Below are 114089 nucleotides of genomic sequence, written 5' to 3' on the forward strand. Positions count from 1 at the left end.
GAAGGGCTGCAGGAAAAAGCCCAGGCCCACAACATTACTCTCACTCTGGAACAGTGGCAGGCACTGACGCCACTACAGCGCTTTGCTCTAATTAAGCTCAGTCGCCCTAGTCATGAAAGCCTCAACTTTGTGCCTGCTCTCAAGGAATTTGAGCTGGCCTAGCCCACCGCCTGTTGCTGAATCTGAGAGGCTCGGAGTTGACCACAGGCCGCATCTTGGTCCAGTCCACGAGAACGACGTACGCTAGCCGTAATGTGGTTCTCCTCTAAAATCTGCAGGAACGTTTGCATATCTTCGCCTGTGGGCCGCTGGTAGTCTACCTCAGAGATGGGATTATAGGGGATCAGATTAACGTGACTCTGGAACCCGCGCAGATGCTGAACAAGTTCTTGAGCATGTTCAGGCTGATCGTTGATGCCGGAGAGCAAAATGTATTCAAAGGTGACTCGCCGCCCTGTGATCTCTACGTAGATGCGGCAGTCTTTTAGCAGTGCCTCTAGCTGATATCCCTTGGCCGTGGGGACTAACTGACTACGCAGCTTTTGGCTCGAGGCATGTAGGCTCACCGCCAGCGTAATTTGTAGTTTCTCTCTAGCCAGCTTCCGAATCTGGCCGGGGATGCCCACCGTTGAGACGGTAATCGACCGCTGACCAATGCCGATATCTGTGTTGATGGATCGCACTGCTGCCAAGACGTTCTCTAGGTTCGAGAGCGGTTCCCCCATGCCCATAAACACGACGTTGCTGACCCGCTGTCCGAAATCTTCTTGAACCGTCAGTACTTGATCAATAATTTCGTGGCTAGCAAGATTGCGCGTAAAGCCGCCTTTGCCCGTGGCACAAAAATTACAGGCCATCGCACAGCCCACTTGAGAAGAGACGCACACCGTTAGCCGCTTCTGGGTGGGGATGCCTACGGCTTCAATAATCTGACCATCCGTCATTCGCAGCAGGTATTTGACGGTGCCGTCTCTGGCTTCAGACCGCAAATGGATTTCTGAACGTCCGATGGCGGTGTCTGAGAGTTGCGATCGCCACACCTTCGGGAATACCGTGATCTCCGTTAGCGATCGTGCGCCCTTCTGATAAATCCACTGATGGAGCTGCCCACCCCGATAGGCCGGTTGCTCTTGTGACTGCACCCAGTCTGTTAGCTCTGATTTTGATGCTCCCAGTAAGGGCGGTATTGCTGCGCTCTTAGTCATTCGTTACCTATTCCCCGTGTCTTGGGACCTTATTCCCTTCACCATAATGCCCCTCTAATGAACTCGGCAAGAAAACGCTTGAACCAAATTCGACGCAAGGCGTATACTAGAAATTCTGACTGAGACAATCTAAGTAAAAGGAATTCATATGTCGCGATATCGAGGCCCGCGCCTCAGAGTGGTTCGTCGTCTGGGGGATTTGCCAGGTTTAACGCGCAAGACAGCCCGACGAGCTTACCCACCTGGACAGCATGGTCAAGGGCGCAAAAAACGCTCAGAATATGGAACGCAGCTCGAAGAGAAGCAAAAACTGCGTTTCAACTATGGTCTGTCTGAAAAGCAACTGCTTCGCTGTGTGCGTAAGGCTAAGCGGTCGGGCGGCTCCACCGGTCAGGTGCTGCTGCAAATTCTAGAAATGCGGTTAGACAATACAATCTTTCGACTCGGTATGGCACCTACCATTCCGTCAGCGCGTCAGTTGGTGAACCACGGCCACGTTACGGTTAATGGTCGAGTGGTTTCTATCGCTAGCTATCAGTGCCGCCCTGGCGATGTAATTGGGGTGCGGAACAAAGATAATTCGAAGGCGATGGTGGAAGAGAACCTGAAGTATCCGGGTTTGGCGAATGTCCCCACTCACCTAGACTTCGACAAGAACAATATGACGGCCAAGGTCACTGGCGTCATTGAGCGTGAATGGATCGCTCTTGAAATCAATGAGCTACTGGTGGTGGAATACTACTCCCGTAAGGGTTAGGCTTATTCGAATTTTATGAACCGCGGCATTGGTTCTGATTTCATTCTTTTTGTCCCTCTCAGGCCCGTCAGCTTGAGAGGGATTTTTTAAGTGTTGAGACGCTATGGCGATGTTTGGCGTTGGTGGAGAATTTGAGTTGCGATCGCAAGATCTTCCGGTGTCGTCACCTTTAGATTTGTCTCTTCCCCTGGCACAATGTGGACCGGCAAATCACACTTTTCAAACAAGGCTGCATCATCGGTCACCTCCCAACCCTGCTGCTTGCCCTGCTCGTGACACTGCTTGAGTAAAGGCACCCCAAACCCTTGAGGCGTCTGTGCGGCCCATAAATTTGAGCGGTCGGGTGTACTCTGAATTCTGCCCTCCTGATCGACAACCTTGATCGTATCCTTGACTGGAACAGCCGCAATCAGTCCCTGGTGATGGTTTAAAGCATCCGCACAGCGATCCAACAGCTCTGGCGTCGCTAGGCATCTAGCACCATCATGAATCAGAACCTGCTTTGCATTTAAAGGGAGAGCCTGAAGACCGTTGTAAACAGATTCCTGTCGAGTTGTGCCGCCCTGGACTAGCTCCACTGGCTTGGTAATCTGCAGATTTTGGAGCATCTCTTTCCAGGTGGGCCAGTCGTCGGGCTGCCCGATGAGGCCAATCCACTGAATGCGCTCAGAAGCATGGGCCGCTAAGAGCGTCCAGGCTAGGAGCGGTTTATCAAGCAGCATCAGCCGCAGCTTGTTGCGATCGCTACCCATCCGTCGGCCTACCCCTGCTGCCGGTATTAGTAAGTGCATACCTGTCCTTTTCCTTGCCTCTTCCAATCCTACTGGCAGACTGCCCCTCTCAATTAAGGGTGTCAAGGTCGATGTTCCATTACAATAAAGTCGTCAAGCCTTCGGGCCACCCCACTCAGAAGCATTTCAAAAATCCATGACTCGTGTATTAGCTCTCATTCCCGGCGGACTTGGCGATCAGCTTCTCTTTTTCCCCACGTTAGAACATCTGCAAGAGGAGTATCCTAGCGCTCAGATTGATGTGATGGTAGAGCCGCGCGCCAAGGCTTCTTACCGGGTCTGTCCAGTGGTCAATAAAGTAATGACCTTTGATTTTATTGGTCGCACAGGTCCAGCGGATTGGGGCAATCTCATTGGTTTAGGACGCGATCGCGAATATGATGCTGCGATCTACATGGGGCAGGGCTGGCAAATGGGCATTCTGCTCTGGTTGATGGGGATTCCCAAGCGCATTGCCTACGATGGTTCTGGAGGTTTCTTCTATACCGATACTGTGCCCCTGAAGACTAAGCAGTATATGGCTTATCAATATCATGATCTGCTGCACGGCATGGGAATCACGAGCGCCTGTCCCGAAATCGCCATTAGTATTCCAAGCTCTGATCGCCAATGGGCAGAATCTGAACAGCAGCGCTTGGGCCTTTCGCCTGAGCAGGGATATGTCATCGTTCATGGCGATATTTACCCCCGCTTAAACCCGCTCGATCGCTACCCTATTGACGGGTGGCAGTCGATTGTTCTGGGGTTGCAGGAGCGCCAGCCTGACCTGCCGATTGTCTTGATTGATGATCCGAAGGTTCCCGACTGGTCAAGGACGTTGATGAATAAAAGCACTGCTCTCAAGCTCAGTTCACCGACAGGCATTGGCAAGCTGGCCGCGCTGATTGATGGTGCCCAGATGCTCATTTGCCCTGAGAGTGCTCCGATGCATTTGGCTGTGTCCCTTCATACGCAGGTTGTGGCTCTATTTGGGTCTCGTAACCCTGGGCAGCAGCTCCCTGACAGTGATTTAGCTGTAGGTCTAAAATCTAATACCGGCAACATCAGCGATATTTCGCCGATTCAGGTGCTGGAGAAAACGAAACTCTAGGGGCTATTAGGGGCGAGTGACGACGGGGCACTGGGGTTTGTCTGGTGTGACTCTCAGCGGACTGGAGGTCCATGATAATCTGAATAAGAGAATAGGCATCAACGGGATGTAGCGCAGTTTGGTAGCGCACTTCGTTCGGGACGAAGGGGCCGGAGGTTCAAATCCTCTCATCCCGATTGAGCGTAAGGGCGATCGCCCCCGCTCCTTTTATTCTGACGGTGAATGATGTCTCAGAGCTGGTCATTCAGAGTGTTGAGTCGTATTAAAAGCTCCTAAACCGTCTAGAGCATCTAGAGTCTATCCAAGGGATACAGAGCTAGAGGAATCTGACCAAGGGGAAGGCCAACCAGCAACAGGGGTACTCACAGCGCTTGGTCTCCAGCTAGCCCCTGAACACAATGACTAAGTTGCTAGGTCTCATTCTGCTCTCAACTGATCATCCATTACAGGAATTTGGTCTGGTGGAAGAATCACTACTTCGCCGTCACGCCAGACAGCAATAGATTCGCCTAGTCTTCGGTGTCGATCAAGAGCCTGTGCGATCGCAGCCTTTACACCTTCATTAATTTTGCTGGACAAAAGTTGATAATCACTCATGAGTCTGAGGGCTTATGATTTGATGACAAGTTTCTGAGTCATAAATGGTAGGTGTTAGCTTGATCCCACGCTCAGCTATGAGCTTAAGAGTTGTCTCAGAGTTATTGTAGATAATCCAACTATCGTGTGTCGGCGAATATAACTGCTTGAGATTCCTGAGTCCTCGCTTGAAAACTATGTCTGCTGAAGCAGTGCTGTCTTAGTTCATCTGGCGACGGCGATAACTGCAATTTAATATTGGTATATCCTGGGCAGGGTAGATATTTCAGGCTCTTATTTTTGTGCGCACCATTTCTATCCCTGAGCAGGGTCAGCTAGTCGATGTTCGTCAGAGTCGCTTTGTTGTTACAGATATAAAGAAGATGCAACTGCCTGCACTTCTTGCGACGTCTGGCCCACAGGCATCTCAACATTTAATTACACTGTCTTCGGTTGAGGATGATGCGCTGGGTCAAGAGCTTCAGGTGATTTGGGAGCTGGAGCCTGGGGCTCGTGTGTATGAGAAAGCTGAGCTACCAGAGCCGACGGGGTTTGATCGGCCTGAGTGGTTGGACGCATTTTTGGATGCGGTGAGGTGGGGAGCGGCTTCGGTGGCGGATGTACGAAATGTGCAGTCACCGTTTCGCAGTGGAATAGATATTGAGGATTATCAGCTTGATCCTGTGGTGCGGGCGGTGCAGATGCCTCGGGTGAATTTACTCATTGCGGATGATGTGGGCTTAGGCAAGACAATTGAAGCGGGGTTAGTGGCCCAAGAGCTGATGCTTCGGCAGCGGGCCAGGCGGATTTTGATTGTTTGTCCGTCGTCTTTGCAGGTGCAGTGGCAAGAGCAGATGCAAAGTAAGTTTGGGCTCGATTTTCGCATCGTAAATAGTGAGCTGATGAAGGGATTGCGTCGGCGCAGGGGAATTCACGTGAATCCTTGGGGGCATTTCCCGAGGCTGATTACGTCGGTTGATTTTATAAAGCGAGATCGCCCTCTACGTCTGTTTCGCGAAATTCTCCCGGCTGAGGGCGAATCGCTGTATCCCCGACGGTTTGATTTGATGATTGTGGATGAGGCTCATAACGTTGCCCCTTCGGGCAGCGGTAAGTACGCTATTGATTCGCAGCGGACGGCGGCAATTCGACTGCTAGAGCCGCATTTTGAACACAAGCTATTTTTGACGGCGACGCCACATAATGGTTATCCCGAGAGCTTTACGGCGCTGCTAGAGCTGTTGGATGCACAGCGGTTTGCCAGAGGTGTCTCACCGGATCCCAAGCAGCTACAAACCGTGATGATCAGACGGCTGAAGCAGGAACTGCCGCCGGATGATTTTGGTAAACCCCGTTTTCCTGAACGGACGCTGGAGGCGATCGCAGTCAACTACACGACAGAAGAACGCCAAGCCCACCAGTGGCTAAAGGTTTATACGGAATTACGGCGGCAGGGCGCAAAGGATAATCTGACGGAGCTGTATGCAACTGAGTTTGTGCTAAAGCTGTTGAAGAAGCGGTTGTTTTCGTCACCGGAGGCGTTTCGGACGACGCTGTTGCAGCATCAGAAATCTTTGCGAGGAGAGAACTCTGAGAAAAAACGCGTGGCTAAGCCCTCCGCTGAGATTCTTCGCCGTCAGCTCGAACAGGTGGACGAGGCGTTTGCGGATGATGCTGTGTATGAAGAGGCGACGGATGATGCGATCGCAACTTCCACCCGCTTATTTCATGCAGTTACCGTTGCTGAACAACAACTGCTGAATCAAATGCAAGATTGGGCAGATCAGGCATCACGGCTGCCTGATGCAAAGGCTCAAGAGCTGCTGGACTGGATTGCGACCGTTTTACGCCCCGAAGGGAAGTGGGGCACAGAGCGGGTGATTATCTTTACAGAATATCGGGCAACCCAGAAATGGCTTTTTGATCTGTTGGCGAGCGAGGGCTTAGCCAGCGAGGAGAAACTGATGACCCTGTATGGCGGCATGGACTCCAAAGATCGAGAAAAAGTGAAGGCGGCATTTCAGGCAAACCCGGCGATTTCACCGGTGCGGATTTTGCTGGCGACGGACGCGGCCAGTGAAGGGCTTGATTTGCAGAATCACTGTTCGCGACTGATTCATTATGAAATTCCGTGGAATCCGAATCGGATGGAGCAGCGTAATGGTCGGATCGACCGGCACGGGCAGCGAGCCTCGGCGGTGCAGATTTATCACTTTGTAGGGAGGGGGTTTGAGCAGGTGGCCCTACAGGCGACTCCGGGCAGCAAGCCGGGAGAACTAGAGGGCGATCTGGAGTTTTTGATGCGGGCCGCGCTCAAGGTGGATACCATCCGTGAGGATTTGGGCAAGGTGGGGCCGGTAATTGCAAGTCAGGTAGAAGAGGCGATGCTGGGGCGGCGGGGTGCTTTGGACACGGCGATAGCGGAGCAGGAGGCGCAGCCGCTCAGACGACTGATGAAGTTTGAACGGTCGGTACGCGATCGTATTGAACAGCTCAAAGAACAGCTAGGTGAAACGCGTCGAGACCTACGGCTAACGCCAGAAAATATCACAGCCGTGGTGAAAATTGGGCTAGAGCTGGCAGGGCAGCCGGAGCTGTTGCCGACAGAGGTTCCGGGCTTGGGCGGTGAGGCTTATCAATTGCCTGCTCTGCAGGGAAGCTGGGCGAATTGCTCGGAGGGGTTAGCGCATCCCCACACCGAAGAGATTCGTCCCATTGTGTTTGACCCAGATTTGGCGCGGGGGCGCGATGGGGTGGTGCTGGTGCACCTGAATCATCGGTTGGTGCAGATGTGTTTACGACTGCTGCGGGCAGAGGTGTGGTCGCGCCAAGACAGCAGCAAGCTGTACCGGGTGACGGTGCGGCCGGTACCCACTGCAACGCTTGACCATCCGGTGGTGATTGCCTACGGTCGGCTGGTGGTGCTCGGTGGCGATCAGCAGCGGTTGCATGAGGAGATTATCACGGCGGGCGGTGAGCTAAAGGAAGGACGATTTAGTCGGTTGAATGTGGGGCAGATCAAGGCGGCGCTGGACGCGGCTCAGCAAATAAGAGGCCGTGAGGCGGTGCCGGAGCGCATTGAAACAACGCTACAGGAGGCTTGGCCGGGACATCAGGAGGCTTTGTTGAGATCGCTTCAGGTGCGGATGGACGATCGCACCCAAGGTTTGCAGAAAAAGCTAGCCGAACGCTGCGCAAAGGAAGTGGCGGATATGACGGCAGTGCTGACTGAACTGCGCCAGCAGATTATCCGTGAGCTAGATGAACCCGAAGTCGAGCAAATGGAGCTGTTTAGCAGTGTAGAAAAGGACCAGCTTGAGCGAAACTTGAGCAGTTTGCGGCTGCGAATAGAACAGATTCCGCAGGAGATAGAGCAAGAAGCAGACATTATTAAAGCGCGATTTGCCCAGCCCACGCCAAGGCTGTTTCCGCTGGCGGTAGCCTATTTGGTGCCTCAGAAGTTAATTAAGTGAGTCTCAATGAGGGCTATATAGAGCATTTTTTAATACCTGCTCTCTACTTTGATTACACCTGTCTACTTACTGATTTTGCTGAAGCATTGATTGAAAGCGAGCAATAGTGTCTGCGCTGAGCTGTGCCTGTAACGGGACAGCTTCACGCTCCGATAAGATTTTGGTGGCTTCTGCTTCAGAGTATGGCTCTGACGACTGGATCCACTGCTTTAGGTTCGCTTCTTGCTGGTCGATGGCTGACTTGGAAAGAACCTGTACTGTATAGGATGAGCCAACCTGCCGAGTCAGTGAATAGACAATGTACTGATTGAGAGAAATGCCCTCACTTTCGGCTAACCGTGACAGTTGTTCATGAAGGGTTTCTGGTAATCGTAGGGTCAATCGACTCATGACGGGTCTCCTTGCGAAAGTAATACGATAATTAGCTGCTCTGGTGTGATTGCCTTGAGTCCTAACGACTTCTGCGCGTTTCTAAAATCTCGGATATTGGAGGTAATCAGAGTGGCCCCGGCATTCATCGCACAGTCAATTACCAGGTCGTCGCCAGCATCCGGTGAACTGGGTCGCCATGAAAAGTAAAGGGTAGTGAACTGAGCTTTCGCAACGAGTGTTGCTAGCAAGGGTTTTAGCCGCCGCCATCGAACCGCTAAGAGCTTTCGCGACAGCACATCTTCGTACTCATACACTAGGGCTGTAGAAATATGCACCGGTAAGAAGCCAGCATTCCAAGCATCGATAATATAGCACCGCCTACAGTGTCGCTAGTCCGTTATGTTCTAATCATCGCCAACATCAAACACCCTAAAAGTTTCCAGTTTTGCGACGCAGAAACTGGAATGATTGAATCACTGCCAAAGGTGGAAAATTCGCCTATCCTGTGGGTTGTTTAGCTGTTTTCAAGACTTACCTATGTCTACTGCTCGTCATCACGCTGAATGGTTATCGCTGGTTGAGGCTTCGGGGCCGTTTGTGAGTATGCCGGTGCTGCTGAAGGCGTTTCCGCAGGGGCTGGATGCCCACGACCCAGAGGTGATGCGGCAGGTGCGGTTAGCCCACAGCGAATGGCAAGCCAGTCAGCAGGGGACTGCGCCGGATCGGGGCATTCATGGGGCGTGGGTGGCGTTTGTGCTGCAGGAGGTGTTGGGCTTTCCGGAGAGTGTGCTGCTGAATGGGCAGGCGGTGCCGTCGGCCCTGGCGGTGACGGTGGCGGAGCAGGGGGAGACGCTGCGGCCTGATTGGGGGGTGGTGCAGGAAAATAATACGCGGCTGCTGGTGCAGGTATATCCGCCGGGGCAGGATTTGAATAAGGCCGTCAAAGGATCGCGGTGGGCAGCGAGTGCGGCGACGCGGATGATGGAGCTGCTGCACGGTACGGATGTGCGGCTGGGTCTGGTGACCAATGGGGAGCACTGGCTGCTGGTGAATGCACCGAAGGGAGAAGCGACGGGCTATATCTCTTGGTACGCGACGCTGTGGCAGGAGGAGAAGCTGACGCTGCGGGCGTTTCGGTCTTTGCTGGGGGTGGAGCGATTTTTTGGGGTTGACGAATCGGAGACGATTGAGGCGCTGTTAGCTGAGAGCATCAACTCTCAGCAGGAGGTGACCGACCAGCTCGGCTTTCAGGTGCGCTCTGCGGTGGAAGTGCTGGTGCAGTCGATTGACCGGGCCGATCAAGATCGGAATCGGGCGCTGCTGGCTGGGTTGCCGGAGACGACGCTCTATGAGGCGGCGCTAACGGTGATGATGCGGCTGGTGTTTTTGTTTTCGGCGGAGGAGCGGGGGCTGCTGCTCTTGGGCGATCCGGTGTATGACCAGTTTTATGCGGTGAGTACGCTGCGAGAGATGCTGCGGGAGCAGGCAGATCAGAGCGGGGAGGAGATTTTAGAGCGTAGGTATGATGCATGGTGTCGGCTGCTGGCGATTTTTAGAGCGGTGTATGGCGGCATTGGGCATGAGGCGCTGCGGCTGCCTGCCTATGGTGGGACGCTGTTTGACCCGGACCGGTTTGCGTTTTTAGAGGGGCGGGCGGCGGGCAGCCGCTGGCAGCGGGTCGAGGCGAGGCCGATTGAGATCAACAATAGAACGGTGCTGCACTTGCTAGAGGCGCTGCAGTTGCTAGAGGTGCAGATGCCGGGGGGCGGGGGCAAGGTGTCTCGTAAAATCTCTTTCCGGGCATTGGATATTGAGCAGATTGGGCACGTGTATGAGGGGTTGCTAGACCATACGGCGGTGCGGGCAACAGAGCCGATTTTAGGATTGGTGGGGACGAAGAATAGGGAGCCGGAGGTGGCGCTGGGGGCCTTCGACGCCGCTCAGACCTCGGGTGAGCTGCTGAAGTTGCTGAAAAAGGAGACGGGGCGGAGCGAGTCTGCTTTGCAGAAGGGGTTGGGGGCAGCGGCAGGCGGGACGGCTATCTCACAGGAGTGGAGTGCGTATGAGTTGAGTCGGCTGCGGGTGGCTTGCGGAAATGATGAGGCGCTGTATGCGCGGGTGCTACCGTTTGCGGGGCTGTTGCGGCTGGATACGTTTGGCTACCCGGTGGTGATTGCGGGGGGGAGCGTGTATGTGACGCAGGGGAGTGACCGGCGCGATACGGGGACGCACTATACGCCGCGTAGTCTGACGGAGGAGATTGTGAAGTATACGCTGGAGCCGCTGGTGTATGTGGGGGTGGCGGAGGGGAAGCCGAAAGAGAGGTGGAGGCTGCAGAAAGCGTCGGCGCTGCTGAGCCTGAAGGTGTGCGATATGGCGATGGGGAGCGGGGCGTTTTTGGTAGAGGTATGCCGGTATCTATCAGCGCGGCTGGTGGAGGCTTGGGAAAGCGCAGAGGCGCAAGAGGTAAGAAGGACAGGCAGGATGCCTATCTCACAAGAGGGGGTTGGGGAAGAGGGATTGGAGGTTGCTGAAAAGGGGCAAGAAATTAGAGTGTTGCCGGATGGGTCTCTTTCTGTGGGAGATGCGGCAGAGCGATTGTTGCCTGCTGACCCAGAGGAACGACTGATTATGGCGCGGCGGCTGGTGGTGGATCGGTGCATTTATGGGGTGGATAAGAATCCGCTGGCGGTGGAGATGGCGAAGCTGTCGCTGTGGTTAATTACGCTGCAAAAGAATAAGCCGTTTACGTTTTTAGACCATGCGCTTCGGTGTGGGGATTCGCTGGTGGGGGTGAGTGTAGAGCAGCTCTGCTACTGGAATATGGATACCTATGAGACAATGCCGGAGCTGTTGGCGAGCAGTATTCGGGCGCAGGTGGAGGAGGTGTCGCAGATGCGGCGGCAGCTAGAGAATATTTCGGTGGAGACGACGGCGGATCAGGCTGAGAAGGAGCGGCGGCTGGGGCTGGCGCAAACGCGGGTGAACGGGCTGCTGTTGGGGGCGGATCAGCTTGTGACGAGCTATTTTGTTTCGAGTAAGAAGAGTCGTCAGGATGATGTGCGGCAGATTATGCTGCGGACGTATCGGGGTGAGGGGGATGTGCCGGAGGCGCTGCGGGGGGTGCTAGAGAAGCATAATGTGCGGCCTTTTCATTGGGAGCTGGAGTTTCCGGAGGTGTTTGCGGAGGGGGGTGGGTTTGATGCGATCGTGGGGAACCCACCGTTTCAGGGTGGGCAGAAGATTACGGGTGCGTTGGGAACTGTCTATAGAGACTTTTTAGTGAGACAGATTGCGGCAGGGGTGAGGGGAAGTGCGGATTTGTGTGCGTACTTTTTCTTGCGGGCAGATGAAGAGCTGCGAGTAGATGGCGGGATGGGGTTGATTGCAACAAACACAATTGCACAGGGAGATACGCGGGAGGTGGGGCTAGATCAGCTTGCGGCAAAGGGGCGGGCGATACCTCGGGCGGTGCCGAGCCGGAAGTGGCCGGGGAGCGCGAATTTGGAGGTGGCTCATATTTGGGTGAAAAAGGGAAAGTGGGCAGGCGGCTTTGAGCTGAATGAGAAGTTAGTGGAGGGGATTACGCCGTTCTTGACGGTTCCGGGGCAGGCGGTGGGCAATCCTGAGCGGTTGGCGGCGAATCAGGAGAAGTCTTTTCAGGGTTCAATCGTTTTAGGCATGGGTTTTGTTTTAGAGCCAGAAGAGGCTGAGGCGTTGATGGAGAAAGATGCTCGCAACGCGGATGTGTTGTTTCCTTATTTGAATGGACAAGACTTGAACTCACACCCGGATCAGTCGCCGAGTCGTTGGGTGATTAATTTCTTTGATTGGCCTTTGGATGCTGAGCATGATGATCTGGAAAAACCGAAGGGGCCACCCTATGCGGTGGACTATCCTGATTGTTTGGCGATTGTGCGGGAGAAGGTGAAGCCTGAGCGGGATAAGAATAAGCGGAAAGTTCGCCGCGAGAAATGGTGGCAATTTGCAGAAAGAGCGGCAGGGCTTTATGGGGCGGTTGAGGGTTGCGATCGCGTTTTGTTAAGAGCGAGAATTTCCAATATCCATTCAGTCACATGGGTGGCTGATAACTGGGTCTATAACGAGAAAGTTGTTGTCTTTCCCAATTCTTCTCTAGCCATTCTTCAATCCAGCATTCATGAGGTATGGGCTAGAAGATACAGCTCGAGCTTGAGAAAAGATATGCAATATACGCCGTCTGATTGTTTTGAAACCTTCCCCTTTCCCACCCAATACAGCAACCTAGAAGACATTGGCGAACGCTACTACACCCACCGCCAATCCATCATGCGCACAACCAACCTCGGCCTCACCAAAACCTACAACCGCTTCCACACCCCCGAAGACACCGCCCCCGACATCACCCAACTCCGCACCCTCCACACCGAAATGGACTCCGCCGTCGCTGCCGCCTACGGCTGGCAAGACTTCGCTCTAAATCACGACTTCCATGAAACCAAACAAGGGCTGCGATTTACCATCAGCGAAGCCGCCCGCCGCGAAGTCCTCGATCGCCTGCTGGCGCTGAACCATGAGCGCTATGCAGAAGAAGTAAAGCTGGGACTGCACGATAAGAAAAAGAAAAAAAGAAAGAGGGCGAAGGCGAAAAAGGCAGCACCTCGCAAAGAAGCACCGCCAGACGATCAGATGAAGCTGTTCTTGTAGAGATTGCTCTAATCAACTCACACACAAGGGGACCGCGAGTGGCTTCTCTGTATAAACAAAAATTTATTTTGCTAGCGGTATCAAATTGGGGGGCAGGGAGGCGAATGCAGGGAGTGGTAGGTCAGAGTTCGATGGTCTGACGCTGCGAATAGATTTCTTTTACCAACAAATCCCGAAGCTCTTCAGCAATATCATTCGGTGGATTACCGGCAAGCGCTCGTCCAATCAAACGCTCTGCCTCTCTAAATGCACCAGATGCGATCGCAAGTGCAGCCGCACTACGATGCAGTACCGCGCGAGTCGGCTCAAGGTCAAACTGATCAGCCACCAAATCAGCCGCCGCCCGCTCTTTCTCAAAAGCAGCTCTTGCCAGCTCAACAACGCGGTTTTTCTCGCCCTGCCGTCTGGCGAGTACCGCCAGATCAACCAGTTCCATCGATTCTTTATGAAGCGTTTCTACGTCCTGCATTTTTCAACAACATGCACCCTAGGCGTACTAAACTCAACCACAGAAACGTAGCCCGGTGCTGCCGTATCCGAAGGGCTAATCTGTCTTAGCTTTATATTAACTCTAGATTGAATAACAGCTTCAGCACCTCTCCGAATGCCCGAAACCTCTAAGCGAGCCTTCCTCTGAAATCCACCCCCTGCACTATCGATTGACCCAAGCCAAAAGTCAAAGCCAAAGCCCTTCCCCTTCACCGAACGCTCGATCACAGTGAGGTTCGTCAGGTAAGGCATCACCAACGCTGCAATACCGTAAGCTCCATACTCAGTAGCCACTTCTCGATCCGCATTGAACCGCCGCATAATGTCATCCACCGCATCTCATTTCAGCTCAATCTCGCAAGGCTGAATACCTTCAACTTGCAGCACAATCGGCTCTATATGCCCCTGTTCATCTAAACAAATAGCAGCCGCCTCAGCACAGGATGCTCCGAAAGTAAGTGACCAGCCAGGACGTTCTGGTTTTGTCTGACACAAATCGTTCAGGTGAAGTGCGACTACTGACTGACTATCCATCATTGAATCTATCTTTTACAGTGATTCTGGCCTGACTGCTTTGGCATTCTACCTGCCAAAGACATCCGCATACAGAGGTGTTGAATGATGTTCCTAAGGTCTCGTTACAATCACGCAACAATCCGCTAATTCTGACCGTAAGCAACGCTGCCTTCTGAGAAATAGCGCTAAAATGCCAAGGACTTTAGCTATGTAGTCTTTAGATGTCCTTTGAGCTGCTCTACAAGCCCACCTTCACCAACCAGCTCCTCACTATTCCTCAAGATCGTCTTCGTCAGGTTTTAGAAAAAATTGAACTCCTGCGCGAAAACCCCAAACCCCACGGCAAACTTAAGAAAAAGCTCCACGGCTACAAAGGCAACATTTACCGCCTGCGCTCCGGCGATCAGCGCATCATTTACACCTACGGTAACGGCTGGGTTGCTCTCCTTGGGGTAGATGCGCGCAAAGATGTGTACAAAGGCGATAAGCTGGTCGCGGGTGAAACCGAGCTAGACACCAGCAGTCTGCCAGACATGCAGGATTTGCTCACGCCAACGCCCGCTCCGCCTACAGCTCAGAGAAAGCCCACCGTAGAGCAACTTGAAAACTACCTCCCGGTGCAGCTCACGCCAGATTTTCTCAAGCGGCTGCTGGTGCCCGCCCAGTTTTTTGACGCTCTCACCGCCTGCAAAACCCTCGACCATCTCACCAGCGCTGCCATTCCTGAACCCTTGCGTGAGCGCGTTTTCGATGCCGTCACCACGCCCAACTTCGACCAGGTTCTCAGCCAGCCCGACCTAATTGCAGGCGCTGATGAACTGCTCAAGTTCAAAGAAGGTAACCTGCTCGGTTTTTTACTGAAGCTCAATCCTGAACAAGAAAAATATGTGACCTGGGCCATTAAGTCCAAAGGCCCTACTCTGCTGAAGGGTGGCCCCGGCACTGGCAAAAGCACCGTCGCCCTCTATCGCGCCCGCGAAGTCCTCGATCGACTTAAGGCCGAAGGCGTTGCTCGGCCCAAAATCTTGTTCACCACCTATACCAATGCCTTGGTGAAGTTTTCGCAGCAGCTTCTGACCCAGCTTCTTGGTACAGATGCTAAATTCGTCGATGTCAAAACCGCCGACAAAATCGCCTATGCCCTGGTCGTGAAGGCCACCGGCAAGCCTGCGATCGCCAGCAGTACCCAGCAAAAACGACTGCTGAAGTCAGCTCTGGTAGATGCGATCTCATCTCTCCCTGGCAATCGCCTCCAGCAGCAGGCCCAGCGGCTCATTCTTCAGCGGCTCCATCCCGACTACCTGCTTGAAGAACTCAACAGCGTCATCACGGCCAGAAACCTACAATCCCTGGCCGATTATGAATCCACCTCTCGCAGCGGACGTCGCGTTCGTCTCAACAAAACCCAGCGGCAAGCCGTCTGGCATTTGCATCAGCACTTTACTCAGCAGCTCAGCGAACAGTCTATAGAAACCTGGCCCCAGTTGCGCAACCGAGCGCTGAAAATCTTAGCGGCTAGCGATACGCCGCTGGTATACGACGCCGTTATCATCGACGAAGCTCAAGATTTAGAGCCGAATGCGCTGCGGCTGCTTGCCCAGCTCTGCCGCCAGCCCAATCGCCTCTTCATCACCGCCGATGCCAACCAGTCCATTTACGGTAGTGGATTCCGCTGGGCCGATGTGAGTGAATCACTGAAGTTTGTGGGGCGTACCGGCATTCTGCGCGTCAACCACCGCACCACCCAAGAAATTGATGCCGCCGCCCATAATTATCTGTACGACGGCAGCTTAGATAATGAAACTCTGGAGCCACAGTACATTCACAGCGGGCCACCGCCCGCCATTCGTGCAGTGCGCGATCGTGAACAAGAAAGCTACCTGCTGGCCCAGTTTTGCCGCGCTGCCGCCCGCGAATTTCGCTTGGGCATGGGCGCTTGTGCCATTCTCACCCCCAGCGATAAAGCAGGTAAGGCCCTCGCCGATCAGCTCTGCTACCTCGGTGTAGAAAGCCACTTTATGGCCAGCAAAGATCTTGATCTCAACCGCAAAGGGGTGAAGGTGTTGCCACTCAAAGCGGCTAAAGGATTGGAGTTTCCGATAGTTGCGATCGCAGGCTTCTTTGACGGTGTCTATCCCTACATTCCCAAAGGCACCTCAGACCTCGAAATTCAAGAAATTTTGGCCCGCGAACGCCGCACCCTCTTTGTGGCCATGACCCGCGCCATGCGAGCGTTACTGGTTGTGGTTCCCGCCGCTCGGCCTCAGCGCAAGCCCAGTCCGTTACTACAGTCCTTTGACTCTGACTTTTGGAATTTGGGAAAGACCGACGCATGAACATCATCCAGCTCCCGGCCCAGCTCCCTGGCGTTCTCAACCTCAGCGCCGTTAATCAGCAGCTTAGAACCCACGCCGCTCAGCTAGACTGGAGCGCCGTTGTTAACCCTGAAGGGCCGCAGTTGGCTCAGTTGCTCGCGGGGTTAGATCTCTCTGACCATGCGGAAAGCTTGGGCTTAGATACAGTTCTGGCAGATGAGCTGGGCGATGCGATCATGGCCTATTTCGACCAGGCCGATCCGCCTCCTGAACCCCCTAAGAAGAAAGCTACCGCGCCAGGTAGTGCGCTCACGCCAGAAGTCTGGCAGCAGCAGGAGCTATTCGAAGCAGAGCCGCTACAGCTACCCCCAATTAGAACCGCCTCTCAAGCAGACAAAACAATTGACCTAGATTTCTACGAAGAACAGCCTGCAGAAGCGGTTCCCGATCGCATTTTGCAGGCTTTCACGCCCTATCAGATTCGGCAGGAGCTTGAAGCTAGGGTCGTCAAAGATCTCTTGGGACCAGCCCAAGGCCCTCAAGAAGAACTTGATGTCGATCGGGTGAGCGACCGCTACTTAGTCGGGCTATTGGCCCCTCAAAAGCGAGACCGTGAGGCTCCAATTGACGCTCTTTTAGAACTACAGGATCCACTAGAAGTTGCCGGAATAGAAACCATCGAAGACGGCAGCAGCGAACAGACCCGCACCGCCACCAAGACTATCTTTCCCTCTTCTTTGGGGATGACCTTCTGCGTGAGTCACGAAGCTGAAGCGATTTACGTTATCGCCGGATGGGGCCAATATGAGCGCACTAAAGGCGAATATCAAGAAACCGATAAAGGCAACCCTAAACTAATCTGGAAGCGCTACCCCATTCGCAAACAGTCCCCATCCATTCCCCTGCGCGCAGGCACTCTCACGGACTGGCGTATTCATGAAGACTTCGCCGTCTTTGTAAAAGGCAAAATTCGCCGCCAGCAAGGCTGTTGGATGATCTCGTTGTTTTTGGTCAATGATCGCACTGAACCCGAAAAGCACGCCGATAGTGCTTGGCTTTTTCAACCTGAGCTTTCGGTGAAATCGGCAACAGAACAAACAGATATCTTTCTCAAAAAGCCCCATCGCCGCTCTGCTGACCACAAGCTAGATCCGGTTTACTATGGCGAAGAGCAAATGATGAATATGCTCTATCGTCAGCAGGTCGAGTTTGCCGTTGGTCACGGTGTCGGCGTTCATGCAAGCGTTTTACCAAACGATCCGACTCGGGCAACTCAGCTCGCAACTACGGTGGTTCCCGTTTCTGAAGTGCCAAAGTCTACGCCGCCCACAGCCGCAGAAGAGCCTGCCTTAAAGGGCTTAGTGCTAGAGATGAAAGTGCTTGCGGGGCTAATGCCCGACGCTTTGCCCGATCAGCTAGCGGCTTTGCCGATGGCCTATGAGCAATGGATACAGGGGCAGCGTGATCGCTTAACGGACCCTGATGAGGGATTAGAAGACTATCAAAGCAGTGCGCATGAGGCGCTGGAAAAGTGCGATCGCGCCCTGGCTCGTATCCGGGCAGGCATCGAAACCCTACGCACTAACCCCCAAGCCGCTCGCGCCTTTCTGTTTATGAACCGGGCCATGTATCTGCAGCGAGTGCGCTCTATTTATTCCAGCAAAAAAAGGCGTGGGGAGGCGATCAACCTAGATGCCATAGATTCGCCGAAGTGGTACCCCTTTCAGCTCGCCTTTATTCTGTTGAACTTGCCGAGCACCACCGATCTGACGCATCGCGATCGCTGCCATCCGACTGAAGCTATGTCAGACCTGCTTTGGTTCCCGACAGGCGGTGGTAAAACCGAAGCTTATCTTGGCCTTGCAGCCTACACTATTGGTCTTCGCAGGCTTCAGGGCACCATCGCCGGACGTTCAGGGGCCGCAGGAGTTGCCGTGCTCATGCGCTACACCCTCAGGCTGCTCACCTTACAGCAGTTCCAGCGAGCCACCGTCCTCATCTGTGCCTGTGAGGTGATCCGCCGTGAAGACGTAGAAACCTGGGGTGAAGAGCCTTTTCGCATTGGCCTGTGGGTAGGGATGAAAACTACTCCAAACCGAACGCAAGACAGCGAGGCTTACGTCGAAGCGCTCAAGGCTCGCAGCCTGCCACCCAGTGGTGGCTCCCCCCATCAGCTCACGAGCTGCCCCTGGTGCGGAACCGAGATTGATGAAGGCAGACACATCAGCGTGAGTTCCTTCAAAAAAGGTAAAGCCCGCACCCTCGTTCACTGTGGCGATATCCTTGGGCACTGTCCCTTCAGCCGCAAGCAAGCTAAAGAAGAAGGTCTGCCGGTCGTAGTCGTCGATGAAGAGATTTACCGGCGGCTGCCGATCCTGCTGATTGCCACCGTTGATAAGTTTGCTCAAATGCCCTGGAAAGGTGAAACGCAGATGCTCTTTGGACGGGTGAATGGGTATTGCGATCGCCACGGTTATCGCTCTCCTGAAATTGAAGATAGCGACAGCCATCCAGCTAAATATGGCTTGCCCAAAGCCATGACTAAATCAATCAACAATCTTCGCCCGCCCGATCTGATTATTCAAGATGAATTGCACTTGATTAGTGGCCCCTTGGGCACCCTCGTTGGCCTATACGAAACCGCCATCGACCAGCTCGCTTCCTGGGAAATAGACGGCAAAACAGTCCGGCCCAAGGTAATTGCCTCCACTGCAACGATTCGGCAGGCACAGTCTCAGATGCACGATCTCTTTTTGCGAAAAGTAGACGTGTTCCCACCTCAGGGGTTAGACATTAGCGACAACTTTTTCTCTCGCCAGCGCTCCCCCGGTGAAGACTACCCCGGCAGAAGGTATTTAGGGATTTGTGCCACAGGACGCCGCCTAAAAGCCGCCACTATCCGCGTCTATACCGCGATACTTGCCGCCTCCCAAGATATGTTTGAGCGAGCCGGTGACAAGGCCGATCCGTGGATGACTCTGGTGGGCTACTTCAATTCCATGCGAGAACTAGGCGGCACCCGCCGACTCATAGACGATGACATTCAGCAGCGCCTCAACAAAATGGATCGGCGTGGACTCTCTAACCGCCGTCAGCTGATGGTCGAAGAACTCACCTCCCGAAAATCTTCAACGGATATTCCTAAGGTGCTCGACTGGATGGAAACCCCTTTCGTCGGTGAGCGAAAGCGCAGTAAAGATCGCCCCACCCCTCTTGATGTGTTGCTCGCCACTAACATGATTTCAGTCGGAGTAGACGTGGGCAGGCTGGGCATCATGGCCGTCACTGGTCAGCCCAAAACCACCGCCGAATACATTCAATCTACGTCCCGAGTTGGGCGTCAGCACCCCGGTCTTGTTGTCACTATCTTCAACTGGGCTAGACCCAGAGATCTTTCTCACTATGAGCGATTTGAACACTATCATTCCACGTTCTATCAGCATGTAGAAAGTCTTTCTCTCACGCCTTTCTCCCCGGGGGCAACCGATCGCGGCTTAGCGGCGCTGCTTGTGTCTCTCGTCCGGCTGAATAATGAAGAATACAATCTCAATAAGTGGGCTAGCCGCATCCGCCGAGATGATCCCTATATTCAAACCGCCATTCAACAAATTGTAGAGAGGGCTTGGCACGTGAGCGGCGATCCTGCTGTGCGAGATTTTGTGCAGCGCGAACTCGACCATCGCCTAGACTACTGGCTCGCCCAAGCTCAAGATACTGAGGGCGGCAAAGAACTCGGCTATAAAACAGCCAAAGATGACGTTACCCTTGGCTTGCTGGAGCAACCTGGCAGTGAGGGATTGCAGCCGTTTACGTGCCTTAATTCCTTGCGCAATGTAGAACCTGCCATTGGCCTCATTCTCAATCCACAGGTTCCTGACGACGATACCAGCAGCCCCCCTCAGCCCATGCCCGTAACACCTTAAATATTGAGCGATGAATACTGAACGATACAAAGTCGGAGAGCTTCGCCCCAGCCAAATTATGTTTTCCTTTGGGATTGGCGCGGTGGTTGATCTGCCCAATCTCTCGGTGATGGTGATGGGCTTGAATGAGTGGGACACGGCTCTCTCCGATCCGCTGGCTGAGGAGCGATTGCTTGCAGCCGTGTGCGAAAAGCTAGGCTCACAGGTGCAAAAGCTGATCCCGCCCCCTGTGCCGTTGAGCGATCCAAGGGGGGCGATCAGTCCGCTGGGTCAAGCTGCAAAAGTGGGTATTCCTGTCTCGCCGTTCCCTGGCTGGGGGGTGTGTCAGGCTTGTCGGTTGCTGGCTCCCTTCAGCAGCAGTATGTTCACCCTCAAAAACGACCTCTATCGCCCTGACAAAACTCGCTATATCCACGGTAACTGTACGAAGTCGGGCAAATATCCCCCCACCGTTATTCCCGCCAGATTCTTGGTGGCCTGTAGCCAAGGTCATTTAGATGATTTCCCATGGCTATACTTTATCCATCGGGGTCAAGGTGAGTGCCCGGGACGACTACGGTTAGAAGAAGCAGGGATTTCAGGCTCGGCGGCTGATGTGATTGTCAAGTGCGATCGCTGCGGTGCATCCCGCTCAATGGCCGCAGCCTTTGGTAACACTGGTCAACAAAATATGCCCCAATGCAGAGCCCGTCATCCGCACCTGCGCAACTTCCACGACGACGGTTGCTCAGAGCAAATGAAATCCATTTTGCTGGGGGCTTCTAATAGCTGGTTCCCAGTCACCCTCCCGGTGCTTTCGATTCCCGGAACCAGCAATTCCCTCGGTCAGCTTGTCGAAACCCACTGGGCCACGCTCAAAGAGATATCTGATGCCTCCCAGGTTGATCTGCTGCGGCGAATTGGCCAGCTCAAGGCCTTCTCTCAATATTCAGATATAGACCTCTGGCAAGAAATCCAAAGACAGCAGTCTCCCAATCCTGCTCAATCAGAAGACGTCAGAAACCTGAAGTTACCTGAATGGGAAGTATTGTCGAATGCCAATCCAGACCTGAACACAGCCAACTTTCGTCTAAAGCCAGAAGGCCCACCCACTGGCTATGGCACCTATTTCACCAAAACTGTGCTCGTTGAACGGCTCCGCGAGGTGCGCGCTCTGATCGGTTTTACACGCATTGAATCTCCTGGAGACCTCAGCGATATCGGCGATATTAATGATGTTACTTTAGCGCCGCTCAGCCGAGAGCTGCCCAAGTGGGTTCCGGCTAGCGACATTCGCGGAGAAGGTATTTTTCTTCAGTTTCGTGAAGATGCGATCGCAAACTGGATAGAGCGCTATCCTGCCTTAGAAGCCTATGAAGAACAAAGCCACATGGCCCACACCCAATGGCGCTGCGCCCGCAATATTGATAACCCAGCCGAAAATTTTCCAGAACTGCGATATATGCTCCTTCACTCCTTTGCTCACGCGCTCATGCGTCAAATGGCTATTGAGTGTGGCTACGCAGCGGCCAGCCTACGGGAGCGCATCTACTCAAGCCGTCGAGGAGACGATGTCTTAATGGCCGGCATCTTAATCTATACGGCCTCTCCAGATAGCGAAGGCACCCTGGGCGGCTTAGTCGGACTTGGGAAACCCGTCGTGCTGGGACGACACATCGACCAAGCCCTCGAACAAATTGGCCTGTGCGCCTCCGATCCGCTGTGTGCCGAACACGAGTCACTGCAGGATGGCACCCTCCACGGCTCTGCTTGCCATGCCTGCCTCTTTAGCCCTGAAACCTCCTGTGAGCGCGGCAATAAGTATCTTGACCGAGCCCTGCTTGTGACAATGGTGAATCAAACCACCGAAAACTTTGCCTTTTTCCAGCCGGAGTAGTCCTTTGCGACCCCTCTCCCCTCGGCTGCTCGCCCACATTCATCGAGTGGCTCAGCAGTTACCACAGTCGGTGCTCTCAACCGTGGCTAATTTTCTTGCTGACGTTCCTCAGGCAACTGATAGCAAAACGGCTTGGCTGCCTTTGCTTCAGCAGCTCCCTAAGCCTGTTTGGCGGCGAGCTTTCACGGATTTATTAGCCGTTTGGTCTGAGGACAATCCTGTATTACAAGGCGAATCTCTTGCGACAGCTTTATGCTCTGCGCATTACAGTATTGAGCGCGCTGAAGAAGCGCTTAATATAGAAATTGTTTGGACAGGGCCAGAGGTCTCAAGAATTCCCGTCCGCCGCACAGAGCAGGTTTTGCTACAGCTCATTCGCGTCGCTTCAGAGGAGCTGACTTTGGCAAGCTTTGCGCTTTACAAGGTTCCTACACTCACCCAGGCCCTCATTGCTGCTTTAGATCGAGGCGTTCAAGTGCGGATTATTGCAGAAACGACTGCAGGCGACACCGTCGTACCCTTTGGCGTTAAAGCAGGGCTCGGTCAAGAAGTTGCTATGCGAGCGGAAGTCTACGAATGGGATAAAGCTAAAAGGCCTAAAGATAAAGCCGGTCGGCAGGGCTCTTTGCATATGAAAGTTGCGATCTCAGATCGTCAACGTCTTTTTATCACGAGTGCTAATCTCACGGGCTATGCTATGTTGCTCAATATGGAAATGGGACTTTTAGTAAATGGCAAAGCCTTATCTTGTCAGGTCTCGGAGCATTTCGATCAACTTATTCAGCAAGAAATCATTGCCTTGGTCGATCATTAAGTCTTGTTCTGCTCATCTTCGGCTACAGGAATTTGGTTCGGCGGCAGAATTATAACTTCACCATCACGCCAGACCGCAATGAATTCGCCCAGTTTTCGATGCCGCTCGAGTGCGTTTGCGATCTCAACGTCCCCCCTCAATCTTTTGACGAAGGATTTTCATCTCTTGTTTATTTATCGAATCCCCCATAGATCTGCTGTCATGTTCCTTCAACAGAGATTTCGGGTGGCTCATCTATATTTCTAGGACTTCACAAGCGAGAAATGGGCGTTTTGTTCTGACCTAAGACGATCGCACATCCGATCTGCAGGCAACTCAACATCGTCGTAGGTTAACACCTGATCCTTTGAGAGGTCTCGCTTCAATCGACAGCCTTCTGCTAGCCCCATCGGTAAGAGATTCTGTGTCTGCACAACTTCAGCATTTTCACACTGTCCATAGGTCATGTAGTAGCCAATTCCGTCGAGAGTCTCACCTGCCTTTAGATCCGTTTTGGCACAGGCAATCACATCCACCCTGGGTCTACCGAGCGGAGCCATTACCGGATCCTTAAATAAAACCGCCCGAGCTGCTGATAGGGGTACCTCAAAATGGCAGATATGGTAGGGCGTATAGAAGCTGTAAAGTGGACCTTCGCCGCGCTTGTAATAGTTGAGGTAATGTTGGTGCTTGGGATCATCATTGGTGGCGTAGATAAAGACTCCCGCAGCGGGCTGAGCGCCGACAACGTAATCAACAATGCCGCCCAGTTCTTTGAGCTGCTCCACATCGTATAGGTGGGTCATCTCATCAACGTGACCGCGAAAATCGTAGCCCAGCATTCCGCGCTGGGCGACCTGCATGCCGGTGGCGTTGGCGACAATCGCCTGCTCGAAGGAAATCTTAGTGCCGTCGGCAAAGCTAGTGACCATGTAGGCTGCCTGCTTCCATTGTTCAGCAAAGCTCTTTTGAGTGGTGGGGTTGCGATAGCGGTCCTGTAGCCCTTTGATGTTGCCGCAAAGTAAGGGGGTAAAGCCAATGCTTTTCACGTAGCGATAGAGGTTCATCTCCACCCCGGGCTGATCGCCATCGCAGTTAGAAATCACAACCCCTGCGCGATCGGCATGAACTTTCAATATTGGACCAATGGTGCCGTCCAGCTCTGCGTTCATGAGAATGATGTGTTTGCCGTGGTTGATGGCTTCCACTACGACGTGGGTTCCAAACTCAATGGTTCCTGTGACCTCGATCAGTACGTCGATGTTGTCTGCTTTACACAGCAAGAAAGGATCTTCGGTGACGGCGGATTTGTGGTTTGCGATCGCATCTTCAAGATCGGTCACAGTGGTGACAGTCTCAATGGCGTCAATACCCGCCTCAAGATAGGCACGTTTGGCACTTTCTGATTGCCGACTGAAGACCGCCACTAGGTCCATACCCGGCACTGAATTAATAATTTGATTGGCAATACCTCGCCCCATAAAGCCGGAGCCAATCATACCTACCCGTACGGGATTCTTCGCCTCGGCCCGAGCCTTGAGGGCCGTATCAATAATGATCATGATGAAATTCCTGCTGACAAGGGGTGATCTTTAAGGAGAGCCCAGTTGGCATCTTTCTCTGAAATCATAGTCACCGGGAGCGGCCAGTCAATTTTTAGCCCTGGATCGCTATGTCGTAACCCCTGCTCGTGCCCTGGGGTATAAAACTCGCTGACTTGATAAGTGACTTCAGCATTGTCCGTCAGGGTTTGGTAGCCGTGGGCAAACATTTCTGGGACGTAGAACGCTCGGCGATTTTCGGCTGTCAACTCAACCCCTACATGGGTAAGGTAGGTCGGTGAGTCAGGGCGCAAATCTATAATCACGTCATAAACGGCTCCCTGGGTGCAGCGCACCAGCTTCACCTCTGTTGCCGGAGGCGTTTGATAATGCATCCCTCGCAGCGTCCCTTTCTGGTGGTTGAACGAAAGATTACATTGCACAAAAGTTGGCTTCAGCTCGTGGGCCTCAAACTCCTGGGCGCAGAAGGTGCGAGCAAAGCCCCCGCGATCATCCTCTCGCAGCTCTAAATCAATAATATAGACACCTTGAATGGCGGTTTTTGTAAAAATCATGGTGAGGTGATAACGATTGGCGGTTATGGATCGTCAAATTATCTGAGGTCAAAAAGGTTAAACAGGTGGCTGACCACAGGTCTCATACTGCTCAATTTGCTGCTCCGTGAGCTGACGCACATCATCCCCGTTGAGATAGCTGCGGTACCACTCGATAATCCAGTTGAGGGTGGTCGCTAAGTCTAGCTTCGGCGACCACTTGAGACGGTTTTTTGCTTTGGAGCAGTCCAGTTTTAAGTAGGTGGCCTCATGGGGATTCACCTGCGTATCCAGCTTCCACTGAGCATTATCGCCCCAGAGCTGCGTGAGCTGTTCGACAATCCAAGAAACCGGTTTGGCATCTTCGTCGTTGGGGCCAAAGTTCCAGCCTTCGGCGTAGGCCTCGCCTGCATCCCAAAGGTGCTCCGCCAGCATTAGATAGCCTCCTAATGGCTCTAGTACATGCTGCCAAGGGCGAATGGAGTTGGGGCTGCGAATCACAACTGTTTCTTTTGCCATAATGGCGCGGATGATGTCTGGAATCAGGCGATCTCCGGCCCAGTCGCCGCCACCAATCACGTTGCCGGCTCTAACGCTGGCGAGACCGACCCCATGTTCAGCATAGGTTTGAGGTGAAAAATAGGAGCTGCGGTAGGCTGCCGCGACCAGTTCGGCGCAACCTTTGCTGTTGGAGTAAGGGTCATGTCCCCCCATGGCCTCATTCTCTCGATAGCCCCAAACCCACTCACGATTTTCGTAGCACTTGTCGCTGGTGACATTGACGACGACTCGAATCCCTTCAGCCTGCCGAACTGCTTCTAGAACATGGACGGTGCCCATCACGTTGGTGGCGTAGGTTTCGACAGGGTGCTGATAAGAGTATCGAACCAGCGGTTGAGCCGCCATATGAATCACAATCTCGGGCTGGTGCTGAGCGATGGTTTCCTGCAGATGGGACAGGTCTCGAACATCTCCCAGAATTGAGGTCATGCCATCGGCGATCCGAGCTGTCTCAAATAAGTTTGGATTGCTCGGCGGGGCTAGGGCATATCCCGTTACATCAGCTCCACTTTTCTGGAGCCAGAGCGATAGCCAACTTCCCTTAAAACCCGTATGACCGGTAACGAGAACTCTTTTACCGTTCCAGAATTTTGAATTCATCTCTGCCTTTACTTCTTAGACGTCGTACAGCCGCAATAGGTTATGAGTTCACCAATACCACGGGCAGAGTTAGCCTCCGTAATATACCACAGGGTAAGCTGTCTTCCTATGGCTATCATTGGCTTACAGCCTCTCTTCTGATGGAGTACTATCCTAAATTAACGATGCGCCTTTCCTGAAATAATTTCCTCTGAATTGTTGCCAACTGTAGTGGAAAATATGGGGCTGGACTTGATCAACTCTTGTGGCCCCTGTTTCATGATGGTCTAATCCATCCTTCTAGAAAAGGCGACCCGTTACGAATAAGTTCTTTCTCGCTGGTCAATGCAAGGCGCAGCTCTGTCGCATTGCTGATTAAGAGTGCGGGTCTACTCGAAAGGCTGATCTCTACCGAAGTCAGCTATTTTGAGTTTCGCGTTGATGACCGCTGCTGTGTCATCATTGAATCCTGCTCTAGCACCAGCCCCGACGTAATAATCAGCAGAGTTTGCCAAAGCCGCAGGCATCCCGAGGCCACAGGTAAGACTGAGTATCATGACAGTGGTGCCGTAAAATCCCCCGTAATTTCGTATAAATCTCTAAATCCTAATTGTTTAGGTGGTATCAAGCTCTGATAGCTCAGGCCTGGCCCATCGTCACATAATTTGTTCTAAGACATTTACAGAGCTATCCCACCGCTCCCTCAGCCTCTCGGCTTATCAAAGATTGTCATGAATTGAAATGGATGAAGTCCAGCTAAGGTTTTACTTCTGGTCCGCACTATTTTTTCGTATATAGATGAGCAGTTGCATAAATACTTGAGTGATGACAGACAATTAGCTAAATGTCGTTGCAAAGGGGCGATTATGTAAAGATTTAGAGTGGCTTTTCTGTCGCTCATAATAGTGCCTGTATTCTATGAAATGCTTCGCTCTTAGAATATGGTCGTTTTTCTCGAATAATTAATACTACGCTTAGCTGTCATTCATATGGATAATGAACGATTTTGAAATTCTAGAACAAAAGTTTCTGGATTTTGCGGGTGCTGATCGCAAGCTCAGTATTGATGAATTTCAGGAAGTCTTTGATTTCAAGAATGATTTTTTGTGCAAACGTTTATTCACTATCTTTGACGTAGATAAAACGGGGGGCGTAAATTTTCGGGAATTTGTGCAGGGTTTTAATTGGGCACAAGAAGACGAGATTAGATTCGCTTTTCGACTTCATGATATTAACGATGATGGCTACATTGATAAAAACGAACTCGCAAAGTTTATCGGGGCAAGCTTAAGAGAGACCCAATTTTATCTGCCCACAAGTCAGCTTCAACAATTGCGAGATATCTTACTCGATAAAGCTGACACTAATGAGGATGGGGAAATATCTCTGCCAGAGTTTGAGGCATTGTTGGGGCAGTCACCTCGTTTGCAGAATGTAATGTCTGTGAGTCCTGCTCAATGGCTACAGCCTTCTAAAACAGAACCTCTGAGTACAACAACAAAAGAAGAATGGTTACGGCGATGGCATCATCTTCAAAATAATTGGGGAAAGGTGTTATTTGTCTCTTCGTACATAGCCGTTAACGTTTTTCTGTTTTTTCGTGCCTATACTAATCCTGAATATGCTTCGGGAACTTCTTTTCTCCGACTTGCTAGAGGATGTGGGTTAGCTTTGAACTTCAGTGGCGCTTTGGTTCTAGTGCCAATCATGCGACGCTGGATGACTTGGTTGCGTAAAACCAAACTCAATGATTATTTGCCAATAGACAAACATCTTGCATTTCACAAGCTAGTGGGGCACACAATTTTTGTCTTGGCGGTCGTTCATACTGTGGCTCATATTGGCAATCTTGTGTCAGACAATCAAGATTTGCGCTCATTCCTGTCCGAGGGAGCAGGGTTGACGGGAGTGCTGCTACTGCTAATTCTATTGCTGATGTGGATTACAGCCCAACCTTTTGTGCGGGAAAAAGGCAAGTTCAATCTCTTTTATATTGCTCATTTCGCTTATATCCCCTGGCTAGGGCTGATGATCGCTCATGGCCCCCACTTCATAAAATGGGTGGCTGTATCGCTCGGGGCATTTCTGATTGAACAAATCGTCCGTTATCGGCAAAGAAAGCGTACAACTCATATTACCAATGCTCAGATCTTACCCAGCAATGTTTTAGCGTTGGAGATTGCTCGACCACATGATTTTAGTTATAAGGCATCTGACTATCTCTACGTGAAATGTCCTGGTGTTGCCAGCTTTGAGTGGCATCCTTTTACTATTAGTAGTGCGCCTGAAAAGGAAGACTCTTTGTGCCTGCATATACGAGCCGTTGGAAGCTGGACTGGAACGCTGTATAGCCAATTCCGTGATTGGATGCCAGCTCGGAAGGACGATAGTGCTTTTCCTAAGATTCCAGTGTATTTGGATGGCCCTTATCATAGTCCCAGTAGTCATATTTATCGATCGCAACATGCTGTTCTGATTGCAGGAGGAATAGGAGTGACTCCCTATGCTTCTATTCTGCAGAGCATTTTGCATCAACGCCAAATGGAGGCGAAGGAGCTAAACCTAGAGAAAGTTCATTTCTACTGGTTCAATCGTGATCAATCTTCGTTCGAATGGTTTCTGGCTTTGCTCCAAAAACTGGAGGCTGAAGATACTTTTAATCTGTTTGATATCAACCTGTATCTGACCGGTATGCCTAAAAACATAAATATGCAACTGGTCTCTCTGTACACTGCAATGGATTTATTGCATAACGAGCACAAGGTGGATTTGGTGACCGGCCTCAAGAATCAAACCCATGCGGGTCGACCGAATTGGAATGAAATCTTTCCCCAGTTGAAATTGCAATATCCGACTGAAAAAGTCGATGTTTTTTATTGTGGACCTAGAGGTTTATCGAGAACACTAGGGCAGCTGTGCAATGCCTACGGTTTCTCGTACCGGAAAGAAAATTTTTGATGCCCAGAGAAAGTGATGGATTTGATCAAGTCGTGATCCCGGAGTAAATCTTTCTAGGTAAATGCTCTGCGTTGATCTCAATCACTAGATCGACGGCCTGTGGTTTTTGGATCAGTGCAGGAATAAACAACTTTGGATGGAGAGCTTTCCAGAAGTAGTCTACGAATTGCTCTACCTCTGTTTTGTCCATGCCGGTTTTGCCTGTTGCGATCGCAACTCGTTCGGCATTGATCCGCCAGCGTTTGCTGAGTTGATAGTCGGCGAGCTGCAGCACGATCAAAGAGTCGAGCCGTTCCCAAAGTGGCGAATAGTCATTGAGTGCTTGATTCATCTCCTGTGCGAAGGTCAGGTCTTCCGGTGTGTTGATGGGAGCAGGAGGATCTTCGAATGCGCTATCTGGCAATGGAAAGAGGCCCGTGAACCAGCCTTCAAATAGAACGATATCGGCTGGTTGAGCGGATTCAAAGCCGCTGCGATCGCCCTGTCCATTGTGAGCTGACTTATCAAATCGGGGAATATCCACGGCTTGAGCGAAGCGGAGTCGATCTAAAATCTCGATGCCGATGTCAATATCATGGGTTCCGGGTGGCCCACGCCAAATAAGTCGCGGATCTTGCTGCTGGAGTTGCTGACGGTCTGCGTAGGTTTTGTACAGGTCATCAATGGAAAGCGTGAGGCTGGTGTAGCCAAGCTGTTGCAAAATCAAGCACAGCATTGCAGTCAGCGTTGATTTGCCTGCACCCTGCATTCCTAAGATGCCTTGGATGAGAGGGCGATTGAGCTGTTGATGGGTCTGAATGAGTCTCTGGGCTAGGGGAAGCCAGAACTGCCACAGGAGATCGATGCAGGGCGTTTGAATCTGGCAGTCTTGCCAATATTGCTGGACTTTGGGATAGAGGTTCGGGAGGAGTTGCGATCGCACGTCAATCACATCCTCCACGGTCTCGGGTGTCACGCCAAAGGCTACAGCCCAGTCTGGATCAGACAACATCTGGGTTGCGAGTTGCGATCTCTGAACCGAACTTAATGATTGACCCGAAACCAAAGAATGCAAGCTCTCGACCATTGGTGTAGACATATTCATTTGTGCTTCTGTCTCATCTCCTGGGATGCCGTCACAGACTTGAGGTGAAGGCTAAGACTGAAATCAAAAGAACTCTAATGCCGGTGTTTATCATTTCCACTTTTGCGGTAGTTTAAGTAGAGTTTCAGGCGATGGATGCTTCAGATAAGAGCATGTTTCTACTGCCCGCGTCCTGGTTTACAGTCTGCGAACCCTATTGCTTCTGTATCTAGGAAACTTGCGATCGCCATTTCAAGAACGGCTTCAACCGGATACTCAATCTCAGCTGCACGAGTAATCAACGCTTCCTGAATGCGTTTTGGTAAGCACCTCAAAAGAACTTCGGCATCAGCAGATGAAAGTTTCTCTTTTGCTTCGGCTTGCATTACTTCACCTTTCCGCCGGAATTTGAGCATTGTAAGGAGGATCTGTGGCCCTCAAGATAATGGCCTCCAGTTCCAATAGTAGCGTAGGGTTCTTTGAGTGCGGAATAGGGCGAAACACAATACGAATCGTCGCATCGTCATACTTATCAAGCCACGCCCACAAGAACGCTTTGTGTCCACCCTTGAAGCGCTTGCGCAAACTCTGTGTTTTACCGATATAGAGCAGCCCCTCGGTGATATGCCGAATTGCATAAATGCCTGGACGCAGAGGGATATGAGTGAAGTCGCGCGTCAATGGCTCACATTGTTCGAAAGTTGTGAAGGCGATCTCGTCCAAAATTTTCCTGGCCTGGATTTTTAAATCTTCATTATTCATGGATACGAGTATCGAGAGCCTAGCTGTGCCGCAATCATCTGTCTGCAGTCCACTACAGGATTTTATCTAAGGTTTAGCAGAGAGCGTCAGCAACGTCCCTCGCTTTGCCATATCTGGGCTAAAACTAACGCTTCCTTAGACGTCTCAATTTTGCCATCGGCCTGGGCTAGCTCTAGCGCGGTCAATAGCTCACCAATCTGAGGTCCAGACTTCAATCCCAGCGCGGTCATTAACGTCTTACCTGAAACGAGCGGTTGCGGATGAGCGACGAGGCTCTCTGGATCGAAGTAGGCTTCGATGAAGGGATGCATTTCTTCAAGAGAATGACCGACGGCCATTAACCAAACCACTAAGGCTGGGAAAGCACTGCCAACCTGCTGGAACAAAAAGTATTGCTCCCGACGCGATAGCTGATGCATCGATCTCTGGGAAAGGGTATTACAGCTCTGCAGCAGCGAGAGGACAAGGCTCATTTCAGCCCTTGCATACTTGAGATTGCTCAGGGTTTGTTTGGCTGTCTTGACGTCGGGCGCTAATAAACCTAACAGCTTTACGAGACTCAGTAGGGTCCGCTGGGCGGCTTCACTGCCCTGGGCACGATCGTTAAGGGGCTGGAGCAAAAGGGGGATCATCTCAGGCCAAGCTATTTCCAGTTTTTTGACCGCTGAATCAACCGCTGCAATCTGGTCTAAGCCTGCTGCGTGGGGGAGCCATGATGCCAGCAGCTGATCCTGCCAAAGCTGCTGTAGCCAGGGGGTGCCTTGGGCATGACTGAGTAAATAGCCCAGCTCTACACGCACGCGCTCAGCAGAGATCTGCTGTAAGAGCGGCGCAAACTGACGAATCGCGTTTTGAGTCGTGGGATCTAGTTCAAAACCAAGCTGAGCGGCTTGACGGTAGGCTCGCATTAAGCGCAGCGGATCGTCCTGAAAATTTTGGGGCGCGATCATTCGCATGACCCCTTGCTGGATATCCTGGAGGCCCCCGGTGGGATCGACTAGCTCTTGGGTGTGGGGGTTAGATGCGATCGCATTTACAGTAAAGTCCCGTCGCTGCAGATCATCGGTGAGGGTGTCACCCATTTGCTGAGCAAAATCTGCCGTGGCGCTGGGGAAAACCACGCGGGCAATATGACGTTCAGCATCCAACAGCACAAACCCCGCTTCGTAATGTTCGGCAATGGCCTGAGCTGTCTCCACTGCGTTGCTTGGTAGCACAAAATCTAGATCTAAATAGGTGGGAGATCGGCCCCGCAATACATCTCGAACATACCCGCCGACGAGATAGGCTGAATCAGGAATCCAGGCCAGATCGAAGGGCCACTGATCAAACAACGCGACAAACTGTTGGTCCGTAGAACTCAAAACTAATGTTGTATAAAAGTGGGCGAGGAGAGACTCGAACTCTCACGACCGAAGCCGCTACATTTTGAGTGTAGTGCGTCTACCATTCCGCCACTCGCCCGTAAAGCCTAATCATTATACCTAAACTGGGCCATTCGTCTGCCTGAACGTCTCAGATTTCGGAGATGGACAGATATGATGCTAGGAATGCTCTCTTTTTAGCCTTGCTTCTATGGGTCGGCGTTGGTTTCAAAGCTTCGGACAGTTTATCCTCTTGGTTTGTTTTGCCCTCGGACTTGCCCTGCTGGGTCAGGCACAAGAGAAGCCACCCGTCCAGATTTCAAACTATGCGATCGCACAGCAAGCGCCCTTCAATCAGCCCAACCACTATCCACTAGAGCAAACCATAGATCCCGCGCTTTATCAGCCCGTTGGCGACTGGGTCGGACGCCTGATTTTGCCTTCGACCCCTCAAGAGCAGGACTGGGTATGGTTTGAGGTGTACCATTCTTCCTCCGAGCATCAGGAACTGATGGGGCAGCAGGTGCGGCTAGAGTGGCACAGCACGGCCCAACCCTACGTACAGGCGGCAACACGAGTTGTTGATTTCTCTGCTGCAGTGGCGGCGAGTCAAAGAGATGGGAATATACATCCCACGCGGTTGAGCGATCGTCAAGTGGGGCCACTGCAGTCACTGGCTGGGGCACGTCCAAACGATGACGTGCTGGTGACGCTAGACCCAACTGTGGTTAAGGGATCTGGAGATCAACCCACCCTCGAAATTGCAACAGATCCGGTGCAGGTGCCGGGACGCTATTACACCGTGGTCAAGATTTTGACGCCGCTCAAGGCGCAAAGTCGGGATATTTCCCCACCTTGTCTTGCTCAAGAGTCCTGTCCTCAAGAGCTGTTTGAGGTCCGTCACTATAATCCTACTTCTCAGGAATTTGATGGTCCTCAAGAGGTGATTCGGATTCCTCAGGTGATGGCCGACCGGAATGGGGTTTATCGCTCGACGATTGATCAGTTAAAAGATTCACCCGCAGGAGAGGAAGGCTGGTATGTCTATGGGGCGAAGGATGCTGAAGGGGTGTTTGTAGGGGTTGCGATCGCACCTCTCTCCCTCCTAGATCTGCAGCCTGACCGAATCCTCACCGGCAGGCCCGCTGCCCGTCGCGGTGCTTGGAAGCAAGCCATCTCACAAAAGGGAACGGCTCACTCTGTTTTAACAACAACGACGGCCAAGAATGCCGAAGCAGCCCTCAAAAACTGGCAGTTAGGGGATCAGGCACTCGTTCTTCATTTGTTTGGTGGCATTGGCGGTCAGAAGGCCGAAGCCCAGTCCGTCATTGGAACCGTCACCGGGCATGTCGCTTTTGGGACAGCTCAGGTGATCCGTGACCCGCTCACTCAGGCTCTTCGATTTGATATTCAGTATCAGCAGATCTATTCCCACAATCCCGATGGCATCATTGCTGGCCCCATGCATTGGTCAGAATATACTGGCAACCTACAGCGAGGCTGGTTGGGCACTCGTCCTGTCACAGATGTACTGGTGAATTTCCCTGCCATCACCGAAGAATACGACTTTGACGGCATCATCATTTCGCCGATGCAGGAACTGAAGCAACAGCTTCAATTGATGGCGGCTCGCTATCGCACTGGGGATGGCACTGGTGCGGCCTTGGTTACGCCTGCGAAGTCCTGTGCTCAAGATTCGAGTCAGGCGGTCTACACGACGATTAAGATTATTAATGAGCAAATTCGGCAATCGCCGAAGATTCAAGCGTGGCTGGAGGCTAATCCCCAGCATCCTCAAACGGAGCGCTTTCAGGAGCTGGTTGCATTAGGAAATCGTTTAGAAAGAGAGCTTGTGCCTCTCGGCATTGTTCGTCCTGATTGGCAGCAGAATGCTGAAGTATTAGCAGGCATCCAACCCCAGCGCGGCTTCACGAATCAAGATAATATCGTCACCCAAATTCTGAGCTGGCGCACCATTATTCCCCACGTTGTTCACGATCAGCTCACCGATATCTTTCGAGACTCAGGCGCTCAGCTCTGGTTTTTGCAGACTAACCAAGTCGGCGGTTGGGATGCCAGTATTGCTCCTCTTGAGGCGACTGAACTCTTGGGCCAATGGCCCGTTATTCCGCGTGTATTCTCTCGGTTAATTGATGCTTTAACCACTTTCCCGGATAGATGGGGTTGGCTGCTCTCTGGCGGCATTCTCTTGGGATATGCTTTATTCGCTTTGTGGTTTGGCTGGCGACAGGGTTTTCTAAAGCAACATTCAACGCCCGTTAAGACAAAGCCAGCTCTGGCAATTGTGGTCGGAACTTTCTTAACCCCTGCTTTGTTTGAAGAACTGCTTTTCCGAGCGCTGATCATTCCGCATTCCTACGAGGACGTTTGGTCGCAAACCACTATGCTGTGGGCTTCTATAAGCTTGGTATTGTTTATCATTTATCATCCGCTCAATGCTTTGACAGCCTACCGACGCGGTGCCCCCACTTTTTTTCAACCCACTTTTCTGATCCTAGCCGGATTGTTAGGGGTTGCCTGCACGCTGACGTATGTTCTAACTAGTTCACTTTGGCCCGGTGTTTTGCTGCACTGGCTCGTCGTTGTCGTTTGGCTACTGCGACTCGGTGGTCTGGAACGACTCGGTATGCAGTAGACCTCTCATATAAATCACCCCTGTTAGATGTTTGACGATGCTTTCAGAGCAAGCTTTTAACGCTTTGCACTGCCCCCCCGACCCCCCAATTTTGGGGGGAGAGCAGCCTTCTTTGGTTTATGTGGAGCGGTAAATCGTTGTCTCCCGTGATCGCTCGCATGTCTGAATTTACAAGTAGTGCCTCGTGAGATGCAGTGTATTGCTGCCGGGTGAGGTACGTCTTGGATGTAAGAATGCCTTCAGGCAAATTTTCTAGATATTATCAGTGCGCTTCACTCAGCTGAAAGCTGCTCTATATTTATCAATTGCTGCCGTATCCACGAAATCTTGCTGTACTCTCCCCCCAGAATTGGGGGGCTGGGGGGGCTAATGCAGAAAATTTGCAATTACATTACGTAAGAGGTCTACTGCGTGACTGATTTTGAGTTACCACAGTGGCTCTTTCGCTGCTGGAGCGCCCCAAAGAGGTTCTTTCTTTGGGGCAGCCTTCGGTGCTGATGGGGGCGACTTGCGTGCAGGAGCTGAGGTCGAGCGACTCGGTGCAGAAGAAGTGGATCGGCTGGGCGTTGTTGTCCGTGATGTTGTCGAAGAGCTCGAAGCTGTAGATCGTGTTGCTGCTCGTTGTGCCGCTGCTGCTGCCGCCTGCTGCTTTTTGCGGGCCGCCGCTGCTGCCACCGCCGCCTGTCGCTGCCGTTCTTTCTCCGCTGCAATGAGCTGATCAATTCTGCTCTGCAGTGCTTGAATCTCTTTCTCTTGGCTTTGCTGCTTTTCCTTGGCCTGCGCTGCGACAAAAGAATCTTCAGGAATGCTTTGGAGCTGGGTTTGTGCAGTCTTCCACTGTGTCTGCACCTCTGCGATGGGGGCTACCGTGGTGGCCTTCTCCGCCTCAGCCGTCTTTGCCTCAGCCGTTTTGGCTGTCGCTTCAGCTTGCTCAAATGCCTCTTGTGCTTTCTTCTCTGCGACTAGGCGGGCTTGGACGACCTTAAACTGCTTTTCGTATTCGGGCAGTTCCTGCTTGGCCGTGGGATAGATCTTGACATCCTCAGGAATGGATTTGAGCGATGCGATCGCATCTTCAAAGCGATCATGCGCGGCCTCTAAATCCTTGAGGTTTTTGGCTTGTTTGCTATCAGCCTGCGCGGTCTCTGCATCATCGACTGCATCCTTATACACCGTTTGAAACTGCAGAGTGCGGGAGCAGTTATTAAAAACCTGACACAGCGGTTCCAGATGGGGAGAGGCTAGTCCTAGAGCGCCCCCACCCAGCAGGAGAACCACAATCCCCAAGGCTGCTGCCTTCAGTTTTTTAGAGCCCTTTGAGGCGCGGAGACTTTTGGGTAGAGGGAGCGGCGTCGCGGCTATCGTTGCAGCCGTCGCAGGCTCAACAGGAACGCTCTTAAAGTTCTCATTGTCCTGGTACCTTGTCGAATCTTGGGCCGCCGTTTCGGGTAAGGGTGGCGTCTCCAGCGACGATGCAGCCACAGGTTCCATAACCTCTGGGCTAGGAGGAATGGCGGTGGGCGCAGGTCCAACGTCGGTCGGCGCTGCGGGCTGAGCCGTCACCACTGTGGCAGGCACCTCTTCTACAGCCCCCATCTCTGTTTCGGCAAAGTCATCAATCAGGACAACCTCTGCTTGAGGAAGGCCTGCTGCTTTGCGAGCATCGATTAGAGCCTGTACTGCTGACAGAGCTGTGGATGCAGATCCGTAACGCTGCCGATAGTCGTAGAGCACCATCTTTTCGAGAATGGTGGCAAATTCCGGTGAAACCTGGGCATGATTGCGCCAGACGAGTTCTCCCGTTTCATCATCTTCAGGGAGCTGCCCCATGCCTGGATTGATGCCGGTGAGCGCCTGGATGCCAATCATGCCTACGGCGTAAACATCGCTGCTCAGCTTGGGGTTGCCGCGAAACTGTTCGCTGGGGACGTAGCCAGGACTGCCAATCAGGACCGTTTGAGGGGTATGGCTGTGGTGGTTGATGAGCTGCGTCGTCATCTGTTTGACGGCTCCGAAGTCAATTAAGACAACCTTGCCGTCTGTTTGCCGCCGGATCAGATTGGAGGGCTTGATATCGCGGTGAATAACCTGATTTTGATGAACAAAGTCTAGGACTTCTAAGATGTCGCAGAGAAGTGCGATCGCATCTTCTTCCTTCACGGGCTGTCCTGGCTCTAGCTCGTGATCGATGCCGTGTCCAGGGATAAACTCCTCAACTAAATAAAACCCTTCCGCTTCTTCAAAGTGAGCCAACAGCCTCGGAATCTGGTCGTGGTGTCCCAGCTTGTGCAGCATCTTGGCTTCGGCATCGAATAGCCGTCGAGCGACCTTGAGAGCAGCAGCCTGATGATGCTCGGTTTTTAGTTTTTTAACCACGCAGCACTGAGCATCGGGCAGGTGCTGGTCTTCTGCTAAATAAGCCTCGCCAAAACCACCCTCCCCCAGGGGCTTAATGACTTTGTAGCGTCCTGCGAGTAGCGTTCCTAGCATGGTAAGTAGGTAGGCATCATCAAATTAAAGACCGGATATTGGCAAATGTTTTGCATGGCCCTCACCCCCAACCCCTCTCCCAATACTGGAGAGAGGGGAGCAAGAAACTCGTAACACTTGTCTTTCTCCCCCCTCGCCCAGGATTGGGAGAGGGGGGCTGGGGGGGTGAGGGCTAAGTGAGCGCTTAAAGCCTGAACAGCGTTACACAGAACAACGGAAACTATCCAAAACGTATCATACCCTCCACGATTGCCACGGCCCCAGTGATGGATATCCACCCAATTTATACAGGGTTGAGCGATCGGTGTATAAAGCGGGCAAGGCATATACAAGGATGCAAGTTCCCAGGCGAGTTGGGGCTACTCCACAGCTTTAGCGCGATCGCCCACCTCGAAGCCCTGCCCGTTCAAGATCGTCCCCACGGATGACTGAGCATCAACTTCGGTGAGCTGCAGCCGCCCAATAGACTGGGTTTGACGCCGCAGTAGTTTGCCCGTCTCTGGATCCTTAACCTCTTTAATCACACGCTCCACCGAGAGCACCATGCCTGGTCTAAAGCCATCTTTCCCACCTTTATTCAAGATCACCTCTTGGCCTGTGACGTCAGCAATCACTGGCTCCGCCGTCGGCAAGACTTCAGGGAGAGCCGCGAGCTTAGGAGCCACGGTCACGAGCTGAGCCACCACCTGATCAACGGCCTGCTTAGCTGCTTCACCGAGAAGACGGTCAGAACTATCCCCGCCCGTACTGGCCGAGATGCCAAAGATGCTGCCGCCGCCACCGCTCTTGTCGGCGCGTCCAGAACCCTCTGCTGCAGACAGGATTTCACCGGTCGCGGTCCCCACTAAGCGGGTTGAAATCTGGACGTTGGCAATCTGCTTTTTCTGTTTACCGCCAAGCCCAAAGATGCGGCCAATCGAGACATCGTTGCCCTGATCTTCCATGTTGAATTGCGTAATCGATCCCATCAGAACGGCATCAACCCCCAAGAGGCGACCAATCTGCGCGGCAGTGCTGGGTTCTAATCTGTCGGACTGCCCCAGATTCTGTTCAGCAAGAATCGCCTCCACCTTACTGCGCTCGATCAGGACATAGGTGCCGTCTTTTACTAGCTCGTTGGTCAGCAGGTTGCTAACGCCCTTAGAGGGACCGTTTTGCCCGTACAGCCCCAGATAGGTTCCAGTCTTGCTGACGTTGGCAAAATCCAGGTCTAAAACAGCAATTCGTTTGCTGGGCGTGACGCGAATCTGTTCGACCCCCGCAGCATTTGTCCCCGCTGGGTTTGCGAATATCGCCACTGGACTGGAGAGAGTGGACGCTGCGATCGCAACGGCAACCCCAGCCACTAATGGATAATGCCTCATCTACCGATACCCCACTGAATATTTTCTAAAACTGTTCCACAACATTGAAAAGCCTCTACCACGTTGACTATTGCTAGTCTCTGCGGGTTCCCCGCCGGCTTTTGACGAGTCCCACATCAGCTGGAACACCATATTAGCTGCTCTTTTGTTGAAGGACCAACGATGACTCATTCTATATTTTTAGCGATCGCAAACCTTCCGAATGGATTGCCGACAGGATTTTGAAGCGATGCTGATGGCCTCCAGCGCTCGCCGATATTCCGGTTGATTATCGGCCTGTAAAGACAGATCGGCGGCTGTGCGGAGATCGGCGAGTGCCGCCTGCTGTTGCCCCTGATTGAGCTGCAGGACGCCGCGATTATAGTAGGCTCTGGCATGGCGATCGTTGCGCTCAATCACCTGCGAATAATCGGCCATTGCCCCCTGAGGATTCCCTAAAGAAGATTGGATCAGCGCTCTGCCTAGATAGGCCATGATCAGGTCAGTATCTAGTGCCAGGGCTTTGTCGAAGTCGATTAGCGCTCCCGGTTGGTCCTGCTGTAGATAGCGAATACTGCCTCGCAGCGCGTAAGCCGGGGCAAACTGAGCATCAAGCCGGATGGCCTGGGTTGAAAGGCTCAAAGCCTGATCCACTGCGCCTCGTTCATACTGGTCGAGTGCCTGTAGATAGATGTCATCAACGCCGGTCGCCGTTGCCACCGCCGCCGGCGTACGAAAACCCAGGTTGACGCCGGTTTTAGGAACCAAGCTTAAGAACGTATTGATGGGAATCCCGAGGTTGAACCCGGTTTTGATGTAGATATCAGGATTGATGCTTTGATTCTGGACGCGATCGGTGGTGTCAGCCCGCCCGTGAATGCCCAGCAGGTTGCCGTCAGAGTCGAGGACAGGGCCACCGCTCATGCCGGGTAGGGTGCTGTTGGAATAAACCAGCGCATAGCCGTCGGTCAAGGCGCGATTGGCGTTGGCGGTGATTTTCCCGGTTGTGAAGTTATAGATTGTGTCTGTGATCGCCTGCGTCCGGGCCGGGAAACCCGCGACATAGCTGGTGCTACCCTCTGGCATCTGCTGTGAGTCGCCCAGCTTTGCAATGGGATAGTTGCGATCGCTAACAAACTGCAGAATGGCTAAATCAACCCCTGGCAGCTTTTTGATTTGACCCGCAACTGCAGGGTAGCGCCGCCCCCCTTGCGTGACAACCTCATAGTCATCAGCGGTGGCAACCACGTGGGCTGCCGTGAGCAGTGTATAAATATTACCCTCACGCTTAATCAGCACTCCCGAACCCGGCGTTTGGCTATCGACTCTTACCGTGATATCTTTCGCAATCTGATTAACTTCAGTGGCGCTGAGTGCTGAAGCTATTTGGGGGGTAGAGAGAACTACGACCGGCACAGTAAGAGCCGAAAGTAGAAATCCATAATTGGTTTTCATCTGCTTCAGAGAAGATAGGCGAACGTTAGTCAAAATTTATAATAGCGCTCAGAGAAAATCAGTGATCTAGGTCAGCTATTGAGAGAAATGGATCGACGAATTCACTGTGTATCCTCACTTAGATAATGTCTGGGTTGTGTCTCGGACAAGGTGCTCTTGCCGATGACGGTCAAAAAGATTTGAAGCTGTAGCTTAACGACAGATAGGGCACCCTAGGTTAGTCCTTGTGTTCAACACAGCTATTTGTCCTAACCCCTGATCCCCAGCCAGCCTTTCCGAAATAACCCCACCATGAAAAAAGAACATTTAGGTGCTTTCATCGATGCGGTCTACGCCATTTCGATTACGATGCTTGCCCTTGATATTCCCGTCGAAATTGAGGCCCATGACCTAGCGACTTTGCAGAATCTGCTCGCCGTCTTCATTCAATATTGCCTATCTTTTGTAATGCTGTTTGGTTTTTGGCTGCAGCATCGACAGGTGAATCACTACCTTCCCCTTAGCCGCTTCAGTCTTTGGATATCAGCCGCTCTTTTGCTGATCACCACGCTCATACCTCGGGTCACGACACTTGTTTATGAGCATGGTGCTTACGAGCACAGCGCTCAGTCTGGAAACCTTCTTCAGTTCAACTTCTCTGAGGCGATAGATATTATCTTTATCGTTACGATCGTCATCGCAGATGCACTTTTGGGGCAGCTCGTTCTCCGATTAAAATCTCCTGCTGACGCCTCGCACCCAGACTCTATTCACATTCGCCAGATGCGGAAATCAAAAGCTGTTATTACTGCAAGTCTCGTTGCCATGACGGTGGCGATTCTGCTGATCCCTCCTGCAAATCGCAACTTGCTTTGGTTGATTGCAGTGCTTATTTTTCTGCAAAATGATGTGGGTTTATTTCTAGACAGCTTACCCCTCTTGAGACGACGGCCATCATCGCGCACGGTTAGCCCGAATCATGCCCCACAGCAGGGGCCATCTTTGGATGAAGGATAGCGGATCAGCCTCGTTTATGAGTCTGCCCGGAATGGCTGTAGCTGAGGGAGCAATGCCTGGAATGCAACTCCCCGGTGACTGAGGCGACGTTTAACGTCAGAAGACAGCTCGGCAAAGGTTTTTCCCTCTGTCGGCACGTAAAAAATTGGGTCATACCCAAAGCCCCCTTCTCCCCGGCCTGCCCTCAGGATTTCACCTGGACAAGAGCCCTGAGCATGGCAGGCGATGGATCCATCGGGACGTGCCAAGGCAATCACGCACGAGAACTGAGCGGCCCGGTTGAGTTCACTGCCTAGCGTATCCAACAGCCGCTGAATCCGCTCGGCATCGGTTTTGCCGTAGCGGGCCGAATAAATACCGGGAGCGCCCTCAAGCGCTTCGACCTCTAGGCCCGAATCATCGGCTATTGCCCACTGCCCGGTTCTCTGTGCCACCTGGGATGCTTTGAGGCAGGCATTGGCTAAGAACGTCTCTCCTGTTTCTTCAATCTCTAGCTCTGGGGGCATGAGCTGGAGTTGCCAGGGTAAACCCGTCAGATAGTGCTGCATTTCTTTGAGTTTGCCTGGGTTTTGAGTGGCAACGATTAGGGTTCGCACGATGGTGAGAGGCAGATAATACGATGTTTAGTATCCCCCGTTTTTAGACTGAGCGCTAGATTCTGCGCATCTGCCTGAAACAACTGTGGCCGCGCTATCGTCTTCCCTAGGACCAGCACCGTTATCGAAAGACTAGAAAATGCGCCGTTTTATCTGGATTTATCCCTGTTTACTCCTTGCCGTTACCAGCTGTAGCTCAGCTCCGATTGCCGAGACAGAGCAAAGTAGTTCGGCCTCAGTGGCTGATCAGTCTGGCTCACCGCTACTGATTTCTACGCCTGTGCAGGATGCCAAGGTGGGACGAGAGCTACAGGTGAAAGGCACGGCACCTGCAGGCCAACGCGTCTGGCTGCTCGTTCATCCACAGGGGACGCCTGATTATTGGCTCCAGCCCTCCGCCGCTACAAACGGTGAGGGGCAGTGGAACAGTACTGTTTATATTGGTCGGGATGGCCAGGGAGATGTTGATCTGCGCTACGAGATTCGTGCCGTTGCTGGGTCTCAAGCGCCGCTCAAAGAAGGAAAGGTGCTCAAAGCTTGGCCTGAGGCTCAGATGCAGTCAGAGATTATTGAAGTTACGAGGCAATAGGATTCAGCACGATAAAGTGACGCGATGAGTCAATCTCTAGCCATCTTTCTTGGCGCAGGTGTTGCAAGAGGCGCGTAATCGTCACTCGGGTGGTGGCCGTCAAGTTTGCAATTTGCTGGTGAGTTAAACGAACGGTAATGCGGATGCCCTCAGACGTGACCTGTCCCATATCTTGGCTCAATAGCAGCAATAGCTGTTTCAAGCGGTCTTCAACCCGGCGCTGTGAGGCCATTGCTAAGACGGCTTCGGTTTGCTTGAGGCGGTGCCCCAATTGCTGAAATAGACCCTGGGCAAGGCGCGGAGACTGCTCAATTTCCATTTGATGCAGGCGCATGAGCACAACGTTTGAAAGCGCATGGGCTTCGTAGGGATTGATGCGCGTAAAGGGCAGCCCAAAGGGCATGGAGGCGCAGGCCAGCCCGACAATGGATTCATCACCCGTGGGGTGCAGCGTACTCAGTTGTACAATTCCTTTGCAGACGACCCAAACTTCATGTGGCTGCAGTTGGATCCGCTGGTTCCGTTTAAAGTCGTGAAGATGGCGTCCCTGATAAATTTCTTCAAGTAGCTGCCGAAAATCTGTGGTGGGGCTGAGTTGAGCTGTAGTTGGTGGGGTAGAAGTCTGGGTATGCACCATAGGACCGTTGAGGGTGATGGGTTACCTTCTACGTTAGGGTATGGCTCAGTAATTAAGGTAAAAACAAGGTTTTGAGAAGGTTAAGGTCTACTTCCTAGTCTCAGACTATTTCTCACTAGTGCTGGGTGGGCGATGCTCGGTGAGAGGAATGTTTAGATCTTCTTGTAAAAAAGCTTTGAGCTGCTGCGTGAAGTCAGAGCGCTGGGTAAATTGGTCGGTACGGACGGGTTTGCGCTCTTCGCTCAAGGTCCAGCCATAGTCGCTGCTTAATCGTAGCTTGCCGTTCCAGTCTGAGATAGAAATCATGAGCGGAGCTTCAGGACTGTGCTCGTGGCCAAATAGACGAAACACGTAGTTGAAGGTGTTGTCCTGGGCGGCGGCAATGGTGGAGGACTGGCCATATTTTGTGTGGAGATGCGATCGCATCTCTGCCAACAGCTCTTGATCATCTATTTCTTCTAGCAACCGCACTGAAAGGGTTAGGGCAAAAAAGAACTCTTCCACCGGAACAAACTCAAGCCGCATAAAACTCCCTCACAAATCTGCCAAGCCTCATCATATAGCAGTACCTGGCTGAGTTGAGATAGCCCTTTCTTGTTAGCTGTAGCGGCAAAAAATTTCTATCTTTATCAATATGTGGGCGGCTATACCGGCAGATGACCGTCCTGTTCGTCAAAGATCTTGAGATCTGTAGGCTGCCTCCTTGAGCATTCTCTACTCTCGCTAAGGTTAAGAGAGGCTAATCTATGTATAAGGCAGGCCTATTGCGGCCACGATCACAGCGAGGGAGATGAGCATCAATGGCAGGTCACTTACTTTTAGTGGATGATGAACCCGGCCTAAGAGAAGCCGTTCAGGCTTATTTAGAAGATAGTGGGTTCACCGTAAATGTCGCCAGCAACGCCAAGGTCGGCTGGGAAATGCTGGAAAAGCAAACCCCCGATCTCGTGATTTCAGACATCATGATGCCGGAGGTGGACGGCTATCAGTTTCTGCAGCAGATGCGTGATGATGTCCGCTTTAGCCGCTTGCCCGTCGTTTTCCTGACTGCTCGAGGTATGACTAAGGACCGCATCGAAGGCTACAGCGCTGGAGTCGATGCCTATTTGCCGAAGCCCTTTGACCCTGATGAGCTGGTCGCCATTGTCACCAATCTTATGGAGCGGAAAGCCGCCAAAAGTGAAGGGGCTAACGCTGATATTGCGGATCTGGCCAGCCAAGTGGCCGAAATTCGGGCGCTGCTGACCAATCAGCCCCAGTTCAGCATCGCAGCCAACCCTGTCAAAATAGACTTTACGCCCCGCGAACAAAGCGTTCTTGATCTGGTGGCCGAGGGGTTAATGAATAAAGAAATCGCCCGTCGCCTCGAAACTAGCGTCCGTAACGTTGAAAAGTATGTCAGTCGCTTGTTCAACAAAACCGACACCAATAGTCGCACCGAGCTGGTACGCTTTGCTTTGGAGAACGGCTTAACGAAATAAGATCATGAATGCAGCTTGGCAACGCCTGACCCTCACTCGGTTTGTGGCTCCGCAGTGGACCCGCTCCAGCGTCATGTGGCGGCTGAAGGGACTGCTAAAGCAGTGGCGACAGAGCAGTGTGTTGCTGGCCTGGGGCAACGAGATCGCTGTTGCTCTGCTGAGCTTAGTGTTCATGATCGCGCCCTTTGTGCCCAATGGGTTAACGGGAATGATGATCGCAGCCTGTGCCGCTTTTTGGGTATTGCTAACGCTCTCTGACGATGTTCTTAACCCCTACCGAATTTCACCGGTTCACCTAGTGCTGGGGCTGTTCTGGGTTGTGGCGATTGCGGCTACTGCTCTCTCGCCGGTGAAGCTGGCGGCGGCGACGGGGTTGGCGAAGCTGACGCTTTATCTCTTTGTGTTTTTGATCGGGGAACGGGTGTTGCGATCGCAACGCTGGCGCACCCTCCTGGTCACTATTTATCTGCTTACTGCCCTCGTGGTTACTGTTGAAGGCTGGCGGCAACAAATCTTTGGCGTCGAAGCCCTCGCTACCTGGAACGACCCTGAATCGACCTACGCCGAAGCGCTACGGGTCTTTAGTTTTCTGGGGAATCCTAACCTTTTGGGCGCTTATCTTTTGCCCACTATTCCCCTAGGGATTTGTGCGCTATTTGTGTGGAAGCGCTGGGGGCCTAAACTGCTCGCCGCCGTTATGCTGTTCATGAACGGTGCCTGTCTCTACTGGACCGGAAGCAGAGGGGCCTGGATCGGTCTTGTTGTCGCTCTCTTCGTGACCTTGCTGCTGCTCTTATATTGGCTACTCCCTCGCCTGCCCCCATTTTGGCGAATTTGGTCTTTCCCGATTGTTTTTGGTGGTTTAGCGGCCATTGCCATCATTGGCTTTGTCGGCGTAGAACCACTGCGAGATCGGATCATGAGCATCTTTGCGGGTCGAGAAGACAGCAGCAATAACTACCGCATTAACGTTTGGGCCTCGGTGAGAAAAATGATCCGAGCCTATCCTGTTCTCGGGATTGGGCCTGGCAATAACGCTTTCAATGCCATCTATCCCCTCTATCAACTACCTGGTTACAGCGCTCTGAGCGCCTACTCCATTTACTTAGAGCTTCTCGTGGAAGTGGGCGTTGTTGGGTTTTCCTGTTTCCTGTGGTTCCTGCTGGTGTTGCTCCATCGAGGGTGGGCGGCCCTGCAGCAGCTCCGGGACCGGCCCAATCAAGACGTTTTTTGGCTGATCGCGGCCCTTGCCACCGTCGTGGGAATGCTGGCCCATGGAGCCGTGGATACGGTTTGGTATCGACCTGAAATCGCAACCCTGTGGTGGTTTATGGTGGCGCTGATCACCAGCTATGCAACTCGACCCACTGAACCTCTCGCTTCGTAATGGCATGTTATCAATGAATATATCCTCTACTGCTGTCAGGGCAATTGCCCACTTGCCGTCTCAGCATGGAGCTGCTGCGGGAGAAGATGAAGCATGAATACTCTTGAACTAATCACAACGGCATCCGTTTCTTTGGGGGGAGCCTCCGCTGTTCAAGCGCCGACGGCTGCACCTAAGGAGAAACAGGCTTCAAAGACGGTCCGTAAGCCTTATCCCAACTTTAAGGTGATTGTTCTCAATGATGATTTCAATACCTTTGATCATGTGATCAAGTGCTTGCTGCAGTACATTCCCTGCCTCACCTCAGATCGTGCCTGGGAGCTGACGAATCAGGTTCATTTCGAAGGACAGGCGATTGTTTGGGTTGGCCCCCAAGAGCAGGCTGAGCTTTACCACTTGCAACTGAAGCGAGCAGGGCTGACGATGGCTCCCCTCGAAGCAAGCTGATGGCGGAGCGGCGAGGTCGCCTGGTTCTCAACCATTCTACTCACGTGCCGGGATTGATTCCGGTGCTAGAAAAGCTCACAAAGATCGAAGGCATTCGCACAATTACGCCTGGAGTAATTGGCCGAGCAAAAAGCCATGCGCCCCATTTGCGACTAAAGATTTCAGTGCCGATTCAAGGCGGGTTTAAGATGCTGGCGCGCCGCGGCAAGACGGTTCAGGAGGTCTTTGTGATCACCCCTTTAAGCCGAGCTTTAGTGGAAGCATCGTTGACTCAAGTCCTCAAGTCCTAGACTTTGCTGCGAATCCATCCCCTAAAAGCCTTGATCGCAGCCCTGCGTCCGACTTGCTTCATTTGAGCTGCATACCGCGGAATGATTTCATTTAAAGTTAATCCTGGAAATGTAGGGCTTTCGCTCACCGTAATGTATTGGCCTTCTTTCAGGACGTTGATTTGCAGTTTTCCGTGCTCAAATCGCCACAGTTCCGGTACCTGTAGGACAGCGTAGGTTTTAGGATGCGTTCGGGAGGTTACATCAATCTCAAGTGCCAGGTCGGGAGGTGGATCGCTGCTTAGATCCAATCGGTCTTTGCCTCGGACTGCGGCTTCGTTCTGAATATAGAAACACTGGTCCGGCTCAATCCCCTGAAGCATTGCTGAATTTTTAAAGGTTGTAGACCCCATCGGTAGATAGTCAATATCTAGTTCTTCTAACAGGACTTTGATGAGATCACCGATATTCTCTTTACTGGTCTCATGTTCTGGAAGGGGCGTCATAATCTCCAAAATGCCGTTTTTGTAGGCAATACGAGCTGAACGATGCTCACCCAGTTCCTGGAGAATATCTTCAAATTCTGGCCAGCCAACATTTTCCAGCAACACACGCTGACCAGGGGGGACATGAATCTGTCTGACTTGTAGCATCACCATAAGTTCTAGGATAGTGCATAAAGAAAAATTCAATGGAGAGGTCAAAAGGGTCTGACTTTAAGGCTTTCAAAGTCCAAGCGAGACAATCTGCTATAGGCCGTAGAATGACCTATAGTGCCTCTACTTCCTCATCCTGCTGCCTGTATGACCTCTACCCCAGATTTTTTAAGCCACCTTAATCCTTCTCAACGACAGGCGGTTGAACACTTTTGCGGTCCTCTTTTGGTAGTGGCGGGTGCCGGTTCTGGTAAGACTCGTGCTTTGACCTACCGGATTTCTAACCTCGTTCTTACTCACCGCATCAATCCTGAGAATATTCTGGCGGTGACCTTCACGAATAAGGCCGCCAAGGAAATGAAGGCGCGGATTGAGAAGCTGTTCGCCGATCGCATTGCCCAAGAGAAGCACGGTAAGCCGCTGGATTTGCTCGCTCCCTATGAGCAGACGAAGTTGCGATCGCACGTCTATAAAACCATCACGAAACCCTTGTGGATTGGCACCTTCCACAGCCTTTGCGCCCGCCTTCTGCGCATGGAGATCCATAAATATCAGGACGAACAGGGCCGCAAATGGGAACGTAACTTCTCTATCTTTGACGAATCCGATGTGCAGAGCCTCATTAAAGATATCGTCGTCAATAAACTCAACCTCGACGATCGCAAGTTTCCTCCTCGCTCTGTCCGGTTTGCGATCAGCAACGCCAAAAACCAAGGCTGGTCCCCAGATGAACTGGAAGCCAATCAGCAGGACTTCCGGGGGCGCGTGATTGCTGAAGTCTATCGCGCCTATCAAGATGGCCTTGCTGCCAACAACGCCCTCGACTTCGATGACTTGATTCGGGTACTGGTTTTACTGCTGAAGCAAAACGAGCAGACCCTCGCTTACTGGCACCAACAGTTCCATCACATCTTGGTGGATGAATACCAAGACACAAACCGCACTCAGTACGACATGCTCAGTCTGCTTGCCACGAACGGTGCAGATGCAAAAACCTTCAAGAGCTGGCAAAATCGCTCAGTCTTCGTGGTTGGAGATGCAGACCAGTCGATCTATTCCTTTAGAGCGGCTGACTTCAGGATTCTGATGGGTTTTCAGCAGGACTTTGGTGATGACCTGCCGGATGACGATACCCGCACAATGGTCAAGCTAGAGGAGAATTATCGCTCCACCGAAAATATTCTCCAGGCTGCCAACGTTCTGATTGACAACAACACCGAGCGGATTGATAAGGTACTTAAGCCCACGCGGGGCAAAGGCGAACCGATCTACTGCTACCGCGCTGATGATGAGTTGCAAGAAGCTGACTTTGTCGTCGGTCAAATCCGGCAGCTAGAGCAGCAGCACCCCGAAGTGCAATGGGGCGACTTTGCGATTCTCTACCGCACCAACGCCCAATCCCGTGCCTTTGAGGAGACTCTTGTGCGCTGGGCGATTCCCTATACCGTGGTTGGGGGACTGAAGTTTTACGATCGCCGCGAAGTCAAAGATATCTTGGCCTACCTGCGCCTGATCGTGAACCCTGCCGATAGTGTCAGCCTTAAGCGCGTCATCAACACGCCTCGACGCGGTATTGGTAAAACTACAATGGACCGGCTGACCCAGGCTGCGCAAGAACTCGGAGTCCCTACCTGGGAAATTCTTAGCGATGAGGCCACGGTCAAAACTTTAGCGTCACGGGGTTCTAGAAATATCCTGGGCTTTGTCGATATGATTCGCCTGTGGCAAAGCCAGGTGGATACATTGCCTGCCACCGAGATCATCCAGGGTATCTTGGACAACTCTGGCTATATCCGCAACCTGCAGGATCAAGACACAGACGAAGCTGAAGATCGAATCGGCAACGTTAAGGAACTCTACAACGCCGCCCAGCAGTTTGCTGAAGAAAACGGGGATGATTCTCTGCTGTCTTTCTTGGCCAATGCAGCCTTAGCTTCTGATGCAGACGACAAAGAAGATTCCACAACAGTCTCAATGATGACGCTGCACTCAGCGAAGGGGCTGGAGTTTCCGATTGTCTTCTTAGTGGGTATTGAGCAAGGTCTGTTCCCTAATTTCCGATCATTGGATGACCCTGCAGCCCTAGAAGAGGAGCGGCGGCTCTGCTATGTCGGCATTACCCGCGCCCAGGAGCGGCTGTTCTTATCCCATGCTCGTGAGCGCCGCCTGTACGGTTCGCGAGAGCCAGCGATTCCGTCTGCTTTTTTGTCGGAACTGCCGCGAGATTTAATTGAAACGAATACGCCTACAGCCATTCCCTCTCAGGGGATAGAGATGTTCTCGAGTGCGCCGCCTCAGAAAAAATTACCGAATACGAATGCTCGGGATTGGGCTGTGGGCGATCGCCTAGTTCATAAAGGCTATGGCCTGGGAGAGGTGACCCACATTTTTGGAGCAGGAAATAAAATCTGTTTAGCTGTGAAGTTCCCAAACTTGGGTAAGAAGATTATTGATCCCAACATTACTGTGTTGGAAAGAGTTGAGTAGATCGTTCTGATGTCTAAAAACTTATGTGCAAAGAGAGAAACTCATTGTGAAGTCAAAGCGAAATTACTTTGACTTCACTTTATCTACAAGTCCTTTGACACCGTTGAAAGTCTTAGTCATCACCTGACGTGCTATTGCTTCTCGCTTAAGCCGATCATTCTCCTTGACTAGGCCAGCAATACGATCATTTAAGCTCTGAATGTCTCCACGCAATTGGATATTCTTCTTCTTTGCTTGATCTTTGTCAATTGTCAGTTCGCGAGTTCGAATATCCTGATTGACTACTTTTTGTTTGAGGTCAGAGGTGTTATTCTCTCGTAGCATTTGATCTTTACGATTATTATCGAGTTTTAGGCTCCGGATCTCAATGTTTTTTTCATGTAGAGTATTTTTCAAATCAGTGACTTCAAGAGTGACTCTCTCTAGAGCCTTTTTTAATTCAAAGAAGTCATCGTTAAACATATAAGGCTTCTCCAGGGGCTGAAAGTAGTCAGTTCTAATACACATCTATGGTTCCCCTTCTTTTAAGTTAGAAGATCACATGATGGAGACAGGCTTGCTAACATAGCCCTAGTCTGAGATCAGAAAATCGAAACTGATGCAGCAGGTAAGCTAGATTTGTGTGGGATAGAAGCCCTGGCAGACTATGAGGTTAGCAACGCGAGAGAAATTTGAAAGAAGGATTCAGTTGTGGCGATCGCAAGTTCCTCAACCCAGCTCTACACCGTTGAAGAATATCTAGATCGAGAAACTCAATCTGATATTCGTAGCGAGTACCGCAATGGAGAAATCATTCCCATGACGGGAGGCACTCCCGCGCACAATAAAATTATTAGCGCCTTAAATGCACTTCTATGGTTTGGTCTCCGGGGACAAGCCTTCAGTCTTTTTGCCTCAGACCAGCGCCTTTGGATCCCTAACTGCAATCTTTATACCTATCCTGATGTCATGGTGGTTGCGAATCCATTAGATTTACAGGCCGGACGAACCGATACGGTCACGAATCCGATTCTAGTAGCTGAAGTTCTGTCTAAGTCAACGAAGGACTATGACCGAGATGAAAAGTTTTCGGCCTACCGGACCATAGACACATTTACAGAGTATCTACTCATTGACCAGTATCAGCAAAGAGTCGAACAATATGTACGACAGGAAGCCAATCAATGGCTACTTACGGTTCATGAGGGGCAGGCAGCGAGCATATCTCTTGCTTCTGTACCAGTTGAGATTACACTCACTGAACTCTATGAGACAGTAGAACTTAAATCAGACGGTTGAAGTATTGATGGTATCGATTCAAAATCAAGTGGTTCTGGTTACTGGCGCTAGTAGCGGTATCGGCATGGCCTGCGCGAAAGCTTTTGCTGCAACCGGTGCCAAGCTCATTTTGGCGGCTCGCCGAGAGGATCGCTTACAGACGCTAGCGACCGCTCTCAAAGATGAATTTGGGGTAGAGAGTTACGTGCTGGTGCTGGATGTTTGCGATCGCAACCAAACACAAACCCAGCTCAACTCCCTGCCTGAACCCTGGTCAAATATCGACATCTTAGTAAACAACGCCGGACTCAGCCGAGGACTCAACAAGCTGCACGAGGGCAGCATCCAAGACTGGGAAGAAATGATCGACACCAACGTTAAGGGACTGCTGTACGTTACCCGCGCATTGGTTCCCGGTATGGTGGAGCGTCAGCAAGGGCACATCATTAATATTGGCTCCATTGCCGGACATGAAACTTACCCCAACGGCAATGTTTACTGCGCTACTAAAGCCGCCGTTCGCGCCATCTCAGAAGGGCTCAAGCAAGATTTATTGGGGACGCCAGTGCGTGTCTCATCCGTGGATCCAGGACTCGTGGAAACAGAATTTAGCGACGTTCGCTTTCGAGGCGACACCGACCGAGCCGAAAAGGTTTACCAGAATCTGACGCCTCTCACCCCTGAAGACGTTGCGGATGTCGTCCTGTTCTGTGCAACCCGACCCGCCCACGTCAACCTCAGCGAAGTTTTGCTGCTTCCCACCGATCAGTCTGGAGCCACACTGGTTCATCGACGCTCACCATGACCCAGCTAGGAATTCTGGATGATAGCGCTTTCACTCGTCCTGCCAATGGGCAAACGCTCTCGTTCCCGCTACAGATTGTGGGCGGTTCTACCGCTGCTTATTCCGCTGCCTTGGGCGCACTCCAGGCTGGAACTAAGATCTGCCTCGTTCAGCCTCACTTGGTTCTAGGCGGGCAGTTTACCGCTCAAGCGCTCCCGGCCTCTGATGATGGCCGCTTACTGACGCCCTACGACCAGATCCCGCCGGAGCAACGAGATCCGCAGCAGCTTCGCAATAGTGAGGAATTTGCGCTGTCGCGATCGCAACGTCAATTTCGCAATCGCCAGCGCCAGCTTCAGCCCGTTGCCGGAAAAGTCATCCAAAATCCAGGCGGAAGCTGGGTCAGTCATCTTTCTGTGACGCCTGTTGTGGCTGCAATTGCCCTTAACGAAGCGATTCTTCCTTTTCTTGAGAGTGGACAGCTCACCCTGATCCCTTTTGCTGAACCGATAGAAGTCCTGTTCCAACAAGAACCGGAAGCGTATAGACGCATCATTGGCATTGTCTTTAGAGACAGCCAAACCCAGCATCAGTTTACGGTCCACAGTCAGATCACGATTGAAGCAACAGACCTCGGAGACTTGCTAGAGCTAGGCCAAATCGAATCTCGTATCGGTCAAGAATCAAGATCTGAAACGGGCGAAGCGGCTCTGCCAGAGACGGCCTACCCTGATTGCCAGCAGGCGATTACCGTCTGTGCCGTTGTCGAGCGCAATCTAGGCCCATGCCTTCCACCACCTGAGGGCTATAACCAGGAACCTTGGCTGCAGGCTCAGGACTTCACCTGTGACTTTTGGTTTCAGTCAAATCACCAATGGCAGCGGCAGTGTTTCTACGATCCTGACGGGATGTTTCGCTATCGACGGCTACAGCGGAGTGTGGCTGATGATCGGGCGCGAGTCGGAGACGTAACGGTTCTCAACTGGTCTACGAGTCCTCTTGGCTGCAATGACAGACCGCCGGATCCTGATGCAGCTTTGGGATGTGGGAATGACTATGTGCCGGGTGTGTTGGTGGGCATTCGTCGCGCAGAGCGACAGGAGCAGATTAAACGGGCTTGCGATCGCACCCAAGCCTACGTCCACTTTTTGCAAACTGAAACGGGCGATCTCAAACCTCGGGGCGATCTCACCTGGACTGCTAACGGTATTGCGCTCGCCCCCTATATTCGAGAGGCTCGTCGAGGTATCGCCCTAACCACTATTCGACATCAAGATGTGGCAAAAAAGTTCTTCCCGGATGCTGTGCGCGCCCGCACCTTCGGCGATAGCGTTGGTATCGGTCAATATCACTACCTTGATATGCATCCCAATGATGCCCCCGGTCAAGTCGAGTTAGGAGACGGTCACGATGCTTTGCCTTTTACTATTCCCCTGGGTGCTCTGATTCCCGAACGGACTGACGGCCTAATTCTGTCTTCCAAAAGCATTGGCACCACCCACATCACCAATGCGGCCTATCGGATGCATCCGGCAGAGTGGGCAATCGGCGAAGCGGGCGGACATCTAGCGGCCTTTGCCCTTCAAAATGAGATTAGTGTCCGAGACACTGCGGCTCACCATATCCGCCAATTTCAGCACCAGCTCACACAGGCGGGTATCCCCATCGTTTGGCTGAATGATGTTTCTCACGACGATCTTGACTTCGCTGCAATCCAGGTCCTCGCGACTGCGCTATTGTCCCAAATCTCCGGCACTCTCCCCCCAGCATTGGGGGGCCGGGGGGGCCAACGCAGCAGGGCTGAATTGGCTCAACCTGAGGCCAGTACATCCAGTGTCGATTTGGATAGAGGCTTTATTGATCAAGCAAGTTTGGGGTTTGGAGGGGATGCGATCTCAACTCCCAAACTCTTCGCGACCGCCTTGACCGGGCTGATCGGCTCTTGTCAAGATCTAGCAGCGCCACAGGATATCAGCCTCCAGCACTGGGCAGAGCAGAATCTGCTCACCCCGATCCAAGCACTAGATCCCCATCAGCCCCTGACCCGTCATCTTTTATCTCAGCTATTTCAGACCTTAGAACCGCAGACCCGCGCACGACTTGCCGCTGCGCTTCCCGAACCTCAATCAGCTCTTCGTCGGAGAGATATCGCTGGAATTCTCCATGCGTTAGTGAATTGAAAAGAGCGAGAATAAGGCCGCATTCTCATCAAAGAGACAGGCTGTTAGCCCTAGCCCCGGCTCATTCCACAGCAGCGTGGCAAAACTCATTTGCTCCATGTCTGAGAATTACGTTAAATTTAGTTAAGATAGAAGAATCTTAAATAAACGCCAAATTTTGTTCAAAGCTGACTCTGTGGCGTTACAAGGCCACAGAGCCTGGAATAGTTCGCACAATAGGCCATTCTTCCAGCATCCAGCAATACAAGTCCGTTTCTATTGTCATCGAGAGTTCAATACCCTATGAAAACATCCTGGAAAACCATACTGTTGTGGAGTTTGCCTGCCCTATTCCTGGCTTTTTTCCTTTGGCAGGGCACGGTTGCCACGACGCCTACGCCTGAGAATGCAGTCAGCAACACGGCTAGCTCTCGAATGACCTATGGCCGGTTCTTGGAGTACCTCGATGGGGGCCGTATCCAGAAAGTGGACCTCTTTGACGGAGGCCGTACCGCCATCATCGAAACCTCAGAAATGGAAATCCCAGGTCAGGGAGACCAAATTCAGAGAGCGCGCGTTGATTTACCCGGCTCCGCACCCCAATTGATTACTAAGCTCAGAGATGCAGATGTTGACCTTGACATCCACCCCACCCAGGACAGAGGTGCTGTCTGGGGGTTGTTGGGTAACCTAGTCTTCCCCATTTTCTTGATTGTGGGTCTCTTCTTCCTGTTCCGTCGCTCTAACAACGTTCCTGGTGGTCCCGGACAGGCGATGAACTTTGGTAAATCCAAAGCTCGCTTTCAGATGGAAGCCCAAACCGGCGTTATGTTTGACGATGTCGCTGGTGTTGAAGAAGCCAAAGAAGAACTGCAAGAAGTCATTACCTTTTTGAAAAAGCCTGAAAAGTTTACGGCTGTTGGTGCCAAAATTCCTAAGGGTGCGCTCCTTGTCGGTCCTCCTGGAACCGGTAAAACACTTCTCGCCAAGGCGATCGCGGGTGAAGCAGGCGTTCCTTTCTTCAGTATTTCGGGTTCTGAATTCGTCGAAATGTTTGTGGGTGTCGGTGCCTCTCGAGTCCGTGACCTATTCAAGAAAGCAAAAGAAAACGCTCCCTGCATCATCTTTATTGATGAGATTGATGCTGTGGGTCGTCAACGTGGTGCCGGTATTGGCGGCGGTAACGACGAGCGAGAGCAGACTCTCAACCAGCTCCTAACCGAAATGGATGGCTTTGAAGGCAACTCCGGGATTATCATTCTGGCCGCCACCAACCGCCCAGACGTCTTGGATAGTGCCCTTCTGCGACCCGGTCGTTTTGACCGTCAGGTTACTGTTGATGCGCCCGACATCAGAGGTCGTTTAGAAATTCTTTCTGTCCACGCCCGCGACAAAAAGCTAGGGGATGAAGTTTCTCTAGAAAGCATTGCCCGCCGCACTCCTGGTTTCACAGGGGCCGACCTAGCAAACCTTCTCAACGAAGCTGCCATTCTCACAGCGCGTCGCCGCAAAGAAGCGATCACGCTCCTAGAAATTGACGATGCCGTTGACCGTGTTGTCGCCGGTATGGAAGGCACGCCTCTGGTTGACAGCAAGAGCAAACGTTTGATTGCTTACCATGAGATTGGCCATGCCATTGTTGCAACTCTGATCAAAGGACATGACCCTGTTCAGAAAGTCACGCTCATTCCTCGTGGGCAAGCTCAAGGTCTTACCTGGTTTACCCCTTCTGACGAGCAGGAACTGATTTCTCGCTCTCAGCTCAATGCCCGAATGGCTGGTGCTATGGGCGGACGCGCTGCCGAACAGGTTGTTTTCGGTGATGCGGAAGTCACGACGGGCGCTGGCGGCGACCTACAGCAAGTGACCGGAATGGCTCGCCAGATGGTGACGCGATTCGGGATGTCTGATCTCGGTCCGATGTCTCTCGAAAGTCAACAGGGTGAAGTCTTCTTGGGGCGAGATTTGATGACGCGCTCGGAGTACTCTGACGAAATTGCGGCTCGCATTGATGGTCAGGTTCGGGAGCTGATTCAACACGCCTATGAAGAGGCGATGCGGATTGTTCGTGAAAATCGCACCGTTATTGATCGTCTCGTTGACTTGTTGGTGGAAAGAGAAACCATCGGTGGCGAAGAGCTACGGCAGATTGTGGCTGAGTACACCGTCGTTCCTGACAAAGAACGGTATGTCCCACAGCTCTAATAATTTGCCTCTGAAAGCATCGCTATAGCTTGAAAGGATGGGTTCGCCCATCCTTTTTTCGATCTGGGCATCAGAATTGTTGAGATAGCCGCCTGTCAGGGCTTAACATGAGGAAGCCTGACCCATTCTAAGAAGCTCCATCCTCCATGAAGTCTTATATTGCCGCCGCCGTTCAAATGACAAGTCTGCCCGACTTGCATAAAAATCTGGCTCAAGCTGAAGAACTTATTGATCTCGCTGTACGCCAAGGTGCTGAACTTGTCTGTTTGCCTGAGAACTTCGCGTTTTTGGGTGATGAAGCGGCCAAGATGGCACAGGCTGACGTCATCCATGTCGCCTGTGAAAAATTTCTCAAAAAACAAGCCCAAAAATTTCAAGTCACAATTTTAGGCGGAGGCTACCCAGTCCCAGCTAAGGAAGGAAAGGTTTATAACACGGCACTTCTGGTTGGCCCTGATGGTCAACAATTGGCGCGCTATGAAAAAGTTCATCTGTTCGATGTTGCTTTACCTGACGGGAACATCTATGACGAGTCGAGTTCGGTCCTAGCTGGAGAGCAGCTTCCTCCGGTCTATGAATCACCGACCTTAGGGAACCTCGGCCTTTCCGTTTGCTACGATGTCCGCTTTCCTGAACTCTATCGCTCGATGGCGAATGCGGGAGCCAACGTTTTGTTTGTCCCGGCGGCCTTTACGGCGTTTACAGGCAAAGATCACTGGCAGGTCTTACTCCAGGCCCGCGCGATTGAAAATACCTGCTATGTGATTGCGCCCGCCCAGGCTGGGAGTCATAACTCTCGCCGTCAATCCCATGGCCACGCCATGATTGTGGACCCCTGGGGATGCATTTTGGCTGATGCAGGGACGCTCAAGGGAGTTGCGATCGCAGCCATTGAATCCTCCCGTCTGGCTCAGGTTCGCCGTCAGATGCCTAGTCTTCAGCATCGAGTTTTCATCGCACAATCTTAGCTGAAATCGTTAGTGATGAACTTTCTTGAGATTTCTAATCAGCTCTAAATAACGTCATGCCCCCTCTGAAGTACTAGCCCTCATGATGTCTTTTCTTTCCCCTCTGGTCTTTCTCGGCGCTCCCCTACTCCCGATTCATTTTGCAGCAGAAGTCGCCGGGGAAGCTAATGCTGGCGTTGATGAAGCACCCCTGATCCTGGCTGGTGTTCTGCTGAGTTTAATTGTTATTTATTTTGCTAGTAAGGTTGGGGAAGAACTTTGTTCTCGCCTCAATCTCCCGCCGGTTCTGGGATCGCTCCTAGGTGGCGTAGTGGTGGGTGTATCTGCCCTGCATCTATTGATGTTCCCTGAGGCCTCTGCCACTGAGGTGACGCCTTCGGTGCTATCAACGCTTCTTCAGGCCACCACCGATACGACGGCAGGGACCGCCACCTCGGTTGCCGCTGGCTACAGTGAAGTCATCTCCGTGCTTGCTGAGCTGGGGGTGATTATCTTACTGTTTGAGATTGGTCTAGAATCCGATCTTTCGGAACTGATTCGTGTCGGCCCTCAAGCAGCCGTTGTGGCTATTGTCGGCGTGGTTGCTCCCTTTGTTGCGGGCACCCTAGGGCTGATTTATCTCTTCCATATGGCGGCTATTCCGGCTATCTTTGCTGGTGCTGCACTGACCGCGACGAGTATCGGTATTACCGCTAAGGTGCTGGCTGAAATTCAGCAGCTTTCATCTGAAGAGGGGCAGATTATTATCGGAGCGGCTGTCCTTGATGATGTTTTGGGGATTATTGTGCTTGCCGTTGTGGCTAGCCTTGCCAAGACCGGCGAGATTCAGGTCAACAACATCGTTTACCTGATCATCAGCTCCGTTGTTTTTTTAGTGGGCTCTATTGTTTTAGGGCGGTTTCTCAGCCCTTACTTTACGGCGCTTGTTGACCGACTTAATACCCGCGGGAACCTGTTGATTGCCTCATTGATCTTTGCGTTCATCCTCGCTTACATCGCTACAGCTATTCATCTCGAGGCTATCTTAGGTGCTTTCACCGCTGGTCTAGTGTTGGCAGAGACTGATAAGCGCCAAGAGCTAGAGGAGCAGATCTTACCCATTGCTGATATGTTCGTCCCGATCTTTTTTGTTTGCGTAGGGGCCAAAACTGACGTCAGCGTTCTCAATCCGATGGTGCCTGAAAATCGCGAAGGACTGATTATTGCCGCCTTTTTGATCATTGTTGCTATCATTGGCAAGGTCATTACCGGACTAACGATTGTCGGAAAACCCGATCTCAATCGGTTAGCGATCGGTGTTGGCATGATTCCTCGGGGTGAGGTGGGTCTTGTCTTTGCCGGTGTTGGTTCCGCTAGTGGAGCGCTCTCTCGGCCTTTAGAAGCGGCGATTATCGTCATGGTGATTTTAACCACGTTTGTGGCTCCGCCCTTTCTGCGTATTGTCTTTAGTGATGCTGAAGCAGAAGGCGATGCTCTGGGCACAATAGCGTCGGGTTCCTCTGACCCAGTAGAGGCAACTGTCTCCACCGTGGCTGAGGATCTCGAGCAAGAGTCCTAAAAAGCCTGCGCCCAGAAACTTATTGGCTGCTTTCTGCGTCCAAGCTGCAGTGGAACACGGCTAATGCTGTGCTATACCTCACATATGCTTTTTGAGGGTCGAGGCGATCGACCCTTGATTGTGGAGCCGGGAGGGGGAATGGTTAATAACGGAGATATCCCATGCACCAGATGTTGCAGTTGAATCGCATCAAACAGCTTCGAGTAGGGCTGTTGTTGCCTGGCCTGTGGGGCGGACTGCTGTGGTGCTTACCTGTTGATGCGGCTCAACTAAAGTCCTGGCGTTTTGATCAAACTCAAAATCAGCTGCGGTTCACTACGGATCAGGCGGTGAGTCCGAGGGTGCAGCTGATCCCTGATCCGACTCGACTGGTGGTGGATCTGCCGGGGGTTACCTTAGGCCGACCTACGGTCACACAAAATGTAGGTGCCCAGTTTCGCAGCGTTAGGGTGGGACAGTTTGACGCTCAAACGGCCCGTATTGTTGTTGAACTTGCTCCTGGGTATATTGTTGATCCAGCGCAGGTCAAGGTTGAAGGTAACTCCCCTACCAACTGGTCAATCAAGCTGCCTGAACCCAGTGTATGGCAACAAAACTCAGCTGCGTCTTCATCCCCAACAATCGCATCCCCCACAGAAGCATCGCCGGATCTACCTGAGGCTCCAGAAAGTGGAGGCTCAGCCCCACCTCCTGTGGCCATTGCCAATTCTGCGCCGACTGCGGCCGAGCCAGCACCTCAGACGGATACGGTTGCCGCTGCTAACCGAACAACTATCCGTGATCTGGTTGTGACTAATGATGGGTTCTTCTTTAAAACAGTGGGGCCAAAGCCTGACGTTAAGCTGCGCAATAGTCGAGATAGGGAGACGGTGACTCTTGAGGTTAAGGATGCGGCTTTCATTTCAGAGCTGCGCCAAAAAATATTCAAACCTCGGTATCACGGTGTTGAAAGCATTACCCTGCAGGAGGGACCAGATCCTGGAATGGCCCTCATTACGATGAAAGTGAATTCCGAGAGTCGGGGGTGGCGAGCGAGCGTTAGCAAATTTAGCGGCATTGTGCTGTCCCCCAAGCGGAAGACGGCAGGTACCCGAAAGCCACCTTCTGCTTCAAGCTTGATTCCCAGGCCGACGAGAACGGCTGATGCCTCGAAGAACGGACAGTTAGCCACCATTCGTGCCATTGATCTGGGAGGCGATCAGCTGCTGATTCGGGCAGACGGGCAGCTATCCTACACGCAGGGATGGGAAGGATCCACCTACCGGATTACGGTGAGATCAGCCCAGATTGCCCCCGGATTGAGAGCGCCTCAGGTGGGGTTAGGTAGTTCATTGTCTGAGGTGCGAATCCTGCAGCAGGATCCGACCACTGTCACAATTTTGGCAAAGCCCGCCTCTGGGGTGCGCATCCTGGGCTTGCGGGCATTCAATGCGCAGTCGTTGCTTTTGCAGCTCGCTCGATCCGGCGCACCTGCTCGGATCCCGACGGCTAACAGACCCGCAACGGTTAGCCCGACGCCTAGACCCTTACCTGCTGTACAGGGGCGGCCTGTGATCGTGATTGATCCGGGTCATGGTGGTAAGGACCCTGGTGCGATTGGGATTGGCGGGCTACGGGAAACGGATGTCGTTTTAGATATCTCAAATCAGGTGGCTCGCATCTTACAGCAGCAGGGCGTCGTTGTGCGAATGACGCGGAGTAATGAAACCTTTGTCAGCCTCCAGGGTCGGGTCGCTTATGCTGAGCGGGCTAGAGCGACTGCCTTTGTTAGCATTCACGCTAACGCAATCAGTCTGAGTCGGCCTGATGTGAATGGTTTAGAAACCTATCATGCCCCGGGTGCGCGTCTAGGCTCGCGGCTAGCGCGGACGATTCACAACACTATTTTGCGGAATATCAGCATGGGCAGTCGCGGAGTGAGGTCGGCTCGGTTTTATGTTTTGCGTAAGTCATCAATGCCTGCGGTGTTGGTGGAAACAGGCTTTTTGACGGGTCGCGACGACAACCCTCGCTTGCGCAATCCGGCATGGCGAACGCAAATGGCACAATCTATTGCTCAGGGGGTTCTCAACTATCTTTCTGGTCGCTATAACTAGGGCCAAAGCGTTGTTGATTCTAGGCAAGCAGCGATTGAGCTGTCTTGATGTTCTGCCGTACAGACTGGGCTGAGGCCTCTAGTGCCTGATGCTCTGATTGCGTGAGATCTAGCTCTAGAACCTTAGAGACGCCCTGACGACCAAGACAGGTGGGCACGCCTAAGAAGATATCTGATAGACCATATTGCCCCTGGAGATAGGCTGCGGCAGGTAAGATGCGTGAGCGGTTGAATAGAATAGATTCCACCATCAGGCTGGCGGAGGAGGCGGGGGCAAAGTAGGCGCTCCCGGCCCGCATGAGGCTGACAATCTCAGCCCCGCCGTTGCGGGTCCGTTCAACTAAGCGGGTAATGGTGTCTGGATCCATGAGTTCGGTGATCGGAATGCCGCTGACGGTGGTGTATCTCGGTAGGGGCACCATCAGGTCTCCGTGGCCGCCCAACACCATTGCATGCACGTTGCCGATTGAGACTTTCAGTTCTGTGGCAATGAAGGCTTCAAATCGAGCGGCGTCTAAAACGCCTGCCATCCCCACTACCCGCTCGGGCGAGAAACCGCTGGCCTGCCATGCGAGGTAGGTCATCACGTCTAGGGGGTTGGTAACGATCAGCAAAATGGCGTTGGGGGAGCTTGCGATCGCATCTTTAACGACAGCTGTCACAATTTTGGCATTGGCCTTGAGCAAGTCATCTCGGCTCATCCCAGGCTTGCGCGCCAGCCCTGCGGTCACGACCACGACATCAGAATCTTGCGTGTCTGCGTAGTCTGCCGTCCCGATAATTAAGCGATCATGGGACTCAAACCCTCGGGCCTCTGTTAAATCAAGGGCTAGACCCTGGGGACGACCGGGTTCAATATCAAGCAGAACAACATCGGCAATATTCTTCTCAGCGATTCGCTGTCCTAGCGTACTGCCGACATTCCCCGAGCCGATAATCGTGACGCGGGGCGGTCCCGCTATAGTGGTCATGACTACGCTTTCTTCGCAGCTTCAAGCTGGTCTAGACGCAGCCAGACGTTAGGGGTCGGGACCAAGAACTTTACTTGAGCGTAGTCGCCCTTGACTTCAACGACTTCGCCAGTCCCTTCAAACACGTAGGGGGGAAGACGTTTGTCGCTTGCCTGAGCTTCGACGCTCCCCTCAAATTTTTCCCGGATAATGCTGACAAAACTTCCTTTTTTGACGGCCATAGCTGCGACTTCATGAGATAACTCCAAGGCTATTGTAGTCGTTTCTCTTGGCTCAAAATCAGAACGCTTCAGGCAGACTGCAGGCGTTGGTCCAGAAAACTCAAGATTGCAAGGGCGATCGCAACTGATCCAGCCAACCCGACCCAGTAACTATGGGCAACGGCAGGCGTCTGATCCAAAGCAATGCCGCCAACTAAAGGTCCGATAAAATAACCCACAGCCCAGCAAAGAGAGTTAATCGATAGATAAACGCCGCGTAAGGATTCGGGCGCTAGCGTTGCCACCAACGAAGAAGCCGCAGGAGCGTAGATGACGGTTGCGATCGCAACCCCTCCCAGCGCCAAAATTGCCCACAATAAGCCGAAATTCTCTGAGATACCCATCAGTCCCACCAGCAAGAAGCCAATGGCCCAGGCACAGGCCGATACCATTAGCACCCGAGGACGGCTGAAGCGATTGAGATAGCGCGCCAGCGGCAGTTGCGTGATCACGCTCAGGATTAAATTCCAGGTAAATAAACCGCTAATGATTGCTTCGGAGAAGCCCTCGCCCTGCTGGGCAAAGTTCTTGAGATAAAGGGGCAAAACCATATTCACCTGGGCTAGATAAGTGGTGATCATGATGTTGACCGTGATGTAAATCAGCAGCCGTCGATCCTGCAGGGCCACGAGCCATCCCTTGGCCCCATGACGGCCCCGCGCCGATCCCTGAGCTGACTCTGGAATCGCCACGTAAACGACGCCTAAGAAGATCAGAAACGACACTGAATCGATCACGAATAAAATGCGATAGGCGTTTGCAAGAGCAATCAGCGCCCCGCCCACGACCACCCCTAAACTCAGCCCCACATTGTCCGCCAGTCGCGTAATCGCATAGGCTTCATTCCGCTGCTCTGCCGTACTTAAGTCCGCCACCGTTGATTCTGTGGCCGGCCAGTAGAGTCCCACCCCCATCCCCATAACCAGATTCCCCGCCACCAGAGAGGGGAAATCATTGGCAACAGAGATCACCAGTGCAGCAACTGCAGAGATTGCCACCGCCAGCATTAGGGTCCGCCGCCGTCCCCAAAAGGCTGAATCCGTCATCGACCCGCCCAGGATGCGGCCCACAACGCCTGAAACCGAGGCGGTGCTGAGGGCAAACCCCACCGATGAGGAGGAAAGACCGACCTGATTGACAAAGAAAATCGGCAAATAGAAAAACGTCAGGCCACTGCCCCATTGGGAGAGCAGACGACCGGCAGCAAGAATCCAAACTTGGCGATCGAGCTGTGGCAGCCAAGATAAATTAAGTTTCATATCATCAGGTCTAGCGGTGCGCGTATTGATTAGGGCATTAAAATGGCGCCGAACACCACGTTTACTAAAGAAGGGCTGCCCTAACTCAGCCGGGTACTGCTATGTGGGTTGGAACGGTTTGCGTTCCTTGGCTGTCGATGTTTTTATTCCCCTGAGCTTAAATGGGAGAAGTGATACCCACTTTAGGGAATCCTAATCATACTGCCTGTTCTGACTGACGCTGACTACCCCGCGATAGATTTGATATGAAAAAATTATTCCTGTTGGTGCTGTTCCTGGTTGGGCTGGGCTTCGCCATTGCTAACTTTCCGGGGCTGTCAGCACAAGGCAAATACAGCTCCATTGTTCTAGACTTCAGAGAAAGCTTGAGTACGTCAGACATTGAGCAACGGGTGGATGCGATCGCAACTCAATACAGCGTCGAAGTTGATTACAACAGCGAATTCTCAAAGAGCGACCATATCTTCGTTCTCAAAGGTCAAGAGGAATTGCTCAACAAACTCCGCGCCTCTGATCTGAAAGAACTCACAGAATTTATTGAACCTAACTATCTGTATCAGGCATCCCGAGCGCCCAACGACCCTGACTACAGCAAGCAGTGGAACATGCGCAGCATCAACGTCGAATCTGCTTGGGAACGCACACGCGGCAGAGGCACCACTGTAGCGGTGATTGACACCGGTATTTCAACCGTCCCCGACCTGAAGCAGACTCGGCTGGTCCCTGGATATGACTTTGTGAACGATAGAGCAAGTGCAGATGATGACCACGGGCACGGCACGCATGTTGCAGGCACTGTCGCCCAGTCCACCAACAACGGGTTTGGCGTTTCGGGAATTGCCTATGAGGCTCAGTTGATGCCTCTAAAAGTTCTCAGCCGACAAGGCGGCGGCACTGTCTCAGATATTGCCGAGGCCATTCGGTTCGCTGCCGACCATAAAGCCGACGTAATTAATATGAGCTTGGGCGGTGGCGGCGAGAGCAAACTGATGCGCGAAGCGATTGAATATGCTCATAAAAAAGGTGTCGTTATTGTGGCCGCTGCCGGTAACGCGGGTCGCAACGCCGCCGAATATCCAGCCCGCTATCCCCACGTGATTGGTGTCTCTGCTTTAGATTCAGTGGGTAATAAAGCCCCTTACTCTAACTTTGGAGCGGGTGTTGATATTGCGGCTCCTGGCGGGTCCATACAAGACAGAAACGGAACGGGTGGCATTCTCCAAAACACCATTACGCCACAGGGAGACTCTGTCTTTGCAGCTTTTCAAGGTACCAGTATGGCTGCTCCCCACGTTGCGGGGGTTGCAGCCTTGATTCGCTCTTCTGGTATCCAGAATCCTGATCAGGTTGAAAAGATCCTTCAGCAGTCGGCTTTGCCCAGTCCCGGTGATTCTGCCAATCATTTTGGGGCCGGGAAGTTAGATGCGGCGGCGGCAGTGGTCCTGTCAGCCCAAAAAAGCTTTGGTTTAGGTGGATTGCTCGCTTGGCTACGGAACGGTCTGTTCTTTGGCTCTCGAATTTGGTTTGATGCTGGAGCGATTAACTGGGGGCTTAAGCTTGGCACCTTGGGTTTAGCTTGCCTGATCGCCTGGTCTTGGCGTTCCCTTTTGCCATCACCCTGGAATAGTTCTTTGCTGATGGGCCTTAATCTAGGCAGCGTCGGCTTTTTTCTACTGCGGGGGCTGTACTTTGTCGATTTGCCGCAGTGGCCGTTGCGAGTCCTCGGTAGCTCAATTCCCGAACTAGGCGGTGCTTTGCAGGGGACAATCGTATTGAATCCTCTATTTGCAAATGCTCTGATTCCGCTATTTTTGATTGCGCTGCTGCTCAGCCATCCGCAGTGGAAGTGGTTCGCGATTGGGAGTGCGATCGGTGTTACGGCTTGTTTGGCCGTCAGTGCTGTTGTTTTCCCCGGCGTACTTTGGATTAGCAATCCTATTCTGGCGCGGGGGTATTTAGGTGTGAATGCTCTGTTCTGTTTTGCGGTTGCGCGGCTAGCAGCTAAATCGCCAGCATCATAGTTCTGTAATCTTTTCGCTCTGTAGCAGTGCTGTCGTCTCTCAAAAGATGCCTGGGCATCCTAAGAGTCGTGGACCCACAGAATAGCTATTGAGATTTTATGCAGAACCCCTTCGCAAACTCAGAGCAGAGTGCGGCGCGTCCTTTTCGGCTAGTGCGCTATTTCTCAATCGCGAGCATTAGTGCATTTGCGATCGCAACCGCAATCCTAGGTATCGTTTATCGAGAGCAATCCGTCCGCGACCTTGTGGATCAAGGAGAACAGCAGAACGTGATGCTCACTCAGGCATTTGCTAACTCAATCTGGACTGACTTCTCTCCATTGCTGTCAATGACCCAGCAATTCAGTGACAAAGAACTGCAAAGCCACACGCAGATCATTCAACTTCAGAATCAAGCCATTGCCCAGATGGGAGACTCCTCCGCTCTCAAAATCAAAATTTATGATCTGCAGGGGCGTACCGTCTTCTCTACAGAGACTGCCCAAATCGGTAAGAACAAAAGCAGCTCAGAAGGCTTCAAGACCGCCCTGGCTGGCAACACACTCTCTCAGCTTGGCCACCGTGATACCTTCAGCGCTCTCTCTGGATCATTGAATGACCGTAAAGTGCTGTCCAGCTATGTTCCGGTCGTCAGAAACAGCAAAGTTGCGGGTGTTTTTGAGCTATATAACGACGTTACCCCTCTTGTTGAAAGAGTTGAGGCGACACAACGATTCGTTGTTCTCAAAAGCATCCTCATCTTTGGAGTGCTATACCTCTTTCTCCTCTCCCTCGTTCGCTATGCTGCCAAGGTCATCGACTCTCAAAATCTTGCTCTGCAGAAATCGGCTGGGGCACACAAGCGTCAAGCTGAAGCTCTCAAAGAAGCCGTTAGCGACCTGCGGACGACCCAATCCCAACTGATCCACCAAGAGAAACTCGCCGCTCTTGGCCACTTGGTGGCTGGGGTTGCCCATGAAATCAATACGCCGCTAGGGGCCATTCAAGCCTCAGCCGCCAACATGAACAAAGCCTTAGAAGAAGCCCTCGCAGAAATCCCGCAGCTCTCGCAGAAGCTAACGCCAGAGGAGCAATGCTTGTTTTTTGAACTGGTCGAGCAATCGCAACAAAGCGAACGTCTGATGACTTCTAGCGAGAAGCGGCCCTTGCGCAAGGCCATGATTCAGCAGCTCAAAGAATGGGATATTGAGAACCCTCGGCGCGTGGCAAATCTGATGATCGATATGGGGATTGTGGACAATATTCAAACCTTTGTGCCCCTGATCCAGCATGAGCAATCGGCCTGGATTTTGCAGCTCTCCTATAATCTCACCCGCCTACCGGTCAGTAATCGCACTATCCTCAAAGCTGTCGAAAGAGCGGCCAAGGTGGTCTTTGCCCTCAAAAACTACGCTCGCCAAGACCACAGTGGTCAGCCGCAGTTAGTAAAATTAACGGATGGCATCGAGACCGTTCTAGAGCTTTACCACAACGAACTCAAGCATGGGGTTGAACTCAGCCGTGACTACCAAGCTGAACCCGAACTCTGGTGCTATCCTGACGAACTGATTCAGGTGTGGACAAACTTGATTCATAACGGTCTCCAAGCAATGGAGAGTAAAGGCTCCATTGCCATTACCGTGCAGCAAATTGGAGACCGTTGCCAGGTGAAAATTGCCGATTCTGGTCAAGGCATTCCGTCTGAGGTGCAAGCCAAAATCTTCGACCCCTTCTTCACCACCAAAAAAGCCGGAGAAGGGAGCGGTCTCGGTCTCAATATCAGTCAGCAAATCGTTGAGAAACATCAGGGAAAAATTACCTTAAAGAGTCAACCTGGGCACACTGAATTTACGGTGCACCTGCCTCTCACCCAGTTGCCAGAAGAATCTGCAGCCATATCTGAACCCACCCCTATTGGAGAACTAAGTCATGTCTGAAGCTGGAATTCTCTGTGTAGATGATGAAATTACAATTCTCGATAGCCTTAAAGAACAGCTCTTTCGCTGCTTTGGCGATCGTTACCTCGTAGAAGTGGCTAGCAGCGCCACCGAAGCCCTAGAGGTGATGGAAGAGCTGCAAGAAGATGGCGTCAAAGTGCTAATCATTGTCTCCGACTGGCTAATGCCCGGTATCAAGGGAGACGAGTTCTTGATCAAAGTCCATCAGCAATATCCTGAGATCGTGACCGTGATGCTGACCGGGCAGGCCGATGAAGCCGCTGTTGAGCGTGCCCGCAAGGAAGCCCAGCTCTATGCCTGTCTCCATAAGCCCTGGACCGAGACAGAGCTAACTCAGGTGATTACTTCTGCCCTCAAGTGACCGATGAACAACGCTGCTATTATTTGTGTCGATGACAATCTAGGTATTCTGAGTAGCCTCGGAGAACAGCTGAGGCGTGAGTTTAGCGACGCCTACGAAATTGAGCTGGTGACTGATGGCGAAGAGGCCCTAGCGCTGTGTGCGGAGTTGACGGCAGAAGGCATTGATATTCCGGTCGTTATTTCTGACCAGCAAATGCCAGGTATACAAGGCGATCAGTTCTTAGCGCTGCTCCATGCCCAGTATCCTCAGACGCTGACGATTATGCTGACGGGGCAAAGCAACATGGCTGCCGTAAGCAACGCCGTTAATGCCGCTAATCTCTATCGATTTATTCCGAAGCCTTGGGATAGTGCCGATTTGATTCTGACGGTTAAAGAAGCGCTGCGCCGCTTTTCTCAAGATCATCAGCTCTACGACCATCAGCAGGCGCTGCAGCAGGCTAATGCTGAACTGGCGCGATCGCTCTCTTTGCTGCAGGCAACGCTAGAGTCAACCGCTGACGGCATTTTAGTGATTTACAAACAGGGGACCGTTACCCACTGCAACCAAAAGCTGGCAGAAATGTGGGGGGTGACGCTGCCTACCGATCTCAATCAGGTGCTCGCCCTGCTCTCCAAAAAGCTGCAAAATCCGCAGCAGTTTGACATGCCTAGCTGGGGGCAGGCTCAGTTTCTACAGCCTGCCAGATCCGATCTGTTGGCGCTTACCAATGGGCGTCTGATCGAGTGTTTCTCACAGCCGCAGAAGCTTGGCAAAGAGGTTGTGGGGCGTGTTTGGAGCTTTCGAGATGTGACGGAGCGTCAGCAGGCGGAAAGCATGATTCGCTATCAGGCGAACTATGACGAGTTAACGGGCTTAGCGAATCGCCGTCAGTTTAATGATTATCTGAGCCAATCTCTGACAATGGCGAAGCTCAATCAAGAAGGTTTGGCCGTCTTGTTTGTGGATTTAGACTATTTTAAGGTGGTTAATGATTCGCTTGGGCATGTCATGGGCGATCTCTTGCTTCAGCAGGTCGTGAGTCGCCTGTCGAGCTGCTGCCGCGATCAGGACATTATTGCCCGCTGGGGCGGCGATGAGTTTACGATTGCGCTCTCAAATATTCAGGATCACAATGCCGCAGCGGTGGTGGCCCAGCGAATTCTGACGGCGCTGCAGCCCAGCTTTGATCTGGAGGGACATCCGGTTTGCATCACCAGCAGCATTGGTATTGCCCTGTATCCCGAAGATGGTGAGGATGCAGGAACGCTGCTGCAGAATGCCGATACGGCGCTCTATCAGGCGAAAGAGCAGGGGCGCAATAGCTATCAGTACTACACTCAGGCTTTGAATGATACGGGGCAAGATCGTCTGGCACTCGAGTATGCACTCAATCAAGCTTTAGAGCGCGAGGAGTTTGCGGTTTACTATCAGCCTCAAATTGATACCCGCACGGGTGCAATCTCACATATGGAGGCGCTTGCCAGATGGCAGCATCCGCAGTTGGGCTTTATTTCTCCGGCGCAGTTTATTCCCATTGCTGAGCAAAACGGTGCCATTGTGGCGCTAGGGCATTGGGTCTTGCGGCAGGCCTGTGCCCAAGCGAAGATATGGCAGCAGTTGGGCATGTCTATTACTGTGGGGGTCAATCTCTCACCGCGCCAGCTCAGAGATGGGGCTTTACTAGAAATGGTTGATCAGACCCTGGCCCAAACGAACCTAGAAACGAGTTTGCTGGAATTAGAAATCACGGAGTCGGCGACGCTACACAATTTGACGCAGGCGCAGTCGGTGCTGATGGATTTACATCGCATGGGGATTGGGCTGGCGCTGGATGATTTTGGAACGGGCTATTCTTCTTTGAGCTATCTAAAGCAGTTCCCCTTGGATACGCTCAAAATTGACCGATCCTTTGTGATGGATTTGCTGACCCAGGATAAAGATGTTGCGATCGCAAAGGCAATCCTAGAGCTAGGACGAGGATTAGACCTGCGGGTCGTCGCCGAAGGGGTTGAGACTGAAGAGCTGCAGCAGCTGCTTCAGAACTTTGGCTGTCAACATATGCAAGGCTATCTCTTCAGTCGCCCGCTTCCAGCCCTAGAAGCGACCCACCTACTGCAGACCCAACAAAGCACACGCGCTGCCTAGGTCTCTTGTCAGCGACATCGCACCCGCCGCTGATTACAGCTATGCTGACTTCAAAGAACCCTACCCAAGCGGATGTTCATTCTTTATGAGTATGCAAATAGAAGGCACCCTCAAATATCAAAACATTGGGGTTGGTGCTTGGTCACTGGTTAGCTCAGACGAAACCTACGAACTCTATCAAGCCCCTGAAGCCCTGCAGCTTGCTGAAGGAGCGCAGGTCACAGTGACAGGGCAAGTGCGGGAAGACATTATGACCCTAGCCATGATTGGCCCTGTTTTGGAAGTGGAAGACTATCAAATCCTCAAAGAGCCAGAAGCGTGAGCCTTGGCCCAGTGATTTTGAAGTGCGAGATGGGCAAAGCTATAGTCTGTTCCACGTCGCTGCAAAAGACCTAAAGCAGTGGCCTCATTGAGGACGCTGGCAATATTCCACGGCATTGTCCCAGATCGCCAGAGGATAATTCTCAAAACCAAGCGCTGGAGATGGATGATGCCTTCCGATAGAAACCAAAAGTAAAAACCGATGGGGATTGCCATCACCAGGATGTGGGGCCAAGGGATCCTTTGGGTGAAGGCAAGCAGCAGCAAGCTACATAAGCCCGTGCCACATAGAGCCGCCATTGCATAAATGAGCACAGCCGAAACAGTCCGCCGCCGTCCGCTGAGCCGTGAGGAACGTTGGGGAGGGCTGGAAATAAACAAACTCTCTAACACTGCAGAAATAACTGCGCTTACCGTCACAAACAGGAGTAGAGTCAGTGGCTGCCGACTCAGACCTAAAAGGATTCCGGTTAAAAATCCTACAAGAAGACGACGGGCAAGCTTATGCCGGATTGTTCGATAGAGTCGCAGCCCAGAGACTCGAAAAGTTGGTAGGGGACGGATGATGCTCAACGCACCTAAGGGACCGAAGCTTAGGTCTTCAATGCTGTGGCTGATCAGACCCACCGTGATTCCACTACAGAAGCCTCCAACCATTCCACCCCATAAGCCGCTGATAACGCCCTGAGCCATCGACCCCACTAGCCCAAAGCTGAGGCCGCCGATTAACCCCACAATCAGCCCAAAACAGGAACCACCGCAGATGCTGATCCCCAGCCGATATAAACGCCGTTGGGCTGCGGTGGCTAGCCAACTGGGCTGCAGGTCTGCAGCTCGAATCTGGGTCAAATTCATCCGCTCACACGTCTGGGCTAGCCACATTAATCCCTGCACGATCCGCATCACGGTGTCGGGGTCGTGTGAACCCTTTATCTGCTGCAGTATCGCTTCATGATAGAGCTGCCAAAATCTAGCGTTATTCTGCAGCCACAGCAGCGCCCCAATGTTCGAGAGCAAGATCAGGCGATGGATTGTCAGCTTTTCGTGAGTTTGCAGTCCCATTGGATTGGCTTCTACACGAGATGAACTGCATATCGACAGGGCCTGTGCCCTCAAGGAGAGGTGTCCTTTGTATGAGAGGCGATTCCCTCATCTTTGCATTAAGCTTGAAAAGATAGCAGAATTCCGCCTCTGTCAAGGAGAGAGTCTATGTTGAGCGTTGCCCAATCGCGTCCGTCTGAGCGCGCAGCCTTTATTCAAAAAACCTATTTACACCTCGCGGGCGCAATTGGCGCTTTTATTGTTGTTGAGTTTTTGTTGTTTCAGCTTGGTATTGCTGAGGCGCTTTTTAATCTTGTCTCAGGCAGCGGCTTTATTTGGCTGGCAATCATCGGTGCTTTTTCACTGTTGGGCTGGATGTCAAGAAGCCTAGCGGCGAAGGCTGATCAAGTGGGAACCCAATACGCTGGCCTGGGGATTTATGTCGTGGGTCAAGCGCTAATTTTTGCGCCAATGCTCTACATTGCGGCCTATTTTTCAGATCCAACCGTTATTCCGACTGCCGCGATTCTGACGCTGGCGATGTTCGGGGGGTTAACCGCGATCGCATTTACGACTCGCAAAGACTTCTCATTTCTAGGCGGTATTCTCAAAATTGGCAGCTTTGTGGCTCTGGGATTGATCATCTGCAGCACCATTTTTGGTTTCTCCCTGGGGCTGTTCTTCTCCGTGCTCATGGTGGCCTTTGCCTCTGCCGCCATTTTGTATGACACCTCTAAAGTCATGCATCACTATTCCACTCGGCACCACGTCGCGGCCTCGCTGGAGCTGTTCGCTTCCGTGGCGTTGCTGTTCTGGTATATCCTGCGAATTGTGATGTCGCTTTCTCGCCGCTAACCTGTGACAAAGTTTCTATTAGTCACCGATCTCGATAACACGCTGGTCGGTGATCATTCAGCCCTGCAGACCCTCAACGAAAAAATTGAGCAGCATCGAATTGATTTCGGCTCTCTACTGATCTACTCCACAGGGCGATCGCTGGCGTCTTACCGTGACCTTTGCACCCATACAAAGCTGTTAGAACCCGATGCACTCATTGTCTCGGTGGGGACTGAAATTTACCTTGATGGGAGCAACAGTCCTGAACCTGAATGGTCTGAGCGGCTGCAGCGCCACTGGAATCGTGCCCAAATTCTAGACACCGTGACCCAGGTAGCGGATCTAGTGCCGCAATCCGATTCAGACCAGAGTGACTTCAAAGTCAGTTTCTCCGTTGATCAGAATACAGCTATAGCTGTGGTTCCCAAGCTTGAGACGGCGCTGCAAAAGCAAGCGCTGGCGGCAAAAGTTATCTATAGTGCGGGTCAGCATCTAGATATATTGCCCCAGGAGGGTGATAAAGGCGAAGCGCTACAGTTTCTGCGCCAGCGATGGCAGATCTCAGCCTTTCGCACCGCCGTCAGTGGCGATTCCGGTAACGATATAGCTCTCTTCAACTCTGGCGCAGAACGCGGAATTATCGTGGGCAATGCTCAACCAGAGCTGCGGCAGTGGCATGAGCAGAAACCGGTCAAGCACCACTATCTTGCTGATGGACACTGTGCCGCAGGAATCTTGGAAGGACTCCGTTACTTCCGTTTCCTGTCATGATTGGATATCTCAACGGCTCCGTTGTCAGTCTCCAGCCAGGAAAGCGGACGATTCTAACGCTAGAGGTCAATCAAGTCGGCTACGATTTGCAGGTGCCGACTCGGATACGACAGCAGCTCCCGGCAGGCGATGAGTTAATGCAGGTCTTTACTCATCTGCAGGTGCGAGAAGATCAGCTCACGCTGTTCGGGTTTGCCTCTGTCGCCGAGCGCGATCTGTTCCGTCAACTGGTGGCGGTGAGCGGGATTGGACCCCAGCTTGCTCTGGCGCTGATCGATAGCCTCGGACTGCAGGAGCTGGTGCAGGCCATCGTCAGCAGCAACACGCGCCTGCTTTCGAAGACGCCAGGGGTAGGGGCTAAGACGGCTGAACGTATCGCCCTTGAGCTGAAAACAAAGCTATCAGAATGGCGAAATCAGGCCGGATTAACAGTGGCCCCCTCTGCCGGTCCCGTCGGCACGGTGCAGGAAGATGTAGAAATGACGCTCCTAGCATTGGGATATTCCACCCAGGAAGTAATGCAGGCGCTGCAGCAGGTAGGACAAAATAAAGCTCTTGCTAAAAGTGATGACGCTGAAGCCTGGATTCGAGATGCGATCGCATGGCTCAGTCAATGACCGAAAATAGTTGGATTACCCTCGCAGCCCAGTTAGTTCACGGCTATGGCGTGGCCTCAGGCCGAGCGACCCATTCCCCTTATCCCCAAGGCACTATTGCACTCCAGACGCCTCATTTCCTGGAGCTTGGCTTAGATTTGAGGGGTTACTATCCCGGCACCCTGAATCTCTCCATCGCTCCATATGACCTGCAACTGCGTCAGCCTCGTTGGACCTTTCCGCTCGTAGAATGGTTCCCCAATGTCTGCGAAACGTTCTCGTTCTCTCCCTGTCGGCTTGTTATCAAAGAGGTAAGCGTGAATGGGCTAATCTACTATCCCCATCCAGATACGAAGCCAGCCCACTTCCAAGATCCCAGCATTGTTGAAGTGCTGGCTCCTTATATAGGCGATCTGGATCAAACATCAATGATTTCTCTCGAAGTCAAAGCCCAAGAAATTAGAATTCAAAGCCCTGGCTTGACTCGATAGCCTTTAGAGATGATAGCGATCGCAAGTCCTATGCCTAGCTACCTCAAAGCGATCAACCCGTAGACCAATCCAGATTTTTAAAAACATCCCAAGAAATATCTTCGATCGCACCACAGTACTGGCGGCGGCGTTCCACATTGGCGTCTTAGTGAGAAATTCCTGACTCTAGCAACACCTCTCGAACTAAACTGATGCCCTGCAGAACCTAGATTGAGATATACACCGTTGTCCGCAAAAAGGTCAGAATATCTTGATTCAAGTCACCAAGGCTCTGCTCTACTGTAGGGTGGTTCATGCGGACCAGCCGATTGGTATCGACGGTATACCGCTGAGGCACTGCCCTCAAGCTCTAAGGACTTGAACCATTAGATGAATTTTTTGAAGGGCTATTTTAAGCAAAACCTAGTGGTTTGCTAGCCCGACTATAGGATTCACAGTCAGAATCCGTAATATACCTAGTGCAAGTGTTGCCTAGCACTAGTGTCAATTTAAGTAAGAAATTGTTACTATTGATGAAGTTCTAGATTAGAATTGTTCTGAGATAGAAGGGCGCAGTGATTTTACATCTGAAGCCCACCGACGTACTAGTTAGAAATTAAGAGGAATTTATGGCTGTTATCGCCTACGAAAGAGTCCCCAGCGTTACCTTTAAAACCCGCGTCCGTGACGAGTCCATTGGTGGAGACAATCCCTTCCGTTGGCATGATCTCACGACTGATGATATTTTTGCCGGCAAGCGTGTTGTTGTTTTCTCTTTACCAGGAGCCTTCACGCCCACCTGCTCTGCTAGTCATCTGCCTCGTTATGAAGAGCTTTATGATGAATTTAAGTCTTTAGGGGTTGATGCGGTTGTCTGTATCTCCGTTAACGATGCCTTTGTGATGTATCAGTGGGGCAAGCATCAGGGCGCGAAAAACGTCTTCCTGCTGCCGGATGGTAACGGTGACTTTACGCGCAAAATGGGAATGCTGGTCAGCAAAGACAATCTTGGCTTTGGCATGCGGTCTTGGCGCTACTCAATGGTTGTCGCTGATGGCAACATCGAAAAAGTGTTTGTTGAATCTGAATTCGGCGACAACTGTCCCACCGATCCTTTTGAGGTTTCTGACGCGGATACTATGCTTGCCTACCTAAAGGATAGCTAGTTTCTAGGGCCTTCGATTGATTGAATATTAAAGCTGCTCTCTAAAAACATTAGCAATTTTTATGTGAAGGGGATGCAGCTCATTTGGGGCAGGCGCTGAAGCTCTCAGTGTTTGCCCTGATTTCTATCTTAGGAATAAGGAATGCAGGGCATCTGTCCAGCATTTAGAGAAGATGTGAGGCGGCATTGAAGTTTTTGATTATTGCGCATACTCTATTTTGCATACCGCGTGGAGAAGGTTATGAATTACGATTTTGACTTGTTTGTGATCGGAGCCGGCTCTGGCGGGGTTGCAACTGCTCGCCGAGCTGCCTCCCATGGTGCCAAGGTTGGTGTTGTCGAGTTTGATCGATTGGGGGGCACCTGCGTCAATCGAGGATGTGTCCCCAAAAAGCTAATGGTTTATGCCTCTCACTTCCCTGAGCAGTTCACTGCCTCTCAGGGCTATGGCTGGAGCCCGGTAGAGAGTACTTTAGATTGGTCCAAAATGTTGACCGCCGTTAATGGTGAGGTGGCGCGCCTCAACGGTATTTACGAGCGTATGTTAGATAATTCCCATGTTAAGGTTTTTCGAGGGTACGGTCAGTTTGTTGATTCTCACACGATTGCGATTCTTGACCCAGAAGATCCGACGGTAACGCTACACCAGGTCACGGCCGAGAAAATCTTGATCGCGGTGGGCGGTGTTCCTGTAAAAGCTGATATCCCGGGGGTTGAGCATGCGATTACTTCCGACGATATTTTTTATCTTGCTCAGCAGCCCCAGCGACTGGCTGTGATTGGGGGTGGTTACATCGGGGTTGAATTCGCGGGTGTTCTCAACGGAATGGGGTCTGAAGTGACTCAGATTATTCGCGCGGATAAGATTCTCCGGGGATTCGACGAAGATTTGCGGACAGAGATTCAAGAGGGGATGCAAAAGCACGGCATCAAAATCTTGAATAACATGCAGGATATGGCCATCGAAAAAACTAAAGACGGCCTGCAACTGACGGTTCGAGGTGACTCTGAAGAGACAGTTATTGTTGATGCTGTAAGCTTGGCAGCTACAGGCCGCAAGCCGCGATTAGAACGTCTAGGCTTAGAAAATACTCAGGTCAATGTCTCGGACGGTGCGATTACCGTTGATGCCTATAACGAAACGGCTGAACCCCATATTTTTGCAGTGGGGGACTGCACTGATCGGATCAATCTCACACCAGTGGCTATCAATGAAGGCCGAGCCTTTGCTGACACTCATTTCGGTGGTAAACCTCGGAAGATGAACTACGAGAATATCCCCACGGCGGTGTTCTCAACTCCTGAGGCTGCGACTGTGGGCTTGACGGAAGCTGAAGCTGCACAGAAATTTGGCGAGGCGGCTATTCAGGTCTATAAAAGCCGATTCCGGCCGATGTATTACACGCTCCCGGATATGGATGTCAAAACGCTGATGAAGCTGGTGGTTAATCGTAATACTGAGAAGGTGTTGGGGGTTCATATGGTGGGTGATTCTGCCGCTGAGATTATTCAAGGTATGGCGATAGCGGTCAAGATGGGGGCAACTAAGGCTGATTTTGATGCCACGGTTGGGATTCATCCCAGTTCTGCAGAAGAGTTTGTGACTATGCGGTAGCTTTCGCTCTGTGCGTAGAGTTTAGATGCGATCGCAAACAATAAGGCTGTAAAGCATCTAACTCATCGATAACCTTTGAGGCTTCCCTTGAGTTCAATTGTTGCGACTTCATGACATCATGAAAGAGACAGTTGCGAGATGCTCTAGGGTGATCTCCGTAGAAATACGTACGTATTGTGTATTTTCTTTGCTGGTGCATAAATCGGTGGATACTTGCCCCTATCGAGTCGGGTGCCAATCGTTGCAAATATTAAGTGCTCTCCGTATAAATACGCAGGTAGCTGCAGTCCTTGCTAAAAAAGAGTCTTCTGGGTTCCGTATTTACACGGTACAGAAGAAAAATCAGAGGCATTAGTATTAGATTGTTGGGCTGTCATACCCCCCGCATTTAAGCCCAGATGAGTCCCCGAAATGGCAACTTCTTCCGAAAGGAGAGGACGCAAATTAGCAGGCCTAAGCTACCCAGCTTTTAGGTGTATGGACGCTGCTAATACCGAAGGGACTTTACATCTATATCAAACATTAAATGGAGACAGTGGGCCGGTAGATGGCACGGCTGTCTCCATTAGTTTTATTGAGGGTCGCCGCTATTTTGATTCAAGAGACCCTGTATGGCTTAGAGCAAAGTAACGATCTCAGCTATGGCTGATAGAGGTCCATGATATTTGCGATCGCCATCCGAGACTGAGCGCCCAGCGTCAGCTTAGAAGTGTGGGCGCGCTCTAGATGCTCAGCTCCTGCACAACCAATCATCGCTGCGTTGTCTGTGCAGAGTGATATGGGCGGAAACAGGACCTGAAGACCCTGCTTTTGAGCTGCCTGCTGCAGCTGCTGTCGTAGGCCACTGTTCGCCGCGACCCCGCCTCCGACGACAATGGTTCGCAGCCCTCGGTCCAGGGCACAGGCAATGGTGCGTTGCGTTAATGCTTTCGCTACTGTTCGCTGGAAGCTTGCCGCTAAATCAGCCGTGGGCAGAATGGGTTCAGTTTCGCGTAATTTTTCAACTAAGCGTAAAACCGCTGTCTTTAAACCACTGAAGCTAGAGTCGTAGGGATGAAAACCGCCACCCGGCAGCGAAATTTTGCCCTCAGGTAGACGAAAAGCGTCAGGATTGCCCGTTTGTGCAAGCTGATCAATAGCAGGACCGCCCGGGTAGCCCAGATCTAGAAGGCGAGCGACTTTATCGAAGGCTTCCCCAACGGCATCGTCGCGCGTCTGCCCTAGCGTTGTGTAGCAGCCGTGGTCTTTGACTTCAATCAGGCTTGTATGTCCTCCCGAGACGAGTAAACAAAGAAAGGGAGGCTGCAGGTCTGGGTTCTCTAGGCAGGACGCATAAATGTGCCCTTCTAAATGGTGAATGCCAATCAGAGGTTTATCGTGGAGCATTGCTAGGGTTTTCGCCACGGTCAAACCCACCAAGAGCGCGCCCACAAGTCCTGGCGCACAGGTTACAGCAATGCCATCAATGTGCGTCCAGCTTGATTTTGATTGTTCCAGAGCTTGAGCCACTAGAGAATTAATGGCTTCTACATGCTGTCGAGAGGCGATTTCAGGAACCACACCCCCATAGGGGCGATGTTGAGCCACCTGGGAGGCGACAAGATGACTAAGAATGTGACGTTTTCTTACAACTGCCACGGCAGTTTCGTCACAACTCGTTTCAATTGCTAAAACGGTTGCCATTTACTGGTAACGTCTTTTAATGAGCGGGTCTGTTACAGGAGGCTTTGACTCTTCGCTGGAGAAATTCGTGAAGAGCGCGGCTGCTGTCAATGTAATGGGCTTGGTCATATAAAAGCAATCATTTTTGCTCAATAAACTTCTTTTGTGACTAAGGGAAACAATTTATGCGTCGATTGTTTGCTCTCATTCTTACATTTACGTTGTGGGTTGGGTTCGCAGCCCCTGCCTCTGCGGATGTAGCTGGTCTGGTTCCCTGCAGTGAATCACCAGCATTTCAAGCGCGAGCCGCCCAGGCCCGTGCCACAACTGCTGACCCCGAGTCTGGTACTAAGCGCTTTGAGCGCTATGGTGCAGCCTCCTGTGGTGCTGATGATGGCCTTCCTCGCATTATCGCAGACGGTCGTTTGAGTCATGTGGGTGATTTTACGATTCCTGGCTTGATGTTTCTCTACATTGCGGGCTGGATTGGTAACGCTGGTCGAGCTTACCTAATAGCCAATAAAAAAGAGAAAAATCCTGGCGAGGGTGAAATTAACATTAATGTCTCCCTTGCGTTTGGCTGCATGATGGGGGCCGCTGCATGGCCGCTCACGGCTTTCCGGGAATTCAGTACGGGGCAGTTAACCGTTCCTGATGATGAGATCACCGTATCGCCTCGATAGGTGCTGCGCTGTTGCTATTTGATTGAGAGAAAATTTCATGAAAATTCTAACCTCAGCCCCAGTTCTAGCGCTCACCTGGATCTGGTTTACTGCGGGCATCTTGGTGGAAGTGAATCGCTTCTTCCCTGATATCCTTTTTCATCCCTAGGTTTAGAGGCAACTTGCCCAAAAGCCTTCTAAAATGCCTGAGAGTATACTCTCAGGCATTTTAGTTTGCCCTATCTGTATGTCTGCTTTTCCTTCGCATCATATTCCTCGCTGGCAGCAGCGCGTTCAATCTCGGAAAACACGACTGCAGCAGTTTGTGGTCACGGCTCAGCAGATGCAGGCGATTGAGTCTCGCATTTTTGCCTCCGGGATGCCCGTTGCCGCGCTGATGGAAAAAGTAGGAGGGCTGATTGCACGTCGTATTCAGGCTCTTTATCCTTGCGATGACCGACGGTCGGTGGTCGGCCATCGCATCTCTCAGATTGGCGTTCTCGTAGGGCCAGGACACAACGGGGGAGATGCCCTCGTCGTTGCCCGTGAACTTTTTTCCCGGGGATATCGCGTCAATGTTTTTCGCCCCCTCACAAAGGCGAAATCTCTAACCCAAGATCATTTTCAATATCTTCAGAGTTTGGGGATTCCCGTTCTAGAGAACGGTCTTGCGCTTGCTAACCAAGATGTAATTGTCGATGGACTGTTTGGGTTTGGCTTGGAACGACCTATTGAAGGCGAACTCAAAACGCTCCTAGATCACATCAATTCTGTATCAGTGCCGGTGGTCAGTATCGACATTCCCTCTGGACTCCACTGCGATACGGGGCAGGTTCTTGGCACGGCTATTCAGGCAACCCATACGTTGTGCCTCGGTCTCTGGAAATCAGGACTGCTGCAGGATTCGGCCTTAGACTATGTGGGACAGGCTTCGCTGATTGACTTTGATATTCCCTTGAAAGACATTGAGGCAGTCCTAGGGACGCCTGATATGCTGCGGATCACCTCACAGTCTGCTCTGTCGCAGCTTCCGCTAAAACGTCCCCCGGATACTCACAAATATCGACAAGGTCATGCACTCCTGATCGGCGGATCGCAGCGCTACGCCGGCAGTATTGTTTTAGTGGCTCGTGGCGCGAGGGCTACAGGAGTGGGCATGCTTTCCATTGCGGTGCCCCAATCTTTGAAGTCGTGGGTTGTCTCGCAAGTGCCTGAAGCCCTCGTGATCGGCTGCCCAGAAACCGACGCTGGTGCTATTTCCCATCTTCCTGCAGAACTATTGTTGGAACAGTTTGATGCTGTTGCCTATGGCCCTGGTGTCACCACTGAAGCTTCTATTGTGCTGCAGCAAGTGCTAGAAAGCCAATGTCCACTGGTGTTAGATGCCGATGCGTTGAGTCTACTCGCCCAAGCGGAGTCAACCTGGCACCATCGATCGGTTCCCATCATTTTGACGCCTCACCCAGGAGAATTTAGGCGATTATTCCCTGACTTTGCCCAGGCTTCACTCACTAAAGCTGAGATGGCCCGACGGGCTGCTCAAGAAGTAGGGGCAATTGTCCTTTTGAAAGGGGCAAGAACCGTCATCGCTGACTTGGACGGGAGCGTACTCGTCAATCCTGAAAGTACGCCAGCTTTGGCCCGTGGCGGTAGTGGAGATGTGTTGACGGGATTGATTGGCGGTCTATTTGCTCAAACACAGAAATCAGAGGCTGTTGGGGCGGCTGTTTGGTGGCACGCTCAGGCTGGACGGTTCGTGGCTCAAGCGGCGACGGAAATGGGAGTTGATCCGATGACTTTAAGTGAGCAACTGTTACCTGCGCTCCAGTCTATTTTGCAGGCTGAAGCCAGTTCCTAAAGTCTTGGGCAAAGGTGCCTTGAATGATGGCCTGCCGGATTTTTTGGGTAAAGCCCACCAGCTCTGTGATGTTGTGGATGCTGAGTAAGGTATAGGCGAGGAGTTCGCGTGATCGTAATAGGTGGCTCAGATAGGCCCGCGTAAATGTCTGACAAGCGTAGCAGGGGCAGTCAGAGTCAAGGGGCGTAAAGTCTTTCCGGAAACGATTATTTTTGAGGTTCCATCGTTCGCCCCGCACCAGCGCATTGCCGTGGCGGGCGAGTCGCGTGGGGATCACGCAGTCAAAGAGATCAATACCGGCTGCAATCGCCTGCGCCATCTCTCGATAGGTGCCCACACCCATGAGATATCTGGGCTTATCTTTGGGCAGCAAAGGGGTGGTGGCTTGAACAATCTTTTCAATGAGTTCGGGGGGTTCCCCAACGCTGACGCCGCCGATGGCATATCCTGGCAGGTCAAACTCAACCAGAGATCGTGCAGACTTTTGGCGCAGATCGAGGTAGGTTCCCCCTTGGACAATCCCAAACAGGGCTTGGTCGGCGCGTTCATGGGCTTTTATACATCGTTCTAGCCAGCGGGTGGTTCGGTCTGCTGCGTTTTCGATGGCTTCACGGCTGGCGGGATAGGGTGCGCATTCGTCAAAGGCCATGATCACGTCTGCGCCCAAAGCATTTTGAATTGCGATCGCACGTTCCGGTGACAGATGAATGACCTGCCCATCTCGCGGAGAGCGAAAGCTGACGCCAGATTCTTCAATGGAGCGCATGTCGCTGAGGCTAAAGACCTGGAAGCCGCCTGAGTCTGTCAGAATTGGCCCTGACCAGCCCATGAAGCGGTGGAGTCCCCCGGCTCGTTCAACAATGCCTTCTCCAGGCTGTAGGTGTAGATGATAGGTATTTGCCAAGATCATCTGGGCTCCCGTGCCCTGAAGCTGATCGGGAGTGACCGTTTTCACATTTGCTAAAGTCCCGACCGGCATAAAACGAGGGGTCTCGACGGGGCCGTGGGGAGTCTGAAAGGTGCCGACCCTAGCGTGAGTGTCGCAGCAGGTTTGATGGCAGGTGAAAGGGAAGCGATGATTCACAATTGGAGGCCGATGGCAGACATGATAGCCATCATACGTACTGATCTCGTTCTCTTCACAGAATTAATGTTCTTTAGCACCCAAAAATGCTTTAAATCTGGTGTTGCCTGTTCCTTGCTAGATCTGGGGGCTGCTGTAGCGCTATCGATGGCAGAAAGCTTACGTGTAAATGCGGAAGCTTTGCGATCTCACCTGTCGAAAGTTCAGTAATTTAACGATGTTGTGGCTTGAGCCGTCCCCCCATAATGATTTCTCATAGGGCGTTATCAACATTCGGCAAAACAACATGGCTTACCAAACTACTCTTCAGTCTCAATCGATGGAGCTTCTGGTCTCTTACCAGCAAGAGCCTTCCGTTCGTCTCAGAAATCGACTGGTTCGCCTCAACATGGGCCTGGTTCGCAAAGTCGCTCACCGTTTAGCCAACCAATGTGCTGAGCCTTATGAAGATTTAGAGCAGTGCGGCTACATGGGTTTGATTACCGCCATTGAGCGTTTTGACCCCACCCAAGGCTATGCCTTCAGTTCCTTCGCCGTTCCCTACATTCGCGGTGAAATTCTTCACTTCTTGAGAGACCGCGCCAATACTGTTCGTGTCCCCCGTCGCTGGCAACAGCTCAGCCGTGAGGGCGCTAAGGTTCGCCAAGCTCTCACCATGGAGTTGGGGCGTCAGCCCAGTGACCAAGAGATTGCGGATGCTCTAGACCTCTCAATGAATGAGTGGCGCTCTGTGAAGCTTGCTGCTTCTAACCGTACCCCTTTGAGCCTGAATGCTCGGGTTTCTTCTAGTAATCATCAGCAGTCTGAGTCAGCGATGACGTTGGGTGATACGTTAACCGATACGCACTATCAGATATTACAAGTCAATGAAGAGGACCGCATTGAGCTACAGCATGCCCTCAACCAGCTTGAAGATAAGACTCGCGAGATGATTGAGTCAGTCTTCTTTCATCATCTCTCTCGCCAGGAAGTGGCCAAGCGGATTGGCGTCAGCCCCGTCACAGTCACTCGCCGCATTAAGAAAGGAATTGATGAGCTAGTGGAGCTGCTTCAGAATCAGGCTCAGGCCCAAGCAACTGTATAGTCCAATCTCTCTAGCGTCTTATTTGCCCCATACAGAACGCTTCAAGCTGTCCTGTATGGGGCATTACTGTTCTTCTAGCTTAAAGAATACTAGCTGGAGAAAGCGGAGCGAATTTTTGACACAGACAAGGACTCGCTCGTCCTGCTTCTTCCTCAGGCTATATTAGACGTATAAACCCCGCCGTATTCCATTGCGATGCCACGAATACTGCCCGATTATTGAGCAGTATGTCGTTCAACACCGTTAGTCTACAGCGAGGCTCTCATGACTTAAAGAGAATCGGTTGTTGAGGTGCCGACTCTCTCTACCTTGTTCGGATGAATTATACGATTACTGGGTAGTTACATTCTTGGCACATGGTCCTTTCTTGCCCTCTCCGACCTCATACTCTACTTTCTGACCTTCATTAAGCGTTGCATAGCCTGTGACGTTGACATCAGAGTGGTGCACGAACAGATCCTTGCCTCCATCATCTGGAGTAATAAAACCGAAACCTTTATCAGAACTGAACCACTTTACTGTACCCGTACTCATACCGTACTTCTCTTTGTGTTTGATCTTCACAATATTATCGCAGTATTCTGTTTTTCTGAAGTTTCTAAAGTTTTTCCCTGATTACGTAAAGAAGAATTTAAGCAGCTCTTCAAGATTTAGGGGACTCGTAATAGGCGTGTAACCTGCCTGTGCCTTGGGTTCAGTGCAGACGAGAGGTCATGATTAGGAAATCTGCGGGTCATGAGCATGGTGCTGCAGTTGATGCTCAAATTAGAGTCACATGGGCGAATATGATTGCTGTCTTTTGGGTCTTCTGTCAGCATGATCACTGAAGTCCTATCATCTGTTGACCCCATCAGGCAAAAGCTGCATGGAAGTTCTCTCTATTACGCTGAAAAACTTCAAAGCTCACCGCGATCGCTTCTATGAATTTTGCCCTGGTACTAATGCCATCTGTGGCGAAAACGGTGCGGGTAAAACCAGTATCTTCGAGGCGATTGCCTGGGTTCTCTTCGACCACTGTGACTATACCAAGACAGAAATTATTTCTGCTGGTGCTAAGAGTGCTCAGGTTACGGTTACTTTCTCCTCTACAGAAGACAGTCGCGTCTATGAGGTTCGACGCTGTACGAGTCAAGGCTATAGCCTCCATGATCCACAGCTCAACGCAAATCTGGGGCTTAAGAAAATTGAGGATGTTAAACAATGGCTGTGTGAGCATCTAGGGGTGCCGCCCACCACCGAGCTTAATAAGTTATTCGCTGAGACCATTGGTATTCCTCAGGGGACGTTTACGGTCGATTTTTTGAAGCGACCCGCAGATCGCAAGAAGGTCTTCGACCCCATTCTGAAGGTGGAGGAGTATAAGCAGGCTTATTCTAAAAGTCGTGATTTAGAAGCCTATGCCCAAGGACAGGTCAGGGATCTAGAACGTGCGATCGCAACCTATGATCAGCAGCTCATCGACTGGCCTGATCTCAAGGCACAAGCGGCGAAGCTACGGAAAGATATTCGTGCAGATCAGGCTCAAATGACACTGCTGGTTCAGCAGCTAGAACAGCAAAAATCTGAGGTCGAGCGGTTAGCAGCTATTGATCAAGCTCTGCAGGCTTTGGGAACGCAGGTTCAGCAGTGTCAGGCTCAGACACACCACAAACAAGAATCGCTAGAGCTACTGGAGGTATCTTGGGTCAGTGCCCAAAAAGCGGTCACTCTGTGTCGCCAGCATCGTCCCAGCTTTCAAGCTTATGAGCAAGCATTGGAATCACTTCACACCTTTGCAGCTCAGCGACAGCAGCAGCAGCAGTTGCTAAAGCAACGCGATCAGATCCAGCAAAAGCTTAGTAAACAGCAGATAGACCAGTCACAGCTCCAGGGACAGCTCGCTTCTTTTGATCAAATGCGACTAGATTTGGAGCAGTGGCGGAAGCACATTCCCCGACAGGAACAGCTAGAACAGTCTCAGGCCGATGGTCGCCAACAGCTTCAGCAGCTTGAGAATGCCAAACTTCAGATTCAAATGCTCCAGCCTCAAATTCAACAGCGTCAGGCGCACCAAGAACAGCTGGCTCAGGAGATTGCTCGTTTGCACCAGCTAGAGCCTCAGGTACAACAGCTCCCAATTCTAGAAGCTCAGCAACAGGATTTGCGGGCGCACATTAGCCGGGTGGAGGCCGCTAAACAATTTGCAGAAGAACTCCGGCAGCTTGTGGGGCAGTTTGAGCCAGACTGCGATCGCCACCGTCAGCAGGTCAACGATGCCTTAACGCTTTTGAAGAAGGGGGCCGATCTGGGGCCTGTCTCCGAGGCCTTGGAAGCGGGTGTTGCATTAACATCTCGCATGGTGGAGCAGCTCACGCAAACCCTAACGGATTTAAGCGATCCGAAGGCTGTGCAGAAGTCGCAAACCCAGCTTGAGCAGATCCAGCGCGATATTCAAGCCGCGCAGCAGGCTCAAGCACAGTGGTCATCTCTGACAGCTAAACAGCAGCAGCTTCAAGAGTCAAAGAAAGAAACGGCTGAACTCCAGCAGCAGTCGGCTGAACGACGGACTCAGCTTGAACAGGAATCTGTTGTAATGACAGCTTTGGCGAAGGTCGAGTCGCAGCTCACAGATCTCAAAAATCCCAAAGGGCAGGTGCAGGTTTTACAGCAGCAGCTTCAGCAGGAGGCACCGCTCCAGGCAAAGGTGAAACAGCTTGAGCACAACGGTCAAGAGCTGCAGCACCGCTTTGCCGATGTCGAACAAAAACTTGAGGGCTTTGCAGATTTAGAGGCACAGACAGAAGCACAGCAACAGATTCAGCAAGAAAATCATGAGGTTCATCAGGTTTATCTGCGGCACCGGAATGAGGCCAATACGTTTAAGACGTTGGATCAGTCGAAGGGGGATGCGATCGCAACCCTCAAAACCCTTCAAGATCAGCTCACAACCCTACAGGAGCAGTACCAAAATCAATCCCAGGGCCATGATCCTCAGCAATTGGCCCAAGCCACCGCCACCTATCAGCAAACCAAAAGCCAACAGGACCAGCTTCAAGGCGGTTTACCCCCCAAGCAAGCTCAACTTCAGTCCCTTGAGCAGCAGCTTCAAATCAGGCAAGCCGTCTTTGAGCAGCGCCAGCAGGCCCGTAAGGATCAAGGTCCTAAACAAGAAGTGCTGCAGCTCGTCCGTGAAGCCCGCCGTATCTATAACCAAAGCGGTCCTCGGATCACCAAGCTCTACCTAACCGAGATCTCCTGGGAAGCTGATAATCTCTTCCGAGAATTGCTGAATCGACCGGATGTTGCTCTGCGGTGGACCGAAGACTACGACATTCAGGTCCAGGCCCAGGGACATTGGCGCAGCTTCAGGAGCCTCTCCGGCGGTGAGCAAATGTGTGCCGCCCTCGCCGTTCGGCTAGCGCTCCTCAAAGTTCTCTCTGACATCAACGTTGCCTTTTTTGACGAACCCACCACCAACATGGATCAGATCCGTCGTCAGCAGCTTGCCGAAGCCCTCGGGCATCTCAAAACGTTCCGGCAGCTCTTTGTGATTAGCCATGATGATACCTTCGAGAGCGTAACCGAAAATATCATTCGCGTTCAGCGTGACGCAGCCCCTGCCTAGCAGCCTGCTAGACAACAGCTTTGAAGACTTGATCCAAGATCGCGCAGCAAAAACGTGGGATTGTTCTTTGATAAAATCAGCTCACCCCTAACCCGCTTTTATCTATGAGTACTGCTCAGTGGACTGAAGATGCCAAGGTCGCATTAAAAGAGATTCCTTTCTTCGTCCGTCCAGCCGCCCGCAAGAAAATCGAGCGCTTCGCCGAAGAAGCCGGTATTACTGAAATCACCGTTGACGTCTATCAGCAAGCCAAGCAAAAATTCGATAGCTGAAACGCGGGAACTCCTCTGTTGCTCTCCTCGACAAAGAGACTATGCGTGCATTTCTGAAGGGATGCATCGAAGTGCGAGGAGATTTCTATGTCTGCTTTATTGCAAAGACTTATGCTCATTGCCCATGCTGGGGGCGTGACAGCGTTGCTGTTGCTCTCGAATCCTGCTAGCGATCAGCGCTGGGGCCATGATCCTCTCTCCGAGACAGACTCTCTGGCAGAAATCATCACATCACCCGAGCTTCATGGCCGCTTACCCCAGGTCTAGTTATTTTTTGTGTGGCCCTACTCTGAAGTCTGTCCAGTTTGTTCACTGGCCTGACCCGCTGTCTGACGCTCAGCCCGCACCACGTCCTTAGCAGAAAAACCTTCTCCCTCTTTGCCAATAAACCACAGAGCTGCAGCGGCTTCGGCACGAGTGACCGCTTTCTGGGGCTGGAATAATAGGGCTGAACCGAGCAGGCGACGAATATTCGCCAGATCTCCGTTCTTATGATCGGCAAGGACTGCCGCCAGCGCCTCAGGCGCAATGCGACTAGAATCTTTGAATCCCCAAACCTGCTGTACCTTGGCTGCCGTCGTCGTTGGTAGAATTTGACGCAGATCCACCGGTACCTTCCAGGTGAGCAGCGTTTCGCGTGTCAGAGGTTGTTGAGGTTTAAACGCCGCCTCTTTACTGTCTCCCGTCAATTGACTGGGAATGTAACCCGCTTCTGCCAGACCTTGAATATAGGGAAACAGCGGCTCGGATGCTGTGACATCGTTGAAAGCGGGTGTTGCTGCCGTCGTCGCGAGTCGAATTTGCTGCGTTGGACGATCTCGGTAGAGACGGTTGTTCGATTCTACAAGCCAGCGGGCAAAGGTACCGCGAGTGATGCCCTGATTGGGTTCGAAAATTGCGCTAGGGTTGCCCGCATCGTCGTTGGGCGTTGCATTGGGCGTCAGCACCTCTAGCCGTGCCAAATCGCTAACGTAGGGACGCAGTTCTGCCGGAACTTGCTCGATATCAGCAAAAGAAGACGTTGCCGTTAGGGCCGGGCGGTTGTCCTGTGGTCCGACTTCAGTCTCTAGTTCTGGGGACGGTGATGAAGTTGTTGGGGCTTGCTCGGTTGCTTTTAACTGGGTATCAGATCCCTTCCGATAGTCCACCTGAAAGACTGTCAGAGGTTTACCGGGTGTAACGACAATAGGCGAAGTTCCTCCCGATTGAGTCTGACTCGTCTCAACCGTCACCTCCACCTGTAGCGTTTGTTTGCGGGCTGTGAGTGTGGTTTGCGATCGCGTTGATTTCTGATCCACAAGCTGCCAGTCTTCCCCTCGAAACAGCCGGCGATAAAATTGCTGAATTTCATCACTAGAGTCGGGTGTACCCCATCGGGTTTTCTGCAGGGGGGCTTGAAGGGTGCCTTGACTTGCCTGATTTTGCTCGGTGCTGACCGTCTGAAGCTGAGCCTTGGGGTAGCGTAGCTCTCGCGGAAACTCGGACGGTAGCTTTGCTGCAGCACTGCCCCATTGATTGGTATTGGGATCCGCTGAAAAAGCTTGCTCAATCGCCTTACCGCTGCAGCCCGTCAGAGACAGCAGTAGCATCAGCCCCATTGGGACCACAGAAAAATAGCGCCGGACAACCATAGAAAATTCTAGAGGATTCAGTCTCCTCCACTGTAGCGTGTTGCTTTTACACCCATTTTTCTGTTTGTTCTAAGCGCTGTCCAGCTGTAAGGAATTCAAACCAATAGCACCCTCGAAATATTCATTTTTATGTGGACAGAGTGGGGGCACAGCCATAAATAAATTTTTTTTTGAGAATTCTAATTGACAGCTGGGATGTCTTTAAGCAGACTATTGGGTGTAGGGGGTACCTATGAAATATGCGTTAGGGTTACGTGCCGTTGTCTTGGGGTCGACGGAACTCACCGCTACACCTCAAATTAAATTAATAGATTTTGCCGTGAAAGGAATGCGTTACTCTGCGCCCACCTTGCTTGGCCTGCTTGCTGCAGGTCTGGGGGGGCAATTAGATTGTCAAGTGAGTTTTGCTGCGCCTCTAGCTCAGATTGCGCCAACACAGTCGATATCTGCGCCGGCTGCACCTTCAAGTTCTGAGGCATTACCGGCCAAGGTGCATTATGAAGCGGGCAAGGTTCTCTATCATACGGGTCGCTTAGCAGCGGCTGAGAAGGCTTTTCAAACCGTTCTGCTTCAAGAACCACAGTGGGCTGAGGCGCATATCGCTTTGGGGTTAGTGTTTCAGGCTCAGAAAAAACTGCCCGAGGCTATTCTTTCATTCCAGCGGGCTGCAGAGCTGCAGCCGAATAATCGGCAGGCACGGTCTCAGCTAGCCTATGCGCTCCGGCTGCAGGGGGACAAAGAACAGGCCGTTGCGGTTCTACAGCCGGTTAATCAACAGCAACTCAAGACGGCCTCAGCGTATCACCGTTTAGGGCAGAGCCTCGGTCAGCAGCAAAAAACGAGCTCTGCGATTGAGGCCTACCGTCAGGCTGTCGCACTGAACCCTAAGTTTGCTCAGGCCTATCTTGATTTGGGGCTCACCCTGCAGAAAAATCAACAATCTCAAGAGGCTATAGTGGCCTTTGAACAAGCCATTGCCCTTTCTCCTCAGCTTGCTGAGGCTCATGTGGGTTTAGGGGTAGGTCTGAGTGCCCAAGGTGATCTCAAGGGAGCCACTGCCGCCTATCGAACAGCTTTAAAGATCAATCCTAAGAATGCCAATGCTCACAACAATTTGGGTTTAATCCTTGCTGCTCAAGGCAAATATGCCGATGCTGGTGCGGCTTATCGAGAGGCAATTAAGCACAATGCAAAACTTGCCGCAGCTCATGTAAATTTGGGCTTAGCGCTGGCTCAGCAGCAAAAATTTGATCAAGCGATCTCAACCTATGAGCAGGCTCTCAAACTCCAGCCCACATTAGCGCCAGCTCAGGAAGGACTGGGTATTGCCTTTTTTAACAAGGGGCAAAAACAGCAGGCGATCTCTGCTCTCCAGCGGTCAGTGCAGCTCTATCAAACGCAGGGCAATCTTGTCCATGCCTCTGAGATTAGCGTGTTTATCGACGAAATTCAGACCCAAAACGAGTAGTTTTTGTCCATCGATTCTTTGCTAGATCTTGCCCTTACACTAAATCCTTGACCCAGTCTTTGAGCAGATCGAGCAAACTTGCCCCACCCCAAAAGACAGCAATCAAAATAGAAATAGAAACGGCGGCTCCAAAGAGACAAATCACCAGTCCTGCCAGACAGATGGCACCATCATCTTCTAGTAAACCAAAGCCGGTGACAAAGATGCCAATCGCCGGGAGCGTGTTGGTCCCAGGGATAATAATCATCATTGAGATTGCCATCAAAGCAATCGCACAGCCAATCACAACTCGCCCCACAGGTGTCGTACACACTGGCAGTAACCGAGGACGGGCGATGGCTTCAATTCGTTTTAGCCACGGTAGCCCAGCTTTGAGGAAAGACTGCACTTTTGGCAGTGATATGGAATGCTTTGCAAACCGTTGAGGGACCCAAGGCTGCTGGTGGCCTAGGACAAGCTGCGTTGCTAGCAGAAATAGCACAATCCCAAAGGGAACTGAATAGCCCGGTGCCGGAACGGGCAAGGCTGAAGGCAGCGCGAGTAAAACAAAGAGAAAGCCAAAGACCCGTTCCCCTGAGATTTCCAGTAGGTCTTGCAAGGTAACGTTGGGACTGCGCTCAGTTTCCAAAAACTCACGCTGAAGTTCAGCAGATAAACGGGCCATAGAAGTGGTCGGGATGGACAGTCACAAAATTATAAGGGCTGTAATGCAGCCAAAACTGCCGCACAATTTTTAGATATTCCAAACCTATTGCCCTCGCTGAGAGTAATTGAGTCATGAGTGCTCAATCGTCATCTGGTGCTAGGTCATATCGATAATCTGGAAAAGCAAGGGGCCAGCAAATTATGAAAATCACTCACAATTGTGACAGGTAATCCCGTCTTAGTCATAAAAAGCTCTGTTACAATTTCGACATTGCTTTTTGGCCTAGAATAGTTTTCATTCTAAGAGCACGCCATGATTTGACTGCTGGAACCTAAACAGCGTTTCGAGTCGCATCGACAGAGTTGGTCGCGTTGCTCTCCAGCTTAGCCACTGAATTGAGTGCGCTGATCAACACCCGCATATATTGAACACTGCAACCAGCAAAAGGATCATATGACTACACAAGTAATGCCCAAGCCCCAGACAGGTCCGGCGGCCCAAGACTATAAGGTCGCAGATATCTCCTTGGCCGATTGGGGACGCAAAGAAATTGCTATTGCCGAAGGTGAAATGCCGGCACTAATGACTATTCGTGCTAAATACCGAGACAGTAAGCCGCTGCAGGGCGCTAAGATTCTCGGCTGCATTCATATGACCATTCAGACGGCGGTTTTGATCGAAACCCTCTGTGAATTGGGGGCTGAAGTTCGCTGGTCCTCTTGCAATATCTTTTCAACTCAGGATCATGCTGCTGCTGCCATTGCCGCTTCTGGGGTGCCCGTCTTTGCCTGGAAAGGGGAAACCGAAGACGAGTATATGTGGTGCATCGAGCAGACTTGCCATACTCCTGCGGGTGATCTGTGGGAGGCCAACATGATTTTGGATGATGGTGGTGACCTGACCGGCCACATTCACGAGCAATACCCTGAAATGCTCACCCGGATTCACGGTGTCACTGAAGAGACCACAACGGGGGTCCACCGGCTGCTGGAGATGCTGGAGAAAGGAACGCTGAAGATTCCAGCCATTAATGTCAATGATTCAGTTACGAAGGCCAAGAACGACAATAAATACGGCTGTCGCCATAGCCTTAATGATGCGATTAAGCGCGGCACCGACCATCTGATGGCCGGTAAGAAGGCTCTTGTGATTGGCTACGGCGATGTGGGTAAAGGTTCCGCTGCTTCTCTGCGCCAGGAGGGCATGATCGTTAAGGTGACTGAGGCTGATCCGATTTGCGCCATGCAGGCCTGCATGGATGGCTTTGAAGTGGTTTCGCCTTATCTCAATGGTCACAATGACGGTAGCGCGAACAGCGTTAACGCTGAGCTGTTGGCTAAGACTGACCTAGTGGTCACTACGACAGGAAACTTCAATGTCTGTGACGCCAACATGCTCAAGGCTCTGAAGTCAGGAGCTGTGGTCTGCAATATTGGTCACTTTGATAATGAGATCGATACAGCTTATATGCGTAAAGAATGGCGTTGGCAAGAAGTGAAGCCTCAGGTCCATCAGGTCTACCGCAGTGATGCGGCTGATGACTTTTTGATTCTCTTGTCTGAAGGTCGCCTAGTGAATTTGGGTAATGCGACCGGACATCCTTCGCGGATTATGGATGGTTCCTTTGCGAATCAGGTTCTAGCACAGATGTTCTTGTTTGAGCGCAAGTTTGCTGATTTGCCGGCTGACCAGCAGGCGAAGGCGCTGACGGTTGAGGTGTTACCCAAACAGCTTGATGAAGAGGTCGCCCGCTATATGGTGGAAGGCTTTGGAGGCGTGATCACGAAACTGACGCCAGACCAGGCTCAGTACATTAATGTTCCAGCAGCCGGTCCATTCAAGCCAGACAGCTATAAGTACTAAAGCCGTAAGTGCAGAGGGAATCAAACCTTCATAACTAGGAGCGCAGGGCATTATTTAGTGCCCTGCGCTTTTTTGTGAGGTTACCTGGTTGGCTGGGAACCTCTACTGGGGTTCTGAGTCCTTTAAACTGATACAAAAGTTTGCTGCATCACCCGATGCTCTATGACGGGCGATTTCAGGATGTGAGTACCGAAATCGCAAGCGCTCTTCTGTTGATCAAGGTCTATTGCGGGAATATTTCTATGAGGTACGTTTACAAATCAGCCGGTTTGCTGTTGGGTTGCTCAACGATCGGTTTTGTCGCTCTTGCTCCTTTGGGACTGTCGCCTCTAGCAGCGCAGACGGAGGCGGCACCTACTGTCACGGAAGAGTCAGTGGCTCCACCAGCGACGCAAGATGCTGGTGCTGAACCTGCTGCAGAAGAGTCATCTGCTACGGTGGCGGAGTATGTGCGGCAGGGCGATCGCCACTATGCGGCGGCGGATTATGAAGATGCGATCGCATCCTACACCCAGTCTCTCGAACTTTTCAATAGAAACGCTTACGCCTATTACAATCGGGGCAATGCCTTTCGTCAGCTCGATAATTACAAAGAAGCCTTAGCAGACTACAATCGTGCCTTACAGATCAACCCTGAGAATATCTTTGCCTACCTCTATCGAGGGATGGCGCTGCAAGAGCTAGGGGAAGATCAGGGGGCCGTGGCAAGCTTTAGCGCGGCAATTGAGCGCAATGGCTCTAATCCCCTCGCCTTTGAAAAGCGGGGAGAAGCTTACCACGCGATAGGGGATAAGCAGGCCGCGCTAAAAGACTTAGAACAAGCATTGAAACTCTACAAAAAAGCAGACAAGTATCGCCAAGAGCGTGCTGTGGAAAAGCAAATTAAAAAGGTGAAATCCAGTAAAGGGGCTTCTGAGTCAGAAACCTCCGCTGCCGATGCCTCCACCCCAGAACCTCCCGCTCCCTAGGTGCAGCTCAGCGCTCTGGCTTCGCCGCCTTTAACCGAGTACACCACCAGCTCTGCGCTTCAGACGTGAGCTTCGTGGTGTACAGCGTCATCACAAAAATAGCCCCTGGCTGACCGTAGTTTAAAAGCTCAACGCAATAAGAGGCATAGCGACGCGTCGCCATATCGACTACTAAGCGACGACCAATCCGCCGCCAGCTTGGTTCTTTGCTGTGCCACTGCAGGCGGCAGCAGGGCCAAGGGAGCTGTTCGCGGTCGTAGAGACGACAGCAGGGGCCAATCACCCGATAGCTAAACTGCTGTCCCGAACTCTGGAAAATATACCCTGTGGGCCAGGGATGCTCAGGGACAGGGGGATCAAGACGATTCAAGCTGGGATGAGCGACAGGAATCACGGTGGTGAGCGTCTAGGAACGATTGGACTTCGGCTGCGGTGGGCTGAGATGCGATCGCACCTGGCTTGAGCGTAGCCAGCGCACCCACAGCACTAGCATATCGAATCATCTCCTTGAGCAGAGAGGCATCCTGGAAATCTCCATGATAATGAAAGTCTCGCGCACAGCACTGATGCAGAAAACCGGCTAAGAAAGCATCACCTGCCCCTGTCGTATCGACAACGGGAACTCGAAAGGCCTCTGTGTGGCCGCAGCAAGCCGAGATTTTATACCGACATCCTTTTGCCCCTGCCGTGACTAGCACCCCCGCCTGCGGATATTCTCGGGCAATCTGTTCTGGATCGGTTGTATTGAAAAGCCACTGCGCTTCTTCCTCTGACAGCTTTAGCATTTGGACCTGCTGGAGCAGATCCAAAATCATGGGTTTGGCTAACGTCGGCTGAGGCCAAAACATCGGCCGCCAATTGATATCGATCCAAACCTTGACACGGTGCTTCTGGGCCAGCCGCAGCGCCTGAACAATTGCGCCACAGGTCTCTGGATAGGCCAGCGCTAGGGTGCCCATCACGAGGTAGTCTGCCGTTGCGAATAAAGACTCAGGCAGGGCATCCGCCTGTAGATAGGCATCGGCAAAGTCGGTGGTTTGATGGTCACCAAACCCCGAGAAGATGCGATCGCCTGCCTCTGATCTCGTCACGTAGACTTGGCGCGTGGGCTCCTCCCGCTGCTGGATGCCCGTTCGATCCACCTGATGTTGGTCAAGCAGCTCTATCAATTGCTGCCCCCAGCGGTCCTGTCCCAGGCACCCGATGAAACCCGCCGTTGTTCCCAGCTTGGCCAGGGCGCAGGCAACGTTCGCAGGTGCGCCACCTGGGTAGGGCGTCCAAGATTTGACTTCAGTGAAGGGCCGTCCTAGCTGATCGGCGAGGCAGTCCCACAGAACTTCCCCTAAACAGAGAACCTGAGGACTGTTCTGCACATCAACGACCAAGGGCTATTGTGCGTTTTGACGGGCTTCAGCAAAGATCTCATCAAGGATCTCTTGAGCACCCTGCTCCCGCACCTTTGCTGCCAGTTCACTGCCCAGCGCTTCTGGATCGGTACCGGTCACCTGATCTTTGATCAATCGCTTACCGTCTAGGCTGGCCACCATACCCACAAGCGTTAGCTGATCGCCCTCAAAGCTGGTGTTGACGCCAATGGGAACCTGGCAGCCGCCCTCTAGTTCTCGCAGAAAAGAGCGTTCGGCAAGGCAGCGAAGCGTACTGGGCTGGTGGGCTAAGCCCTGTAAGATTGACAAAATTTCTTCGTCACCCTCTCGACATTCAATCCCCAAAGCGCCTTGGCCGACGGCGTGGAGCGAGATCTCTGCTGGGATGGCCTGATGGATGCGATCGCCAAAATCTAGGCGCTGTAGACCGGCCACTGCCAAAATAATGCCGTCATACTCTCCGGCATCTAGCTTGCCGAGCCGCGTGTTTAGATTGCCCCGAATATCTTTGAACTCCAAGTGCGGGTAATGGTAGCGAAGCTGGGCCAAACGCCGTAAAGAAGAAGTCCCAATCACGCTGCCTGCCGGTAGCGTCTCAATTTTATATTCTTGATAGTCGGCGTGAACCACCAAAGCGTCTGCGGGGTCAACGCGCTCGGTAATTACGCCCAATCCCAACCCCTCAGGCAGCATTGTGGGTAAATCCTTGAGGGAGTGAACGGCCAAATCAGTTTCCTGCTTGAGCATGGAAACCTCTAGCTCCTTGGTGAACAGACCCTTATCACCAATCTTCGCCAGCGCTACATCTAAGATATTGTCGCCCTGCGTGCTCATTGTGCAGACTTCAAAGGTGTGGTCGGGATAAAGTCGCTGGAGTTCGCCTTGAACCCAGTGTGTCTGAACTAAAGCCAGTTGGCTCTTACGGGAACCAATACGAATAGTGGAGCTAGGGGCGGACATAGATGTTTAAAGTTACGACCAGGATATTGGACGGCCAATCCTTTAAAGATTGACTTAAAACCAGCTTACAGAATTCCGGGGAACACCTCACAGAAGATGTTAGCCCCCAGACAGAGTTTCTAGGGCCTGAAAGGCAGATGGGTCTTCAGAAGCTGCTACTGAGACCGTGGCCCTGCGCAATCATGATGTAATCTAAACTACGAGATTCATCATGATGTTTTGCGCTCTCAGTTCCTAATTCAGGGAACGATGTCATGGGTCAGAAGCGTTTACGTTGAATCTATAGTGATATCTGCGACTCTCGTTCATTAGAACGTTCAAGCTCAACTCCTCCAAGGTCAGCTCGTGGTGCTGCTCAAGTTTGCGGCAGCCTTTCTCACGGTGCGTTATAGGACTCTACCAACTTTGCTGAGGCTCGTTCATGCAACCTGCGTCGTTTTCGATCATTCTCCGACTTTGCCAAAGCTATCTGCTGTGCTTCTGTTGTCTTGGCAGCACCGCTTTGGCGCAAACGCCACCGGGGCCTGAAGCGCCAGGTGGAATTCCTGATGGCCTATTGCCTGAAGATGCACCTGACGAGCTAGATCGTCTCAACCCTATTCTACGCCCTCCACTGGAACCTGTGCCCCCTCGAGTATTGCCCCGAGAGGAGCCGCTCCCGCCTCCAGAGGAACTCCTGCCGTCACCTACGCCTCAAGCCCCTCCGGCAGATTTACCTGGAATCCCTGGGCAGATCACGGTTAAAGCCTTCCGCGTTGTGGGCAGTACTGTTTTTACTGAGGCTGAGCTAGCTAAGGTAACGGAGCCGTTTACGAACCGTCCGGTCACTTTTGCGGAGTTATTACAGGCTCGGTCAGCCGTTACCAAGTTTTATGTGGATAATGGCTACGCTACGTCGGGGGCTTTTATCCCGGCTGATCAGGTGATTGAAGAAGATACCGTCACTATTCAAGTGATTGAAGGTTCCCTTGAAGATATTCGCATCACGGGCAACAATCGCCTGAACTCCAGCTATGTCAGACGGCGTCTGCGGCGAGCGGGACGGTCCCCACTGAAGGTTGATCGCCTGTTGGAGGCGCTGCAGCTCCTGCAGCTTGACCCTTTGATTGATAATTTGTCGGCTGAGCTGTCGGCCAGTGCCCAACCCGGTTTAAGTTTGCTCGAGGTGGCGGTCACGGAGGCCGATAGTTTCAGTGTGCAAGTTGGGCTAGATAACTTGCGATCTCCCAGCATTGGCAGCTTCCAGCGCCAAATTCAGGTGGAGCAGCTCAATCTATTCGGGTTCGGGGATGCAGCTCGCTTGGCCTATGCCAACACCGACGGCAGTAATCAAGTGAATGTCAGCTACACCGTTCCGGTCAATGCTAGCAACGGCACGGTGGGCGTAAATTTCAGTCAAGCTTGGAGCCGAGTGATTGAAGAACCCTTTGATCTGCTCAGTATTAGGGGCGTATCGCGAGATCTCAATGTGGCCTATCGCCAGCCTATTTTGCGTCGGCCCAACCAAGAGTTTGCCCTAGGTCTGAGCTTTGGCCGCCGTGAAAGCGAGACTTCCATTGCAGATCCTTTGACCGGGGAACGCATTGATTTTCCGTTTCCTGGCTCTGGTTCTGACGCGTCTGGGCAGACAAAGGTGACGGAGCTTAAGTTTGCTCAAGAATTTACAAAACGCGATCAAAAGACGGTGCTGGCTCTGCGGTCTGAGTTCGCGCTGGGACTCGATGCTTTGGGGGCGACGGATAACCTAGAGTCTCCCGACGGGCAGTTTTTTCTCTGGCGGGGACAGGCCCAATGGGTGAAACGTCTTGCGCCTGACACCTTGGTGCTGCTGCGATCTAATCTTCAGTTTGCAGATCGCCCTCTGCCCTCTCTGGCGCAGTTTGGCTTGGGCGGCGGAGATAGCGTGCGCGGCTTCCGGCAGGATTTATTGTTGGTAGACAATGGTGTTTTTGGGTCTGCTGAGGTTCGAATCCCTATTCTGAGGGTTGCTAGGCGGCAGGGGATTCTTCATGTTGTTCCGTTTATCGATGTTGGATATGGTTCGAATATCGGAGAAGACCGCAGTATTGACGGCTCGAATACTCTGTTTGCGGGGGGTGTGGGTCTACGCTGGCAGTGGAACGATCGCATCACTGCGCGATTAGATTGGGGTGTACCGTTTACGGAGGTGGGAACAGAGTCGAGTGGTTTTGACAACAGCCGCGTGTTCTTTTCGATCAACGCGACCTTATTCTGATGTACAGCGACATCGACTCTAGAGGCCTTAAGATGGTCATATTGGCCGATCAAAACTAGGCCAATTTTGTAATACTTCGCTCATCGACGTATAGACGTATATTAATCTGACGCGACCTGGAATATATACATGGATACTAAGGCCTTTAAGCGATCCCTTCATCAGTCTGAGCAGTACCATCGCCGAGGATTTGGCCATGAGGCGGCGGTCACCGATCTGCTGCACCGTGAATATAACAGCAATCTGATTCAACAGATCCGAGAGCAGAACTATTTTCTCCAGCGAGGAGAGGTCACCATTCACCTGGCAGAGTCCTTCGGTTTTTGTTGGGGTGTCGAACGTGCGATCGCACTAGCCTACGAGACTCGCCGTCAGTTTCCCACCGAACGGATCTGGATCACCAACGAAATTATTCATAACCCTTCCGTTAATCAGAACCTGCGTGACATGAACGTGGACTTCATTCCGGTACTGGAAACAGGAGAGAAAGATTTCTCTGTCGTAGAAGGCAATGGTGACGTTGTGATTCTGCCCGCCTTCGGTGCCAGCGTTCAAGAGATGCAGTTGCTCAACGATAAAGGCTGCACAATCATGGATACCACCTGCCCGTGGGTGTCTAAAGTCTGGAACTCTGTAGAAAAGCATAAAAAAGGGGACTACACCTCCATTATCCACGGCAAATATAAGCACGAAGAAACCATTGCTACTAGCTCCTTTGCCGATAAATATCTGGTGGTCCTTAACCTAGAAGAAGCGCAGTACGTTGCCGATTATATTTTGGATCCAGCAGGGCGTCGTCAAGAATTCCTTGATAAATTTGCCAGTGCTCACTCCGTTGGCTTTGACCCTGATATCGACTTAGTGCGGGTGGGGGTTGCCAACCAAACCACGATGCTCAAAGGGGAAACTGAGCAGATCGGGAAGCTGTTTGAGCGCACCATGATGCGCAAGTATGGTCCCGCTGAAGTCAATCAGCATTTCTTGAGCTTTAACACCATCTGTGACGCCACACAGGAGCGTCAGGATGCCATGTTTGAACTCGTAGATCAGCCCCTTGACTTGATGATGGTGATTGGGGGGTTCAACTCCTCTAACACCACTCACCTCCAAGAGATTTCAATCGAGCGAGATATTCCCTCCTATCACATCGATAGTGCGGCTCGGCTCGGTCCTGGCAATCGCATTGAGCATCAACCCCTCAATCAAGACCTAACGGTTACAGAGGGCTGGCTACCAGACGGCCCCATTGTTGTGGGCGTCACGTCTGGAGCCTCGACCCCCGACAAGGTGGTCTCAGATGTTGTTGAGAAAATCTTTGAGCTTAAAAATAAAACTGTAGAGCTGGTTTCAAACGCCTGAAACGACCTCTAAGAGCCACAGTCACGGGAACGCAAAAAGCCGTCTGGCATCACTGTATTGCAGAGTATGGCTCTCTCAAGGTCGGCTAAATCGACCTGGGCACCCCTGAGATTTGTGGCTCTGAGCAATGCACCCTCGAGGTTTGCGCCTTTGAGGTTCGTGCCGTTTAGAGTTGCCCCTCGTAAATTCGCACCGCTTAAATTAACGTCACTTAGATCTGCCCCATTGAGGTTGGCGGTGGCAAGATTTGTGTTGGCAAGATTTGCGGCAGCTAAGGTTGACTCTTCGATTTTGAGGCTTTGCAGATTTGCGCCCTCTAGATTGGCATTGCTTAAATCACTGAGCGTAAACGTGGCATTCTTGAGTTTTGCCTCCTGTAGGTTGGCCCCCTGCAGATTCTCTTTGCGGAGCCGGATGCCTTCGAGATCACAGCCTTCGCAATTGGCGTCTTTGCGCAGGACTTGAATGTTTTTAATCGCGGCCCGAGAGACGGGGGTCAGGCTGATCTGATCGGCGCTGGCTTCCCCCATCGGCAAGCTCCACAGCAAAACCATCATTACTAGCAACACAGCTTTTTTCACAATGTTCGTCATCTATCCACCTCGTTCAAGTGCCGGAGTTATGCTCGATGTCTCTTGCTGGCGCGGCTTTGAGTCCGCTGTCAACAGCGCAACGCCGACAATTATAGGGGGCGTCAGACGGTGAATTTTGACTTGGAGACAAAACGTAGGATTGCTCGATGAGTCGTCTATTCTCAAATCTTGAGTTCCGCCAAGATGGCCTGAAGCATCGACCCGGCAGTCAATGGGGTTGCACCGCTCTGATTGCGGGAACCACGGTGGGGGCCGGGATTTTGGCGCTACCTGCGGTGACGGTGGGGGCGGGCGTGATTCCGTCTACGGTGATGCTGCTCGGAGTGTGGCTCTATGCCTTAGCGGCGGCCTTACTAATTGTGGAGGTGAATGTACAGACTCTTTGCGTTGTGGGTCGTCCAGGGCTGGGGCTGTTGGCGATGATTGACTCTACCCTGGGCAAGGCAATGGCCTGGACTGCAGCGGTCGCCTATCTATTTCTGCACTATGCCCTACTGGTGGCCTATGCGGCTCAGGGCGGCGATATTCTCGTCACTGCGCTTCAGCCTCTTGTGTCGTTGTCTTTCCCCACTTGGATGGGGATTTTGGGGTTTACGCTTCCCCTCGGTAGTTTCGTGTGCTGGGGGCGAACGGGTTGGGTTGAGACCTTCAATTCGATCCTGGTGGGTCTGATTCTCTGCTCATTTTTCGGCTTGCTGTTGTTCGGAGTGCGGCTGGCGGATCCGAGTCAGGTCCAGCTCCAGCACTGGCAGCTTGCCCCTCCTGCTGTTTCAGTGATGCTGGTGGCGCTGTTCTATCACAACGTGATCCCGGTGGTGACCACTCGCTTAGAGGGAGACATTCGCAAGATTCGTCAGTCCATTGTCGTGGGATCTGCTATCCCCTTGGCAATGTTCCTGTTGTGGAATGCCGTGATTCTTTGCTGCATTGTGCCCGATGGCCTTCAAGATAGTCTGTTTGATCCGTTGATGGTGCTGCAGAGGCAGTATCGTGGTGCCGCTCTGGGGGATTTGATTGCGGTTTTTTCAGTGGTTGCGATCGCAACCTCCTTTATTGGCTTCACCTACGGACTCCTCGATCTTTTTCAAGATCTGTGGTCAGCAGAAGCGCCTCGTCTACCGCTATATGCACTGACCCTGATCCCCACTCTCAGCCTAGCCACCTTGAATCCCGCTATCTTTTTTACCGCCCTCGACTATGTTGGCACCTTCAGTATTACGATTTTGGGCGGTATCTTCCCCACCGTGATGGCCTGGAAGCAGCGGCGGCAGGCCCCAAATGCCCCCGACCTGCTCCCCGGTGGGAACTTCAGCCTAGCTTTGATGCTGCTCTGTTCCACCACTGTGATTGCCACCCACCTGCTCAGCTCCCCTCTCTGAGGCAAAGGTTAAGTTTCATGTCATAATTTAACCTGAAGATCAAAACCTACAAGAAGCGTCAAGCCATGTCTAGTGAGACAAAAACCAACACTTCCCTAAAGCGCTATGAGTGCAAGTCTTGCGGCTACGTTTACGAACCCAAGGAAGGCGATAGTCGGCGCGATATCCCGGTGGGGACACCCTTTGAAGAACTCCCTGAAGACTGGACTTGCCCCGTCTGTCGGGCCGAGACCAAGCAGTTTATGGATATTGGATCAGTGGGCGCCCCCTCAGGTTTTCAAGAGAACCTTGGCTATGGCATCGGCGTCAATTCGCTGACGCCCGGTAAAAAAAATCTACTCATCTTTAGCGTATTGGGTCTCTTGGCTTTGTTCTTGCTAAGCTTCTATAGCCTAGGCTAAGGCCCCTGACCTTAAGGCTTAATATCTTAAAATTTGTTTTCCTGAAATGGCTTCGCCATCCGCCCTTAAAATCATGCGATCGATACTGAAATTTTTACAACGAACGACAATGCTGCTGGCAGCCGTTGTGCTCTGTGCTGCCTGTCAGTCTCTGCCCGCGGTTGAGACATTGTCCTGGGAGCCCGTGACCCTGCCCACAGAGGCCAGTCCTTTGGACGTTGACTTCATCTCCGACGATCACGGTTGGCTGGTGGGAAGCGAATCAACCCTGCTGGAGACCTTCGACGGCGGCAAGTCTTGGGAACCTCGCTCCCTCGAGCTAGGAGATTCTGAGTATCGATTGACGTCTATCAGCTTTTCTGGTGACGAAGGCTGGATTGCTGGTGAGCCTGCACTCTTGCTGCACACCACTGACGGCGGTAAATCCTGGTCAAAGATTGGCCTGAGCGCCAAGCTGCCGGGTATTCCTAAGGTTATTACAGCTCTGGGGCGTGACTCTGTTGAAATGGCTACCGATCAGGGCGCAATTTACGAGTCCAATGATGGTGCTCAGCACTGGGATGCCAAAGTGATCGAGTCGGTGGGAATCACCCGCAACATTCGCCGCTCACCTGGCGGTCAGTATGTTGCCGTCTCAGAACGCGGCAACTACTACTCTATCTGGCAACCCGGCATGAGAGCCTGGGAGCCTTACAATCGTAACGATTCGCGCAAGCTGCAGCGCATGGGCTTTGACACCAATAATCAGCTTTGGATGCTCAGTAGAGGCGGTCAGATTCAGCTCAGCGAAGGGACACCCTTCGGTGGCGAAGAAGAATGGAGCGAACCCATTCGTCCGAACTCAGGCGGGATCGGCCTTCTTGATCTAGCCTATCGGACCCCCAATGAACTCTGGGCTTCGGGGGGCAGCGGCACGCTGTTGCGCAGTACCGATAACGGCGAGACTTGGGAGCAAGACGTGACGGTTGATAACATTCCTAGCAGTCTCTTTAAGGTGATCTTTGTTTCCCCTGAGCGCGGGTTTATTACCGGGCAGTCCGGCGTCCTGCTGCGCTATATTGGCGGAAATTCCCAAGCGGCTTAGACGCGAACGCGAGGTGCCCTGGCGATAGCTTTTTCCTGGGAAAAAGTTCAGTCAAAGACCCTCGCAATCACCGATCATTGGATTTCCCTAAACTTTTACTTGTGGGAGGTTCTGCGGTCTCGTATGATATGTAACATGCCTGTGTTGATAGGAGGTTCTTGAATTGGCTGGCTCAACTGGAGAAAGACCTTTCGGAGATATTGTTACCAGTATTCGTTACTGGATTATTCATACCGTCACGATCCCCGCGTTGTTTATTGCGGGTTGGTTGTTCGTGCAGACAGGTTTAGCCTACGACGTGTTCGGCACACCTAGGCCTGATGAATACTTTACTCAAGCTCGTCAAGAGGTTCCCTTGGTCTCAGACCGCTATGAAGGGAAGCAACAGATTAACGAATTTACAAAGGGACTTTAATAAAAGCAATGACAAGTAGACTAAAAGAACCCGTTTCTTACCCTGTATTCACCGTTCGATGGTTAGCGGTCCATACATTAGGGGTGCCTTCCACATTTTTCTTGGGTGCGATCGCAGCCATGCAGTTTATTCAGCGATAGGATTTTTACATCAATGGCGACACCAAATCCCAATCGACAGCCCGTAGAGCTAAACCGAACGTCTCTCTTCCTTGGCTTGTTGCTTGTTTTCGTTCTGTCTTTGCTCATGTCGAGCTACTTTTTCAACTAATCTCATCGTCTGAGCCATGAGATTGGCATTTATTTAATTGTTCATAACTTTATCGGCCCGACTGGATTAGGAGGAAAAATCTGTGTTCGAAGATGGAAAACTGCCCTTATGGCTAGTAGGTACCATTGTGGGAACTGGCCTCATTACAATTATGGGTATCTTCTTTTACGGTGCCTATGCTGGAATTGGCTCTTCAATGTAGCAGAAGCTCACTTTATAAATAAAACGCCGTTCGTAGTTAGCGAACGGCGTTTTATTTTGCTAAAAATATTGTCGTCTGTCTACGCCGCGTCTCCTTCAACGTAGTAGAAGAAAGCAGCCATTGATACGGTAAAACCAACCAGGCAAACCAATGGAACCATAATGCTGGGGAGAATATCACTGAGCATAACGAAAATCCTATTGATAAAGAACAAGTCTCAAGTGAGCCTTGTCTAAGACAGTAGAAAGGCATGGGTGCCTTATTCACAGCCTGACTCAGACTTGTCCTAATTATTACTGTCTAACGCCCTCGAATCAAGTCAATCGTTATAAACTGTGAGCTACTTAGGGTAGAAACGTTTGATTCCTGGCGTGGTGTGATACTGCAGGCCGTCTGCAATTATTCACAATAATTGGATAATGCTACTCTGCTTGTCGTCATGATCCCCTCTCTGATTTTCGATATACGGACTGATAAACACATGTTTAGGAGATCCCCGCTTTGTCCACGTTATTGATTAGCGGTAGCGATACCGATGCTGGCAAAACTGTTGTCACCTCTGCACTATTGGCTTACCAGCAAAAGTATCTAGCTCATCAGCGCTGGGCTATCTGTAAGCCTTTGCAGTCAGGGATGGGGGATGGTGAACATTACCAGCGTTCCTTTGAGCTGACTCAACCTTTAGAGACCGTCAACCCTCTGCGTTTTCAGGAGCCGTTGGCTCCTCCCATTGCAGCGCTGCAGGAGGGCAAGACTATTGATTTAGGTTTGGCTTGGCAAACGCTACAGATGCTGCAGCAGTCTCATGAGCAGGTGCTGCTTGAAGGGGTGGGCGGTCTGGGGTCGCCCCTCACGCGAGAATTGACCGTGGCTGATCTGGCTCGGGATTGGCGACTGCCGACTGTGCTGGTGATTCCAGTGCGGCTGGGGGCTATTGGTCAGGCGGTTGCGAATGTAGCGCTGGCTCGCCAGGCGGGTGTTACCCTGCGCGGCATTGTGCTCAACTGCGTGGAACCGAGAACGGCTGAGCAGATTGCGAACTGGGCGCCCATTGATTTACTGCAGGCTTTGACCCAGGTGCCAATCTTAGGGATGCTGCCTTATCTTGAGGATTGGTCGAACCTTGATCGGTTGGCGGTGGCTGCAAAACAGCTGAATCTAGAGCTTTTGCTCTCTAAGACTTCTATGCCCACCGCCATCGCTGGAGTCTGACCCTTAGAATCACCCACACTGAGATTTGATAGTATTCGAGCCAAAACCACAGTACTAAAGCAAGGTGAGAAGCACCGGTTAATGCGGCCCATAGTATGGGAAATCCTATGGATGCCTGGGTTGGGAGTGGCGGAAACATGTAGCCAGATATGCTGATCAGGGCGGTGGGTAGCAGAATGATGGCGATACTGAGTGCCTGCAGTCCCATCGTTAGCTTGCCTGTGCTCTGGCGTTCTGGCTGCCAGCGATCGCCGTACCAGCGCCACTGTTTTGCTCGGGGGCCTGCGCCTGTCTCAAGGGTTAATGTTTGCTGAGGTAGATTGCTGGAAAAGATGTGATCGCAAAGATTACAGGAGAAAACCTCCATTAAGTACAAACCGCAGATTTGTCCTTGACGACAAAATGGGCAGGGATAGCTATCTTCGTACCGCAGCCTCCTCCAGCTATCGTTGCTAGAAGACTGGGCTGCATTAAACCCAGCGTCATCGATGAAATGGGATCTCAGCATAAGCGTGGTCGTGACGTTCTCTTCGTAGGGTAGCAGACCTCAAATGGGCCTTACTGAGTGAAGAAGCCAGTCCGAGTAAGCACAAAAAGCTCCAGAGGTCGGCCTCTGGAGCTTTTTGGAGGGATTCAATGCCTAAACTTTGTTTAGAGTTCCGAGATCATGGAGATCTTAAAGCTCTAAACTCTAGACTTATGGCTTAGCGGGCAAAGTCTGTAACTCTGCAAGCAAAGACTCGATTTGAGCACTGATATCAAGAAACTCTTCTTGATGATTAGAGCAATAGAGCGTTTTAACAGATTTTAAAACTCGGCCATCAGCCGCTAGCTCTTTATCAGAACCAGACGGAGATGAAACCTCTTGATCTAAAGGTTTAGAAATTAATGTTTGACTAGTCATTTTTACTCACTCACATGTCTGAGTAACCTAATACTATCTCGAAACGTAACGGAATGTTTCATTCAATGTGTCAATTTGCATCAACTGCCGTGAATGGCACAGGGGTCCGTTAACAAGGATGAGATTTCGTCTGTGGGTAGAACCCATCCAGAGGGTAGCATCCGTCAACAATATGTCAATGCTTGGGCATATTAACTTTAGTATTGATCTAGCTGTAGATGGCTTGGGTCTAATGCTTTCCCTCAATCAAGGTAGACTTGAAAATATACTCTCTCTTGCTTTCGAGCGTTTGGCCGCAAGTGGTCTCTGCCGCAAGTAGCCCAGCAAACTTCTGACAACTTTAGAATCGAACGTACTGTGACCCCAAGTCTGTCTATTCCTAAAACGATGCCTCAGTATTGGCCAGGGCTGATCGAGACCTATCGGCAGTATTTACCTGTCACCGCAGAGACACCGGTGGTCACGCTTAACGAAGGCAATACGCCTCTCATTCCAGTCCCTTCTGTTGCTGCTGAAATCGGGAAACAGGTTGAGGTCTTCGTGAAGTATGACGGTCTCAACCCCACCGGCAGTTTCAAAGATCGGGGCATGACGATGGCCGTCTCTAAGGCGAAAGAGGCGGGTGCCAAGGCCGTGATCTGTGCCAGCACAGGAAATACCTCTGCTGCTGCTGCCGCCTATGCGAGTCGAGGGGGGCTGAAACCCTTTGTCATTATTCCTGATGGTTACGTGGCGATGGGTAAGCTGGCGCAGGCACTTGTTTATGGCGCGGATGTGATTGCCATTGAGGGCAATTTTGATAAAGCTTTAGAGATTGTGCGGCAGATGGCGGACGCTTACCCCATCACATTGGTCAATTCACTGAACCCCTACCGGATAGAAGGTCAAAAAACTGCGGCGTTTGAAGTCGTCGATGCTTTAGGAGATGCGCCAGACTGGCTCTGTATTCCGGTCGGAAATGCAGGGAATATCACGGCCTATTGGCGCGGGTTCTGCGAATATCATCAGGAGCAGCGCTGTAGCCGTCGACCCCGAATGATGGGATTTCAAGCAGCTGGCGCGGCTCCCCTCGTGCACGGGCATCGTGTTGAAGACCCCCAGACCCTTGCCACGGCGATTCGAATTGGCAACCCTGCGAATAAGGCACTTGCGATCGCAGCTCAGCAAGAAAGTGGCGGAGAGTTTAATCCCGTTACCGATGATGAAATTCTGGCCGCCTATCGAATGCTGGCGAAGCAAGAAGGGGTTTTCTGTGAACCCGCGAGTGCGGCATCGGTTGCGGGTTTAATGAAGCATAAAGATCAGGTGCCTTCAGGAGCCACTGTTGTTTGTGTGCTGACGGGCAATGGCCTGAAGGATCCTGACATCGCTTTGCAGCAAAACACCGATCAGTTTCATCAAGGTATTGCGCCTGATTTAGAAATGATTGCCAACATTATGGACCTCTAGAGAATCTCTCGAGCTGGGCGGTTCGAAAGAACAGTACCTTTTGGCTGCTCTGGATCGGCAATAAATAGCCTCAATTCGCTGTAGTATTGCTCAAAGCCAGCTATATCGGTGTGTCAAGGCGATAAAACAAATTTTTATCTACCTTTTTTCGAATTTTTTTTCCATTTTGAGAAAAACAGTCTATAATTTTTTCAGGTGGGCTATCGATCCCCCCGTATAGCTCAGACAAGTCCTCGAAAAGGCAACTTGTCCCGAAAGGGCAAAGCGCAAATTAGTGAGCCTAAGCTTTTATTGGTAAGGCTGTCATTAATTCCGAAGGGACTTTACTTTTTTTGACAAAAGGTAAAGTCTATTTCCAGGGCATCTTGAACGAGTAATTGAAATCTGGCCATCGGAAACCAAAATGTTGGAGCCAGCTTTCGATTAGATCTACTAAATATAGACTTAACCTTCATCACCTGTAAGCCTAAGGAGTTTTGACTCCTCGCTTTACTATGGCTGGTCATTATTTGAGCCAAGCTCTTTTCCTTCCTCTGCTGGAATGGCGGTAGGTGGACTGTTGTTTCTATTGTCTGCTGCGCGTGGCGCTTTCTGAATCCCCTGCGGATAGAGAGGGGAGACTGAAGTGGGTGGCTGAGATATTTTTTGAGTTTGACGGCGACGACGGGACGTACCTTCTTCGCTTGTATCTTCGGCGATGACTTCATAGAGTAGGGCGAGTTTGTTGGGACCTTCCCCTTTTCGAAGGATGCGTCCCAGTCGCTGAATGTACTCTCGAGCAGATCCTGTGCCTGAGAGGACGATCGCAACGCTGGCGGCAGGCACGTCCACGCCTTCATTTAGGACTCGGGAAGCTACGATTCTAGGATATTCTCCTGATCGAAATCGCTGCAAAATATCGTGGCGCTCTTTAACAGGTGTTTGATGGGTAATGGCTGGAATCAAAAAATTCTGGGAAATTTGATAAACGGTGGCGTTGTCGTCGGTGAAGATCAGTGTTTGTTGCTGGTCGTGCTGTGCCAGTAGGTCGATTAAAACGCGCAGCTTCCCTTCTGTGCCGAAGGCAATACTTTTGGCTTTGCGATGGGCAAGCATCGCCCGCCGACCAGATTTCGAACGTGCGCTTTCGCGGACAAAATTTTGCCACCCCTGAAGACTACCCAAATAAATTTTGTTTTTCTGGAGGAACTGATTGCGGAGGTGGATGAGTTTTTCGTAGTCTTGGCGTTCTTGCGTTGAGAGCTTCACCTGAATCTGAATGATTTTATGTTGGGCTAGGGCGAGACCGGATAGCTCTTCTGGCGATTTTCGATAGATTTCGGGACCAATGAGCTGCGCGAGGTCTTCGTGCCTGCCGTCACTACGGTCTGGGGTGGCGGTTAAGCCAAGCCGATAGGGTGCGATCGCACCTTCGGCAATCACCCGATTAAAGTCGCTGGGCAAATGATGACATTCATCAAACACCATTAGCCCGTAAAGATTACCTAGGTTTTCAGCTTGAATCGCAGCGCTATTGTAGGTTGCCACCAGTAGCGGAGTCCGGTCTCGAGAGCCACCGCCCAATAGGCCCACCTCTGTATTTGGGAAGGCTGCCTCAAGGTGGGCATACCATTGGTGCATTAAGTCTAGGGTGGGGACAACGATCAAAGTCGAACGCTGAGTGGCCTGGATGGCCATTTGGGCTAGGTAGGTTTTCCCGGCTGCGGTGGGTAGGACAACGACGCCTTGCTTTTGGGCCTGTTGCCAAGCTGCTAATGCTTCCTGCTGATGCGGATAGGGCGTCATTTCTAAGCCCTGAAACAGCTCAAGTGTATTGTAGGCTTTGGCTTGGTCGATCAGGCGGGGATCGGAGGTTGCGATCGCATCCTTCAAAGCCCGATATTCAATGGCCGGAACGCGAAACTTTTCAATCCGATCATCCCAAGTCGCGAAGTCGAGCCAGTCTTTACCCCGAGGGGGCGGATGCAGGATCAACGTGCCGCGATCGTAGGTGAGGGTAGGATTGCGAGCCATTATCCAAAATGCCTTTAGATTTCGGGCCAGTATTCATCATCTAGAACCTGCTCCGGTGCATAGAGACACTCAGCAGGGAACTTGCTGATATCTAACCCTGTCTCGCTCGCCGCGCGTTTTCTTGCCTGTGTGTAGGTTTTGGCAAAGTCTTCTAAGAGTCGGTTTCTGAGGCTTGGACTGTCTTCAAGCAAATCATAAATGCGATCTCGATGTTCGTTGACAGTACTGATCCAGCTACTAGACCGCTTATCAGATTGGTATTGCCATTTCAGTAAGTGTATAAGCAAAATTCTCAGGTTGCTCTTCAATGCCTGCCTTTGGCTGCGTCCCAAGTCCTCCACCTCTTCAACCAAGTGTTCGATATCCAGCTCGCTAAAATTACCCTGCTTTAATAACTCCGCAGCTCTATCAACCCATTCAACAAAGTCGGTTTCGTATATCTGTTGGTGAGCTGTGGTTGATATTTGTGTGCCGGTCATACTTATTGCCAGACTTATCGACTATCACCAATCTGACATACATGCTGCGGTCATAGCTCTAAACCCAATGGCATATCTCTCGTTCAATTGTTTCACGCCAGTATTCAAGCTTAGCCACATGCGTGGGAGATTGATTCAATAGCTTTGACCACGTTCTATATTTTGTCTCTTTACGTCGACGGCCAGATGCCTTGGTAGTGGATATCTAAACACTGGCGCATTACATCTTGATGATTAAAAGCCAACTGCATTGATAATGCATCTTTTAGGGCATACCACCGCGCGTCAACGACTTCACCCTTAGAAACTTGGGGCTGCAGCTTGGGCAACTCTGCTGCTGACTCTAGGAAGAACATCAACGGGAACCGGAGCGTCACATTTTGGCGACGGAGTGGCTCGCTGTAGACAAAGTACGGCTGCTCAAGGTTGCCCTCGAACCGATACTTCTCCTGTAGCGCCAGAATGTCGATACCCAATTCTTCCCAGATTTCTCGAACGACGGCCCCACCGGCTGTTTCGTCATAGTCTAAGTAGCCGCCCGCAAGTCCCCACTTGCCCTGCTCGTCCGGCAAGTCTGTCCCGCGTTTCCCTAACGGAACGTAGGCTTCCTCGTTGCTGACCACAAACAGTGTGACCGGCACGACCGTGACGCTGCGACTAATCCAGATCTGTTCACCCTGATGCGAAATACAGCGGTTGGGTGTGCTTTGAAACTTCAAAATGTAGCCCTTGCAAACAACTTCGTTATTCTATGCCGACATCTTCCTGCAGACACTATTGCGGTGGACAAGAGAGAATTAGAGGCCGATCGACAATGATATAATGTGTGAATTAAATAATTAAAAGTTTACATTCGCCGATAAAAATTTCCTATGCCTAGACTCATCACTGACTTTGACGGTCCTATTATTGACGTCTCTGAACGTTACTACAGGGTTTATCAGTATTGCTTGGCAGCAGTCAGCCAGCCAGAGCAGCGGGTGCGGCAGCTCACGAAGCAAGAATTTTGGTCTTTGAAGAGATCGCAAGTTCCCGAGGCTCAAATTGCAATCAGATCGGGTTTAAGTGACGATCAGTCCTTCCATTTTTCTAAGCTACGCCGAGATACGGTTCACACCATGCCGTACTTTCAGTACGATACGCCGGTGCCGGGGGCCGTGGAAGCCTTGGAAATGCTGCAACAGGCTGGGTTTGATCTGGTGGTGATGACCATGCGGCGCACCCGAGAGCTAAATTACGCTCTGCAGCGGTATGATCTTGAACGCTTTTTCCCGCTGGATCGTCGTTACTGCCTCGCCAATGATTACGTGAAGACGATTGATACGAAAGATAAGCCTCTGCTGATGGCCCGAGCCATGCGAGAGCTGCCGACCACCTATTCCACCTGGATGGTGGGTGATACAGAGGCGGATATTGCTGCGGCGCAGTCTCAGGGCCTGCCTGCGATTGGGGTGTTGTCTGGGATTCGCGATCGCAAGCGGTTCGAGCAATATGGCCCAACCTACATCGCGTCTGATCTAGCTGCTGCTGTAGAGCTGGTCTTGGATCGCTGTTTGCTAGCTGTCTAATCGCTTTTGCCGCGTCGATCTTGGCAATTGATGATCGAAAGACCCTCTATCAATAGTATTTTGAAACATAGGGGTTCTATTCTGAGGACAATAATCCTCGACTCAATAAAGACTCAATAAAGACCCTGCGTAGCGATTTGGGATAAGCCGGATGAAACACATATGGAATGCCTGTCAAGGTTACAGCTTAAGACGAGGGATGGTTGCCATCACTGCCCTGCTGATGGGGCTTCAGCTCTTAATTACGGCACCGGTCTTAGCCGCTACCACTGTTCTTGATGTCCCCAACATCACGGCTGATCCTAACAACTGGGTCGCAGATGAAGCTAACCTTTTGAGTCCTATTGCTACGCGAACTGTCAACAAAACTCTCTCGCAGGTGGCGAAGCAAACCGGTAACGAAGTCCGTATGGTCACGGTTCGCGGTCTAAACTATGGCGTGACGCCACAAGCGTTTGCCGATGAGCTTTTCGAAGAGTGGTTCCCTGCTGAGTTTCAGGGCAATCAAGCTTTATTACTGTTGGACGTGAAGACAAAGGATGCTGCTATTCGCGTCGGTGAGCAGGCCAAAGATGCTATCCCAGACGACTTAGCGCAGAGCTTAGCGCTAGAGTCTCTGCTGATTCCGGTCCGCCAAGGCAACTATAATCAGGCATTTCAAGATACAGCGGCTCGAATTGAAGCTGTCCTGGCAGGCAACGCGGATCCTGGACCACCCGTGGTCGAAATCGCGCAGCTTCCCGAACGTAACTACAAGACTTCGGAAGAAACAAATGATTTCAACGCCACGATTATTGTGGTTGTTCTGTTGGCCCTAGCGACCATTGTGCCGATGGTGACTTATTTTATGTACCAAAGACCGTAGCTGCTAAACCGATCTGCTCTTTTCATTGTTCAGCAACGATTCCTCAAGTCCGGGGGATCGTTGCTTTGTTTGAAGTCTAATCTAGAAGTTCGTTAGCTATGCTGCCCACAGATTTATTGATGCACCGCTATAGTGGCGAGACTCTTGTTCCCAAACGGTTGGCGCTCAATGAAGAAAATCTTGCGATCGCAACCACCCTAATCACCTGCTTTCAGTTGGCCCAGGGCGAAACCAAAGGCAGTCTAAACCACCGCCTGCAAGAACTAGAAGGCGACAGCACCAACTACCGCATCAAGCGAGGACTGGCCCATATCTTGACGGGGCTTAGTACCTTTGAAACCATCAGTCCTTTAGAGCCACCAGATCTACGTCAGCGCACCTTTCAGCTATCAGCACAAAGCGTTGCTAGCCCGCGAGCCACCCAAATTACCCTCGAGAAAGTAGCCGATCAGCTCACCCAAAGTCTAGGGCATGATGTTCATCCCGAGCAGGTCCGCCAGGGCCTTTATGCCGACCTCGCTGACAATCAAATTTTGACCCAATTTGAAGCTCCCACTGCTGAAGCTCTGCTGCATCGCTATAATCTTTCTCAAGTCCAAGGCGTATTCTACCGGGCTAGCCAGATTATTCTCACCGCCCACCGTAATGATCCAGGAGAATATAAGCTGCTGTTTCGCTACCTCAAGCTGTTTGGCCTGATGGCCTACATTGAAGGGGATGCCGACCACGGATTCACCCTCACTATTGATGGTCCTGCCAGTCTTTTTAAAGCCAGTACACGTTACGGTTTGGCCTTAGCCAAGCTGCTGCCTGCGCTACTCCACGTCACCAAATGGAGTCTAACAGCAACCATCAATACCCGAGATACCTATACAAAAACGACCCGAACCCGTCAGTTTGCCTTAAACTCTGACTGCAGTCTGACCAGCCACTATCCGCCAGGAAAGCCTTTTGACAGCATGCTAGAAGAAAGCTTTGCCGATCGGTGGCAGAAAACGAAGACTCCATGGCAGTTAGAACGAGAGGTCGATCTGATTCCGATTCCTGGGAGTGTCATGATTCCTGATTTCCGTCTCGTTCATCCCGATGGCCGGACGTTCTTACTCGAAATCGTCGGTTACTGGCGCTCTAAGTATCTACAAAAAAAATTCGCTCAGGTCCGTAAAGCCAATCGCAGCGATTTGATCCTAGCTATCTCTGAGCGCCTCAACCTAGATAAAGCAGGCGTCAAAGTTGAAGGAACACCGGCCCAGATGATTTGGTTTAAATCAAAGCTATCTCCCAAAGCCGTGCTAGAGGTGCTGGAGCCGGCGACATGAAGATCGACATACGATTTGATCAATCAGTTACACGGGAGGTAAAAGACATTGTCCGCTGCATCTGCTCCTGAATTTGGCTGTCTCTACGGCGTGGGGGTTGGACCCGGCGATCCAGAACTCATTAGCATTAAGGGACTGCGCTGTCTTCAACAAGCCCCGATTGTTGCTTTCCCTGAAGGAATTAAAGGGGGGCCTGGTATCGCCGAGCAGATTATTGAATCTTGGATCAGTCCTTCCCAACATCGGCTTCCTCTCTCTTTTCCCTACGTTCAAGAACAATCCACTCTGGAACGGGCTTGGCATCGGGCTGCTGAACAAGTCGGTCAGTTTTTAAAGGAAGGAAGGGATGTCACCTTTGCCTGTGAAGGTGATGTCAGTTTTTATAGTACGTTTACCTATCTGTCTCAAGCTGTTCGAGCACTATACCCTCAGGCAAGAGTCGAGACGATCCCAGGAATCTGCTCACCGATGGCAGCGGCAGCAGCGGCTGGCCTACCTCTGACCGTACAGCGAGATCGCCTTGCCGTCTTACCGGCTCTCTACCGCCTAGAAGATCTAACAGCAGTCATGGCCTGGGCTGAAGTGATTGTGATGATGAAAGTTGGCTCTGTCTATCAGAAAGTGTGGTCTTTGCTCGATCAGGCTCAGCTTTTGGCCCACAGTTATGTCGTCGTTCAGGC

The 114089-nt window shown here is 51.8% G+C and carries 105 protein-coding genes, 2 tRNA genes and 2 riboswitches (2 of these 109 running past the window's edge); of the genes, 62 read left to right on the top strand and 45 right to left on the bottom strand.

The features are described from left to right. A protein-coding gene (locus tag C1752_RS12660) for a nitrate reductase associated protein (RefSeq protein WP_110986442.1) crosses the window boundary here: on the top strand, positions 1–162 show its 3' portion. Its footprint begins 297 nt before the window's first position; 162 of the gene's 459 nt are visible here — the last part of the coding sequence; its start codon lies off the left edge, out of view; its stop codon occupies positions 160–162. Here the strand turns inward: C1752_RS12660 and rlmN are convergent. Next, positions 159–1205 carry a dual-specificity RNA methyltransferase RlmN gene (gene rlmN / locus C1752_RS12665; protein WP_110986443.1) on the bottom strand — a complete coding sequence of 349 codons (1047 nt, stop codon included), beginning with the start codon at positions 1203–1205 and terminating at the stop codon, positions 159–161. The two genes, C1752_RS12660 and rlmN, sit on opposite strands and share 4 nt — an antisense overlap. Before the next feature lie 148 nt (positions 1206–1353). Here rlmN and rpsD point away from each other — a divergent pair, with 148 nt between their 5' ends. Further along, positions 1354–1962, top strand: coding sequence for a 30S ribosomal protein S4 (rpsD, locus tag C1752_RS12670; RefSeq protein ID WP_110986444.1), 609 nt, complete (start codon positions 1354–1356; stop codon positions 1960–1962). A 101-nt stretch (positions 1963–2063) separates the two neighbouring features. On the opposite strand, the gene ispD is transcribed toward rpsD, so the two are convergent. Beyond that, entirely contained in the window at positions 2064–2753 is a 690-nt protein-coding gene (gene ispD / locus C1752_RS12675; protein WP_110986445.1) for a 2-C-methyl-D-erythritol 4-phosphate cytidylyltransferase, read from the bottom strand. 136 nt (positions 2754–2889) lie between these two features. Between ispD and C1752_RS12680 the strand changes: the two genes are divergently transcribed. Together C1752_RS12680 and C1752_RS12685 are read left to right on the top strand one after the other, a co-directional pair. Then, positions 2890–3843, top strand: a complete 954-nt coding sequence (locus C1752_RS12680; RefSeq protein ID WP_110986446.1) for a glycosyltransferase family 9 protein — start codon at positions 2890–2892, stop codon at positions 3841–3843. A 102-nt stretch (positions 3844–3945) separates the two neighbouring features. Continuing rightward, positions 3946–4019: transfer RNA gene (locus C1752_RS12685), tRNA-Pro, on the top strand. 241 nt (positions 4020–4260) lie between these two features. Here the strand turns inward: C1752_RS12685 and C1752_RS12690 are convergent. Then, positions 4261–4440 carry a hypothetical protein gene (locus C1752_RS12690; protein WP_110986447.1) on the bottom strand — a complete coding sequence of 60 codons (180 nt, stop codon included), beginning with the start codon at positions 4438–4440 and terminating at the stop codon, positions 4261–4263. A 281-nt stretch (positions 4441–4721) separates the two neighbouring features. Between C1752_RS12690 and drmD the strand changes: the two genes are divergently transcribed. Then, complete coding sequence (gene drmD, locus C1752_RS12695; protein ID WP_110986448.1) at positions 4722–7892, top strand: DISARM system SNF2-like helicase DrmD; 3171 nt, start codon at positions 4722–4724, stop codon at positions 7890–7892. 66 nt (positions 7893–7958) lie between these two features. Here the strand turns inward: drmD and C1752_RS12700 are convergent, their stop codons facing one another. Then, positions 7959–8282 carry a toxin-antitoxin system HicB family antitoxin gene (locus tag C1752_RS12700; protein WP_110986449.1) on the bottom strand — a complete coding sequence of 108 codons (324 nt, stop codon included), beginning with the start codon at positions 8280–8282 and terminating at the stop codon, positions 7959–7961. Further along, positions 8279–8632: a PIN domain-containing protein gene (locus C1752_RS12705; protein ID WP_110986450.1), complete on the bottom strand. Its 354-nt coding sequence runs from the start codon at positions 8630–8632 to the stop codon at positions 8279–8281. Before C1752_RS12705 ends, C1752_RS12700 begins: the two co-directional genes overlap by 4 nt. Before the next feature lie 169 nt (positions 8633–8801). Between C1752_RS12705 and C1752_RS12710 the strand changes: the two genes are divergently transcribed. Next, positions 8802–12950, top strand: a complete 4149-nt coding sequence (locus tag C1752_RS12710) for an Eco57I restriction-modification methylase domain-containing protein (RefSeq protein ID WP_110986451.1) — start codon at positions 8802–8804, stop codon at positions 12948–12950. A 121-nt stretch (positions 12951–13071) separates the two neighbouring features. On the opposite strand, the gene C1752_RS12715 is transcribed toward C1752_RS12710, so the two are convergent. The 3 genes from C1752_RS12715 to C1752_RS28950 are packed head-to-tail and all read right to left on the bottom strand — an operon-like array spanning position 13072 to position 13973. Then, a complete protein-coding gene (locus C1752_RS12715; RefSeq protein ID WP_110986452.1) occupies positions 13072–13419 on the bottom strand; it encodes a hypothetical protein in 348 nt (115 codons plus the stop codon). Continuing rightward, positions 13407–13760, bottom strand: a complete 354-nt coding sequence (locus C1752_RS28945; protein ID WP_199464383.1) for a hypothetical protein — start codon at positions 13758–13760, stop codon at positions 13407–13409. Before C1752_RS28945 ends, C1752_RS12715 begins: the two co-directional genes overlap by 13 nt. A gap of 18 nt (positions 13761–13778) precedes the next feature. Then, on the bottom strand, positions 13779–13973 hold the full coding sequence (locus tag C1752_RS28950; RefSeq protein ID WP_199464384.1) for a hypothetical protein: 195 nt from the start codon (positions 13971–13973) through the stop codon (positions 13779–13781). Positions 13974–14176: 203 nt separating this feature from the next. Here C1752_RS28950 and C1752_RS12725 point away from each other — a divergent pair, with 203 nt between their 5' ends. The 4 genes from C1752_RS12725 to drmC are packed head-to-tail and all read left to right on the top strand — an operon-like array spanning position 14177 to position 22883. Then, positions 14177–16291, top strand: coding sequence for a UvrD-helicase domain-containing protein (locus tag C1752_RS12725; protein ID WP_110986453.1), 2115 nt, complete (start codon positions 14177–14179; stop codon positions 16289–16291). Then, on the top strand, positions 16288–20193 hold the full coding sequence (gene drmA / locus C1752_RS12730; protein WP_110986454.1) for a DISARM system helicase DrmA: 3906 nt from the start codon (positions 16288–16290) through the stop codon (positions 20191–20193). Before C1752_RS12725 ends, drmA begins: the two co-directional genes overlap by 4 nt. A gap of 10 nt (positions 20194–20203) precedes the next feature. Beyond that, a complete protein-coding gene (drmB, locus tag C1752_RS12735; RefSeq protein WP_110986455.1) occupies positions 20204–22069 on the top strand; it encodes an MrfA Zn-binding domain-containing protein in 1866 nt (621 codons plus the stop codon). A 4-nt stretch (positions 22070–22073) separates the two neighbouring features. Then, positions 22074–22883 (top strand): DISARM system phospholipase D-like protein DrmC, encoded by an 810-nt coding sequence (drmC, locus tag C1752_RS12740; RefSeq protein WP_158535087.1) that lies wholly within the window; start codon positions 22074–22076, stop codon positions 22881–22883. A gap of 242 nt (positions 22884–23125) precedes the next feature. Here drmC and C1752_RS12750 read toward each other — a convergent pair whose 3' ends face one another. The 4 genes from C1752_RS12750 to C1752_RS28435 all read right to left on the bottom strand — a co-directional run bounded on the left by C1752_RS12750 (position 23126) and on the right by C1752_RS28435 (position 26654). Then, positions 23126–24424: an NAD(P)H-dependent oxidoreductase gene (locus C1752_RS12750; protein ID WP_110986457.1), complete on the bottom strand. Its 1299-nt coding sequence runs from the start codon at positions 24422–24424 to the stop codon at positions 23126–23128. After that, the gene (gene rfbC, locus C1752_RS12755; RefSeq protein ID WP_110986458.1) at positions 24421–24978 is read right to left on the bottom strand and encodes a dTDP-4-dehydrorhamnose 3,5-epimerase; all 558 of its coding nucleotides are present in this window, start codon (positions 24976–24978) and stop codon (positions 24421–24423) included. The genes C1752_RS12750 and rfbC overlap by 4 nt, the downstream gene beginning before the upstream one ends. 57 nt (positions 24979–25035) lie before the next feature. Then, a complete protein-coding gene (rfbG, locus tag C1752_RS12760; RefSeq protein WP_110986459.1) occupies positions 25036–26118 on the bottom strand; it encodes a CDP-glucose 4,6-dehydratase in 1083 nt (360 codons plus the stop codon). A 368-nt stretch (positions 26119–26486) separates the two neighbouring features. Continuing rightward, positions 26487–26654, bottom strand: a complete 168-nt coding sequence (locus C1752_RS28435) for a hypothetical protein (protein WP_158535088.1) — start codon at positions 26652–26654, stop codon at positions 26487–26489. 439 nt (positions 26655–27093) lie between these two features. Between C1752_RS28435 and C1752_RS12765 the strand changes: the two genes are divergently transcribed. Further along, positions 27094–29055, top strand: a complete 1962-nt coding sequence (locus C1752_RS12765; protein ID WP_110986460.1) for a ferric reductase-like transmembrane domain-containing protein — start codon at positions 27094–27096, stop codon at positions 29053–29055. 25 nt (positions 29056–29080) lie between these two features. On the opposite strand, the gene C1752_RS12770 is transcribed toward C1752_RS12765, so the two are convergent. From C1752_RS12770 to C1752_RS12790, 5 genes are all read right to left on the bottom strand, one after another. Then, positions 29081–30139, bottom strand: a complete 1059-nt coding sequence (locus C1752_RS12770) for a glycerate kinase (RefSeq protein WP_233501581.1) — start codon at positions 30137–30139, stop codon at positions 29081–29083. Between the two features lie 158 nt (positions 30140–30297). Next, on the bottom strand, positions 30298–30504 hold the full coding sequence (locus C1752_RS12775) for a hypothetical protein (RefSeq protein WP_110986462.1): 207 nt from the start codon (positions 30502–30504) through the stop codon (positions 30298–30300). Between the two features lie 4 nt (positions 30505–30508). Then, a complete protein-coding gene (locus C1752_RS12780) occupies positions 30509–30880 on the bottom strand; it encodes a GIY-YIG nuclease family protein (RefSeq protein ID WP_110986463.1) in 372 nt (123 codons plus the stop codon). A gap of 86 nt (positions 30881–30966) precedes the next feature. Then, positions 30967–32244, bottom strand: a complete 1278-nt coding sequence (locus C1752_RS12785) for a CCA tRNA nucleotidyltransferase (RefSeq protein WP_233501583.1) — start codon at positions 32242–32244, stop codon at positions 30967–30969. Between the two features lie 19 nt (positions 32245–32263). Next, positions 32264–32344 (bottom strand) — tRNA-Leu (locus C1752_RS12790). Between the two features lie 111 nt (positions 32345–32455). On the opposite strand from C1752_RS12790, the gene C1752_RS12795 reads away from it, so the two are divergent. Continuing rightward, positions 32456–34900: a CPBP family glutamic-type intramembrane protease gene (locus C1752_RS12795; protein WP_110986465.1), complete on the top strand. Its 2445-nt coding sequence runs from the start codon at positions 32456–32458 to the stop codon at positions 34898–34900. A 426-nt stretch (positions 34901–35326) separates the two neighbouring features. Here the strand turns inward: C1752_RS12795 and C1752_RS12800 are convergent, their stop codons facing one another. From C1752_RS12800 to C1752_RS12810, 3 genes are all read right to left on the bottom strand, one after another. Beyond that, positions 35327–37390, bottom strand: a complete 2064-nt coding sequence (locus C1752_RS12800; RefSeq protein WP_110986466.1) for a serine/threonine-protein kinase — start codon at positions 37388–37390, stop codon at positions 35327–35329. A gap of 359 nt (positions 37391–37749) precedes the next feature. After that, positions 37750–38754: a CsgG/HfaB family protein gene (locus C1752_RS12805; protein WP_110986467.1), complete on the bottom strand. Its 1005-nt coding sequence runs from the start codon at positions 38752–38754 to the stop codon at positions 37750–37752. Between the two features lie 180 nt (positions 38755–38934). Next, entirely contained in the window at positions 38935–40188 is a 1254-nt protein-coding gene (locus C1752_RS12810) for a tetratricopeptide repeat-containing S1 family peptidase (protein ID WP_110986468.1), read from the bottom strand. A gap of 291 nt (positions 40189–40479) precedes the next feature. Here C1752_RS12810 and C1752_RS12815 point away from each other — a divergent pair, with 291 nt between their 5' ends. Further along, on the top strand, positions 40480–41184 hold the full coding sequence (locus C1752_RS12815) for a TMEM175 family protein (protein ID WP_110986469.1): 705 nt from the start codon (positions 40480–40482) through the stop codon (positions 41182–41184). Positions 41185–41198: 14 nt separating this feature from the next. Here C1752_RS12815 and rdgB read toward each other — a convergent pair whose 3' ends face one another. Continuing rightward, positions 41199–41780, bottom strand: a complete 582-nt coding sequence (rdgB, locus tag C1752_RS12820) for an RdgB/HAM1 family non-canonical purine NTP pyrophosphatase (protein ID WP_110986470.1) — start codon at positions 41778–41780, stop codon at positions 41199–41201. Between the two features lie 139 nt (positions 41781–41919). Here rdgB and C1752_RS12825 point away from each other — a divergent pair, with 139 nt between their 5' ends. Continuing rightward, entirely contained in the window at positions 41920–42369 is a 450-nt protein-coding gene (locus tag C1752_RS12825) for a hypothetical protein (RefSeq protein ID WP_110986471.1), read from the top strand. On the opposite strand, the gene C1752_RS12830 is transcribed toward C1752_RS12825, so the two are convergent. Then, positions 42356–43006, bottom strand: a complete 651-nt coding sequence (locus C1752_RS12830) for a Crp/Fnr family transcriptional regulator (RefSeq protein ID WP_110986472.1) — start codon at positions 43004–43006, stop codon at positions 42356–42358. The genes C1752_RS12825 and C1752_RS12830 overlap by 14 nt on opposite strands. Before the next feature lie 105 nt (positions 43007–43111). Further along, a complete protein-coding gene (locus tag C1752_RS12835) occupies positions 43112–43531 on the bottom strand; it encodes a hypothetical protein (protein ID WP_110986473.1) in 420 nt (139 codons plus the stop codon). Positions 43532–43806: 275 nt separating this feature from the next. Between C1752_RS12835 and C1752_RS12840 the strand changes: the two genes are divergently transcribed. The 4 genes from C1752_RS12840 to C1752_RS12855 all read left to right on the top strand — a co-directional run bounded on the left by C1752_RS12840 (position 43807) and on the right by C1752_RS12855 (position 46611). Then, positions 43807–44487, top strand: a complete 681-nt coding sequence (locus C1752_RS12840; RefSeq protein ID WP_110986474.1) for a response regulator transcription factor — start codon at positions 43807–43809, stop codon at positions 44485–44487. Between the two features lie 4 nt (positions 44488–44491). Then, entirely contained in the window at positions 44492–45874 is a 1383-nt protein-coding gene (locus tag C1752_RS12845; protein WP_110986475.1) for an IctB family putative bicarbonate transporter, read from the top strand. A 93-nt stretch (positions 45875–45967) separates the two neighbouring features. Further along, a complete protein-coding gene (clpS, locus tag C1752_RS12850; protein WP_110986476.1) occupies positions 45968–46321 on the top strand; it encodes an ATP-dependent Clp protease adapter ClpS in 354 nt (117 codons plus the stop codon). After that, complete coding sequence (locus C1752_RS12855; RefSeq protein ID WP_110986477.1) at positions 46321–46611, top strand: DUF2103 domain-containing protein; 291 nt, start codon at positions 46321–46323, stop codon at positions 46609–46611. Before clpS ends, C1752_RS12855 begins: the two co-directional genes overlap by 1 nt. Here the strand turns inward: C1752_RS12855 and C1752_RS12860 are convergent. Next, positions 46608–47249: a Uma2 family endonuclease gene (locus C1752_RS12860; RefSeq protein WP_370664151.1), complete on the bottom strand. Its 642-nt coding sequence runs from the start codon at positions 47247–47249 to the stop codon at positions 46608–46610. The two genes, C1752_RS12855 and C1752_RS12860, sit on opposite strands and share 4 nt — an antisense overlap. Before the next feature lie 144 nt (positions 47250–47393). Between C1752_RS12860 and pcrA the strand changes: the two genes are divergently transcribed. Further along, positions 47394–49733 carry a DNA helicase PcrA gene (pcrA, locus tag C1752_RS12865; RefSeq protein WP_110986604.1) on the top strand — a complete coding sequence of 780 codons (2340 nt, stop codon included), beginning with the start codon at positions 47394–47396 and terminating at the stop codon, positions 49731–49733. Between the two features lie 63 nt (positions 49734–49796). On the opposite strand, the gene C1752_RS12870 is transcribed toward pcrA, so the two are convergent. Then, the gene (locus tag C1752_RS12870; protein ID WP_110986478.1) at positions 49797–50195 is read right to left on the bottom strand and encodes a hypothetical protein; all 399 of its coding nucleotides are present in this window, start codon (positions 50193–50195) and stop codon (positions 49797–49799) included. Between the two features lie 228 nt (positions 50196–50423). Between C1752_RS12870 and C1752_RS12875 the strand changes: the two genes are divergently transcribed. The 7 genes from C1752_RS12875 to C1752_RS12905 all read left to right on the top strand — a co-directional run bounded on the left by C1752_RS12875 (position 50424) and on the right by C1752_RS12905 (position 60760). Continuing rightward, a complete protein-coding gene (locus C1752_RS12875) occupies positions 50424–51011 on the top strand; it encodes a Uma2 family endonuclease (RefSeq protein ID WP_110986479.1) in 588 nt (195 codons plus the stop codon). A 7-nt stretch (positions 51012–51018) separates the two neighbouring features. Beyond that, positions 51019–51795 (top strand): SDR family oxidoreductase, encoded by a 777-nt coding sequence (locus tag C1752_RS12880; RefSeq protein ID WP_110986480.1) that lies wholly within the window; start codon positions 51019–51021, stop codon positions 51793–51795. Then, positions 51792–53954, top strand: a complete 2163-nt coding sequence (locus C1752_RS12885) for an FAD-dependent oxidoreductase (protein WP_110986481.1) — start codon at positions 51792–51794, stop codon at positions 53952–53954. Before C1752_RS12880 ends, C1752_RS12885 begins: the two co-directional genes overlap by 4 nt. Before the next feature lie 282 nt (positions 53955–54236). Then, positions 54237–56138, top strand: coding sequence for an ATP-dependent zinc metalloprotease FtsH2 (gene ftsH2, locus C1752_RS12890; protein WP_110986482.1), 1902 nt, complete (start codon positions 54237–54239; stop codon positions 56136–56138). A gap of 146 nt (positions 56139–56284) precedes the next feature. Next, positions 56285–57106 (top strand): carbon-nitrogen hydrolase family protein, encoded by an 822-nt coding sequence (locus C1752_RS12895; RefSeq protein ID WP_110986483.1) that lies wholly within the window; start codon positions 56285–56287, stop codon positions 57104–57106. Between the two features lie 85 nt (positions 57107–57191). Further along, a complete protein-coding gene (locus C1752_RS12900; protein ID WP_110986605.1) occupies positions 57192–58664 on the top strand; it encodes a cation:proton antiporter in 1473 nt (490 codons plus the stop codon). A 161-nt stretch (positions 58665–58825) separates the two neighbouring features. Further along, entirely contained in the window at positions 58826–60760 is a 1935-nt protein-coding gene (locus tag C1752_RS12905; protein ID WP_110986484.1) for an N-acetylmuramoyl-L-alanine amidase, read from the top strand. Positions 60761–60779: 19 nt separating this feature from the next. On the opposite strand, the gene mdh is transcribed toward C1752_RS12905, so the two are convergent. From mdh to C1752_RS12920, 3 genes are all read right to left on the bottom strand, one after another. Next, on the bottom strand, positions 60780–61730 hold the full coding sequence (gene mdh / locus C1752_RS12910) for a malate dehydrogenase (RefSeq protein WP_110986485.1): 951 nt from the start codon (positions 61728–61730) through the stop codon (positions 60780–60782). 2 nt (positions 61731–61732) lie between these two features. Further along, on the bottom strand, positions 61733–61951 hold the full coding sequence (locus C1752_RS12915) for an NAD(P)H-quinone oxidoreductase subunit O (RefSeq protein WP_110986486.1): 219 nt from the start codon (positions 61949–61951) through the stop codon (positions 61733–61735). 68 nt (positions 61952–62019) lie between these two features. Next, positions 62020–63249: an MFS transporter gene (locus tag C1752_RS12920; RefSeq protein WP_110986487.1), complete on the bottom strand. Its 1230-nt coding sequence runs from the start codon at positions 63247–63249 to the stop codon at positions 62020–62022. A 245-nt stretch (positions 63250–63494) separates the two neighbouring features. Here C1752_RS12920 and C1752_RS12925 point away from each other — a divergent pair, with 245 nt between their 5' ends. From C1752_RS12925 to C1752_RS12945, 5 genes are all read left to right on the top strand, one after another. Then, on the top strand, positions 63495–65270 hold the full coding sequence (locus C1752_RS12925; RefSeq protein ID WP_110986488.1) for a DUF5942 domain-containing protein: 1776 nt from the start codon (positions 63495–63497) through the stop codon (positions 65268–65270). 98 nt (positions 65271–65368) lie between these two features. Next, on the top strand, positions 65369–67186 hold the full coding sequence (locus C1752_RS12930; RefSeq protein ID WP_110986489.1) for a sensor histidine kinase: 1818 nt from the start codon (positions 65369–65371) through the stop codon (positions 67184–67186). Then, entirely contained in the window at positions 67179–67568 is a 390-nt protein-coding gene (locus C1752_RS12935) for a response regulator (RefSeq protein WP_110986490.1), read from the top strand. The genes C1752_RS12930 and C1752_RS12935 overlap by 8 nt, the downstream gene beginning before the upstream one ends. Before the next feature lie 3 nt (positions 67569–67571). Further along, the gene (locus tag C1752_RS12940) at positions 67572–69698 is read left to right on the top strand and encodes a putative bifunctional diguanylate cyclase/phosphodiesterase (protein WP_110986491.1); all 2127 of its coding nucleotides are present in this window, start codon (positions 67572–67574) and stop codon (positions 69696–69698) included. An 85-nt stretch (positions 69699–69783) separates the two neighbouring features. Further along, positions 69784–70020, top strand: coding sequence for a hypothetical protein (locus tag C1752_RS12945; protein ID WP_110986492.1), 237 nt, complete (start codon positions 69784–69786; stop codon positions 70018–70020). Here the strand turns inward: C1752_RS12945 and C1752_RS12950 are convergent. Further along, entirely contained in the window at positions 69993–71081 is a 1089-nt protein-coding gene (locus C1752_RS12950) for a hypothetical protein (RefSeq protein WP_110986493.1), read from the bottom strand. The genes C1752_RS12945 and C1752_RS12950 overlap by 28 nt on opposite strands. A gap of 147 nt (positions 71082–71228) precedes the next feature. Here C1752_RS12950 and C1752_RS12955 point away from each other — a divergent pair, with 147 nt between their 5' ends. The 4 genes from C1752_RS12955 to C1752_RS12970 are packed head-to-tail and all read left to right on the top strand — an operon-like array spanning position 71229 to position 73755. After that, positions 71229–71915, top strand: a complete 687-nt coding sequence (locus tag C1752_RS12955; protein WP_110986494.1) for a Bax inhibitor-1/YccA family protein — start codon at positions 71229–71231, stop codon at positions 71913–71915. Positions 71916–71918: 3 nt separating this feature from the next. Further along, the gene (locus tag C1752_RS12960; RefSeq protein ID WP_110986495.1) at positions 71919–72668 is read left to right on the top strand and encodes a sucrose-phosphate phosphatase; all 750 of its coding nucleotides are present in this window, start codon (positions 71919–71921) and stop codon (positions 72666–72668) included. Beyond that, complete coding sequence (ruvA, locus tag C1752_RS12965) at positions 72665–73285, top strand: Holliday junction branch migration protein RuvA (protein WP_110986496.1); 621 nt, start codon at positions 72665–72667, stop codon at positions 73283–73285. The genes C1752_RS12960 and ruvA overlap by 4 nt, the downstream gene beginning before the upstream one ends. Further along, the gene (locus C1752_RS12970) at positions 73282–73755 is read left to right on the top strand and encodes a hypothetical protein (protein WP_110986497.1); all 474 of its coding nucleotides are present in this window, start codon (positions 73282–73284) and stop codon (positions 73753–73755) included. The genes ruvA and C1752_RS12970 overlap by 4 nt, the downstream gene beginning before the upstream one ends. A gap of 205 nt (positions 73756–73960) precedes the next feature. Here the strand turns inward: C1752_RS12970 and C1752_RS29720 are convergent, their stop codons facing one another. Continuing rightward, positions 73961–74092 (bottom strand): hypothetical protein, encoded by a 132-nt coding sequence (locus tag C1752_RS29720; RefSeq protein ID WP_274704514.1) that lies wholly within the window; start codon positions 74090–74092, stop codon positions 73961–73963. 271 nt (positions 74093–74363) lie between these two features. Here C1752_RS29720 and C1752_RS12980 point away from each other — a divergent pair, with 271 nt between their 5' ends. Both C1752_RS12980 and gorA read left to right on the top strand, forming a co-directional pair. Beyond that, positions 74364–74900 (top strand): peroxiredoxin, encoded by a 537-nt coding sequence (locus C1752_RS12980; protein ID WP_110986498.1) that lies wholly within the window; start codon positions 74364–74366, stop codon positions 74898–74900. A 240-nt stretch (positions 74901–75140) separates the two neighbouring features. Then, complete coding sequence (gorA, locus tag C1752_RS12985; protein WP_110986499.1) at positions 75141–76514, top strand: glutathione-disulfide reductase; 1374 nt, start codon at positions 75141–75143, stop codon at positions 76512–76514. A gap of 403 nt (positions 76515–76917) precedes the next feature. After that, a riboswitch (cyclic di-GMP riboswitch) is annotated at positions 76918–77012 on the top strand. A 141-nt stretch (positions 77013–77153) separates the two neighbouring features. On the opposite strand, the gene tsaD is transcribed toward gorA, so the two are convergent. Beyond that, positions 77154–78197 carry a tRNA (adenosine(37)-N6)-threonylcarbamoyltransferase complex transferase subunit TsaD gene (gene tsaD / locus C1752_RS12990; RefSeq protein ID WP_110986500.1) on the bottom strand — a complete coding sequence of 348 codons (1044 nt, stop codon included), beginning with the start codon at positions 78195–78197 and terminating at the stop codon, positions 77154–77156. A 164-nt stretch (positions 78198–78361) separates the two neighbouring features. On the opposite strand from tsaD, the gene C1752_RS12995 reads away from it, so the two are divergent. The 3 genes from C1752_RS12995 (at position 78362) to C1752_RS13005 (ending at position 80696) form a co-directional block, all read left to right on the top strand. Further along, entirely contained in the window at positions 78362–78859 is a 498-nt protein-coding gene (locus C1752_RS12995; RefSeq protein WP_110986501.1) for a Photosystem I reaction center subunit III, read from the top strand. A gap of 37 nt (positions 78860–78896) precedes the next feature. Further along, a complete protein-coding gene (gene psaJ, locus C1752_RS13000) occupies positions 78897–79007 on the top strand; it encodes a photosystem I reaction center subunit IX (protein ID WP_110986502.1) in 111 nt (36 codons plus the stop codon). Between the two features lie 78 nt (positions 79008–79085). Then, on the top strand, positions 79086–80696 hold the full coding sequence (locus tag C1752_RS13005) for an NAD(P)H-hydrate dehydratase (RefSeq protein WP_110986503.1): 1611 nt from the start codon (positions 79086–79088) through the stop codon (positions 80694–80696). On the opposite strand, the gene tgt is transcribed toward C1752_RS13005, so the two are convergent. Further along, the gene (gene tgt / locus C1752_RS13010; protein ID WP_110986504.1) at positions 80668–81780 is read right to left on the bottom strand and encodes a tRNA guanosine(34) transglycosylase Tgt; all 1113 of its coding nucleotides are present in this window, start codon (positions 81778–81780) and stop codon (positions 80668–80670) included. The two genes, C1752_RS13005 and tgt, sit on opposite strands and share 29 nt — an antisense overlap. 286 nt (positions 81781–82066) lie before the next feature. Between tgt and C1752_RS13020 the strand changes: the two genes are divergently transcribed. Further along, positions 82067–82864, top strand: a complete 798-nt coding sequence (locus tag C1752_RS13020) for an RNA polymerase sigma factor SigF (RefSeq protein ID WP_110986506.1) — start codon at positions 82067–82069, stop codon at positions 82862–82864. Positions 82865–83194: 330 nt separating this feature from the next. Here C1752_RS13020 and C1752_RS13025 read toward each other — a convergent pair whose 3' ends face one another. Then, positions 83195–83398, bottom strand: coding sequence for a cold-shock protein (locus C1752_RS13025; RefSeq protein ID WP_110986606.1), 204 nt, complete (start codon positions 83396–83398; stop codon positions 83195–83197). A 331-nt stretch (positions 83399–83729) separates the two neighbouring features. Here C1752_RS13025 and C1752_RS13030 point away from each other — a divergent pair, with 331 nt between their 5' ends. The 3 genes from C1752_RS13030 to C1752_RS13040 all read left to right on the top strand — a co-directional run bounded on the left by C1752_RS13030 (position 83730) and on the right by C1752_RS13040 (position 87007). Beyond that, a complete protein-coding gene (locus C1752_RS13030; RefSeq protein ID WP_110986507.1) occupies positions 83730–86468 on the top strand; it encodes an AAA family ATPase in 2739 nt (912 codons plus the stop codon). Positions 86469–86572: 104 nt separating this feature from the next. Continuing rightward, complete coding sequence (locus C1752_RS13035) at positions 86573–86740, top strand: PCP reductase family protein (RefSeq protein ID WP_110986508.1); 168 nt, start codon at positions 86573–86575, stop codon at positions 86738–86740. A gap of 87 nt (positions 86741–86827) precedes the next feature. Continuing rightward, entirely contained in the window at positions 86828–87007 is a 180-nt protein-coding gene (locus tag C1752_RS13040) for a hypothetical protein (RefSeq protein WP_110986509.1), read from the top strand. Between the two features lie 17 nt (positions 87008–87024). Here the strand turns inward: C1752_RS13040 and C1752_RS13045 are convergent, their stop codons facing one another. Beyond that, positions 87025–88371: an S-layer homology domain-containing protein gene (locus C1752_RS13045; RefSeq protein WP_233501584.1), complete on the bottom strand. Its 1347-nt coding sequence runs from the start codon at positions 88369–88371 to the stop codon at positions 87025–87027. A 232-nt stretch (positions 88372–88603) separates the two neighbouring features. Between C1752_RS13045 and C1752_RS13050 the strand changes: the two genes are divergently transcribed. Beyond that, positions 88604–89839: a tetratricopeptide repeat protein gene (locus C1752_RS13050; protein WP_110986510.1), complete on the top strand. Its 1236-nt coding sequence runs from the start codon at positions 88604–88606 to the stop codon at positions 89837–89839. A 34-nt stretch (positions 89840–89873) separates the two neighbouring features. Here the strand turns inward: C1752_RS13050 and C1752_RS13055 are convergent, their stop codons facing one another. Beyond that, positions 89874–90503 (bottom strand): exopolysaccharide biosynthesis protein, encoded by a 630-nt coding sequence (locus C1752_RS13055; RefSeq protein WP_110986511.1) that lies wholly within the window; start codon positions 90501–90503, stop codon positions 89874–89876. A 435-nt stretch (positions 90504–90938) separates the two neighbouring features. Between C1752_RS13055 and ahcY the strand changes: the two genes are divergently transcribed. Further along, the gene (ahcY, locus tag C1752_RS13060) at positions 90939–92348 is read left to right on the top strand and encodes an adenosylhomocysteinase (RefSeq protein ID WP_315865259.1); all 1410 of its coding nucleotides are present in this window, start codon (positions 90939–90941) and stop codon (positions 92346–92348) included. Positions 92349–92590: 242 nt separating this feature from the next. Next, entirely contained in the window at positions 92591–93316 is a 726-nt protein-coding gene (locus tag C1752_RS13065) for a tetratricopeptide repeat protein (RefSeq protein WP_158535089.1), read from the top strand. Positions 93317–93323: 7 nt separating this feature from the next. On the opposite strand, the gene C1752_RS13070 is transcribed toward C1752_RS13065, so the two are convergent. From C1752_RS13070 to hemC, 3 genes are read right to left on the bottom strand one after another with little or no spacing between them, the layout of a single operon-like run. Further along, positions 93324–93710, bottom strand: a complete 387-nt coding sequence (locus C1752_RS13070; protein WP_233501585.1) for a DUF8632 family protein — start codon at positions 93708–93710, stop codon at positions 93324–93326. Beyond that, positions 93673–94689 (bottom strand): carbohydrate kinase family protein, encoded by a 1017-nt coding sequence (locus tag C1752_RS13075; protein ID WP_110986608.1) that lies wholly within the window; start codon positions 94687–94689, stop codon positions 93673–93675. Before C1752_RS13075 ends, C1752_RS13070 begins: the two co-directional genes overlap by 38 nt. A 15-nt stretch (positions 94690–94704) precedes the next feature. Beyond that, positions 94705–95661: a hydroxymethylbilane synthase gene (gene hemC, locus C1752_RS13080; protein ID WP_110986514.1), complete on the bottom strand. Its 957-nt coding sequence runs from the start codon at positions 95659–95661 to the stop codon at positions 94705–94707. A 421-nt stretch (positions 95662–96082) separates the two neighbouring features. Here hemC and C1752_RS13085 point away from each other — a divergent pair, with 421 nt between their 5' ends. Continuing rightward, positions 96083–97897 carry a ShlB/FhaC/HecB family hemolysin secretion/activation protein gene (locus C1752_RS13085; RefSeq protein ID WP_110986515.1) on the top strand — a complete coding sequence of 605 codons (1815 nt, stop codon included), beginning with the start codon at positions 96083–96085 and terminating at the stop codon, positions 97895–97897. 129 nt (positions 97898–98026) lie between these two features. Further along, positions 98027–99256, top strand: coding sequence for a 4-hydroxy-3-methylbut-2-enyl diphosphate reductase (locus C1752_RS13090; protein ID WP_110986516.1), 1230 nt, complete (start codon positions 98027–98029; stop codon positions 99254–99256). 8 nt (positions 99257–99264) lie between these two features. Here the strand turns inward: C1752_RS13090 and C1752_RS13095 are convergent, their stop codons facing one another. Then, entirely contained in the window at positions 99265–99849 is a 585-nt protein-coding gene (locus C1752_RS13095) for a pentapeptide repeat-containing protein (RefSeq protein WP_233501586.1), read from the bottom strand. Between the two features lie 146 nt (positions 99850–99995). Here C1752_RS13095 and C1752_RS13100 point away from each other — a divergent pair, with 146 nt between their 5' ends. The 7 genes from C1752_RS13100 to C1752_RS13130 all read left to right on the top strand — a co-directional run bounded on the left by C1752_RS13100 (position 99996) and on the right by C1752_RS13130 (position 103600). Beyond that, complete coding sequence (locus C1752_RS13100) at positions 99996–101228, top strand: amino acid permease (RefSeq protein WP_110986517.1); 1233 nt, start codon at positions 99996–99998, stop codon at positions 101226–101228. A 65-nt stretch (positions 101229–101293) separates the two neighbouring features. Further along, a complete protein-coding gene (locus C1752_RS13105; RefSeq protein ID WP_110986518.1) occupies positions 101294–101629 on the top strand; it encodes a rubredoxin in 336 nt (111 codons plus the stop codon). A gap of 73 nt (positions 101630–101702) precedes the next feature. Further along, entirely contained in the window at positions 101703–102713 is a 1011-nt protein-coding gene (locus tag C1752_RS13110; protein WP_110986519.1) for a photosynthesis system II assembly factor Ycf48, read from the top strand. Between the two features lie 163 nt (positions 102714–102876). After that, the gene (gene psbE / locus C1752_RS13115; RefSeq protein WP_110986520.1) at positions 102877–103128 is read left to right on the top strand and encodes a cytochrome b559 subunit alpha; all 252 of its coding nucleotides are present in this window, start codon (positions 102877–102879) and stop codon (positions 103126–103128) included. Positions 103129–103136: 8 nt separating this feature from the next. Next, the gene (gene psbF / locus C1752_RS13120) at positions 103137–103268 is read left to right on the top strand and encodes a cytochrome b559 subunit beta (RefSeq protein WP_110986521.1); all 132 of its coding nucleotides are present in this window, start codon (positions 103137–103139) and stop codon (positions 103266–103268) included. Positions 103269–103281: 13 nt separating this feature from the next. After that, complete coding sequence (gene psbL, locus C1752_RS13125) at positions 103282–103398, top strand: photosystem II reaction center protein PsbL (protein WP_110986522.1); 117 nt, start codon at positions 103282–103284, stop codon at positions 103396–103398. Between the two features lie 82 nt (positions 103399–103480). Continuing rightward, positions 103481–103600, top strand: coding sequence for a photosystem II reaction center protein J (locus tag C1752_RS13130; protein WP_110986523.1), 120 nt, complete (start codon positions 103481–103483; stop codon positions 103598–103600). Between the two features lie 79 nt (positions 103601–103679). Here C1752_RS13130 and C1752_RS30415 read toward each other — a convergent pair whose 3' ends face one another. Beyond that, positions 103680–103787, bottom strand: coding sequence for a photosystem I reaction center subunit VIII (locus tag C1752_RS30415; RefSeq protein ID WP_110986524.1), 108 nt, complete (start codon positions 103785–103787; stop codon positions 103680–103682). 314 nt (positions 103788–104101) lie between these two features. Here C1752_RS30415 and bioD point away from each other — a divergent pair, with 314 nt between their 5' ends. Next, a complete protein-coding gene (gene bioD / locus C1752_RS13140) occupies positions 104102–104812 on the top strand; it encodes a dethiobiotin synthase (RefSeq protein ID WP_110986525.1) in 711 nt (236 codons plus the stop codon). Here the strand turns inward: bioD and C1752_RS13145 are convergent. Both C1752_RS13145 and C1752_RS13150 read right to left on the bottom strand, forming a co-directional pair. Then, positions 104784–105320: a hypothetical protein gene (locus C1752_RS13145; RefSeq protein WP_146242336.1), complete on the bottom strand. Its 537-nt coding sequence runs from the start codon at positions 105318–105320 to the stop codon at positions 104784–104786. The two genes, bioD and C1752_RS13145, sit on opposite strands and share 29 nt — an antisense overlap. Positions 105321–105509: 189 nt before the next feature. Beyond that, positions 105510–105716 carry a hypothetical protein gene (locus tag C1752_RS13150; RefSeq protein WP_110986527.1) on the bottom strand — a complete coding sequence of 69 codons (207 nt, stop codon included), beginning with the start codon at positions 105714–105716 and terminating at the stop codon, positions 105510–105512. A 357-nt stretch (positions 105717–106073) separates the two neighbouring features. Between C1752_RS13150 and thrC the strand changes: the two genes are divergently transcribed. After that, positions 106074–107165: a threonine synthase gene (thrC, locus tag C1752_RS13155; RefSeq protein WP_110986528.1), complete on the top strand. Its 1092-nt coding sequence runs from the start codon at positions 106074–106076 to the stop codon at positions 107163–107165. 230 nt (positions 107166–107395) lie between these two features. Beyond that, positions 107396–107482, top strand: a riboswitch (cyclic di-GMP riboswitch). A 175-nt stretch (positions 107483–107657) separates the two neighbouring features. On the opposite strand, the gene C1752_RS13160 is transcribed toward thrC, so the two are convergent. The 3 genes from C1752_RS13160 to C1752_RS13170 form a co-directional block, all read right to left on the bottom strand. After that, complete coding sequence (locus tag C1752_RS13160) at positions 107658–109178, bottom strand: DEAD/DEAH box helicase (protein WP_110986529.1); 1521 nt, start codon at positions 109176–109178, stop codon at positions 107658–107660. A gap of 14 nt (positions 109179–109192) precedes the next feature. Then, positions 109193–109657 (bottom strand): DUF29 domain-containing protein, encoded by a 465-nt coding sequence (locus tag C1752_RS13165; RefSeq protein ID WP_110986530.1) that lies wholly within the window; start codon positions 109655–109657, stop codon positions 109193–109195. Positions 109658–109827: 170 nt separating this feature from the next. Next, positions 109828–110376 (bottom strand): NUDIX domain-containing protein, encoded by a 549-nt coding sequence (locus C1752_RS13170; protein ID WP_110986531.1) that lies wholly within the window; start codon positions 110374–110376, stop codon positions 109828–109830. 153 nt (positions 110377–110529) lie between these two features. Here C1752_RS13170 and C1752_RS13175 point away from each other — a divergent pair, with 153 nt between their 5' ends. From C1752_RS13175 to C1752_RS13190, 4 genes are all read left to right on the top strand, one after another. Then, entirely contained in the window at positions 110530–111225 is a 696-nt protein-coding gene (locus C1752_RS13175; RefSeq protein ID WP_110986532.1) for an HAD family hydrolase, read from the top strand. A 151-nt stretch (positions 111226–111376) separates the two neighbouring features. Next, positions 111377–112090 carry a photosystem II repair protein Psb32 gene (gene psb32 / locus C1752_RS13180; RefSeq protein ID WP_110986533.1) on the top strand — a complete coding sequence of 238 codons (714 nt, stop codon included), beginning with the start codon at positions 111377–111379 and terminating at the stop codon, positions 112088–112090. Between the two features lie 98 nt (positions 112091–112188). Further along, positions 112189–113409 (top strand): DUF790 family protein, encoded by a 1221-nt coding sequence (locus C1752_RS13185; RefSeq protein ID WP_110986534.1) that lies wholly within the window; start codon positions 112189–112191, stop codon positions 113407–113409. A gap of 48 nt (positions 113410–113457) precedes the next feature. After that, positions 113458–114089: the 5' portion of a precorrin-2 C(20)-methyltransferase gene (locus tag C1752_RS13190; protein WP_110986535.1), read on the top strand. Its footprint extends 142 nt past the window's final position; the window shows 632 of its 774 coding nt (coding positions 1–632); its start codon is at positions 113458–113460; its stop codon lies beyond the right edge, outside the window.

Origin of the sequence: Acaryochloris thomasi RCC1774 (genome assembly GCF_003231495.1) — a bacterium.
In the GTDB taxonomy this organism is placed as follows: Bacteria; Cyanobacteriota; Cyanobacteriia; order Thermosynechococcales; family Thermosynechococcaceae; genus RCC1774.

What these genes read in the sequence shown, in the direction of transcription:
- C1752_RS12895 (WP_110986483.1), top strand. Translation starts at nt 56,285, where the DNA reads ATGAAGTCTTATATTGCCGCCGCCGTTCAAATGACAAGTCTGCCCGAC.
- C1752_RS12765 (WP_110986460.1), top strand. Translation starts at nt 27,094, where the DNA reads ATGAACGATTTTGAAATTCTAGAACAAAAGTTTCTGGATTTTGCGGGT.
- C1752_RS12955 (WP_110986494.1), top strand. Translation starts at nt 71,229, where the DNA reads ATGTTGAGCGTTGCCCAATCGCGTCCGTCTGAGCGCGCAGCCTTTATT.
- C1752_RS12995 (WP_110986501.1), top strand. Translation starts at nt 78,362, where the DNA reads ATGCGTCGATTGTTTGCTCTCATTCTTACATTTACGTTGTGGGTTGGG.
- C1752_RS13055 (WP_110986511.1), bottom strand. Translation starts at nt 90,503, where the DNA reads ATGGCCCGTTTATCTGCTGAACTTCAGCGTGAGTTTTTGGAAACTGAG.
- C1752_RS12950 (WP_110986493.1), bottom strand. Translation starts at nt 71,081, where the DNA reads ATGGGACTGCAAACTCACGAAAAGCTGACAATCCATCGCCTGATCTTG.
- C1752_RS12710 (WP_110986451.1), top strand. Translation starts at nt 8,802, where the DNA reads ATGTCTACTGCTCGTCATCACGCTGAATGGTTATCGCTGGTTGAGGCT.
- C1752_RS12810 (WP_110986468.1), bottom strand. Translation starts at nt 40,188, where the DNA reads ATGAAAACCAATTATGGATTTCTACTTTCGGCTCTTACTGTGCCGGTC.
- C1752_RS13145 (WP_146242336.1), bottom strand. Translation starts at nt 105,320, where the DNA reads ATGCTGAGATCCCATTTCATCGATGACGCTGGGTTTAATGCAGCCCAG.
- mdh (WP_110986485.1), bottom strand. Translation starts at nt 61,730, where the DNA reads ATGACCACTATAGCGGGACCGCCCCGCGTCACGATTATCGGCTCGGGG.
- C1752_RS12795 (WP_110986465.1), top strand. Translation starts at nt 32,456, where the DNA reads ATGGGTCGGCGTTGGTTTCAAAGCTTCGGACAGTTTATCCTCTTGGTT.
- C1752_RS13020 (WP_110986506.1), top strand. Translation starts at nt 82,067, where the DNA reads ATGGCTTACCAAACTACTCTTCAGTCTCAATCGATGGAGCTTCTGGTC.
- C1752_RS12920 (WP_110986487.1), bottom strand. Translation starts at nt 63,249, where the DNA reads ATGAAACTTAATTTATCTTGGCTGCCACAGCTCGATCGCCAAGTTTGG.
- gorA (WP_110986499.1), top strand. Translation starts at nt 75,141, where the DNA reads ATGAATTACGATTTTGACTTGTTTGTGATCGGAGCCGGCTCTGGCGGG.
- drmA (WP_110986454.1), top strand. Translation starts at nt 16,288, where the DNA reads ATGAACATCATCCAGCTCCCGGCCCAGCTCCCTGGCGTTCTCAACCTC.
- C1752_RS12805 (WP_110986467.1), bottom strand. Translation starts at nt 38,754, where the DNA reads ATGAGGCATTATCCATTAGTGGCTGGGGTTGCCGTTGCGATCGCAGCG.
- C1752_RS12980 (WP_110986498.1), top strand. Translation starts at nt 74,364, where the DNA reads ATGGCTGTTATCGCCTACGAAAGAGTCCCCAGCGTTACCTTTAAAACC.
- C1752_RS12690 (WP_110986447.1), bottom strand. Translation starts at nt 4,440, where the DNA reads ATGAGTGATTATCAACTTTTGTCCAGCAAAATTAATGAAGGTGTAAAG.
- C1752_RS12930 (WP_110986489.1), top strand. Translation starts at nt 65,369, where the DNA reads ATGCAGAACCCCTTCGCAAACTCAGAGCAGAGTGCGGCGCGTCCTTTT.
- C1752_RS12835 (WP_110986473.1), bottom strand. Translation starts at nt 43,531, where the DNA reads ATGCGGCTTGAGTTTGTTCCGGTGGAAGAGTTCTTTTTTGCCCTAACC.
- rlmN (WP_110986443.1), bottom strand. Translation starts at nt 1,205, where the DNA reads ATGACTAAGAGCGCAGCAATACCGCCCTTACTGGGAGCATCAAAATCA.
- C1752_RS13085 (WP_110986515.1), top strand. Translation starts at nt 96,083, where the DNA reads ATGCAACCTGCGTCGTTTTCGATCATTCTCCGACTTTGCCAAAGCTAT.
- C1752_RS28945 (WP_199464383.1), bottom strand. Translation starts at nt 13,760, where the DNA reads ATGCGGCGGTTCAATGCGGATCGAGAAGTGGCTACTGAGTATGGAGCT.
- C1752_RS13040 (WP_110986509.1), top strand. Translation starts at nt 86,828, where the DNA reads ATGTCTGCTTTATTGCAAAGACTTATGCTCATTGCCCATGCTGGGGGC.
- C1752_RS13045 (WP_233501584.1), bottom strand. Translation starts at nt 88,371, where the DNA reads ATGGTTGTCCGGCGCTATTTTTCTGTGGTCCCAATGGGGCTGATGCTA.
- C1752_RS28435 (WP_158535088.1), bottom strand. Translation starts at nt 26,654, where the DNA reads ATGATACTCAGTCTTACCTGTGGCCTCGGGATGCCTGCGGCTTTGGCA.
- C1752_RS13035 (WP_110986508.1), top strand. Translation starts at nt 86,573, where the DNA reads ATGAGTACTGCTCAGTGGACTGAAGATGCCAAGGTCGCATTAAAAGAG.
- ftsH2 (WP_110986482.1), top strand. Translation starts at nt 54,237, where the DNA reads ATGAAAACATCCTGGAAAACCATACTGTTGTGGAGTTTGCCTGCCCTA.
- C1752_RS12845 (WP_110986475.1), top strand. Translation starts at nt 44,492, where the DNA reads ATGAATGCAGCTTGGCAACGCCTGACCCTCACTCGGTTTGTGGCTCCG.
- psaJ (WP_110986502.1), top strand. Translation starts at nt 78,897, where the DNA reads ATGAAAATTCTAACCTCAGCCCCAGTTCTAGCGCTCACCTGGATCTGG.
- C1752_RS12905 (WP_110986484.1), top strand. Translation starts at nt 58,826, where the DNA reads ATGCACCAGATGTTGCAGTTGAATCGCATCAAACAGCTTCGAGTAGGG.
- C1752_RS12935 (WP_110986490.1), top strand. Translation starts at nt 67,179, where the DNA reads ATGTCTGAAGCTGGAATTCTCTGTGTAGATGATGAAATTACAATTCTC.
- hemC (WP_110986514.1), bottom strand. Translation starts at nt 95,661, where the DNA reads ATGTCCGCCCCTAGCTCCACTATTCGTATTGGTTCCCGTAAGAGCCAA.
- C1752_RS12770 (WP_233501581.1), bottom strand. Translation starts at nt 30,139, where the DNA reads ATGAATATGTCTACACCAATGGTCGAGAGCTTGCATTCTTTGGTTTCG.
- C1752_RS12680 (WP_110986446.1), top strand. Translation starts at nt 2,890, where the DNA reads ATGACTCGTGTATTAGCTCTCATTCCCGGCGGACTTGGCGATCAGCTT.
- psbF (WP_110986521.1), top strand. Translation starts at nt 103,137, where the DNA reads ATGACAAGTAGACTAAAAGAACCCGTTTCTTACCCTGTATTCACCGTT.
- C1752_RS13025 (WP_110986606.1), bottom strand. Translation starts at nt 83,398, where the DNA reads ATGAGTACGGGTACAGTAAAGTGGTTCAGTTCTGATAAAGGTTTCGGT.
- C1752_RS28950 (WP_199464384.1), bottom strand. Translation starts at nt 13,973, where the DNA reads ATGGATAGTCAGTCAGTAGTCGCACTTCACCTGAACGATTTGTGTCAG.
- C1752_RS12780 (WP_110986463.1), bottom strand. Translation starts at nt 30,880, where the DNA reads ATGAATAATGAAGATTTAAAAATCCAGGCCAGGAAAATTTTGGACGAG.
- rpsD (WP_110986444.1), top strand. Translation starts at nt 1,354, where the DNA reads ATGTCGCGATATCGAGGCCCGCGCCTCAGAGTGGTTCGTCGTCTGGGG.
- C1752_RS13185 (WP_110986534.1), top strand. Translation starts at nt 112,189, where the DNA reads ATGCTGCCCACAGATTTATTGATGCACCGCTATAGTGGCGAGACTCTT.
- C1752_RS12940 (WP_110986491.1), top strand. Translation starts at nt 67,572, where the DNA reads ATGAACAACGCTGCTATTATTTGTGTCGATGACAATCTAGGTATTCTG.
- C1752_RS12840 (WP_110986474.1), top strand. Translation starts at nt 43,807, where the DNA reads ATGGCAGGTCACTTACTTTTAGTGGATGATGAACCCGGCCTAAGAGAA.
- drmB (WP_110986455.1), top strand. Translation starts at nt 20,204, where the DNA reads ATGAATACTGAACGATACAAAGTCGGAGAGCTTCGCCCCAGCCAAATT.
- C1752_RS13065 (WP_158535089.1), top strand. Translation starts at nt 92,591, where the DNA reads ATGAGGTACGTTTACAAATCAGCCGGTTTGCTGTTGGGTTGCTCAACG.
- pcrA (WP_110986604.1), top strand. Translation starts at nt 47,394, where the DNA reads ATGACCTCTACCCCAGATTTTTTAAGCCACCTTAATCCTTCTCAACGA.
- C1752_RS12725 (WP_110986453.1), top strand. Translation starts at nt 14,177, where the DNA reads ATGTCCTTTGAGCTGCTCTACAAGCCCACCTTCACCAACCAGCTCCTC.
- C1752_RS13095 (WP_233501586.1), bottom strand. Translation starts at nt 99,849, where the DNA reads ATGACGAACATTGTGAAAAAAGCTGTGTTGCTAGTAATGATGGTTTTG.
- C1752_RS12750 (WP_110986457.1), bottom strand. Translation starts at nt 24,424, where the DNA reads ATGATCATTATTGATACGGCCCTCAAGGCTCGGGCCGAGGCGAAGAAT.
- C1752_RS12830 (WP_110986472.1), bottom strand. Translation starts at nt 43,006, where the DNA reads ATGGTGCATACCCAGACTTCTACCCCACCAACTACAGCTCAACTCAGC.
- tsaD (WP_110986500.1), bottom strand. Translation starts at nt 78,197, where the DNA reads ATGGCAACCGTTTTAGCAATTGAAACGAGTTGTGACGAAACTGCCGTG.
- C1752_RS13150 (WP_110986527.1), bottom strand. Translation starts at nt 105,716, where the DNA reads ATGACTAGTCAAACATTAATTTCTAAACCTTTAGATCAAGAGGTTTCA.
- C1752_RS13160 (WP_110986529.1), bottom strand. Translation starts at nt 109,178, where the DNA reads ATGGCTCGCAATCCTACCCTCACCTACGATCGCGGCACGTTGATCCTG.
- C1752_RS12715 (WP_110986452.1), bottom strand. Translation starts at nt 13,419, where the DNA reads ATGCAGGACGTAGAAACGCTTCATAAAGAATCGATGGAACTGGTTGAT.
- ispD (WP_110986445.1), bottom strand. Translation starts at nt 2,753, where the DNA reads ATGCACTTACTAATACCGGCAGCAGGGGTAGGCCGACGGATGGGTAGC.
- C1752_RS12815 (WP_110986469.1), top strand. Translation starts at nt 40,480, where the DNA reads ATGAAAAAAGAACATTTAGGTGCTTTCATCGATGCGGTCTACGCCATT.
- psbL (WP_110986522.1), top strand. Translation starts at nt 103,282, where the DNA reads ATGGCGACACCAAATCCCAATCGACAGCCCGTAGAGCTAAACCGAACG.
- C1752_RS12855 (WP_110986477.1), top strand. Translation starts at nt 46,321, where the DNA reads ATGGCGGAGCGGCGAGGTCGCCTGGTTCTCAACCATTCTACTCACGTG.
- C1752_RS13090 (WP_110986516.1), top strand. Translation starts at nt 98,027, where the DNA reads ATGGATACTAAGGCCTTTAAGCGATCCCTTCATCAGTCTGAGCAGTAC.
- C1752_RS12945 (WP_110986492.1), top strand. Translation starts at nt 69,784, where the DNA reads ATGAGTATGCAAATAGAAGGCACCCTCAAATATCAAAACATTGGGGTT.
- C1752_RS12700 (WP_110986449.1), bottom strand. Translation starts at nt 8,282, where the DNA reads ATGAGTCGATTGACCCTACGATTACCAGAAACCCTTCATGAACAACTG.
- C1752_RS13100 (WP_110986517.1), top strand. Translation starts at nt 99,996, where the DNA reads ATGAGTCGTCTATTCTCAAATCTTGAGTTCCGCCAAGATGGCCTGAAG.
- C1752_RS12775 (WP_110986462.1), bottom strand. Translation starts at nt 30,504, where the DNA reads ATGCAAGCCGAAGCAAAAGAGAAACTTTCATCTGCTGATGCCGAAGTT.
- C1752_RS13030 (WP_110986507.1), top strand. Translation starts at nt 83,730, where the DNA reads ATGGAAGTTCTCTCTATTACGCTGAAAAACTTCAAAGCTCACCGCGAT.
- ruvA (WP_110986496.1), top strand. Translation starts at nt 72,665, where the DNA reads ATGATTGGATATCTCAACGGCTCCGTTGTCAGTCTCCAGCCAGGAAAG.
- C1752_RS13105 (WP_110986518.1), top strand. Translation starts at nt 101,294, where the DNA reads ATGTCTAGTGAGACAAAAACCAACACTTCCCTAAAGCGCTATGAGTGC.
- C1752_RS12860 (WP_370664151.1), bottom strand. Translation starts at nt 47,249, where the DNA reads ATGGTGATGCTACAAGTCAGACAGATTCATGTCCCCCCTGGTCAGCGT.
- C1752_RS13175 (WP_110986532.1), top strand. Translation starts at nt 110,530, where the DNA reads ATGCCTAGACTCATCACTGACTTTGACGGTCCTATTATTGACGTCTCT.
- C1752_RS12900 (WP_110986605.1), top strand. Translation starts at nt 57,192, where the DNA reads ATGTCTTTTCTTTCCCCTCTGGTCTTTCTCGGCGCTCCCCTACTCCCG.
- C1752_RS13050 (WP_110986510.1), top strand. Translation starts at nt 88,604, where the DNA reads ATGAAATATGCGTTAGGGTTACGTGCCGTTGTCTTGGGGTCGACGGAA.
- clpS (WP_110986476.1), top strand. Translation starts at nt 45,968, where the DNA reads ATGAATACTCTTGAACTAATCACAACGGCATCCGTTTCTTTGGGGGGA.
- C1752_RS12800 (WP_110986466.1), bottom strand. Translation starts at nt 37,390, where the DNA reads ATGCTAGGAACGCTACTCGCAGGACGCTACAAAGTCATTAAGCCCCTG.
- psb32 (WP_110986533.1), top strand. Translation starts at nt 111,377, where the DNA reads ATGAAACACATATGGAATGCCTGTCAAGGTTACAGCTTAAGACGAGGG.
- C1752_RS13165 (WP_110986530.1), bottom strand. Translation starts at nt 109,657, where the DNA reads ATGACCGGCACACAAATATCAACCACAGCTCACCAACAGATATACGAA.
- C1752_RS12915 (WP_110986486.1), bottom strand. Translation starts at nt 61,951, where the DNA reads ATGGCCGTCAAAAAAGGAAGTTTTGTCAGCATTATCCGGGAAAAATTT.
- C1752_RS12970 (WP_110986497.1), top strand. Translation starts at nt 73,282, where the DNA reads ATGACCGAAAATAGTTGGATTACCCTCGCAGCCCAGTTAGTTCACGGC.
- rfbC (WP_110986458.1), bottom strand. Translation starts at nt 24,978, where the DNA reads ATGATTTTTACAAAAACCGCCATTCAAGGTGTCTATATTATTGATTTA.
- C1752_RS12880 (WP_110986480.1), top strand. Translation starts at nt 51,019, where the DNA reads ATGGTATCGATTCAAAATCAAGTGGTTCTGGTTACTGGCGCTAGTAGC.
- C1752_RS12925 (WP_110986488.1), top strand. Translation starts at nt 63,495, where the DNA reads ATGAAAAAATTATTCCTGTTGGTGCTGTTCCTGGTTGGGCTGGGCTTC.
- C1752_RS12870 (WP_110986478.1), bottom strand. Translation starts at nt 50,195, where the DNA reads ATGTTTAACGATGACTTCTTTGAATTAAAAAAGGCTCTAGAGAGAGTC.
- C1752_RS13005 (WP_110986503.1), top strand. Translation starts at nt 79,086, where the DNA reads ATGTCTGCTTTTCCTTCGCATCATATTCCTCGCTGGCAGCAGCGCGTT.
- ahcY (WP_315865259.1), top strand. Translation starts at nt 90,939, where the DNA reads ATGACTACACAAGTAATGCCCAAGCCCCAGACAGGTCCGGCGGCCCAA.
- C1752_RS12825 (WP_110986471.1), top strand. Translation starts at nt 41,920, where the DNA reads ATGCGCCGTTTTATCTGGATTTATCCCTGTTTACTCCTTGCCGTTACC.
- rfbG (WP_110986459.1), bottom strand. Translation starts at nt 26,118, where the DNA reads ATGAATTCAAAATTCTGGAACGGTAAAAGAGTTCTCGTTACCGGTCAT.
- C1752_RS30415 (WP_110986524.1), bottom strand. Translation starts at nt 103,787, where the DNA reads ATGCTCAGTGATATTCTCCCCAGCATTATGGTTCCATTGGTTTGCCTG.
- C1752_RS13110 (WP_110986519.1), top strand. Translation starts at nt 101,703, where the DNA reads ATGCGATCGATACTGAAATTTTTACAACGAACGACAATGCTGCTGGCA.
- C1752_RS12885 (WP_110986481.1), top strand. Translation starts at nt 51,792, where the DNA reads ATGACCCAGCTAGGAATTCTGGATGATAGCGCTTTCACTCGTCCTGCC.